This window comes from Shinella agrisoli (assembly GCF_046557955.1).
Classification (GTDB): Bacteria; Pseudomonadota; Alphaproteobacteria; order Rhizobiales; family Rhizobiaceae; genus Shinella.
In genome coordinates this window covers 110,172-198,071 of the sequence record NZ_JBJIEP010000013.1, presented here as the reverse complement: position 1 = coordinate 198,071, position 87,900 = coordinate 110,172, and the positions used below count along the sequence as shown (strand labels likewise).

Annotated in this window: 86 protein-coding genes and 2 tRNA genes (1 of these 88 cut by a window edge); 61 read left to right on the top strand and 27 right to left on the bottom strand. The window is 65.5% G+C overall.

Going from position 1 to position 87,900, the window contains the following annotated elements:
- The first annotated feature begins 199 nt into the window (after nucleotides 1-199).
- The 11 genes from ACIIOY_RS15470 to ACIIOY_RS15420 all read left to right on the top strand — a co-directional run bounded on the left by ACIIOY_RS15470 (nucleotide 200) and on the right by ACIIOY_RS15420 (nucleotide 9,692).
- The gene (locus tag ACIIOY_RS15470) at nucleotides 200-508 is read left to right on the top strand and encodes an FtsB family cell division protein (RefSeq protein ID WP_411035565.1); all 309 of its coding nucleotides are present in this window, start codon (nucleotides 200-202) and stop codon (nucleotides 506-508) included.
- Between the two features lie 149 nt (nucleotides 509-657).
- On the top strand, nucleotides 658-1,704 hold the full coding sequence (gene pdhA, locus ACIIOY_RS15465) for a pyruvate dehydrogenase (acetyl-transferring) E1 component subunit alpha (protein ID WP_411035564.1): 1,047 nt from the start codon (nucleotides 658-660) through the stop codon (nucleotides 1,702-1,704).
- A gap of 18 nt (nucleotides 1,705-1,722) precedes the next feature.
- The gene (locus tag ACIIOY_RS15460) at nucleotides 1,723-3,144 is read left to right on the top strand and encodes a pyruvate dehydrogenase complex E1 component subunit beta (protein ID WP_411035563.1); all 1,422 of its coding nucleotides are present in this window, start codon (nucleotides 1,723-1,725) and stop codon (nucleotides 3,142-3,144) included.
- 15 nt (nucleotides 3,145-3,159) lie between these two features.
- Entirely contained in the window at nucleotides 3,160-4,527 is a 1,368-nt protein-coding gene (locus tag ACIIOY_RS15455; RefSeq protein ID WP_411035562.1) for a pyruvate dehydrogenase complex dihydrolipoamide acetyltransferase, read from the top strand.
- Nucleotides 4,528-4,606: 79 nt separating this feature from the next.
- Nucleotides 4,607-5,032, top strand: a complete 426-nt coding sequence (locus tag ACIIOY_RS15450) for an endonuclease domain-containing protein (RefSeq protein ID WP_411035561.1) — start codon at nucleotides 4,607-4,609, stop codon at nucleotides 5,030-5,032.
- A complete protein-coding gene (locus ACIIOY_RS15445; RefSeq protein WP_411035560.1) occupies nucleotides 5,029-5,670 on the top strand; it encodes an SGNH/GDSL hydrolase family protein in 642 nt (213 codons plus the stop codon). Before ACIIOY_RS15450 ends, ACIIOY_RS15445 begins: the two co-directional genes overlap by 4 nt.
- A gap of 67 nt (nucleotides 5,671-5,737) precedes the next feature.
- Nucleotides 5,738-5,998 carry an HP1242/YdcH family protein gene (locus ACIIOY_RS15440; RefSeq protein ID WP_411035559.1) on the top strand — a complete coding sequence of 87 codons (261 nt, stop codon included), beginning with the start codon at nucleotides 5,738-5,740 and terminating at the stop codon, nucleotides 5,996-5,998.
- Nucleotides 5,999-6,089: 91 nt separating this feature from the next.
- The gene (gene lpdA, locus ACIIOY_RS15435) at nucleotides 6,090-7,535 is read left to right on the top strand and encodes a dihydrolipoyl dehydrogenase (RefSeq protein ID WP_411035558.1); all 1,446 of its coding nucleotides are present in this window, start codon (nucleotides 6,090-6,092) and stop codon (nucleotides 7,533-7,535) included.
- Between the two features lie 69 nt (nucleotides 7,536-7,604).
- Nucleotides 7,605-8,582 (top strand): lipoyl synthase, encoded by a 978-nt coding sequence (gene lipA, locus ACIIOY_RS15430; protein WP_411035557.1) that lies wholly within the window; start codon nucleotides 7,605-7,607, stop codon nucleotides 8,580-8,582.
- A 69-nt stretch (nucleotides 8,583-8,651) separates the two neighbouring features.
- Nucleotides 8,652-9,218, top strand: coding sequence for a P-loop NTPase family protein (locus ACIIOY_RS15425; RefSeq protein ID WP_411035556.1), 567 nt, complete (start codon nucleotides 8,652-8,654; stop codon nucleotides 9,216-9,218).
- A gap of 9 nt (nucleotides 9,219-9,227) precedes the next feature.
- Nucleotides 9,228-9,692 carry a type II toxin-antitoxin system RatA family toxin gene (locus ACIIOY_RS15420; RefSeq protein ID WP_411035555.1) on the top strand — a complete coding sequence of 155 codons (465 nt, stop codon included), beginning with the start codon at nucleotides 9,228-9,230 and terminating at the stop codon, nucleotides 9,690-9,692.
- Here the strand turns inward: ACIIOY_RS15420 and ACIIOY_RS15415 are convergent.
- On the bottom strand, nucleotides 9,681-10,175 hold the full coding sequence (locus ACIIOY_RS15415; protein ID WP_411035574.1) for a CinA family protein: 495 nt from the start codon (nucleotides 10,173-10,175) through the stop codon (nucleotides 9,681-9,683). The genes ACIIOY_RS15420 and ACIIOY_RS15415 overlap by 12 nt on opposite strands.
- A gap of 2 nt (nucleotides 10,176-10,177) precedes the next feature.
- Nucleotides 10,178-11,401: a bifunctional 2-C-methyl-D-erythritol 4-phosphate cytidylyltransferase/2-C-methyl-D-erythritol 2,4-cyclodiphosphate synthase gene (locus tag ACIIOY_RS15410; RefSeq protein WP_411035554.1), complete on the bottom strand. Its 1,224-nt coding sequence runs from the start codon at nucleotides 11,399-11,401 to the stop codon at nucleotides 10,178-10,180.
- 149 nt (nucleotides 11,402-11,550) lie between these two features.
- Here ACIIOY_RS15410 and dusB point away from each other — a divergent pair, with 149 nt between their 5' ends.
- The 9 genes from dusB to hflX all read left to right on the top strand — a co-directional run bounded on the left by dusB (nucleotide 11,551) and on the right by hflX (nucleotide 23,027).
- Complete coding sequence (gene dusB, locus ACIIOY_RS15405; protein WP_411035573.1) at nucleotides 11,551-12,573, top strand: tRNA dihydrouridine synthase DusB; 1,023 nt, start codon at nucleotides 11,551-11,553, stop codon at nucleotides 12,571-12,573.
- Complete coding sequence (locus ACIIOY_RS15400; protein ID WP_411035553.1) at nucleotides 12,570-13,718, top strand: two-component system sensor histidine kinase NtrB; 1,149 nt, start codon at nucleotides 12,570-12,572, stop codon at nucleotides 13,716-13,718. Before dusB ends, ACIIOY_RS15400 begins: the two co-directional genes overlap by 4 nt.
- Entirely contained in the window at nucleotides 13,718-15,172 is a 1,455-nt protein-coding gene (ntrC, locus tag ACIIOY_RS15395) for a nitrogen regulation protein NR(I) (RefSeq protein WP_411035552.1), read from the top strand. The genes ACIIOY_RS15400 and ntrC overlap by 1 nt, the downstream gene beginning before the upstream one ends.
- 206 nt (nucleotides 15,173-15,378) lie before the next feature.
- On the top strand, nucleotides 15,379-17,652 hold the full coding sequence (locus ACIIOY_RS15390; RefSeq protein WP_411035551.1) for a sensor histidine kinase NtrY-like: 2,274 nt from the start codon (nucleotides 15,379-15,381) through the stop codon (nucleotides 17,650-17,652).
- The gene (ntrX, locus tag ACIIOY_RS15385; RefSeq protein ID WP_411035550.1) at nucleotides 17,642-19,006 is read left to right on the top strand and encodes a nitrogen assimilation response regulator NtrX; all 1,365 of its coding nucleotides are present in this window, start codon (nucleotides 17,642-17,644) and stop codon (nucleotides 19,004-19,006) included. The genes ACIIOY_RS15390 and ntrX overlap by 11 nt, the downstream gene beginning before the upstream one ends.
- A 28-nt stretch (nucleotides 19,007-19,034) precedes the next feature.
- Nucleotides 19,035-20,411 (top strand): Trk system potassium transporter TrkA, encoded by a 1,377-nt coding sequence (trkA, locus tag ACIIOY_RS15380; protein ID WP_411035549.1) that lies wholly within the window; start codon nucleotides 19,035-19,037, stop codon nucleotides 20,409-20,411.
- An 8-nt stretch (nucleotides 20,412-20,419) separates the two neighbouring features.
- On the top strand, nucleotides 20,420-21,283 hold the full coding sequence (locus ACIIOY_RS15375) for a D-amino-acid transaminase (RefSeq protein WP_411035548.1): 864 nt from the start codon (nucleotides 20,420-20,422) through the stop codon (nucleotides 21,281-21,283).
- 98 nt (nucleotides 21,284-21,381) lie between these two features.
- Nucleotides 21,382-21,624 (top strand): RNA chaperone Hfq, encoded by a 243-nt coding sequence (gene hfq / locus ACIIOY_RS15370; protein WP_023514954.1) that lies wholly within the window; start codon nucleotides 21,382-21,384, stop codon nucleotides 21,622-21,624.
- 77 nt (nucleotides 21,625-21,701) lie between these two features.
- Nucleotides 21,702-23,027, top strand: a complete 1,326-nt coding sequence (gene hflX / locus ACIIOY_RS15365; RefSeq protein WP_411035547.1) for a GTPase HflX — start codon at nucleotides 21,702-21,704, stop codon at nucleotides 23,025-23,027.
- Between the two features lie 17 nt (nucleotides 23,028-23,044).
- Here the strand turns inward: hflX and mazG are convergent, their stop codons facing one another.
- Both mazG and ACIIOY_RS15355 read right to left on the bottom strand, forming a co-directional pair.
- A complete protein-coding gene (gene mazG / locus ACIIOY_RS15360) occupies nucleotides 23,045-23,881 on the bottom strand; it encodes a nucleoside triphosphate pyrophosphohydrolase (RefSeq protein WP_411035546.1) in 837 nt (278 codons plus the stop codon).
- 8 nt (nucleotides 23,882-23,889) lie between these two features.
- Nucleotides 23,890-24,477, bottom strand: a complete 588-nt coding sequence (locus ACIIOY_RS15355) for a nucleoside deaminase (protein WP_411035545.1) — start codon at nucleotides 24,475-24,477, stop codon at nucleotides 23,890-23,892.
- A 199-nt stretch (nucleotides 24,478-24,676) separates the two neighbouring features.
- Between ACIIOY_RS15355 and cysG the strand changes: the two genes are divergently transcribed.
- The 5 genes from cysG to ACIIOY_RS15330 all read left to right on the top strand — a co-directional run bounded on the left by cysG (nucleotide 24,677) and on the right by ACIIOY_RS15330 (nucleotide 29,650).
- On the top strand, nucleotides 24,677-26,113 hold the full coding sequence (gene cysG, locus ACIIOY_RS15350) for a siroheme synthase CysG (protein ID WP_411035544.1): 1,437 nt from the start codon (nucleotides 24,677-24,679) through the stop codon (nucleotides 26,111-26,113).
- A gap of 1 nt (nucleotide 26,114) precedes the next feature.
- Nucleotides 26,115-26,432: a DUF2849 domain-containing protein gene (locus tag ACIIOY_RS15345; protein WP_411035543.1), complete on the top strand. Its 318-nt coding sequence runs from the start codon at nucleotides 26,115-26,117 to the stop codon at nucleotides 26,430-26,432.
- Nucleotides 26,433-26,443: 11 nt separating this feature from the next.
- Nucleotides 26,444-28,117 (top strand): nitrite/sulfite reductase, encoded by a 1,674-nt coding sequence (locus ACIIOY_RS15340; RefSeq protein WP_411035542.1) that lies wholly within the window; start codon nucleotides 26,444-26,446, stop codon nucleotides 28,115-28,117.
- A gap of 11 nt (nucleotides 28,118-28,128) precedes the next feature.
- Nucleotides 28,129-28,629: a DUF934 domain-containing protein gene (locus tag ACIIOY_RS15335; RefSeq protein WP_411035541.1), complete on the top strand. Its 501-nt coding sequence runs from the start codon at nucleotides 28,129-28,131 to the stop codon at nucleotides 28,627-28,629.
- 208 nt (nucleotides 28,630-28,837) lie between these two features.
- Entirely contained in the window at nucleotides 28,838-29,650 is an 813-nt protein-coding gene (locus tag ACIIOY_RS15330; RefSeq protein WP_411035540.1) for a ferredoxin--NADP reductase, read from the top strand.
- A gap of 62 nt (nucleotides 29,651-29,712) precedes the next feature.
- Here ACIIOY_RS15330 and ACIIOY_RS15325 read toward each other — a convergent pair whose 3' ends face one another.
- Nucleotides 29,713-30,333: a GntR family transcriptional regulator gene (locus tag ACIIOY_RS15325; RefSeq protein WP_411035539.1), complete on the bottom strand. Its 621-nt coding sequence runs from the start codon at nucleotides 30,331-30,333 to the stop codon at nucleotides 29,713-29,715.
- Nucleotides 30,334-30,766: 433 nt separating this feature from the next.
- Between ACIIOY_RS15325 and ACIIOY_RS15320 the strand changes: the two genes are divergently transcribed.
- The 8 genes from ACIIOY_RS15320 to ACIIOY_RS15285 all read left to right on the top strand — a co-directional run bounded on the left by ACIIOY_RS15320 (nucleotide 30,767) and on the right by ACIIOY_RS15285 (nucleotide 41,695).
- Complete coding sequence (locus ACIIOY_RS15320; RefSeq protein ID WP_411035538.1) at nucleotides 30,767-32,026, top strand: ferredoxin reductase family protein; 1,260 nt, start codon at nucleotides 30,767-30,769, stop codon at nucleotides 32,024-32,026.
- Between the two features lie 102 nt (nucleotides 32,027-32,128).
- Nucleotides 32,129-35,455, top strand: a complete 3,327-nt coding sequence (locus tag ACIIOY_RS15315; protein ID WP_411035537.1) for a c-type cytochrome — start codon at nucleotides 32,129-32,131, stop codon at nucleotides 35,453-35,455.
- Between the two features lie 67 nt (nucleotides 35,456-35,522).
- The gene (locus ACIIOY_RS15310) at nucleotides 35,523-36,419 is read left to right on the top strand and encodes an OmpA family protein (RefSeq protein ID WP_411035536.1); all 897 of its coding nucleotides are present in this window, start codon (nucleotides 35,523-35,525) and stop codon (nucleotides 36,417-36,419) included.
- Nucleotides 36,416-37,990, top strand: coding sequence for a caspase family protein (locus ACIIOY_RS15305; protein WP_411035535.1), 1,575 nt, complete (start codon nucleotides 36,416-36,418; stop codon nucleotides 37,988-37,990). The genes ACIIOY_RS15310 and ACIIOY_RS15305 overlap by 4 nt, the downstream gene beginning before the upstream one ends.
- Nucleotides 37,990-39,528, top strand: a complete 1,539-nt coding sequence (locus tag ACIIOY_RS15300) for a caspase family protein (RefSeq protein WP_411035534.1) — start codon at nucleotides 37,990-37,992, stop codon at nucleotides 39,526-39,528. Before ACIIOY_RS15305 ends, ACIIOY_RS15300 begins: the two co-directional genes overlap by 1 nt.
- A 148-nt stretch (nucleotides 39,529-39,676) precedes the next feature.
- Nucleotides 39,677-39,752: transfer RNA gene (locus tag ACIIOY_RS15295), tRNA-Lys, on the top strand.
- A gap of 148 nt (nucleotides 39,753-39,900) precedes the next feature.
- Nucleotides 39,901-40,650, top strand: a complete 750-nt coding sequence (locus tag ACIIOY_RS15290) for a cytochrome c biogenesis CcdA family protein (protein ID WP_411035533.1) — start codon at nucleotides 39,901-39,903, stop codon at nucleotides 40,648-40,650.
- Nucleotides 40,651-40,732: 82 nt separating this feature from the next.
- Complete coding sequence (locus tag ACIIOY_RS15285; protein ID WP_411035532.1) at nucleotides 40,733-41,695, top strand: AEC family transporter; 963 nt, start codon at nucleotides 40,733-40,735, stop codon at nucleotides 41,693-41,695.
- Here ACIIOY_RS15285 and ACIIOY_RS15280 read toward each other — a convergent pair.
- Nucleotides 41,663-42,868 carry a UbiH/UbiF family hydroxylase gene (locus ACIIOY_RS15280; protein WP_411035531.1) on the bottom strand — a complete coding sequence of 402 codons (1,206 nt, stop codon included), beginning with the start codon at nucleotides 42,866-42,868 and terminating at the stop codon, nucleotides 41,663-41,665. The genes ACIIOY_RS15285 and ACIIOY_RS15280 overlap by 33 nt on opposite strands.
- Before the next feature lie 248 nt (nucleotides 42,869-43,116).
- On the opposite strand from ACIIOY_RS15280, the gene pcsA reads away from it, so the two are divergent.
- The 7 genes from pcsA to ACIIOY_RS15245 all read left to right on the top strand — a co-directional run bounded on the left by pcsA (nucleotide 43,117) and on the right by ACIIOY_RS15245 (nucleotide 50,865).
- On the top strand, nucleotides 43,117-43,842 hold the full coding sequence (gene pcsA, locus ACIIOY_RS15275; RefSeq protein ID WP_411035530.1) for a phosphatidylcholine synthase: 726 nt from the start codon (nucleotides 43,117-43,119) through the stop codon (nucleotides 43,840-43,842).
- Between the two features lie 284 nt (nucleotides 43,843-44,126).
- Entirely contained in the window at nucleotides 44,127-45,098 is a 972-nt protein-coding gene (locus ACIIOY_RS15270) for a quinone oxidoreductase family protein (RefSeq protein WP_411035529.1), read from the top strand.
- 50 nt (nucleotides 45,099-45,148) lie between these two features.
- Nucleotides 45,149-46,723, top strand: coding sequence for an ABC transporter ATP-binding protein (locus tag ACIIOY_RS15265; protein WP_411035528.1), 1,575 nt, complete (start codon nucleotides 45,149-45,151; stop codon nucleotides 46,721-46,723).
- The gene (locus ACIIOY_RS15260; protein WP_411035527.1) at nucleotides 46,713-47,807 is read left to right on the top strand and encodes an ABC transporter permease; all 1,095 of its coding nucleotides are present in this window, start codon (nucleotides 46,713-46,715) and stop codon (nucleotides 47,805-47,807) included. Before ACIIOY_RS15265 ends, ACIIOY_RS15260 begins: the two co-directional genes overlap by 11 nt.
- On the top strand, nucleotides 47,807-48,727 hold the full coding sequence (locus ACIIOY_RS15255) for an ABC transporter permease (RefSeq protein WP_411035526.1): 921 nt from the start codon (nucleotides 47,807-47,809) through the stop codon (nucleotides 48,725-48,727). Before ACIIOY_RS15260 ends, ACIIOY_RS15255 begins: the two co-directional genes overlap by 1 nt.
- A gap of 48 nt (nucleotides 48,728-48,775) precedes the next feature.
- Nucleotides 48,776-49,846 (top strand): BMP family ABC transporter substrate-binding protein, encoded by a 1,071-nt coding sequence (locus ACIIOY_RS15250; protein ID WP_411035525.1) that lies wholly within the window; start codon nucleotides 48,776-48,778, stop codon nucleotides 49,844-49,846.
- Between the two features lie 311 nt (nucleotides 49,847-50,157).
- Nucleotides 50,158-50,865: a FadR/GntR family transcriptional regulator gene (locus ACIIOY_RS15245; RefSeq protein ID WP_411035524.1), complete on the top strand. Its 708-nt coding sequence runs from the start codon at nucleotides 50,158-50,160 to the stop codon at nucleotides 50,863-50,865.
- Between the two features lie 87 nt (nucleotides 50,866-50,952).
- Here ACIIOY_RS15245 and ACIIOY_RS15240 read toward each other — a convergent pair whose 3' ends face one another.
- The 8 genes from ACIIOY_RS15240 to ACIIOY_RS15205 all read right to left on the bottom strand — a co-directional run bounded on the left by ACIIOY_RS15240 (nucleotide 50,953) and on the right by ACIIOY_RS15205 (nucleotide 57,816).
- The gene (locus ACIIOY_RS15240) at nucleotides 50,953-52,743 is read right to left on the bottom strand and encodes a cation:proton antiporter domain-containing protein (RefSeq protein WP_411035523.1); all 1,791 of its coding nucleotides are present in this window, start codon (nucleotides 52,741-52,743) and stop codon (nucleotides 50,953-50,955) included.
- 79 nt (nucleotides 52,744-52,822) lie between these two features.
- Nucleotides 52,823-53,170: a hypothetical protein gene (locus ACIIOY_RS15235; RefSeq protein ID WP_411035522.1), complete on the bottom strand. Its 348-nt coding sequence runs from the start codon at nucleotides 53,168-53,170 to the stop codon at nucleotides 52,823-52,825.
- Nucleotides 53,171-53,194: 24 nt separating this feature from the next.
- The gene (locus ACIIOY_RS15230) at nucleotides 53,195-53,458 is read right to left on the bottom strand and encodes a hypothetical protein (RefSeq protein ID WP_411035521.1); all 264 of its coding nucleotides are present in this window, start codon (nucleotides 53,456-53,458) and stop codon (nucleotides 53,195-53,197) included.
- A 75-nt stretch (nucleotides 53,459-53,533) separates the two neighbouring features.
- Nucleotides 53,534-54,058, bottom strand: a complete 525-nt coding sequence (locus ACIIOY_RS15225) for a DUF992 domain-containing protein (protein ID WP_411035520.1) — start codon at nucleotides 54,056-54,058, stop codon at nucleotides 53,534-53,536.
- Nucleotides 54,059-54,203: 145 nt separating this feature from the next.
- A complete protein-coding gene (locus ACIIOY_RS15220; protein WP_411035519.1) occupies nucleotides 54,204-54,416 on the bottom strand; it encodes a hypothetical protein in 213 nt (70 codons plus the stop codon).
- A 338-nt stretch (nucleotides 54,417-54,754) separates the two neighbouring features.
- A complete protein-coding gene (locus tag ACIIOY_RS15215) occupies nucleotides 54,755-55,405 on the bottom strand; it encodes an IS5 family transposase (protein ID WP_411035518.1) in 651 nt (216 codons plus the stop codon).
- Nucleotides 55,406-55,613: 208 nt separating this feature from the next.
- The gene (locus ACIIOY_RS15210) at nucleotides 55,614-56,537 is read right to left on the bottom strand and encodes an FkbM family methyltransferase (protein ID WP_411035517.1); all 924 of its coding nucleotides are present in this window, start codon (nucleotides 56,535-56,537) and stop codon (nucleotides 55,614-55,616) included.
- Between the two features lie 409 nt (nucleotides 56,538-56,946).
- A complete protein-coding gene (locus ACIIOY_RS15205; RefSeq protein WP_411035516.1) occupies nucleotides 56,947-57,816 on the bottom strand; it encodes a methyltransferase domain-containing protein in 870 nt (289 codons plus the stop codon).
- A gap of 231 nt (nucleotides 57,817-58,047) precedes the next feature.
- Between ACIIOY_RS15205 and ACIIOY_RS15200 the strand changes: the two genes are divergently transcribed.
- The 11 genes from ACIIOY_RS15200 to ACIIOY_RS15150 all read left to right on the top strand — a co-directional run bounded on the left by ACIIOY_RS15200 (nucleotide 58,048) and on the right by ACIIOY_RS15150 (nucleotide 66,865).
- Entirely contained in the window at nucleotides 58,048-58,290 is a 243-nt protein-coding gene (locus tag ACIIOY_RS15200) for a hypothetical protein (RefSeq protein WP_411035515.1), read from the top strand.
- Nucleotides 58,291-58,385: 95 nt separating this feature from the next.
- The gene (locus ACIIOY_RS15195; RefSeq protein ID WP_411035514.1) at nucleotides 58,386-58,658 is read left to right on the top strand and encodes a hypothetical protein; all 273 of its coding nucleotides are present in this window, start codon (nucleotides 58,386-58,388) and stop codon (nucleotides 58,656-58,658) included.
- 205 nt (nucleotides 58,659-58,863) lie between these two features.
- Nucleotides 58,864-58,953 (top strand) — tRNA-Ser (locus ACIIOY_RS15190).
- A gap of 108 nt (nucleotides 58,954-59,061) precedes the next feature.
- A complete protein-coding gene (locus ACIIOY_RS15185) occupies nucleotides 59,062-59,277 on the top strand; it encodes a hypothetical protein (protein WP_411035513.1) in 216 nt (71 codons plus the stop codon).
- A 238-nt stretch (nucleotides 59,278-59,515) separates the two neighbouring features.
- Nucleotides 59,516-60,511, top strand: a complete 996-nt coding sequence (locus ACIIOY_RS15180) for a septal ring lytic transglycosylase RlpA family protein (protein ID WP_411035512.1) — start codon at nucleotides 59,516-59,518, stop codon at nucleotides 60,509-60,511.
- An 82-nt stretch (nucleotides 60,512-60,593) separates the two neighbouring features.
- Entirely contained in the window at nucleotides 60,594-61,757 is a 1,164-nt protein-coding gene (locus ACIIOY_RS15175; protein ID WP_411035511.1) for a D-alanyl-D-alanine carboxypeptidase family protein, read from the top strand.
- Nucleotides 61,758-61,899: 142 nt separating this feature from the next.
- Nucleotides 61,900-62,589: a dTMP kinase gene (gene tmk, locus ACIIOY_RS15170; protein ID WP_411035510.1), complete on the top strand. Its 690-nt coding sequence runs from the start codon at nucleotides 61,900-61,902 to the stop codon at nucleotides 62,587-62,589.
- Nucleotides 62,586-63,617, top strand: coding sequence for a DNA polymerase III subunit delta' (locus ACIIOY_RS15165; RefSeq protein WP_411035509.1), 1,032 nt, complete (start codon nucleotides 62,586-62,588; stop codon nucleotides 63,615-63,617). The genes tmk and ACIIOY_RS15165 overlap by 4 nt, the downstream gene beginning before the upstream one ends.
- 79 nt (nucleotides 63,618-63,696) lie before the next feature.
- Nucleotides 63,697-65,247, top strand: a complete 1,551-nt coding sequence (metG, locus tag ACIIOY_RS15160) for a methionine--tRNA ligase (RefSeq protein ID WP_411035508.1) — start codon at nucleotides 63,697-63,699, stop codon at nucleotides 65,245-65,247.
- An 8-nt stretch (nucleotides 65,248-65,255) separates the two neighbouring features.
- Nucleotides 65,256-66,035 carry a TatD family hydrolase gene (locus ACIIOY_RS15155; RefSeq protein ID WP_411035507.1) on the top strand — a complete coding sequence of 260 codons (780 nt, stop codon included), beginning with the start codon at nucleotides 65,256-65,258 and terminating at the stop codon, nucleotides 66,033-66,035.
- A 2-nt stretch (nucleotides 66,036-66,037) separates the two neighbouring features.
- A complete protein-coding gene (locus ACIIOY_RS15150) occupies nucleotides 66,038-66,865 on the top strand; it encodes an MBL fold metallo-hydrolase (RefSeq protein ID WP_411035506.1) in 828 nt (275 codons plus the stop codon).
- Here ACIIOY_RS15150 and ACIIOY_RS15145 read toward each other — a convergent pair.
- Nucleotides 66,853-67,797: a phosphoribosylaminoimidazolesuccinocarboxamide synthase gene (locus ACIIOY_RS15145; protein ID WP_411035572.1), complete on the bottom strand. Its 945-nt coding sequence runs from the start codon at nucleotides 67,795-67,797 to the stop codon at nucleotides 66,853-66,855. The two genes, ACIIOY_RS15150 and ACIIOY_RS15145, sit on opposite strands and share 13 nt — an antisense overlap.
- 273 nt (nucleotides 67,798-68,070) lie before the next feature.
- On the opposite strand from ACIIOY_RS15145, the gene ACIIOY_RS15140 reads away from it, so the two are divergent.
- Nucleotides 68,071-68,598 carry a GNAT family N-acetyltransferase gene (locus ACIIOY_RS15140; protein ID WP_411035505.1) on the top strand — a complete coding sequence of 176 codons (528 nt, stop codon included), beginning with the start codon at nucleotides 68,071-68,073 and terminating at the stop codon, nucleotides 68,596-68,598.
- A 191-nt stretch (nucleotides 68,599-68,789) separates the two neighbouring features.
- Nucleotides 68,790-69,212, top strand: coding sequence for a DUF4864 domain-containing protein (locus ACIIOY_RS15135; RefSeq protein WP_411035504.1), 423 nt, complete (start codon nucleotides 68,790-68,792; stop codon nucleotides 69,210-69,212).
- Nucleotides 69,213-69,216: 4 nt separating this feature from the next.
- Here the strand turns inward: ACIIOY_RS15135 and tgt are convergent, their stop codons facing one another.
- The 6 genes from tgt to coaD form a co-directional block, all read right to left on the bottom strand.
- On the bottom strand, nucleotides 69,217-70,347 hold the full coding sequence (tgt, locus tag ACIIOY_RS15130; protein WP_411035503.1) for a tRNA guanosine(34) transglycosylase Tgt: 1,131 nt from the start codon (nucleotides 70,345-70,347) through the stop codon (nucleotides 69,217-69,219).
- Entirely contained in the window at nucleotides 70,344-71,405 is a 1,062-nt protein-coding gene (gene queA, locus ACIIOY_RS15125) for a tRNA preQ1(34) S-adenosylmethionine ribosyltransferase-isomerase QueA (RefSeq protein ID WP_411035502.1), read from the bottom strand. The genes tgt and queA overlap by 4 nt, the downstream gene beginning before the upstream one ends.
- A 10-nt stretch (nucleotides 71,406-71,415) precedes the next feature.
- Nucleotides 71,416-71,865 carry a DMT family transporter gene (locus ACIIOY_RS15120; RefSeq protein WP_411035501.1) on the bottom strand — a complete coding sequence of 150 codons (450 nt, stop codon included), beginning with the start codon at nucleotides 71,863-71,865 and terminating at the stop codon, nucleotides 71,416-71,418.
- A 78-nt stretch (nucleotides 71,866-71,943) separates the two neighbouring features.
- Entirely contained in the window at nucleotides 71,944-72,459 is a 516-nt protein-coding gene (locus ACIIOY_RS15115) for a peptidylprolyl isomerase (RefSeq protein WP_411035500.1), read from the bottom strand.
- Nucleotides 72,460-72,541: 82 nt separating this feature from the next.
- On the bottom strand, nucleotides 72,542-73,099 hold the full coding sequence (locus ACIIOY_RS15110; RefSeq protein ID WP_411035499.1) for a peptidylprolyl isomerase: 558 nt from the start codon (nucleotides 73,097-73,099) through the stop codon (nucleotides 72,542-72,544).
- Nucleotides 73,100-73,133: 34 nt separating this feature from the next.
- Nucleotides 73,134-73,628, bottom strand: a complete 495-nt coding sequence (coaD, locus tag ACIIOY_RS15105) for a pantetheine-phosphate adenylyltransferase (RefSeq protein ID WP_411035498.1) — start codon at nucleotides 73,626-73,628, stop codon at nucleotides 73,134-73,136.
- A gap of 249 nt (nucleotides 73,629-73,877) precedes the next feature.
- On the opposite strand from coaD, the gene ACIIOY_RS15100 reads away from it, so the two are divergent.
- Together ACIIOY_RS15100 and ACIIOY_RS15095 are read left to right on the top strand one after the other, a co-directional pair.
- Nucleotides 73,878-74,003, top strand: coding sequence for a hypothetical protein (locus ACIIOY_RS15100; RefSeq protein WP_411035497.1), 126 nt, complete (start codon nucleotides 73,878-73,880; stop codon nucleotides 74,001-74,003).
- Between the two features lie 11 nt (nucleotides 74,004-74,014).
- Nucleotides 74,015-74,164 (top strand): hypothetical protein, encoded by a 150-nt coding sequence (locus ACIIOY_RS15095; protein ID WP_411035496.1) that lies wholly within the window; start codon nucleotides 74,015-74,017, stop codon nucleotides 74,162-74,164.
- Nucleotides 74,165-74,286: 122 nt separating this feature from the next.
- Here the strand turns inward: ACIIOY_RS15095 and gyrA are convergent, their stop codons facing one another.
- Entirely contained in the window at nucleotides 74,287-77,067 is a 2,781-nt protein-coding gene (gyrA, locus tag ACIIOY_RS15090) for a DNA gyrase subunit A (protein WP_411035495.1), read from the bottom strand.
- 239 nt (nucleotides 77,068-77,306) lie between these two features.
- On the opposite strand from gyrA, the gene ACIIOY_RS15085 reads away from it, so the two are divergent.
- Complete coding sequence (locus tag ACIIOY_RS15085) at nucleotides 77,307-77,936, top strand: MarC family protein (RefSeq protein WP_411035494.1); 630 nt, start codon at nucleotides 77,307-77,309, stop codon at nucleotides 77,934-77,936.
- On the opposite strand, the gene ACIIOY_RS15080 is transcribed toward ACIIOY_RS15085, so the two are convergent.
- Nucleotides 77,914-78,345, bottom strand: coding sequence for a cupin domain-containing protein (locus ACIIOY_RS15080; protein WP_411035493.1), 432 nt, complete (start codon nucleotides 78,343-78,345; stop codon nucleotides 77,914-77,916). The genes ACIIOY_RS15085 and ACIIOY_RS15080 overlap by 23 nt on opposite strands.
- A gap of 95 nt (nucleotides 78,346-78,440) precedes the next feature.
- Entirely contained in the window at nucleotides 78,441-78,962 is a 522-nt protein-coding gene (locus tag ACIIOY_RS15075; RefSeq protein ID WP_411035492.1) for a single-stranded DNA-binding protein, read from the bottom strand.
- 301 nt (nucleotides 78,963-79,263) lie between these two features.
- On the opposite strand from ACIIOY_RS15075, the gene uvrA reads away from it, so the two are divergent.
- The 3 genes from uvrA to ACIIOY_RS15060 are packed head-to-tail and all read left to right on the top strand — an operon-like array spanning nucleotide 79,264 to nucleotide 83,647.
- A complete protein-coding gene (uvrA, locus tag ACIIOY_RS15070) occupies nucleotides 79,264-82,182 on the top strand; it encodes an excinuclease ABC subunit UvrA (protein ID WP_411035491.1) in 2,919 nt (972 codons plus the stop codon).
- Between the two features lie 3 nt (nucleotides 82,183-82,185).
- Nucleotides 82,186-82,809, top strand: a complete 624-nt coding sequence (locus ACIIOY_RS15065) for a glutathione S-transferase family protein (RefSeq protein WP_411035490.1) — start codon at nucleotides 82,186-82,188, stop codon at nucleotides 82,807-82,809.
- A gap of 34 nt (nucleotides 82,810-82,843) precedes the next feature.
- A complete protein-coding gene (locus ACIIOY_RS15060; protein ID WP_411035489.1) occupies nucleotides 82,844-83,647 on the top strand; it encodes a DUF72 domain-containing protein in 804 nt (267 codons plus the stop codon).
- Nucleotides 83,648-83,662: 15 nt separating this feature from the next.
- Here the strand turns inward: ACIIOY_RS15060 and ACIIOY_RS15055 are convergent, their stop codons facing one another.
- Both ACIIOY_RS15055 and ACIIOY_RS15050 read right to left on the bottom strand, forming a co-directional pair.
- Nucleotides 83,663-84,094, bottom strand: coding sequence for a DUF6841 family protein (locus ACIIOY_RS15055; RefSeq protein WP_411035488.1), 432 nt, complete (start codon nucleotides 84,092-84,094; stop codon nucleotides 83,663-83,665).
- A gap of 3 nt (nucleotides 84,095-84,097) precedes the next feature.
- Nucleotides 84,098-85,588 carry an NAD(P)H-hydrate dehydratase gene (locus ACIIOY_RS15050; protein WP_411035487.1) on the bottom strand — a complete coding sequence of 497 codons (1,491 nt, stop codon included), beginning with the start codon at nucleotides 85,586-85,588 and terminating at the stop codon, nucleotides 84,098-84,100.
- A gap of 364 nt (nucleotides 85,589-85,952) precedes the next feature.
- Here ACIIOY_RS15050 and ACIIOY_RS15045 point away from each other — a divergent pair, with 364 nt between their 5' ends.
- Nucleotides 85,953-86,291: a P-II family nitrogen regulator gene (locus tag ACIIOY_RS15045; RefSeq protein ID WP_003515720.1), complete on the top strand. Its 339-nt coding sequence runs from the start codon at nucleotides 85,953-85,955 to the stop codon at nucleotides 86,289-86,291.
- A gap of 57 nt (nucleotides 86,292-86,348) precedes the next feature.
- Nucleotides 86,349-87,758, top strand: coding sequence for a type I glutamate--ammonia ligase (gene glnA, locus ACIIOY_RS15040; protein WP_411035486.1), 1,410 nt, complete (start codon nucleotides 86,349-86,351; stop codon nucleotides 87,756-87,758).
- A gap of 101 nt (nucleotides 87,759-87,859) precedes the next feature.
- Here the strand turns inward: glnA and ACIIOY_RS15035 are convergent, their stop codons facing one another.
- Nucleotides 87,860-87,900, bottom strand: partial view of a TAXI family TRAP transporter solute-binding subunit gene (locus tag ACIIOY_RS15035; protein WP_411035485.1) — the end only. It continues 997 nt past the right edge of the window; the window shows 41 of its 1,038 coding nt (coding positions 998-1,038); its start codon lies off the right edge, out of view — the gene reads right to left on this strand; its stop codon occupies nucleotides 87,860-87,862.

Sequence of the window (87,900 nt, the reverse complement as noted above, 5' to 3'; positions counted from 1 at the left end):
CACGATCCTAAACGCCATCGCAAGAACAGACCCAGCCTTCAAACCATAACTCCACGGTTGCTTGACCCGAGGATCCAGGCGGCATCCGCTGCCTTCATTCTTCGCCGCCGTCTTTTCCTTGTTCCGCCCCGTCATGGTCAATGATCGGTTAACCCCTTGGCGCTAGTGTGAAATCCGTATTGCGTATCGGGGCACTGGCATGTGGACCAAACATCACAAGAAGCGGAAACTCGGCCGGCTGGCGCTGCCGGTAATTACGGTCGCATTCCTCTCGTACTTCGGCTATCATTCCGTCCATGGCGATTTCGGCCTCAGGGGGATGGAGGAGTTCGAACGGCAGAGAGTGGAGCGTCAGGCGCGCCTGGACGTGCTCGTGCGGCAGCGCCAGATCCTGGAAAAAGAGGTCGCCCTGATGAGCGACGGGTCGCTTGAACGCGACATGCTCGATGAAAAAGCGCGCTTCTACCTCAACATGTCGCGGGCCGACGAGATCGTGATTTTCCACTGAGAAGGTCGATTAACCGAAATCAGGTTAATCATAAATCTCCCTTACTAATCAGCGGCTTATTGAGAATATAAGCCATGCATTTATAGCATTGCTGCGGCGGGCTTTCTCCCCTATGGTTTCCGCCAAAAGGCAAACATAGGGAGGAACGAATGGCTCCGCGTAAAACCGCGTCCACGTCCAGCCGCAAATCGACGGCAAAGCCTGCAAAGAAAGACTTCAACGGCGGCACCATCGCCGAATTCTCCAAGGAAGACGACCTCAAGGCCTATCGCGAGATGCTGCTGATCCGGCGTTTCGAGGAGAAGGCCGGCCAGCTCTACGGCATGGGCTTCATCGGCGGCTTCTGTCACCTTTACATCGGCCAGGAAGCCGTCGTCGTCGGCATGCAGCTGGCGCTGAAGGAAGGCGACCAGGTCATCACCGGCTACCGAGACCACGGCCACATGCTCGCCTGCGGCATGAGCCCGCGCGGCGTGATGGCGGAGTTGACCGGACGCCGCGGCGGCCTTTCCAAGGGCAAGGGCGGCTCCATGCACATGTTCTCCAAGGAGAAGAACTTCTACGGCGGCCACGGCATCGTCGGCGCGCAGGTCTCGCTCGGCACGGGTCTCGCCTTCGCCAACAAGTACCGCGGCAACGACAACGTCTCGCTCGCCTATTTCGGCGACGGCGCGGCCAACCAGGGCCAGGTCTACGAGAGCTTCAACATGGCCGCGCTCTGGAAGCTGCCGGTCGTCTACATCATCGAGAACAACCGCTACGCCATGGGCACCGCCGTCTCGCGCGCCTCCGCCCAGACCGATTTCTCGCAGCGCGGCGCCTCCTTCGGCATCCCCGGCTACCAGGTCGACGGCATGGACGTGCGCGCGGTGAAGGCCGCCGCGGACGAGGCCGTCGAGCACTGCCGCTCCGGCAAGGGGCCGATCATCCTCGAAATGCTGACCTACCGCTACCGCGGCCACTCCATGTCCGACCCCGCGAAATACCGCTCGAAGGACGAGGTGCAGAAGATGCGTTCCGAGCACGACCCGATCGAGCAGGTGCGCGCGCGCCTTCTGGAAAAGAAATGGGCGAGCGAGGACGATCTCAAGCAGATCGACAAGGACGTCCGCGACATCGTCGCCGACAGCGCCGATTTCGCGCAGTCCGATCCGGAGCCGGATGTCTCCGAACTCTACACCGACATCCTGCTGTAATCCGGGGAGGGACGAACAATGCCAGTAGAAATTCTCATGCCCGCCCTGTCTCCGACCATGGAGGAGGGCACGCTTTCCAAATGGGTCAAGAACGAGGGCGATAGCGTCAAGTCCGGCGACGTGATCGCCGAGATCGAGACCGACAAGGCGACGATGGAAGTCGAGGCGGTCGACGAAGGCGTCATCGGCAAGATCCTGATCCCCGCCGGCACCGAAGGCGTCAAGGTCAACACGGCGATCGCCGTGCTGCTCCAGGACGGCGAGAGCGCCGATGCCGTCTCCGAGCAGAAGGCGGCCGCTCCGAAGGCCGATGCGGATACGCCGGCCGCCGCGTCCGGCGAAGCGGGCGGCAAGGCGCGCCCGTCCTCCGAGGAGCCCACCTCCGTGGCGTCGGACAAGGTTCCGGCCGCGCCGAAGACCGAGGTCGCCGCCGATCCGGATATTCCGGCCGGCACCGAGATGGCGACGATGACCGTGCGCGAAGCGCTGCGCGACGCCATGGCCGAGGAGATGCGCCGCGACGAGGACGTCTTCGTCATGGGCGAGGAGGTCGCCGAGTATCAGGGCGCCTACAAGATCACGCAGGGACTGCTCCAGGAATTCGGCGCGCGGCGCGTCATCGACACGCCGATCACCGAGCACGGCTTTGCCGGCGTCGGCGTCGGCGCGGCCATGACCGGCCTCAAGCCGATCGTCGAGTTCATGACCTTCAACTTCGCCATGCAGGCGATCGACCAGATCGTCAACTCGGCGGCCAAGACCCTTTACATGTCGGGCGGCCAGATGGGCGCGCCGATCGTCTTCCGCGGCCCGAGCGGCGCGGCGGCGCGCGTGGCGGCCCAGCATTCCCAGTGCTATGCCGCCTGGTACAGCCACATCCCCGGCCTCAAGGTCGTCATGCCCTATTCGGCCGCCGATGCGAAGGGCCTGCTGAAGGCCGCCATCCGCGACCCGAACCCGGTCATCTTCCTCGAGAACGAGATCCTTTACGGCCACAGCTTCGAGGTGCCGAAGCTCGACGATTTCGTGCTGCCGATCGGCAAGGCGCGCATCCACAAGCAAGGCAAGGACGCCACGCTCGTCTCCTTCGGCATCGGCATGACCTATGCCGTGAAGGCGCTCGCCGAGCTTGAGAAGGAAGGCATCGACGTCGAACTGATCGACCTTCGCACCATCCGCCCGATGGACCTGCCGACCGTCATCGAATCGGTGAAGAAGACCGGCCGCCTCGTCACCGTCGAGGAAGGCTTCCCGCAGTCGTCGGTCGGCGACTTCATCGCCAACAGCGTCCAGCGCGAGGCCTTCGACTACCTCGACGCGCCGATCGTCACGATCGCCGGCAAGGACGTCCCGATGCCCTATGCCGCGAACCTCGAAAAGCTCGCGCTGCCGAACGTCGGCGAAGTCGTCCAGGCGGTGAAGGCCGTCTGCTACAAATAAGGGGAGGGCTGGGATATGCCGATCAACATCACGATGCCCGCCCTTTCGCCCACCATGGAAGAGGGCAATCTGGCCAAATGGCTCGTCAAGGAAGGCGACACCGTGAAATCCGGTGACGTCATCGCCGAGATCGAGACCGACAAGGCGACGATGGAAGTCGAGGCCGTCGACGAGGGCACGGTCGCCAGGATCGTCGTGCCGGCCGGCACGGAAGGCGTGAAGGTCAACACCCTCATTGCCGTCCTCGCCGCCGAGGGCGAGGACGTGAAGGCCGCTGCCGCCGGCGGCGGCGACGCCGCTGCGAAGGCCGAGGCGCCGAAGGCGGATGCCAAGCCTGCCGATGCGAAGGCCCCCGATGCGAAGGCGGAAGCGCCGAAGGACGCGGAAAAGCCTGCCGCCGCCCCGGCTCCGGCCGCCGCCGCTTCCGCAGGTCCGGCCCCGGCCAGGGACGGCAGCCGCGTGTTCTCCTCTCCGCTCGCCCGCCGCATCGCCAGGGAAGCCGGCATCGACATCTCGGCGGTTTCCGGTTCCGGTCCGCACGGCCGCGTGGTGAAGAGCGACGTGGAGAAGGCACTCGCCTCGGGCGGCGCCAAGCCCGCCGCCGCCCCGGCTGCTGCCGCGGCCCCCGCCGCCGCGCCGAAGGGCATGTCGGACGATGCCGTGCTGAAGCTCTTCGACGAAGGCTCCTACGAGCTCGTGCCGCATGACGGCATGCGCAAGACGATCGCCAGGCGCCTCGTCGAATCCAAGCAGACGATCCCGCATTTCTACGTCTCCATCGACGTGGAGCTCGATGCGCTGCTGGCGCTGCGCGCCCAGCTCAACGATGCGGCGCCCCGCCGGGAGGACAAGCCGGCCTACAAGCTCTCGGTCAACGACATGGTGATCAAGGCCATGGCGCTCGCGCTGCGCGACGTGCCGGACGCCAACGTCTCCTGGACCGAGACGAACATGGTCAAGCACAAGCATTCGGATGTCGGCGTCGCCGTCTCCATCCCGGGCGGCCTGATCACCCCGATCATCCGCAAGGCGGAAACGAAGAGCCTGTCGGCCATCTCCAACGAGATGAAGGACCTCGGCAGGCGCGCCAAGGAACGCAAGCTGAAGCCGGAAGAGTACCAGGGCGGCACGACCGCGGTCTCCAACATGGGCATGATGGGCGTCAAGAACTTCGCCGCCGTCGTCAACCCGCCGCATGCGACGATCCTGGCGGTCGGCGCGGGCGAGGAGCGGGTCGTGGTCAAGGGCGGCGAGATCAAGATCGTCAACGCCATGACCGTGACGCTCTCCACCGACCACCGCTGCGTCGACGGGGCGCTCGGCGCGGAACTGCTCGCCGCCTTCAAGCGCTACATCGAGAACCCGATGGGGATGCTGGTGTAAGGTCTTTCCCTCCCCCTTGCGGGGAGGGTGTCCGCGCAGCGGACGGGTGGGGGTGCCGACGAGGATGGAGACGGTGCGCATGGCCTGGAATCGCGAAAACCCGAATCCCCCCAGCCGTGCGGCGGCGCGGAATGCGCCGCGCCTTTGCCGCTCTATGACGGATGCGGAACGCCGCCTGTGGACGGCGCTTCGCAAGGAGATGCCGGCCATCGCCGGCACGCATTTCCGCAGGCAGGTGGCCATTGGCCGCTACGTCGCGGACTTCGTGTGTCTCGGCCGACGGCTGATTGTTGAGGTTGACGGTGAGATTCATGTCGATGCGGAGCAGAGAAAGCGGGATCTCGAACGCGATGCCTATCTTCGAGGGCAGGATTTCCGTGTCGTCCGCATCAGGAATCGCGAGGTGATGCTCGATATGAAATCCGTTCTTCGAAGGATCGCCGTGGAGCTCAAGGGAGCCACCCCCTCCCCGCAAGGGGGAGGGGAAAGAGGAGGCGTCGCATGAAGACGGTTCTCTGCTACGGCGACTCGCTCACCTGGGGCTACGACGCGCAAACGCTTGGCCGGCATGCCTTCGAGGACCGCTGGCCGAGCGTGCTCGCCAGGGCGCTCGGGGCCGAGGTCAACGTCATCGCCGAGGGCCTCAACGGCCGCACCACCGCCTATGACGACCATCTGGCGGACTGCGACCGCAACGGCGCGCGCATCCTGCCGACGATCCTGCACAGCCACGATCCGATCGACCTCGTCATTTTCCTGCTCGGCACGAACGACATGAAGCCAACGATCTGCGGGACGGCCTTCGGCGCGGTGCAGGGCATCGAGCGGCTGGTGGAGCTGGTGCGCCACCACGCCTGGTCGTTCGACGGCAAGGAAGCGCCGGAAATCCTCATCGTCTCGCCGCCGCCGCTCTGCGAGACGGCGAACACGGCGTTTGCGGCGATGTTCGCCGGCGGCGTGGAGCAGTCGGCCATGCTCGCGACGCTCTACGCGGACCTGGCGGACGAGCTCGGCTGCGGCTTCTTCGACGCCGGGTCGGTGGCCGAAACGACGCCGCTCGACGGCGTGCATCTCGATGCGAGGAACACGCGGGCGATCGGCAAGGGGCTGGAGCCGGTCGTGCGCATGATGCTCGGTCTTTGACCGGGATCAAGGAGGAAGGGCGCGGGCGTTCTAGGCTGTCTCCATCAACCGCAAAGAGGAGATGGACATGCCGAACACCCCGCACCAGCTGGCAGAGGAATTTCCGGAATACGTCGCCAAGATCCGCCACCTGCGCGAGGTCGACGGCCACTTCCACCGGATTTCCGAGGAATACCAGGCGGTGAATCTCGCCATTCACCGCGCCGAGACGAATATCGAGCCCGTCGACGACTTCCACATGGCGGACATGCGGAAGCGGCGGATGCGGCTCAAGGATGAAATCTACGGGATGCTCACCCGGCCGGAAGAGGTCGAAGAGCTTCCCTGAGGACCGGGTTTCCGCTCCTCGTCGATGCCGCGGCGGAGGCGAAAGCCGCCGGCCGCGGCCGCAGAAGAACAACAGAGGAGTGGAAGCGCTCATGTCGAATGCCTACGACGTCATCATCATCGGTTCGGGCCCGGGCGGCTACATCGCGGCGATCCGCGCGGCGCAGCTCGGCCTGAAGACGGCCATCGTCGAGCGCGAGCACCTTGCCGGCATCTGCTCCAACTGGGGCTGCATCCCGACCAAGGCGCTGCTGCGCTCGGCGGAGGTCTTCCACTATGCCCAGCATCCGGGCGACTACGGCGTGAAGATCGAAGGCAAGGTGACGCCGGACCTTCCGGCCATCGTCGCCCGCTCGCGCGGCATCGCCCAGCGCATGAACGGCGGCGTCGGCTTCCTGATGAAGAAGAACAAGGTCGACATCATCTGGGGCGAGGCGAAGATCGTGAAGCCCGGCGAGATAGTCGTGTCCAAGACGACGAAGGCGATCCAGCAGCCGCAGGCGCCGCTGCCGAAGAACGTGCTGCCGGAGGGCACCTATACCGCCAAGCACATCGTCATCGCCACCGGCGCCCGCCCGCGCGCGCTGCCCGGCATCGAGCCGGACGGCAAGCTGATCTGGACCTATTTCGAGGCGATGAAGCCGGAGGAGATGCCGAAGTCCCTGCTCGTCATGGGCTCGGGCGCCATCGGCATCGAGTTCGCCTCCTTCTACCGCACGCTCGGCGTCGACGTGACGGTCGTCGAGGTCATGCCGCAGGTCATGCCGGTCGAGGACGCCGAAATCTCGGCGCTCGCCAAGAAGCAGTTCGAGAAGCAGGGCATGAAGATCCTGCTCGACGCCAAGGTCACCAAGGTCGAGAAGACCGCCAACGCCATCACCGCCCATGTCGAGACCAAGGACGGCAAGACGCAGACCATCACGGCCGACCGCATGATCTCGGCGGTCGGCGTGCAGGCCAATATCGAGAATATCGGCCTCGAAGCGCTCGGCGTGAAGACCGACCGCGGCTTCATCGCCATCGACGGCTACGGCAAGACGAACGTTCCGGGCATCTACGCCATCGGCGACGTCGCCGGTCCCCCGATGCTCGCCCACAAGGCCGAGCACGAGGCCGTCATCTGCATCGAGAAGATCGCCGGGCTGCCGAACGTCCACCCGATGGACAAGTCCAAGATTCCCGGCTGCACCTATTGCCACCCGCAGGTCGCCTCGGTCGGGCTGACGGAAGCGAAAGCCAAGGAGCAGGGCCGCGACATCCGCGTCGGCCGCTTCCCCTTCGTTGCCAACGGCAAGGCCATCGCGCTCGGCGAGGACCAGGGCCTCGTCAAGACGATCTTCGACAGGAAGACCGGCGAACTCATCGGCGCACACCTCGTCGGCGCGGAGGTGACCGAGCTCATCCAGGGTTTCGTCATCGCCATGAACCTGGAGACGACCGAGGAGGAGCTGATGCACACGATCTTCCCGCATCCGACGATCTCCGAGACGCTGAAGGAAAGCGTGCTCGACGCCTACGGGCGTGCGCTGAACGCTTGAACGTGCTAGAGCCCGCCTCCAGATAAGGCGGGCTTCCCGAATTTCGGTCCGCCAGGAATTGGAATCGACATGGTCACCATTCTCGACCGCACCAACCTCGACCCCGACGCCAAGCGGGTGCGCCATCCGGAAAAGGCCCACCGGCCGGACACGGAAGTGCTGCGCAAGCCGGAATGGATCCGCGTGCGCGCGCCGGTCTCCAAGGGCTACCAGGAAACGCGCGACCTCGTGCGCACCCACAAGCTGGTGACGGTGTGCGAGGAGGCGGGCTGCCCGAACATCGGCGAGTGCTGGGACAAGAAGCACGCGACCTTCATGATCATGGGCGAGATCTGTACCCGCGCCTGCGCCTTCTGCAACGTGGCGACGGGCAGGCCCAATCCGCTCGATCCGGAGGAGCCGGAAAACGTCGCCAAGGCCGTCAGGCAGATGGGCCTTTCCCATGTCGTCATCACCTCGGTCGACCGCGACGACCTTGCCGACGGCGGCGCCGAGCACTTCGAGAAGGTGATCTTCGCGATCCGCGCCGCCTCGCCGCTGACGACCATCGAGATCCTCACCCCCGACTTCCTCAAGAAGCCGGGCGCGCTGGAACGGGTCGTCGCCGCCAAGCCGGACGTCTTCAACCACAACCTGGAGACCGTGCCGGGCAACTATCTCACGGTCCGTCCCGGCGCGCGCTACTTCCACTCCGTGCGTCTGCTGCAGCGCGTGAAGGAGCTGGACCCGACCATGTTCACCAAGTCGGGCATCATGGTGGGCCTCGGCGAGGAGCGCAACGAAGTGCTCCAGCTGATGGACGACCTGCGCACGGCCGACGTCGATTTCCTGACCATCGGCCAGTATCTCCAGCCGACGCGCAAGCACCACAAGGTGGAAAGGTTCGTCACCCCGGAGGAGTTCAAGTCCTACGAGACGGTCGCCTATACCAAGGGCTTCCTCATGGTCTCCTCCAGCCCTCTGACGCGCTCCTCGCACCATGCCGGCGACGATTTCGCCCGCCTCAAGGCCGCGCGCGAGAGGAAGCTTCTCGCCGCCGCGGAATAGACATTTCCGCCGTCATCCTTTAAGCCCCGCCGTCCTGCCCGACGGCGGGTTTTGTTTCGGGGAATGGCGATGAGACCGGCGATCACGATCGAGGAAGCGGCGCAGCGCTTGAAGACCGCGGAGCGTGTGCTGGTGATCGGCTGCTCGGGCAGCGGCAAGTCGACGCTCGCGCAAAAGCTGGCTGCCCGCCTCGGCCTGCCTTACGTCTCGATGGACCGGGAGATCTTCTGGCTGCCCGGCTGGCAGATGCGGCCGCGGGCCGAGGCGCTGGCGCGCCTTCAGGAGATCGTCGCCGGGGAACGCTGGATCATCGACGGCACCAGCCCGGGCACGCTGCCGCTGCGCCTGGCGCGCGCGCATCTGGTCCTCTGGCTTCGCCCGCCGCGCTTCATCTCGCTTCACGGCGTCGTTTCGCGCTGGCTGCGCTTCCGCGGCCGGTCGCGGCCGGAGATGGCGGAAGGATGCCCGGAAAAGATCGACCGGAAGTTTCTCGCCTATGTCTGGAACTTCGAGAAGACGGAGAGCCCCGAAATCGAGGAGACGCTTGCGGCATATGGACCCGATGTGCCGGTTTGCATGTTGAAATCGAGGGGCGAGAACGGCCGGCTACTTGCCATGGTCGGCGAGGTTCATTAGCTCTCGGCCATGTCCCAGTTCGAAACCCGCAGGCCCGTTCCCCATACGCCCGACCAGATGTTCGACCTCGTCGCCGATGTCGAGCGCTATCCGGAGTTCCTGCCGCTCTGCGAGGGGCTGACCGTGCGCTCGCGCAAGGAGCGGGACGGCAAGGAGCTTCTCGTCGCGGACATGACGGTCGGCTACAAGGCGATCCGCGAGACCTTCACCACCCAGGTGCTGCTGAACCGGGCCGAGCGGGCGATCGACGTCAAATATATCGACGGGCCGTTCCGCTACCTCGACAACCGCTGGCGGTTCGAGGCCCTGCCGGGGGGCGGGTGCTCGGTGCATTTCTACATCGACTACGAGTTCAAGAGCCGCATCCTCGGCGCGCTGATGGGCTCGATGTTCGACCGCGCCTTCCGCATGTTCACCGACGCGTTCGAGAAACGCGCGGCGTCGATCTATGGCGGCAGCGCGTCAGTCGGCTGATTGTTCGATCAGCATCTCCAGCGCGGTGCGCACGGTCGCAAGGCGCACGGCGCTGCGGCCGATGTCGCCGTAGCGCATTTCCCGGTGAAGCGTTTCGTGGCCCTTGCGGGCGGCGGCGAGATGGACGAGGCCGACCGGCTTTTCCTCCGAGCCGCCGCCGGGGCCGGCGATGCCGGTGACCGCGACGGAAATGTCGGCGGCCGAATGTGCGATCGCGCCCTCCGCCATCTCGATCGCCGTCGGGCGGGAGACGGCGCCGTGGGCCTTCAGCGTTTCGGGCAGGACGCCGATCATCTGCTGCTTGGCCGCGTTGGAATAGGTGACGAAGCCGCGGTCGAAGACGTTGGATGAGCCGGCGATCTCGGTGAGGGCGCCGGCGATCAGCCCCGCCGTGCAGGATTCGGCGGTGGCGATCAGGAGCTTGCGACCGGTGAAATCGGCGACGATGCGCCGGGCCGTCTCCTCGATGTCCGTCGGCCAGATGCTCATGCCTCGGCCCCCCTGTAGACGACGGTGTAGACGACGGTCGCGGTGGCGATCGCCGCGATGCCCTCGCGCCGCCCGACGAAGCCGATCCTCTCGTTCGTCGTCGCCTTGACCGAGCAGCGGTCGAGCGAAATCCCCAGCATGTCGGAAAGGTTCCGGCGCATCGCCTCGCGGTGCGGCCCGACCTTCGGCGCCTCGGCGATGAGCGAGACGTCGGCATTCATGATCGTGCCGCCCCTTGCGCGCACCAGAGCGGCGGCGTGTTCGAGGAAGATGCGCGAGGCCGCACCCTTCCATTGCGGGTCGGAGGGCGGGAAATGGTCGCCGATGTCGCCGGCGCCGCAGGTGGCGAGCAGGGCGTCCGTCAGGGCGTGCAGGGCGACGTCGGCATCGGAATGGCCGGAAAGCGCCTGGTCGTGCGGGATGAGGACGCCGCAGAGCGTCACGCCGTCGCCGGGCACGAGCTGGTGCACGTCGTAGCCGTTGCCGGTGCGCACGTCCGGAAGGCCGTAGGAAAGGCACTGGTCGGCCATGGCGATGTCCTTCTGCAGGGTGAGCTTGATATTGCCGGCGCTGCCTTCGACGAGGTGCACCTGCACGCCTGCCCATTCGGCGATCGAGGCGTCGTCGGTGAAATCCGTGCGGCCGGAGGCGCGGGCGCGGCGGTGGGCCTCCAGGATGGTGGCGAAGTGGAAGGATTGCGGCGTCTGCGCGGCGAAGAGGCCGGAGCGCGAGACGGTTTCGGCGACGTTGCCGTTGGCGTCCGCCCGCTTCAGCGTGTCGGCGACGGCGACGGCGGGCAGCACGGCTCGGGCGCCGTGCTGGAAGGCGGCGAGCGTGCGTTCCAGGATGGCGGGCTCGACGAAGGGGCGCACGGCATCCTGGATGAGGACATGGCTGATCTCTTCGCCGGCAAGGGCTTCGAGGCCGGCGAGCACGGATTGCTGGCGGGTCGCACCGCCGTGCACGACGGCGAGCCGGTCGCCGGTGGGCAGCGCCGCGGCGCGGGCCGCCTCGAAGAGCGCTTCGTCATCGGGATGTATCACCGCCACGATATGCCGGGCGTGCGGCCAGTTGACAAACAGATCGAGCGTATGGGAGATGACCGGCCTTCCGCCGATGCGGCGGTATTGCTTGGGGCCTTCGGCATGGGCTCCGGCCCGCTCGCCTCGCCCGGCGGCAACGATCACCACGCCGCAGGATAGCGCATTTTCCGCCAGCATTTCGGTTCGTCTGCTCCCGTCTCAAAGCGTTTCGGGGTGGTTTAGCCGGAAGGATGCCGCAATTCCAGCGCTCTTCGGAAAATTGCGCGCCGGCGTGATTGCGGCTTGGCAAGAACCATAACAATGGCTAAAAATAGTGCAAAGACATGATCTGCTTGAAAGATGAGCATTTGGCGATTCCCATCCTGTCCGCGCCGCTGACGATCGGCAGCCAGACCCTTCGCAACCGGGTGGTCTTGGCGCCGATGTCCGGCGTGACGGACCTGCCGTTCCGCGATCTCGCCTGGCGTTTCGGCGCGGGGCTGGTCGTCACCGAGATGGTGGCGAGCCGGGAGCTCGCCCTCAATGCGCGGGAAAGCTGGTCGCGCATCCGCAATTGCGGCATCCGCCCGCACATGGTGCAGCTCGCCGGACGCGAGGCGCACTGGATGGCCGAGGCCGCGCGGATCGCCGAGGGCGAGGGCGCCGACATCATCGACATCAACATGGGCTGCCCGGCCAAGAAGGTGATCGGCGGCTATTCCGGCTCCGCGCTGATGCGCGATCCCGACCACGCGCTCGGCCTGATCGAGGCGACCGTGAAGGCCGTGAGCGTGCCGGTGACGGTGAAGATGCGGCTCGGCTGGGACCATGATTCCATCAACGCGCCGCATATCGCCGCGCACGCCGAGGCGGCCGGAGCGGCGATGATCACGGTGCACGGGCGCACGCGCATGCAGTTCTACGAGGGCAGGGCGGATTGGGACGCCATCCGCGCGGTGCGCGAGGTGCTGACCGTGCCGCTCGTGGCGAACGGCGACGTGGATACAGCGGCGGATGCCGCGGAGATCCTGCGCCGCTCCGGGGCCGATGCGGTGATGGTCGGCCGCTCGGCGCAGGGCCGGCCGTGGCATCCGGCGGTGCTTGCCGGGGCCTGCGCGCATCCGTCGGCGGAAGAGGTCGCCTCGATCGCGGTGGAGCACTACCGCATGATGCTGGATTTCTACGGCGTCGAGGCGGGGCTGCGCCATGCGCGCAAACATGTCGGCTGGTATCTGGAACGCTTTGCGCCCGGCCTGCCGGGCGCGGCGAAGGCGCAGATCATGACGGCGCGCGACAGCGGCTTCGTCGCCGACCGGCTGGCGGCGGCCCTCTTGTCCGGTGCGCCGTCCAACCTCGGAGAAGCGGCATGACCGGCAAGACCGCAGACACGAATGCCGCGAAGGCGCCGGACCTGGCGCTCGCCGTGCTCAACGCCATCCAGAACCCCGTGATCCTCGTCGATGCGAACGGGCTCATCGCCTTCGCCAACTGGGAGGCCGAATCCTTCTTCGGCGCGAGCGCGAACCATCTTTCCCGCCATAACATCTCGACCTTCATTCCCTTCGGCAGCCCGCTGCTGACGCTGATCGACCAGGTGCGCGAGCGCAAGGCCCCCGTCAGCGAGTACCGGGTGGACCTGAGCTCGCCGCGGCTCGGGGCGGAGAAGCTGGTGGACATCTACGTGGCCCCGGTGACGACGGACCCGGGTTCGGTGGTGGTCGTCATCCAGGAGCGCTCGATGGCGGACAAGATCGATAGGCAGCTGACGCACCGCGCGGCCGCCCGCTCGGTGACGGGCCTCGCCTCCATGCTGGCGCACGAGATCAAAAACCCGCTCTCCGGCATCCGCGGCGCCGCGCAGCTTCTGGAAACCTCCGTCATCGACGAGGACCGGGCGCTGACGCGCCTCATCTGCGACGAGACGGACCGCATCGTCTCGCTCGTCGACCGCATGGAGGTGTTCTCCGACGAGCGGCCGGTGGACCGCGTTCCCATCAACATCCATTCCGTGCTCGACCACGTGAAGGCCGTCGCCAAGGCCGGCTTTGCGCGCAACATCAAGATCACCGAGCTTTACGACCCCTCGCTGCCGCCGGTCTATGCCAACCGCGACCAGCTCGTGCAGGTCTTCCTGAACCTTATCAAGAACGCCGCCGAGGCGATCGGCGACCGGCCGGACGGCGAGATCCAGCTGACGACCGCCTACCGGCCGGGCATCCGGCTTTCCGTCGCGGGCACGCGGGAGAAAATCTCGCTGCCGCTCGAATTCTGCGTGCACGACAACGGCCCCGGCGTGCCGGCGGACCTGCTGCCGCACCTCTTCGACCCCTTCATCACGACCAAGACCAACGGCTCCGGCCTCGGCCTCGCGCTGGTCGCCAAGATCATCGGCGGCCACGGCGGCATCGTCGAATGCGACAGCCAGGGCTCGCGAACCACCTTCCGCGTGCTGATGCCGGCCTCGCGCGGCGTCAGCGAAGACGACGACTTTCCCAAGACCAAAGGACATAACTGATGACAGGCGCCACAGTCCTCGTTGCCGATGACGATGCCGCGATCCGCACGGTTCTCAACCAGGCCCTCAGCCGCGCGGGATATGACGTGCGCATCACCTCCAACGCTGCGACGCTCTGGCGCTGGATCGCCGCCGGCGAGGGCGACATCGTCGTGACCGACGTCGTCATGCCGGACGAGAACGCCTTCGACCTCCTGCCGCGCATCAAGAAGGCGCGGCCCGACCTGCCGGTGCTCGTGATGAGCGCGCAGAACACCTTCATGACGGCGATCAAGGCCTCGGAGAAGGGGGCCTACGATTACCTGCCGAAACCCTTCGACCTCACCGAGCTGATCGCCATCATCGGCCGGGCGCTCGCCGAGCCGAAGCGCAAGCCGGCGAGGCTCGACGACGACGCGCAGGACGGCATGCCGCTCGTCGGCCGCTCGGCGGCCATGCAGGAGATCTACCGCGTGCTCGCCCGCCTGATGCAGACGGACCTGACGCTGATGATCACCGGCGAATCGGGCACCGGCAAGGAGCTCGTCGCCCGCGCGCTGCACGACTACGGCAAGCGCCGCAACGGGCCCTTCGTCGCCATCAACATGGCGGCCATCCCGCGCGACCTCATCGAATCGGAGCTGTTCGGCCACGAGAAGGGCGCCTTCACCGGCGCGCAGAACCGCTCGACCGGCCGCTTCGAGCAGGCCGAGGGCGGTACGCTCTTCCTCGACGAGATCGGCGACATGCCGATGGATGCGCAGACCCGGCTTCTGCGCGTGCTCCAGCAGGGCGAGTACACGACCGTCGGCGGACGCACGCCGATCCGCACCGACGTGCGCATCGTGGCGGCCACCAACAAGGATTTGAAACAGTCGATAAATCAAGGGCTTTTCCGCGAAGACCTCTACTATCGCCTGAACGTCGTGCCGCTGCGCCTGCCGCCCCTGCGCGACCGGGCGGAGGACATTCCCGACCTCGTGCGCCATTTCGTGCAGCAGGCGGAGAAGGAGGGCCTGGACGCCAAGCGCTTCGACCAGGAGGCGCTGGAACTGATGAAGGCGCATCCCTGGCCCGGCAACGTGCGCGAACTGGAAAACGTCGTGCGCCGGCTGACCGCGCTCTATCCGCAGGACGTCATCACCCGCGAGATCATCGAGGCGGAACTGCGCGCCGACATTCCCGACAGCCCGATCGAGAAGACGGTGACGCGCAGCGGCGCGCTGTCGATCTCCCAGGCGGTCGAGGAGAACATGCGCCAGTATTTCGCAAGCTTCGGCGAAGGCCTGCCGCCCTCCGGCCTCTACGACCGCGTGCTGGCCGAGGTGGAATATCCGCTCATTCTCGCGGCGCTCACCGCCACCCGCGGCAACCAGATCAAGGCAGCCGACCTGCTCGGCCTCAACCGCAACACGCTGCGTAAGAAGATTCGCGAACTGGGCGTGTCTGTGTACAGAAGTTCCCGCTCCGCTTGACTTGGTGACGGGCAGCGTTGCATTTTGGCCACAATCTGTTGCTTGAGGGTAACAGAGGGGTTGGCGGTCGAACAGGTCCGCACGCCAGACCGTCGGGAACGCGGGGCAAGATGCGGCCGGTTCCGCGCGCGGTCGGTACCATCCCGGAAAAAAACCATATAACGCCGGCACCCGACAGGTGCATGGCCGGGGAAGCGATGCGGCAGATGACGGAAGGCGTGAGCCTGCTTTCGGAAGGACAGGACAGCGGGGCGGTTGCCGATCGGCGCGCCTCCTTCGCCTTGCCGGGCCTGTTGCTGGCCGGCGGCGCGCTCGCCGCCGCGATCATCTCGCTCTTCATCCTGCTCGGCCTGACGCCGATCAAGCCCGAAGCGAACGTCGTCATCGCCTCGGCGGCGATCAACGCCATCTTCGTCGTCGGCCTGATCTTCCTGATCGGCCGCGAGATCACCCGGCTTCTGCGGGCCCGCAGCCGCGGCCGCGCCGCCGCCCGGCTGCATGTGCGCATCGTCGCGCTGTTCTCCATCGTCGCGATCACGCCGGCAGTGCTCGTCGCCATCTTCGCCTCCATCACGCTCGACGTCGGCCTCGACCGCTGGTTCTCCATCCGCACCCAGTCCATCGTCAGCTCCTCGCTGAACGTGGCGCAGGCCTATGTGCTGGAGAACGCGAGCTATCTCCAGGGCCAGACGGCCTCGATGGCGAACGACCTCGACCGCAACCGCCAGCTCTACAGCCTCGACCGCACCGGGTTCATCGAGCTGATGACGCGGCAGGCGCGCGGGCGCGGCATGCTCGGCGCCTTCCTGCTGCGCGCGGACGGCTCGACGATCCTCCAGGCCAATATCCACACCGAGGACCCGCTGCCGCCCGCGCCGGAAGACGCGCTGCGGGCCTCGGCGGCCGGCCAGCCGACGCTGATCCCGCCGGGCACGACGAACCTCGTCGGCGCCATCATCAAGCTCGAGAACGTGCCGGACGCCTTCCTCTACACGATCCGCACGGTCGATCCCGAGGTCATGCGCTCCATGCGCCTGATGGAGGAGAACACGGCCGAGTACCGCGCGCTGGAAGCGGGGCGCACGACGCTGCAGATCGCCTTCGGCGTGCTCTATCTCGGCTTCGCGCTGATCGTGCTCCTCGCCGCGATCTGGACGGCGATCGCGGTGGCCGACCGGATCGTGCGGCCGATCCGCCAGCTGATCGGCGCGGCGGACAGCGTGGCGTCGGGCAATCTCGACGTCAGCGTGCCCGTGCGCGTGGCCGACGGCGACGTCGGCAACCTGTCGCGCACCTTCAACAAGATGATCGCCGAAATCCGCGCGCAGCAGGACCAGATCCTCGACGCCAAGGACGAGGTGGACCACCGCCGCCGCTTCATCGAAGCGGTGCTCTCCGGCGTGACGGCCGCCGTCATCGGCGTCGAGGGAGACGGCCGCGTGACCATCGCCAACCTTTCCGCGGAAATCCTGCTGGGCCGGCAGGTGGCCGACCTGATCGGCCGCCCGCTCGCCGAGGTCGCGCCGGAGATCGCCGCGGTGCTGACGGAAGGCGCCACGCGCCACCGCAACGAGTACCGCAAGCAGATCAACATCATGCACGGCGGCAAGGAGCGGACGCTGAACGTGCAGGTGACGCGCGAGGAGGCGAAGGATGCGCAGGAATCCTACGTCATCACCATCGACGACATCACCGACCTCGTCATCGCGCAGCGCTCGACCGCCTGGGCGGACGTGGCGCGCCGCATCGCGCACGAGATCAAGAACCCGCTGACGCCGATCCAGCTTTCCGCCGAACGCATCCGCCGCCGCTACGGCAAGCAGATCGACCAGGAGGACCGCGCGGTCTTCGACCAGTGTACAGATACGATCGTGCGCCAGGTGGAGGACATCGGCCGCATGGTGGACGAGTTCTCCGCCTTCGCGCGCATGCCGAAGCCGACGAAGGAACGGTCCGACCTGCGCAACATCCTGAAGGACGCCGTGTTCCTGCGCGAAATGGGCAACAACCACGTCGTCTTCCACAAGGAACTGGGCGATGTGCCGCTGACGGGGCTGTTCGACGCGCGCATGCTCGGCCAGGCCTTCGGCAATCTCATCAAGAATGCGGTCGAGGCGATCGAGGCGCTTCCGCCGGAGGTCTCGCGCGAGGAGCGCAAGGTCCTCGTGCGGGCGAGGGCCGACGACGCCGGCCGGCGCTTCGTCGTCGATGTGATCGACAACGGCAAGGGCCTGCCGACCGAGAACCGGCATCGCATTCTCGAACCCTACATGACGATGCGCGAGAAAGGCACGGGCCTCGGCCTCGCGATCGTCAAGAAGATCATCGAAGACCATGGCGGGCAGCTCGAACTGCACGATGCCCCCGCGGAGTTCGACAAGGGCCATGGGGCGATGATCCGCGTGATCCTGCCCTACGAGGAAACGGTAGTGGCCGCCGATGCGGAAAAGAAGAGCAAGGAAATGAGCCATGGCGTCTGATATTCTTGTGGTGGACGACGAAGAGGACATTCGCGAGATCGTCTCCGGCATCCTTTCGGACGAAGGGCACGAGACGCGCACCGCCTATGACAGCGACAGCGCGCTCGCGGCCATCAGCGACCGCGTGCCGCGCCTCGTCTTCCTCGACATCTGGATGCAGGGCAGCAAGCTCGACGGCCTGGCGCTGCTCGACGAGATCAAGAGCCGCCATCCGGACCTGCCGGTCGTGATGATCTCCGGCCACGGCAATATCGAGACGGCCGTCTCGGCCATCCGCCGCGGCGCCTACGACTTCATCGAGAAGCCGTTCAAGGCCGACCGGCTGATCCTCATCGCCGAGCGGGCGCTGGAGAATTCCAAGCTGCGCCGCGAGGTCACCGAGCTCAAGAAGCGTTCCGGCGACCCGGTGGAACTGATCGGCACCTCCGTCGCCGTCTCGCAGCTTCGCCAGACGATCGAGAAGGTCTCGCCGACCAACAGCCGCATCATGATCCTCGGCCCCTCCGGCTCCGGCAAGGAGCTGGTGGCCCGCATGATCCACCGCAAGTCGAGCCGGGCGAACGGCCCCTTCGTCGTGCTGAACGCCGCGGCGATCACGCCCGAGCGCATGGAGGTCGCGCTGTTCGGCACGGAAGGCACGCCTGGCCAGCCGCGCAAGACGGGCGCGCTGGAGGAGGCCCATGGCGGCATCCTCTACCTCGACGAGATCGGCGAGATGCCGCGCGAGACGCAGAACAAGATCCTGCGCGTGCTCGTCGACCAGCAGTTCGAGCGCGTCGGCGGCTCGAAGCGCGTGAAGGTGGACGTGCGCATCATCTCCTCCACCGCCTACAACCTGGAAAGCCTGATCGCCGAGGGCGGCTTCCGCGAGGACCTCTACCATCGCCTCGCCGTCGTGCCGGTGCGCGTGCCGCCGCTCGCCGAGCGGCGCGAGGACATCCCGTTCCTCGTCGACATGTTCATGCGCCAGATCAGCGAGCAGGCGGGTATCCGCGCCCGCAAGATCGGCGACGACGCGCTCGCCGTGCTTCAGGCGCACGACTGGCCCGGCAACATCCGCCAGCTGCGCAACAACATCGAGCGCCTGATGATCCTCGCCCGCAGCGACGGCCCCGACACGCCGATCACCGCCGACATGCTGCCGACGGAGGTGGGCGACATGCTGCCGAAGATCTCCACGCAAGGCGACCAGCACATCATGACGCTGCCGCTGCGCGAGGCGCGCGAGATGTTCGAGCGCGACTACCTCATCGCCCAGATCAACCGCTTCGGCGGCAACATCTCCCGCACGGCCGAATTCGTCGGCATGGAACGCTCCGCGCTCCATCGCAAACTGAAATCGCTTGGCGTATAAGGCCCCTCGGGATTTTGAGGGCAAGGACATGAAAGTCATCATCTGCGGCGCCGGACGCGTCGGCTACGGTATCGCAGAACGGCTCTCGCAAGAGGGCAACGACGTTTCGGTGATCGACACGCAGCCGTCGCTGATCGCCGCCATCACCGAGACGCTCGACGTCAGCGGCGTCGTCGGCCATGGCGCGCATCCGGAGGTGCTGGCCAAGGCCGGCGCCGACCAGGCGGACATGATCATCGCCGTGACCCTGTTCGACGAGATCAACATGGTCGCCTGCCAGGTGGCCCATTCGCTCTTCAACGTGCCGACGAAGATCGCCCGCATCCGCTCCCAGAGCTATCTCGCGCCGGAATATTCCGACCTCTTCTCGCGCGAGAACCTGCCGATCGACGTCACCATCTCGCCCGAGGTGGAGGTGGGCAAGATGGTGCTCCGGCGCATCTCGTACCCCGGGGCGACGGACGTCGTGCGCTTCGCCGACGACCGAATCGTCATGGTGGCGATCGAGTGCATGGAGGACTGCCCGGTCGTCGAGACGCCGCTGAAGCAGCTCAGCGAGCTTTTCCCGGACCTCAACGCCACCGTCACCGGCATCTTCACCAACGGCACGCTCTTCGTTCCGAACTCCTCCGACCAGCTCCATTCCGGCGACCTTGCCTATGTGGTCTGCGACAAGGGGCATGTGCGGCGCACGCTCGCGCTCTTCGGCCACGAGGAGCAGGAGGCCGCCCGCATCGTCATCGCCGGCGGCGGCAACATCGGCTATTTCGTCGCCAAGGCGATCGAGGACTACCAGCCGAAGACCCGGCTCAAGATCATCGAGAACGACCGCGAGCGCGCGGTGTCGATCGCCGACAAGCTGCGCAACGCCGTCGTCCTCAACGGCTCGGCGCTCGACCAGAAGATGCTGCTGCAGGCCGACATCCAGGATGCCGACCTGATCGTCGCGCTCACCAACAACGACCAGATCAACATTCTCGGCAGCGTGATGGCCAAGCGCCTCGGCTGCAAGCAGAACCTCGTGCTGATCAACGATCCGAGCTACCAGGACTTCACCAAGACGCTCGGCATCGACGCGCATATCAATCCGCGAGCCGTCACGATCTCCGGCATCCTCCAGCATGTGCGCAAGGGGCGCATCCGCTCCGTCTACGCCGTGCAGAAGGGCTCGGCCGAGGTGATCGAGGCGGAGGCGCTGGAGACCTCGCCGCTCGTCGGCCGGCCGCTGCGCGAGATCGAGCTGCCGCCCGGCATCCGCATCGGCGCGGTCTACCGCGAGGGCACCGTGATCCGCCCGGACGGCAGCACGAAGATCAAGGCGAAGGACCGGGTGGTGCTCTTCGCCGCTGCCGTCGCCGTTCGCCATGTCGAGCAGCTTTTCCGCGTCAGCATCCAGTATTTCTAAGGTCTTCCATGCCGCGCTTTGCCTATGTCAACGGCCGCTATGTCCGCCATGCCGAGGCCGCCGTCTCCATCGAGGATCGCGGCTTCGTCTTCGCGGACGCGGTCTACGAGGTCTGCCAGGTGCGGCAGGGCTTCATCGTCGACCTGACGCGCCATCTCGACCGGCTCGACCGGTCGCTTGCGGAAATCCGCATCCGCCCGCCGATGCCGCGGGCGGCGCTGACGGGAATCATGCGCGAGGTGCTGCGCCGCAACCGGGTCGTCGACGGCATGGTCTATCTCCAGGTGACGCGCGGCGCCGCAAGGCGCGATCACGTCTTCCCGTCCCCGGCGGTGCGGGCCTCTCTCGTCGTCACGGCGAAATCGATGAACCCGGCCGTGAATGCCGAAAAATATGCAGCCGGCATCAAGGCGGTCACGGTTCCCGACAACCGCTGGGGCCGGGTCGACATCAAGACGGTCGGCCTCCTGCCGAACGTGCTGGCGCGGCAGCAGGCGAAGGAGGCGGGCGCCCAGGAGGCGATCTTCGTCGACGCCGAGGGCAACGTGACGGAGGGCGGGGCGACGAACCTGTGGATCGTCGACCGGCAGGGAAAGCTGGTGACGCGCGCCGCCGACCATGCGATCCTGCGCGGCATAACGCGCACGACATTGATGGATGTGGCGCAGAAGCTCGGCATCGAGGTCGAGGAACGGCGGTTCTCCGTCGCGGAAATGCTGGAGGCGCGGGAGGTTTTCGTCACCGGGGCGACGACGATCTGCCTGCCGGTCGTTTCCATCGACGGCCATTCGGTCGCCAACGGCCATCCGGGCATGACGGCGCAGAAAATTCGCGAAGCCTTTTTCGCCGTTGCGGAGAAGACCGCGATTTGATACCAAAATCGACGGTCCGGGAATTTCTTGCCGGACCTGGGGACATTTATTTTCAGTCAACCGGTCTCAAGGGCCGGCAATCAGAAAGAAGCGGCGCCATGGCGGAACGTTCTCAGAACCTGCAGGATCTTTTTCTTAATACCGTTCGCAAGCAAAAGATTTCCCTGACGATCTTTCTCATCAACGGGGTCAAGCTGACCGGGGTTGTCACCTCCTTCGACAACTTCTGTGTGCTGCTCCGTCGCGACGGTCACTCGCAGCTGGTGTACAAGCACGCGATCTCGACCATCATGCCCGGCCAGCCGCTGCAGATGTTCGAGACCGAGGAAAGCGGCTCCTGACAGGACCCAAGAAGATTAGCAAATCCGATACCCGAAAGGATTCCGTCGTTCCGGAAGCTGAGAAGCACCGGGACGATATGCGCGCTGTCGTCATCGTCCCGGTGCTGAAAGCCCCGCGCGCAAAACCCGACCCGGCGGCGACGCCGCCGCGGTCCGACGAGGCGCGCCTGGAAGAGGCGATCGGCCTCGCGCGCGCCATCGACCTGACCGTCGCCTCGTCGGCCATCGTGCCCGTCAGCCAGCCGAAGCCCGGCACGCTGCTCGGCACCGGCAAGATCCAGGAGATCAAGGCGGCGCTCGACGAGAACGACGCCGGCCTCGTCATCGTCGACCATCCCCTGACGCCCGTGCAGCAGCGCAACCTCGAGAAGGAATGGAACGCCAAGGTCATCGACCGCACCGGCCTCATCCTGGAAATCTTCGGCCGCAGGGCCTCCACCAAGGAAGGCACGCTGCAGGTCGAGCTTGCCCATCTCAACTACCAGCGCGGCCGCCTCGTCAGGAGCTGGACCCACCTCGAACGCCAGCGCGGCGGCGCCGGCTTCATGGGCGGTCCGGGCGAGACGCAGATCGAGGCCGACCGCCGCCTCCTGCAGGACAAGATCGTCAAGCTGGAACGCGAACTGGAGCAGGTGCGCCGCACCCGCCAGCTCCACCGCTCCAAGCGCAAGAAGGTGCCGCATCCCATCGTGGCGCTCGTCGGCTATACCAATGCCGGCAAGTCGACGCTGTTCAACCGGATCACCGGGGCAGGGGTTCTGGCCGAGGACATGCTCTTCGCCACGCTCGACCCGACGCTGCGCCGCATGAAGCTGCCGCAGGGCCGCACGGTCATCCTCTCCGATACGGTGGGCTTCATCTCCGACCTGCCGACCCACCTCGTCGCCGCCTTCCGCGCGACGCTGGAAGAGGTGCTGGAAGCGGACCTGATCCTGCATGTGCGCGACATGTCCGACCCGGACAGCGGCGCGCAGGCGGCGGACGTGCTGCGCATCCTCGCCGATCTCGGCATCGACGAGAAGGACGGCGCGGCGCGCATCCTGGAGGTCTGGAACAAGATCGACCGGCTGGAGCCGGAAGCGCGCGAGGCGCTGGTGCAGAAGGCCGAGGGCCAGCCGAATGTCATCGCCGTCTCCGCCATCTCGGGCGAGGGCGTCGATACGCTGCTGGCCGAAATCAACCGCCGGCTTTCCGGCGTGCTCGTCGACCGCGACATTGTCGTGCCCGTTGCGAAATTGCAGCTTCTCCCGTGGATCTACGACCATTCGATCGTCGATTCCCGCGACGACCTCGAAGACGGCAACGTGCGGCTGGAACTGCGGCTGACGGAAACCGAAGCGGGCGAGCTCGACCGCCGGCTCGGCGGCGCGGCGAAACCGCTGCGCGAGGACTGGGAGCGCTGAGGGGGGCGCAGTCCTGCCTATTTGCCCAGCTGCCGCTCGATCCGCTTGGCCGCCTGCCACAGCTCCTCCATCCGCTCCAGCGTCGCCTCTTCGAGGCTTTCGCCGTTTTCGGCAAGGCTCTCCTCGATATGCGAGAAGCGGTTGCGGAACTTGGTGTTGGTGCCGCGCAGCGCCATTTCCGGGTCGGCGCCGACATGGCGGCCGATATTGACCAGCGCGAAGATCAGGTCGCCAAGTTCGTCGGCGACGGCCCGCCTGTCGCCGTTGCGGAGCGCCTCGCGCAATTCGCCGATCTCCTCCTCGATCTTGTCGAGGATCGGCGCCGGCTCCGACCAGTCGAAGCCGACCTTGGCGGCACGCTCCTGAAGCTTCAGCGCCTCGACGAGCGCCGGGAAGGAGCGCTGCACCGAGCCGAGATGGCCGCGCAGCGGGTCTTCCGGCAGGCCGCGTTTCGCGCGGCGTTCCCTGCGCTCGCGCTTCTCCGCCTGCTTGATTTCGTCCCATTGCAGCTTCACCGCTTCGGGCGTATCGGCATCCGAGCGGGCGAAGACATGCGGGTGGCGGCGGATCATCTTCCGCGTGACGGCTTCCACGACGCTGCCGAAATCGAACACGCCGCGCTCCTCGGCCATCCGCGCATGGAAGACCACTTGCAGGAGAAGGTCGCCCAGTTCCTCGCAGAGATCGTCCATGTCGCCCCGCTCGATCGCGTCGGCGACCTCGTAGGCCTCCTCGATCGTATAGGGCTTGATCGTCTCGAACGTCTGGACGACGTCCCAGGGGCAGCCCGTCTCCGGCTGGCGCAGGGCGGCCATGATCTCGATCAGGCGCGTTATGTCGCGGCTCGGCTCCATGGCGTGCCTCAGTTGAGCGGGATGTCGTTGCCGGCCTTGCCGGACTGGTAGCTCTCCGAAAGGGCGTCGTAGGCGGCGCGGATGTCCGCGTCCTGCTTCCTCAGGTCCCTCTTTGCCGCCTCGTCGGCGGTCGCGATGAGGTCGGCGATGGCGGCCGACCGCCAGAAGGCGTTTATCCTGGCATAGCCGCCCGGATCGAGCCGGAACACCTCCTTGAGGATGCGCAGGTCGTGCGGGATGGCAAAGCTGTCGCGCGAATCCTCGTGGCTGAAGAGATAGTAGAAATTGTCGAAGCCCGCCCAGGTGATGGCCGAAAGGCACATGGAGCAGGGCTCATGCGTGGAAAGGAAGACGTAGTCCTTCGTGTCCGGCTTCTCCACGCGTTCGTAAAGGCGCTTCAGCGTATGCACCTCGCCGTGCCAGAGCGGGTTTTCCGTCTCGTTGTTCGTTTCGGCCAGCACGAGGGAGAGGTCCGCTTTGCGCAGAACGGCGGCGCCGAAAACCTTGTTGCCGGCGGCCACCCCCTGGCGCGTCAGCGGGAGGATGTCGAGCTCGATGACGTCGAGGAGGCGTTTTGCAAGGGCTGCCTGGTCCATGGTCGGAATCCCCGTTCGGAGTTTATGCGGCATCCTTAGCGGTCGGCGCGGCGGACAGGCAAGGGCGGCCGGTGACTTATGCTCAAAATGGCGGGTGCCAGAGCAAAACAATACGCCCCTCCGAGGTCATTGGAATTTCTGTTTCTTTTGTTTCTGGCCGATTTTCGCGATAGTGCGCACATTCCAACCGGACCAGAGCATGACTGAATCGCAGCAGAAGCTTTCGACATTTCCGGCGTTCTTCCGCGTCAGCGGCAGGACGGTCGTTGTCGTGGGCGGGGGCGACGAGGCCTTCGCCAAAGCGCGCCTGCTGTCCAACACGGACGCCCGGATCGTCGTGCTGGCGGAAGAGCCGGAAGCCGGTTTCGCCCGCTTCATCGCCGAAAAGGGCCTCGTGCTCGTCCGCGAGCCGTTCTCCAGGCAGGCCATCGCCGGCGCAACGCTCGTCTTCGCCGCGACGGGTGACGCGGGCGCCGACAGAGCCATCTCCGTTGCGGCCCGCGCGTTCGGCATTCCGGTCAATGCCGTCGACCAGCCCGACCATTGCGATTTCTTCACGCCGGCGCTCGTCAACCGCGCGCCCGTCGCCGTCGCCATCGGCACCGAAGGCGCAGGCCCGGTGCTCGCGCAGATGATCCGCGCGCAGATCGACCAGATTCTCTCCCCGTCGCTCGGTCGGCTGGCGAGCCTTGCGAGCGGCTATCGCGAGGCCGTCGACCGCATCCTGCCGCGCGGCGCGACCCGCCGCGTCTTCTGGCGCCGCTTCTTTCACGGCGCCGTCTCCGATGCCGTCGACAACGGCGACATCGACCTCGCGCACCGTTCGGCCGGCACGCTGCTCAACGCGCAGGGCCGGGTGGACGGGCATGTCTGGCTGGTCGGCGCCGGACCGGGCGCGGAGGACCTGCTGACGCTGCGCGCCCAGCGCGTGATGATGGAGGCGGACGTCATCGTCTTCGACGCGCTCGTGCCGCAGGCGATCGTCGACATGGGCCGCCGCGATGCCGAGCGTGTTTCCGTCGGCAAGCGCAAGGGATGTCATTCCAAGTCGCAGGAAGAGATCAACGACCTGCTGGTCGAGCTCGGCAAGGCCGGAAAACGTGTCGTGCGCCTCAAATCCGGCGACCCGCTCGTCTACGGCCGGGCCGGCGAGGAAATGGCCGCGCTCCGCCAGGCGGGCGTCACCTACGAGATCGTGCCCGGCATCACCTCCGCCTTCGCGGCGGCCGCCGATTTCGAGCTGCCGCTGACGCTGCGCGGCGTCGCCTCCTCGCTCGTCTTCACGACCGGCCACGACCTGACGGGTGCGGTCCTGCCGGACTGGGCGCGGCTTGCGATCTCCGGCGCCACGGTCGCGGTCTATATGGGCCGCACAGTGGCCGCGTCCGTCGCCGCGCGGCTGATGGATGCCGGTCTGCCGGCGGAGACGACGGTCGCCGTCGTGGAGAATGCCAGCCGCCGCGGGAAGCGGCTGCTGCACGGCACGCTCAAGGACCTGCCGGGGCTCGAGCACCGCGACGAGCTCACCGGCCCGGTCATGGTGATCATCGGCGATGCCGTCGCCGGGGCCAACTTCGAACATTCCGAGCCGCTCGTCCGCGAGCCGGTCCGCAGCACAGCAGCAGTGGGAGCATGACATGGCCGACAAGGTTCTGACAGCCAATCGCCTTTCCGACGGCATCTCCGTCTGGCTGGATGCCGCCGGCAACTGGAACGAATCGCTCCAGGCCGCCTTCGTCGCGCGCCACAAGGAGGCCGTCGACGCGCTGGAGGCGACCGGCAAGCAGGCTTTCGCCGACAACAAAGTGGTTGACGTCAACGTCGTCGACGTAGAAGAGGTCGATGGCGTGTTGCGGCCGCTGCGCATGCGCGAGCGCATCCGCGCCGCAGGCCCGACCATCGCCTATGCCGCCGGTTACTCCGGCCTGACCGCGACGGCCACGCCGGCCGCCTGAGGACCATTCGCATGTATCGTTACGACGAATTCGATCACGCCTTTGTCAGCGACCGCGTGGAGCAGTTCCGCGATCAGGTCGCCCGCCGCCTTTCCGGCGAACTGGCCGAGGACGCGTTCAAGCCGCTGCGCCTGATGAACGGCGTCTACCTGCAGCTGCACGCCTACATGCTGCGCGTCGCCATCCCCTACGGCACGCTGAATTCGCGCCAGATGCGCATGCTGGCCCATATCGCCCGCAGGTACGATCGCGGCTACGGGCATTTCACCACGCGCCAGAACATCCAGTACAACTGGCCGAAGCTCTCCGAACTGCCGGATGCGCTGGCCGACCTCGCGACGGTCGAGATGCACGCGCTCCAGACTTCTGGCAACTGCATCCGCAACGTGACGGCCGACCACTTCGCCGGCGCTGCCGCCGACGAGGTCGCCGATCCGCGGCCCTATGCGGAGATCCTGCGCCAATGGTCCTCCGTCCATCCGGAATTCTCCTTCCTGCCACGCAAGTTCAAGATCGCCGTCACCGGCGCCGAGCGCGACCGCGCGGCGATCCAGGTGCACGACATCGGCCTGCACCTGAAGAAGAACGAGAAGGGCGAGATCGGCTTTGCGGTCTATGTCGGCGGCGGGCAGGGCCGCACGCCGATGATCGCCAAGAAGATCCGCGACTTCCTGCCGGAAGAGGACCTTCTGTCCTATACGACCGCGATCATGCGCGTGTACAACCTCCACGGCCGCCGCGACAACAAGTACAAGGCGCGCATCAAGATCCTCGTGCACGAGACGGGCGCGGAGGAACTGGCCCGGCAGGTCGAAGTCGAGTTCGCCGAGCTGAAGAACACCGAGCTGAAGCTGCCGGAGAAGGACATCGCCGCCATCACCGCCTATTTCGCGCCGCCGGAGCTCAAGCCGCGCGCCGAGGGCTGGGCGAACCTTGCGCAGTGGAAGAAGGCCGATCCGGAGTTCGCCCGCTGGGTGCAGCAGAACGTGCAGCCGCACAAGCATCCCGACTACGGCATGGTGACGATCTCGCTGAAGCCGATCGGCGGTATTCCGGGCGATGCGACCGACGCGCAGATGGAGGCGGTCGCCGACATCGCGGAGGAATACGCCTTCGACGAGATCCGCGTCAGCCACGAGCAGAACCTCATCCTGCCGCATGTGGCGCTCGCCGACCTGGAGCCTGTCTATCGCGGCCTCGTCGCCGCGGGCCTTGCGACCGCCAATGCCGGGCTCATCACCGACATCATCGCCTGTCCGGGGCTGGACTACTGCGCGCTGGCGAACGCCCGCTCGATCCCCGTCGCGCAGGAGCTTTCCGCCCGCTTCGGCGCGCCGGAGCGCCAGGCCGAGATCGGCGAATTGAAGATCAAGATCTCCGGCTGCATCAATGCCTGCGGCCACCACCATGTCGGCCATATCGGCCTGCTCGGGGTCGAGAAGAAGGGCGAGGAACTGTACCAGATCACGCTCGGCGGCTCGGGCGACGAGAACACGTCGATCGGCGAGATCATCGGCCGCGGCTTCGAGCCGGAGAAGGTGACGGATGCCGTCGAGGTCATCGTCGACACCTATCTGGGCCTGCGCCTCGATCCGTCCGAAACCTTCCTTGCCGCCTATCGCCGCGTCGGCCCGCAGCCCTTCAAGGATGCGCTCTACGGCGACAAGACGGCCGCGGCGGCCTGAGGAGAACGGTCATGACGAAAATCTGGAACGAATCCGGCTTCGTGACCGACGATCCGTGGGTGATCGAAACGGAGGAGACCAAGGCCGGCTCGAACGAGAAGGTGATTCTCGGCATCGATGATTTCCTGGCGAAGGCCGCGGAGACGGACGAAACGGGCCTCGGCGTGCTGATCAATCCGGCGGACGACGTGCGCAGGCTGGAAGGCCATCTCGACCGGCTGGCGCTGGTCGCCGTCGCCTTTCCCGCCTTCAACGACGGGCGGGCCTTCAGCCACGCCTCGCTGCTGCGCTCGCGCCTCGGCTTTACCGGCGAGGTGAGGGCGGTGGGCGATGTGCTGATCGACCAGATCCCGCTGATGCTGCGCTGCGGCATCGACAGCTTCGCCGTCAGCAATGCGACGGCGCTGAAACGGCTCGCGGAGAACCGGCTGCCGGGCATTACCAACCATTACCAGCCGACGGCCCGCCCTTCGGAGGACGTCGGTTCGTACAGCTGGCGCCGCCGCGCCTGATTTTCGGGATCCGACCGGCGAATAGCCGCAATCGCGCGTTATCCTCGTTGAGGATAGAGACGGGTTCGCAGCGGCGCAAAACGGAAACGCCCGGCAAACTATTGCGCGGCCAATCAGCGCATTGGAACGGAATACCTTCCTTTGCCGCTCAACATGTAATATCTGCCTATCGTCAAAATTTTCCGACGCAGCCAGGATCGATCCCGAAATGAACGCACCTGCCAAGACCGAAGACTTTGTGGCGACCGTACCGGCCGGCGTTTTCGCCGAGACGGTGACGAGCGTGCAGCACTATACGGATCGCCTGTTCCGCTTCCGCATGACGCGGCCCGAAAGCTTCCGCTTCCGTTCCGGCGAGTTCGCGATGATCGGCCTGATGGTCGGCGACAAGCCGGTCTACCGCGCCTATTCGATCGCAAGCCCGGCCTGGGACGAGGAACTGGAATTCTTCTCGATCAAGGTGCCGGACGGCCCGCTGACCTCGCATCTCCAGCAGATCCGGCCGGGCGACACCGTGCTGATGCGCAAGAAGCCGACCGGCACGCTGGTGCTCGACGCGCTGACGCCGGGCAAGCGGCTCTACATGTTCTCGACCGGCACGGGCATTGCGCCTTTCGCGAGCCTGATCCGCGATCCGGAGACCTATGAGAAGTTCGACGAGGTCATCCTCACGCATACCTGCCGCGAGGTCGCCGAGCTGAAATACGGCTTCGACCTCCTCGAGGAGATCCGCAACCATGAATTCCTGGCGGAGGTCGTCGGCAACAAGCTGCGCCATTATGCGACGGTGACCCGCGAGGACTATCCGTTCCAGGGCCGCATCACCGACCTCATCGTGAACGGCAAGATGTTCGCCGACCTCGGCGTGCCGCATTTCGACCCGGCGGTCGACCGCGCCATGATCTGCGGCTCCTCCGCCATGCTGAAGGAAACCAAGGTGCTGCTGGAGCAGGCCGGCCTCACCGAGGGCGCCAACAACAAGCCCGGCGAATTCGTCATCGAGCGCGCCTTCGTCGACTGAGCGAACGGCATATGAAGCGGCAAGGGCGGTCTTCGGGCCGCCCTTGCCGTTTCGAAGGCTTGTCAGCCGGAGAGATAGTCGAGCAGGTCGCTCATCGCTGCGGCAGCGGCCGGGCCGTCGCCGTTGCGGATGGCGCGGATGACCTTGACGTGGCGGTCCACGGAGCCGTCCATGTGCCGGCTGTCGGCGCGGGCGAACCAGAGGCGGCGCGCGTGGGTCTGCAAGGGGGCGAGGGCGGCCGTCAGGAAGCGGTTCGGACAGGCCTCCTCCAGGATTTCGTCGAAGGCCTTGTCGGCGGCCAGGAAGCCTTCCATGTCGGAATGGATCGAGCACGCGGTCATGGCCTGCGCGCAGGCGACGAGCCGGTCGCGGTGCCTGGCGCCGGCATGGCGGGCGACCAGGTCGGCGGCCAGCGGCTCCAGTTGCCGGCGCGTCGCCATCACCTCGGCGTGGTCCTCGGGGCGGATCGCCGCGATCTGCAGGCCGGCGCGCGGGCGCACGGCGATCAATCCCTGCCATTCGAGCTTCTGGATCGCTTCGCGCACCGGCGTGCGTCCATGGCCGGCAAGCTCGATGAGCTGCCTTTCCGTGACGAGCGAGCCGGGCTTCAGCTTGAGCGTGACGATCAGCCCCTCGAGGGCGAGATAGGCGAGGTGGGCCTGCGAGGCCGCGGTTTCCGTCATTCCGATGTCCCGGTTGATATATCACATGGTGGCATGTCGCAAATCGGATGGCAAGGTTCCTGATATATCAGGGACGGAAGGCCGATGAACGGTCTGGATGGGAATGGGAAACCGGGCATCCGGTGAGATGCCGTCGCCGGCAAGGACTGTCGCGGCTTGAAAAGCGTTCCTGCGCGCCCTGCCGTTTGCAGAGAGGAGAGAGGGCGGGCGCCCTTCTGCAGGGCAGGGAGGAAGTGTCGCTGAGGCCGTTTCTATGTGCCTCGTTCCGTTGCCATATTAGGTTTTGCATGCGGTTTTTGCCGCCTTGCGTCAATGCCCCCGAATAAAGCCGCAGGCCCGCCCGTCGATAGGAGGATTGCGGTTGACGAATGTCATGGGCCTTGCCAGCATGCCCGCCAATTCGGACCGTTCAGTTGCATCGTGGGGGCATAGGTTGACTGCGGGTTCCATCGTCGCGACACTATTGATCGTTTTTGCCGGTCTGCTGGCCGTGCCGGCCGTCAGCCATACGAATGCGGGCACCACCTTCTCTCTGATGGCCTCGTCCATGGCCTTCGTCGCCATGGGCATCGCGCAGTTCATGGCGACGCGCCCGCCCTTCGTCGAAAAGCTCTTCGGCGGGCTCGACCGCATCTACCAGTTCCACCGCAAGATCGGCATCGCGGTGCTCTGTCTTATCCTGGTGCACTATTTCGTTGCACCGGATTTCCAGGGTCTTTCCGTGACGAGCGGGCTCAACGTGCTCGCCAGGACGGCGGGCGAATGGGCCTTCTACGGCTTCGTCTTCCTGCTGGTGCTGAGCCTCGTGAAGGTGATCCCCAAGACGCGCTTCCAGATTCCCTATCAGTACTGGCGCATCACGCACCGCTTCATCGGCCTGCTCTTCGTGCTCGTCGCCTTCCACCAGATGTTCATCAAGCGCCCCTATGACGGCACGGCGCTGCTGGCGACCTATCTCAACATCTTCGCCCTCGTCGGCATCGCCAGCTACGCCTATACGCAGCTCCTGCCCTGGATCCGCACGCGGAAATACGAGGTGGTGAACGTCGAGCGCCACGACGGCGCGACGATCATCACCGCCAAGCCGACGGGCCGCAAGCTGAGGGCGACGCCGGGCCAGTTCGGCTTCTTCCGCGTCGACAAGTCGGGCCTTCGCGAACCGCACCCCTTCACCATCGCCGGCATCGAGGACGATGGCTCCGTCCGTTTCGCCATCAAGCCGCTCGGCGATTACACGAAGGTGCTGCGCGAGGCGGTGGCGGTCGGCGATTCGCTGACGCTCGAAGGCGGCTACGGCCACTTCAACCACAAGCGCGGCGGCAAGAAGCAGATCTGGCTTGCCGGCGGCATCGGCGTCACGCCGTTCCTCGCCATGGCGAGCCGGCTGAAGGGCGACGAGGGGCAGGACATCCACATGGTCTACTGCGTGCGCGACGGCGCCGAGGCGATCGGCCTCGACACGTTCCGCACGCAGGCGGAGAAGCTGGAGAACTTCAGCTTCGTGCTGCACAACTCGGCGACGGACGGCCGCTTCGACGCGACGAAGCTCGTCTCGGGCACCTCGATGAACCCGGCGGAGGCCGACCTGTGGTTCTGCGGCCCGCCGCCTTTGCGGCTGGCCATCGAGAAGGGATTGAAGGAGCTCGGCAAGGCCCCGCGGCGCGTCGAGTTCGAGCGTTTCGAGTTCCGGTAGGGCAATTCCGGCGAGAGGGCGAAGCGGTTTCGCGGCCGGATTGTTGAGAAAGACTGAATTCCCAGCCGGTGCGCCGGCCTCTTGGAGCGAAGGGAACAAGCCATGCGCGTGTTCAGCACATCATTCTTCCGACCGGGCAAACGGCTCGCCGCGGCGCTTGGCATCGCCATGACGGTGGCCTGTCCCGCCGGCGCGTTCGCCATCGACCAGTTCGCGCCGGACGCCTACGGCACCTACCAGGCGAACGCCGAGAACGGCAAGCTCATGTTCAACGCCGCCGGCTGCGGCGCGTGCCACGGTTCCGGCGACAACACGGAACTGCTGTCCGGCGGCATGGAAATGCAGACGGCGATCGGGAAGTTCTTCGCGCCGAACATCTCGGCCCATCCGAACGGCATCGGCGGCTGGTCCAATGCGGACTTCCTGAACGCGGTGATGGTCGGCCTCGACAAGGAGGGCAACAACCTCTACCCGGTCATGCCCTATACGTCCTACGGCGGCATGAAGCCGGAGGACGTCCTGGACATCAAGGCCTATATCGAGACGCTGCCGCAGTCGGACGCCGCCTCGAAGGAACACGAGATCGCCTTCCCCTTCAGCCGCCAGACGACGATCACCCTGTGGAAGCGCAGCCATTTCAACGTGCAGGCCTACCAGCCGCGCGAGGAGACGCAGATGGAGCGCGGCCGCTACCTCGTCGAGAATGTCGGCGGCTGCGGCGATTGCCACACGCCGCGCACGACGACCTACGGCCTCGATCTCACCCGCGCCTACGAGGGCGAAAAGGGCCTGACCGGCGCGGTCGCCCCCGACATCACCAAGGCGCGCATGAGCGGGCTCGCCTCGCATGAGGTCTTCACCCGGGGCCTGATCGAGGAGGGCAAGAAGCTCTCCGGCTCGCCGCTCTCCGATCCGGTCATGCGCCGCATTGCCCAGGGCCTTGCAGCGCTGCCCGAAGAGGACAGGCAGGCCATGTACGCCTTCCTTGCCGACCGCGAGGTGAAGGTGACGCCCGTCGAGACCAGCTCGACGCCGGTCTGCAGCGAGGCGACGGCGGAAACGGCGCTGACGGCCGGCGGCGGCAGCGCGGAGTTCGCGTCGGCGGCCGATGCCTTCATCGGCAAATATTGCCGCAACTGCCACGGCCCGGGCGAAAGCTCGCAGGGCTCCTTCCCGGCGGGCGACCTCGCCTCGATCGCCGCCAGCCCGGCCTTCGTGACGCCGGGCGACGCTTCCAAGTCGCTGCTCTATACCAGCGTGACCAGCGGCCGCATGCCGCTCGGCAAGCGGCCCGCCGATGCCGAGGTGCAGAGCCTTGCCGACTGGATCAACTCGCTGAACCAGGCGGCCATCCCGACGGCGGTTTCCGCCACGCAGACCCAGCGCGCGCGCCCGATGCTGCAATATCTCGACTTCGTCGAGCTGGCGTTGCGCGACATCTCGAAGATCGACGAGCACGACCAGCCGTTCATGCGCTACTTCAGCTACCGCGACCAGTACAACGGCATGATGAGCTGCGAAACGCACGAGACCTTCATGAAGCGCATGAAGGTGCTTGCCGGCGGCTTCAAGAAGCTGCTTAACTCGCTCTCCTACGGCCCGGAGCTCGTGATCCCCGAAGAGGTGGAAGGCTCCGACGGCCTGCTCGTGCGCGTCGACCTGCGCGACCTCGAATGGAGCCAGGACGACTACGACTTCCTGATCAACGAGTATTTCTACGGCGTCGACCCGGCGAGCGACGCGCAGCTGCACTCCCTCGCCAAGGCGACGCAGACCCAGCTTCCGATCATGCGCATCGATTGGTTCATGAGCAACGGCGCACGGCCGAAGGTCTACAACCGCCTCATGAAGCTGCCGACGCATATCCGCGAACTGGAAAAACGCTTCCAGATCGACGTCGACCAGAACATTATCCGGCGCCGCATCGTGCGTGCCGGCTTCGCCGACGGCTCGTCGGGCGTCTCCGACCACAACCGCATGCTGGAACGGCACGACATGCCCTTCGGCGGCTACTACTGGAAGTCCTACGACTTTGCGGGCGACGTCGGCCGCCAGTCGCTCAAGCGCTTCCCGCACGGCCCGAAGGAGGTTCCGCTCAAGGCCGGCCTCGAGCCCTTCGAGCATGACGGCGGCGAGATGATCTTCTCGCTCCCCAACGGCATGCAGGGCTACTATCTCTCGACGGCCGAGGGCGCGCAGCTCGATGTCGGCCCGACGGCGATCGTCTCCTTCCGCAAGCGGCCGATCGGCAAGGGCGTCGAGATCATCAACGCGCGCTCCTGCTTCGACTGCCACTTCGACGGCATCCTGTCGAAGCGCGACCAGATCCGCGAGCATATCGAGACCTCGACGCTGTTCTCCAAGGACCAGCAGGACGAGCTGCTCGCCATCTACGTGCCGCAGGAGGAACTGAACGAGGTCTACAAGCGCGACACGGACCGCTTCGTCGCCGCGCTCGACCGGCTCGGCATCACCGAACCGACGGCCGGCGGCGGCAAGACCAGCCTGAAGGCGCCCGGCGGCGCGGAGATCTTCACCTACTTCGCCGACAAGTACGAGGACGAGCTGAACTTCGAGCAGCTTGCCGCCGAGTTCGACATGACGCCGGAGCAGTTCGCCTCGGACATCCGCCGCCTTACCGACGTCAACGCCCTGCGCATCGGCATCGACTGGGTCGCGACGCTCGAATCGGGCGCCACGATCCCGCGCGTCGAGGTCGAGGAGCAGTTCGCCTTCATGCTGGAGCCCCTGCTGCAGCTGCGCCCCCTGAAGCGCGGCGTCAATCCCGACGTGGCGAACACCGGCACGGCGACCTACGACCAGCAGGCCGGCAGCGCCGGCTACCAGCAGGCGGACCAGAAGCAGGAGCAGGCCGCCACCAACACCGGCGCCTACCAGCAGCCTTCGCAGGGCCAGGCGACGGGCGGCGACCAGTATGCGGGCGCCGCAAGCGCAGGCTATGCCGTGCCGGCCTACAAGCAGGACGACAAGGCGCAGGCCGACAAGGTGAAGCTTGCCCTGCACGTGCCCTCGACGACGGCGAAGGTGGGCGACTACCTGAGCTTCGAGCTCAGCACGAACCATGCCTGCGAGCTCCAGGTCGTCTATGTGGAGGACACCGGCACCGTCGAGATCATCCCGGACGTGATGATCGGCAACACGACGCTCAATCCCGGGGAACGCCGCCTCATACCGCAGCCCGGAACAGGCAACCTGACCTTCGATTCGCCGTCGCCCGGCGAAACGATGATCGCCTTCTGCCGCGTCGGCGGTCTCGGCGACCAGAAGCTGACGGCCGAGAAGGCCAAGCAGCTGGTGGCCGGCTCGAAGCAGCCGGCGACCCGCGGCCTTGCCATCAACCTTGCCAAGCAGGCACAGCAGGACAACGGCGCGAGCGGCCTCCAGATGGTGACGTTCGAGATCAAGTGATAACAAGGGCAGGGGCCTTCGGCCCCCGCTCATTCGTTTACCGAGGATATTGGGGGCTGGACCGACAATGCTGATGCGATCCCTAGCGGCGACACTCTTCGTACTGGCCGGCGCCGCACCGGCCGCCGCGGCCTGCGACGCCTTCACCGGCGTCATCGAGGCGTTCAACGCGGGCGACGAGCAGAAAGCGCGCTCCATTGCCGAAACCGCAGGCACGGCCAACTGCAGCGCCAACGAGCGCACGCTCGTCGGGCGCGTCGCGGCGCTCGCCACCTTCAACCGCATCGCCACCGACGTCGGCAACGGCGGCCGGCTCTCCGATCACCGCCAGGTGCTCGAAGACCTCCAGAAGCAGTACGGCGGCCCCTGGCAGGTCTACGATGCGCTCGGCGACCTCGCACGCGAGCGCAAGGACTACGAGCAGGCCGCGCGTCTCTATCAGCTTGCCCTGGAGGACGGCTCGAACGAGACGCTGACGCCGGACTGGATGGCGCCGGACGAGCAGTACATCCTGCGGCTCGACAGGCTCGCCAGCGAAATGCGCCTCGCCGCGCCCCGCCCGGTACAGCTCGCCATGCGCGGCGGCTGCAAGGTCTCCTTCCGCGGCGTGAAGATCAAGAAGAAGTCGACGCCGGTGCGCTACGTCTTCGGCACCGCGGATTTCACGCCGGAGGGCGTCGAGGCGGCCAAGGACCTCGCCGAATGCCTGAAGACCGTAAAACCCGCCTCGATCAAGCTGATCGGCCATACGGACCCGGTCGGGTCGGCTGAAGCGAACTACAAGCTCTCGCTCGCGCGCGCCGAAACGCTGAAGAACTACCTCTCCAGCGCCGGCTATGCCGGCACGATCACGACAGAGGGCAAGGGCGAGGATCAGCCCTTCGAGCCGGACGATGCCAGCGCCTACGACACGGAGACGCTGAACCAGCTGCACCGGCGGGTGGAAGTGGACGTGGAAGGATGACGACGCTGCCCCGCCTGCTGGCGCTTTTCCTTGCCGCCGCGCTTCCCGGCCCCGCCTTGGCGGCGCAGACCTATGCGCTCGTCGTCGGCGTCGACCAGTATCCGCACGACGTCAGCCTCGACGGAGCGGTGCGGGATGCGGAAGACGTCTATCGTTCGATGAGCGCGGCGGGCTTCACGGTCGTCAAGTTCACCAACGAGCAGGCGCGCAAGGCCGACATCCGCAAGGCCTGGACGGACATGGTGGCGCAGGCCGCGGCCGGAGATACGATCATCTTCACCTATGCGGGCCACGGCGCGCAGATGCCGGAGCTCATCGCCGGCGACGAGGCGGACGGGCTCGACGAATTCCTCCAGCTTCCCGGATTCGACCGCAACCGTCACGAGGAAACCGCGAGCGAGATCATCGTCGACAACGAGATGAACGCCTGGTTCGCCGAGGCCGAAGGCAAGGGCGTGCATGTCCTCTTCGTCTCCGACAGCTGCTTTTCCGGCGGCATGAGCCGGTCGGTCACCGGCAAGACCCGCCTTGCGCCTGCGGTGAAGGTGAAGCTCGCGCCGCCCTCGCAGGAGGCGATCGCGGGCGCGGACCTCAAGGAGATCAACTTCAAGCAGGTGACGGTGCTCGCTGCCTCGCTGGAAAGCCAGCCGACGCCGGAGGTGATCATCGACGGCGAGCCGCGCGGGGCGCTGAGCTGGAGCTTCGCCCGCGCCGTGGAAGGCAGCGCCGACCGCAACGGCGACGGCGTCATCACGCGCATCGAGCTGGAAGACTACATTTTCTCCAACGTGAAGAACCGTTCCGAAGCCTTGCAGGTGCCGAACTTCATGCCGCAGGTGGCGCGCTCGGAGAGCGAGGTCGTCGTCACGCTGACCCGCGGCATCCCGGTCGACACCGCCGGCAATGCCGCCACGACGACGGATGCCGGCAGCGCCGCCGCCACGGGCAAGGTCATCAGGCCGGTCAGCGAGCTCGGCTGGACCGGCAAGATCGCCCTGCAGATCGACGGTGACGCCGAAAGGCCGCAGAGCGCGGACGGGGCCGGCACGCCCTTCCGCTGGGACGTGGCCAGCGGCGTCTTCTACACGCCGAACGGCGACGTCGCGGCGGAAAACATCGGCCCGGACCGCATCCAGGCCGTGGTGGACAAGTTCGTGCTGCTCGATTTCCTGAAGGCCATGGCGAGCCAGAATCCCGGCTCCGTCTCGCTGACGCCGGTGAAGGACATCTACGCGGCCGGCACCCGCCTGCGTTTCGACGCGCCGCCCGGCCGCTATCCCAACATGCTGGTCTTCAACCTGGCCAATACGGGCGAGGTGCAGTTCCTGGACATGCAGGTGGCGGGCACGAACAGCGCGCAGTTCAAGCTGACGGACGTCGAGATCGTCAAGCCCTTCGGCGCCGACCACCTGATCACGATCTGGACCGGCGAGCCGGTCGACGCCATCGGCGCCGTGCTCGCCGACCGCAACGTGACCTCCGCGACCTTGCTTCAGGCGCTGATGACGCGGCTCGACGGCAAGGAGGCGAGCGTCGCCATTCAACCCCTCTACACGCGGGAAACGCTCTGATGATCCGTTACGCCGCCGCCCTCCTGCTTTCGCTTTGCCTGTTCTCCGGCGCCGCGGCGGCCGACCGCGCGCTCCTGGTCGGCATCGGCACCTATGCCTCGCTGCCGGAAAAGATGTTCCTCGAAGGGCCGAAGAACGACGTGCCGCTGATCGAGAAGCTTCTGAAGGAGAAACACGGCTACCCGGCCGATTCGATCCGCATCCTGCGCGACAAGGACGCCACCCGTGCAGCGATCCTCGCCAGCATCGAGGAGTGGCTGATCAACGGCACCCAGCCGGGCGACCGCGCCTACCTCTATTTCTCCGGCCATGGCCTCCAGGTCAAGGACCAGAGCGGGGACGAGGAGGACGGGCTCGACGAGGCGCTCTCGACCTTCGACATCGTCGCGGGCGACGGCGACTGGACGAACGTCATCCTCGACGACGAGATCGACGCGATGCTGGTAAAGCTCAAGGACCGCGCCGTTTCCATCGTCATCGACGCCTGCCATTCCGGCACGATCTCCCGCTCGCTCTCGACGCAGGTCGGCGATGCGATGGAAAGCGCCCGCTTCCTGCCGCGGCCCCATGCCAAGCCGGTGGAAGAGGTGAAGATGCGGGGCCTGCGCATCGATGTCGCCGTGGTCGACAAGCCGGACATCGTCAAGCAGAACGGCATCGAGGCCTGGAGCGCGGCCTCCTCCTATCAGGTCGCCTGGGACGATACGCGCCTGCCGCCGGAAGAGCGCCACGGCGTCTTCACGCTGTCCTACGTCAACGGCCACGAGATTTCCGCCGCCGACAGCAACGGCAACGGCATCGTCTCCAATGCCGAACTGCTCGAATATGTGAAGAAGCAGTCGCAAGCCTACTGCGCGCTGCAGAGCCAGTGCCAGGCGCTCGATCCGCAGCTCGAGGTGAACTACGCCCTGCTCGGCGCCAGCGCCGTGAGCCCGGCCGGCGGGACCGCCGGCCAGCAGGCGCAGCAGTACGACCAGCAGCAGACGCCCGACTACGGCAAGGTCGAGGAGGTGAAGATCGAGAACACGCCGCAGACCGCCTATGTTGCGGCCGATCCGGTCGATGCCGTCGGCGACATCCTCGGCAAGCCGCAGACGGGCGACGTCAAGGTGGCCCTTTCCTCCGACTACCTGAAGAACGGCGACGTCTTCCGCATCACGGTGACGAGCGCCACGGGCGGGCACCTCATCCTCTACGACGTCGACAAGGACGGCAAGGCGACGCAGATCTTTCCGAACGAGGCGGCCCGGAAGGTCACGCGCCTTGCGGCCAATACGCCCATCACCATTCCCGACGACTACTACGGCTTCGACTTCGAGGCCGAAGGCCCGAGCGAGAACGTGCTGGTGGCGATCGTCGTTGCCGACGACGTCGATCTCACCAAGGTCGCGCCCAACGAATACGGCCTGACGAAGGAGCTCGACGCGCGCACCACCATCGCCGACATCGCCGGCGCCCTGAAGCAGACCTGGACGCGCGATACCGAGAACCGCAGCGTCAACTGGTCGCTCGGCCTGCTGAAATATGCGGTGTACTGAACCGGTCTGCCGCATCGTTTCGGGAAGGAAGCGATGCGGCCGCCGCGCGTGGCAAAAGCTGTTTTCCGGTGCATTTTCCGGGTTGACCCGGCAGAACCTCCTGCCTATGTTCCGCGCACTTCCGCGGGGCGCCTTCCGCCACGCTCGGGAGCGCGTAGCTCAGCCGGTAGAGCAACTGACTTTTAATCAGTAGGTCCAGGGTTCGAATCCCTGCGCGCTCACCACCCGTCTCCTGGAATGACATTTCGCCGCGTTCGCTAAAAGGTGATTGGCAGGAGAGGCCTGCCGCGGCTATCTGGGGCGCAGACGGAGGTGCGGGCAGGGCCGTTCGATGGCCGGGCCGCTTTTCCTCCGGCCGTCGTGGAGTGTTCCTTGTCGATTGCCGATATTTCCCTTCTGAGTGCGCTTCTGGCCGGGGCACTGTCGTTCCTGTCGCCCTGCGTGCTGCCGCTGGTGCCGCCCTATCTCTGTTACATGGCGGGCATTTCGGTGGACCAGTTCCGCGGGAGCGAGGCGGTGGCGGTCCGGCGCGATACGCGCGGGGCGGTGCTGCTGGCGGCCTTCTTCTTCACGCTCGGCTTTGCCACCGTCTTCGTGGCGCTCGGCGCCGGGGCCTCGACGATCGGCATGGTGCTGCGCCGCCATCTCGACATTCTCGCGCAGGTCGGCGGCGTCATCATCATCCTGATGGGCCTGCATTTCCTCGGCGTGTTGCGCATCGGACTCTTCGCCCGCGAGGCGCGCTTCCAGGGCGGCGGCAAGCCGGCGACGGCCTCCGGCGCCTATATCATGGGCCTTGCCTTCGCCTTCGGCTGGACACCCTGCATCGGACCGGTGCTGGGCGCGATCCTCGGCGTTGCGGCGGCGCGCGAAACGGTCGGCGACGGGGCGGCCCTGCTTGCGGTCTACTCGCTGGGGCTTGCCGTGCCGTTCTGGATCGCGGCTGGCTTTTCCGGCGCCTTCATGCGCTTTCTCGTGCGTTTCCGCCGCCATCTCGGTGCGGTGGAGAAGGTCATGGGCGTGCTCCTGATCCTCACCGGACTTGCCTTCATCTTCGGCTATATCAGCGCGGTCGCCATCTGGTTCCAGCAAACGTTTCCCATTCTCTCGCAAATCGGCTAGAGCCTCGTTCATGCGTCCATCCGGACGCGTGGCGTCTGGTCAGGGATGGGGATCCTCAGCAAGCGGGAGTCGGCTGCGGCCAATGGCAGACATTATCGGACTGGTCCTGCCGTTCTTCGGCATGATTCTCCTCGGCTATGCGGTCGCGAAGATCACGAAGCAGCCGGTCGAGGCGCTCGGCTGGCTCAACACCTTCATCATCTACATAGCGCTGCCCGCGCTGTTCTTCAAGCTGGTGGCGAAGACGCCGGTCGAGCAGCTGACGCGTATCGACTTCATCGTCGCCAATGTCGGCGCCACCTACCTCGTCTTCGGCCTGATCTTCGCGGTCGGCCTCTGGCTGCGGCGCGCGAGCGTGGGCGAGGCGACGATCCAGGGGCTCGCCGCCGCCTATGGCAATATAGGCTACATGGGGCCGGGGCTGGCGCTGCTCGCCTTCGGCGAGCCTGCCGCGGTGCCTGTGGCACTCGTCTTCTGCTTCGAGAACATGCTGCATTTCACGGTCGCGCCGGCGCTGATGGCGCTCGCCGGCGGCGAAAGGCGGCCGGCGGCCCAGATCGCCGGCGATACCGTGCGCAAGATCGTCACGCATCCGTTCATCATCGCCACGGCGGCGGGCTTCGTCGCGGCCTTTGCCGGCTTCGAGCCGCCGGCGCCGCTGCAGCGCCTGATCGACTACCTGGCGCAGGCGGCGGCACCCTGCGCCCTTTTCGCCATGGGCGTCACGCTGGCGCTGCGCCCCTTGAAGCGCGTGCCGGTGGAGATCGGCTACATCGTGCCGGCGAAGCTGCTGCTGCTGCCGGTCACCATGTATCTTGTGCTCGGGCTTGCCGGCAATTTCGATCCGGTGTGGGTGTTCACGGCCGTGTTGCTCGCCGCGCTGCCGACGGCGACGAACGTCTTCGTCATCGGCCAGCAATATGGCGTGTGGCAGGAGCGCGCGTCGGCGACCATCCTCATAACGACCGTGCTGTCCGTCGCGACGGTGACGATCCTGCTCTACCTCGTCAAGTCAGGCCTGCTTGCGGGCGACCCGTTCCCTTAGCGTCTCGCGAAAGGCCTTCAGCGAGCCGAGCGGCTCGATGCCTTCCCGCATGACGATGCTGCGCAGCGGCCCGAGCGCCGAGAGAAGGTGGAGGCCCGCGGACCGCAGGAACTGCACCGGCAGGAAATCCGAAAGCAGCGAGCGGTTGAGCAGGTCGACGCTCATGGTGCGCGAGCGGATGTCGACCTGGCGCCTGCGGTCGAAGCGCTCGCCGATGCCCGCATGGGCCATTTCGCTGCCAAGGACGATCTCCTTGAGCGCCATGATGTCGCGCAGGCTGAGGTTGAGGCCCTGCGCGCCGATCGGCGGGAAGGCGTGCGCCGCCTCGCCGACGAGCACGAAGCGCCCCTTGCCGAAACGATGAGCCGTCATGCCGGAGAGCGGGAAACTCTGCGCCTCGCCCTCGACGGCGACCTTGCCGAGCATGGATTGCATGCGCTCCTCGACGGCACGGCTGAGATCGGCGGCGGGCAGTTCGCGCAGCCGGGCCGCCTCCTTCGGCGGCAGGACCCAGACGAGGCTGGAACGACGGCCGGGCAGGGGAACCTGGGTAAAGGGGCCGCTTTCCGTGTGGAATTCCGTCGAGACGTTGCCGTGCGGGCGCTCATGCGAGAAGTTCAGCACGAGCGCGGACTGCGGATAGGCCCAGGAGCGCACGCCGATTCCGGCGCTGTCGCGGATGCGCGATGCCTTGCCGTCCGCGCCGACGACGAGAGCCGCCATCACGCGTTCGCCGTCATCGAGCACGAGTTCGACGCCCGTCTCGAAGGCGTTCGCGGCCGTCACGCCGTTTTCCAGCCGCACGATATTGTCCTGCGCCGCGATGCGCGCGTCCAGCACCTCAAGGAAGGGGGCATTCGGGATGTTGTAGCCGAATGCGTCGAGGCCGACCTCGCTGGAGCGAAACGCGACGGGTGGCGCGCGCAGGAGCCGCGACGTGCCGTCGAGGATCTGCATGGCCTCCAGCGCCGCGGCATGCCGTGCGATCTCGTCCCACAGGCCGAGCGCCTTCAGGAAGGCGATCGACTGGTCCATGAGGGCCGTCGTGCGGCCGTCGGCGGCGCGGGCCGGCGGCGCGATCAGCGCGACGGCGCGTCCCGAATCGGCAAGGGCGAGGGCCGCAAGGCTGCCGGCAAGACCGGCGCCGACGATCGCGATATCGAATTGTCTCATGACCGACCTCCGAAGCGAGAAGCTTTACCCACAGATTTGCTGTGCTTCTAACGGGGAAGACTAGGGCCGCAAAGGGGCAATTTCCATGGGATGAATCGGCGCAGGCCCCGCAGCCGCCCGCCAGCCCGCCGATTTTCGCTGGCGATGCCGGGCAATCAATGCATATTACCGGCAGTGACCGCACAAGAGGGCGCTTCGGCGGGTCGCGGCCGATGAGAAAGCCCCAAGGGATTGGACAGCGAACGGCAATGAAGTTTTTCAACTACAAGCGCGTGCCCTACGCGGAAATACGTGCCTTTTCCGTCCATATCCTGACGGCTTCCGGTTCGTTCCTCGCCTTCCTCGGCGTCGTGGCCGCTGCGGAACACCGTTTCGTGGACATGTTCTGGTGGCTCGGCCTTGCGCTGCTGGTCGACGGCATCGACGGGCCGATCGCGCGCAAGGTGCGCGTCAAGGAAGTGCTGCCGAACTGGTCCGGCGACACGCTGGACAATGTCATCGACTACGTGACCTACGTGCTGCTGCCGGCCTTCGCGCTCTACCAGAGCGGCATGATCGGCGAGCCCTGGTCCTTCGTGGCCGCCGGCGCCATCGTGATGTCGAGCGCGATCTACTACGCCGACATGGGCATGAAGACGGACGAATACTTCTTCTCCGGCTTCCCCGTCGTCTGGAACATGGTGGTGTTCACGCTCTTCGTGATCAAGGCGAGCGAGCTGACGGCGTCGATCGTCGTCTTCGTCTCCGTCTTCCTCACCTTCATGCCGATCAATTTCCTGCATCCGGTGCGCGTAGAACGGCTGCGGACGGTCAATCTTGCCGTCTTTTTCCTCTGGGTGATCCTCGGTATCTATGCACTCCTCATGCACTTCGAAACGCCGGCCTGGGTCGTCTGGGGCGTCGTTGCGACGGGGCTGTATCTGTATGTCATCGGGGCCGTGCTGCAGGTGTTTCCCAATCTCGGCCGCCGCTAGGGTCTGTACTTGATCAGGATGGGTGTTCTGTTGTCAGGGACGGGATTGAATGGAAGCGGACAAGCGCAAGGCAAGGCCCGCAGGCTTTGTCGAGCATTGTTCGCGATCAGGCGGCCCGTCCCTGACAACCCGTCGGGCAAGCCGCATTTTGTGCCTGCGGGCGTCGGAAAGGTTTGAAAATGGAGCACATTTCCTGCACCTTTCCTCCTACTCAGGCACAAAATGCGGCTTGCAGAACACCCATCCTGATCGAGTACAGACCCTAGAACGAACGGGAGCATGACATGACCAAGGCGATCGTCGTCCGCAGTCTCGGCGGACCGGAAGTCCTGAAGCTCGAGGACGTGCCGCTCGGCCCGCCGGGGCCGGGCGAGGTGCAGATCCGCCAGGCCGCCGTCGGCCTCAACTTCATCGACGTCTATTTCCGCACCGGCCTCTACAAGGCCGAGCCGCCTTTCGTCCCGGGCAAGGAGGGGGCGGGGACGATCACCGCGCTCGGCGAGGGCATCACGGATTTCGCCGTCGGCGACCGCGTCGCCTATGCCTCGGCGGACGGCGCCTATGCGGCCGAACGCAACGTCGCGACGAAGCACCTGGTCAAGGTGCCGGAAGGCATCTCGCTCGAAACGGCCGCGGGCATGATGCTGAAAGGCATGACGGCGCAATACCTCCTGAACCAGACCTATCAGGTCAAGCCGGGCACGGTCCTGCTGTTCCACGCGGCGGCCGGCGGCGTCGGCCTCATCGCCGGCCAGTGGGCCAAGGCGCTCGGCGCGACCGTGATCGGCACGGCGGGCTCGCAGGCGAAGATCGAGCTGGCCCTGGCGCACGGCTACGACCACGTCATCGATTACGGCAAGGAGGATTTCGTGGCGCGGGTGCGCGATCTGACAGGCGGGGCGGGCGTCGACGTCGTCTACGATTCCGTCGGCAAGGACACGTTCCCGCAGTCGCTGGATTGCCTGAAGCCGCGCGGGCTCTTCGTCAGCTTCGGCAATTCCTCCGGCCCGGTCGAAGCCTTCAATCTCGGCCTCCTGTCGCAGAAGGGTTCGCTCTTCGCCACCCGGCCGACGCTCTTTACCCACATCGCGACGCGCGAGGCGCTGGATGCATGTGCAAACTCGCTCTTTGATATTGTGCAAAGCAACAAAGTGCGTATCAATATTAATCAGACTTATCCGTTGGCGGATGCGGGACGGGCGCACACGGATCTGGAAACAAGAAAAACGAGCGGAACGACGTTGCTCGTTCCCTGACACGGCCCGAACGGGCGGCAGGGGCCGAGTTCGCAGGAAAGAGGGGCAGAGTGTCAGCCGTTGGAGCGTCCGGGGGCAGTCCGTTGCTGGCTGTCCGCAGCCTGACAAAGCTATTCGGTTCGTTTGCCGCGTGTGACGGCATCGACCTCGATATCCGGCCTGGCGAGATCCACGCCCTCCTGGGCGAGAACGGCGCGGGCAAGTCCACTCTGGTGAAGATGCTCTTCGGCGTGCTTGCGCCGACCAGCGGGGACATCCTGTGGAAGGGCGAGGCCGTCCGCATCCCGAGCCCCGGCGCCGCGCGGCGCCTCGGCATCGGGATGGTTTTCCAGCATTTTTCTCTCTTCGAGGCGCTGACGGTCGCGGAGAACATCGCGCTCTCGCTCAGCCCCGGCGTCTCGCTGTCCAAGGTGGCGGAAGAGGCCTCGCGCCTTTCGCATCTCTACGGCCTGCCGCTCGACCCGAAGGCGCACGTCGCCGACCTCTCGGTTGGCGAGCGCCAGCGCATCGAGATCGTGCGCGCGCTCCTGCAGAACCCGGAGCTCATCATCCTCGACGAGCCCACCTCCGTGCTGACGCCGCAGGAGGCCGATCGCCTGTTCGACACGCTCGCCAAGCTGAAGGCCGAAGGCCGCTCGGTGCTCTATATCAGCCATCGCCTGGAGGAGGTGCAGCGCATCTGCGACCGCGCGACGGTGCTTCGCCACGGCAAGGTCACCGGCGCCTGCGACCCGCGCCGGGAAACGCCGGCCTCGCTCGCCCGCATGATGGTCGGCAGCGACGTCGCCTCGGTGAGCGCGGCCGGCACCAGCACCAGGGGCGAGGTGCTGCTCGAGGCGCGGCATTTGAGCGTGCCGGCGCGCACGCCCTTTGCCGTCGCGCTCAAGAACGTCTGTCTCAAGGTGCGGGGCGGCGAGGTGCTGGCGATCGCCGGCGTTGCCGGCAACGGGCAGGGCGAGCTTTTCGATGCGCTGTCCGGCGAATATCCGGTTGCGGACGCTTCCGCCGTCTTCATTCGCGGCAAGGCCGCCGGCATGCTCGGCATCACCGCCCGGCGCCTGATGGGGGCCGGCTTCGTGCCCGAGGAACGGCACGGCCACGCCGCCGTGCCGTCGCTGTCGCTCTCCGACAATCTCGTGCTGGCGCGCAACCAGTCCGACCGCAGGACCTTCCTGTCCGGCGGCGTGCTCGGCATCATCCGCCATGCCGTGGTGCGCATCGCCTCGCGGCGCATCGCCGAGGCGATGGACGTGCGCAAGAGCGGCGACGACCCGGCGGCCGGCTCGCTCTCGGGCGGCAACCTGCAGAAATATATCGTCGGCCGCGAGCTCGACCGCCAGCCGGCCGTGCTGGTCGTCAACCAGCCGACCTGGGGCGTGGATGCCGGAGCGGCGAGCCGCATCCGGCAGGCGCTCGTCGACCTTGCAAGGTCCGGCTCGGCCGTGCTGGTGATCAGCCAGGACCTCGACGAGATCTTCGAGGTGGCGACGGAAATCGCGGTCATCAGCGAGGGCCGGCTTTCCGATGCCTATCCCGCGCACGAGCTGACGCGCGAGAAGATCGGCCTCCTGATGGGCGGCATGTACGGCAAGACGGAAGGCGCGGAGGCGGCCCATGCGCATTGAACTCGAAAAACGCGCGAGCCCGTCAACGCTGTTTTCCGTCCTCTCCCCGTTCCTTGCGCTCGGGCTGACGGTGATCGCCGGCGGCATCATGTTCGCGCTCATCGGCAAGAGCCCCGTCTCGGCGCTCTACAGCTTCTTCATCGAGCCGCTGCTCGACGTCTGGTCGCTGCACGAGATCGCCATCAAGGCGGCGCCGCTGATCCTGATCGGCGCCGGGCTCTCGATCTGTTACCGGTCGAACAACTGGAACATCGGCGCCGAGGGGCAGTTCATCGCGGGCGCCATCGCGGGTGCCATCGTGCCCATCGTCTTCCACGACTGGCATTCCCCGCTCGTCCTGCCGCTGATGCTGATCTGCGGCATGATCGGCGGTGCGCTCTATGCCGCAATCCCCGCCTTCCTCAAGGCGCACATGAACACCAACGAGATCCTGACGAGCCTGATGCTGGTCTACATCGCCCAGCTCTTCCTCGACTGGCTGGTACGCGGACCCTGGCGCAGCCCGGACGCCTACAATTTTCCGGTCTCGCGGGATTTCGCGCCGGAGGCGATCCTGCCGGAGCTCGTCGCCTCGGGCCGCGCCAACCTTGGCTTCGCCTTCGCGATCGTCGCGGCCGTCGGCCTCTGGATCATGATGCGCTACACGCTGAAGGGCTTCGAGATCACCGTGCTCGGCCAGTCGGAGCGGGCAGGGCGCTTCGCCGGCTTCTCCTCCCGGCGGATGATCTGGTTCTCCATGCTGCTCTCCGGCGCGCTCGCCGGGCTTGCCGGCATTTCGGAGGTGAGCGGCGTCATCGGCAAGCTGCAGCCGGTCATCTCGCCCGGCTACGGCTTCACGGCGATCATCGTCGCCTTCCTCGGCCGCCTCAGCCCGCTCGGCATCATCGCCGCCGGCCTGTTCCTGGCGCTGACCTATGTGGGAGGCGAGGCGGTGCAGCTGACGCTCAGCGTTTCCGACAAGGTCACGCGTGTCTTCCAGGGCCTGCTGCTCTTCTTCGTGCTCTCCTGCGACACGCTCATCCAGTACAGGATAAGGCTGGTCTTCTCCCGCCTCGGCCGGGCCAGCGAAGGGGGAGCGCACTGATGGGCATGGTCGAAGCGATCCTTCTTACCGTCATCACCGCGGCAACGCCGCTGGTGCTCGCCTCGCTCGGCGAACTCGTCGCCGAGCGGTCGGGCGTGCTCAATCTCGGCGTCGAAGGCATGATGGTCATGGGCGCCGTGCTCGCCTTCGCGGCGACGCAGGCGACGGGCTCGCCCTATGTCGGCATCCTCGCCGGCATCGCCTGCGGCGCGCTCTTCTCGCTGCTCTTCGGCTTCCTGACGCTGACGCTCGTCGCCAACCAGGTGGCGACCGGCCTCGCGCTCACCATTCTCGGCCTCGGCGTTTCCGGCCAGATCGGCGAGCCCTATGTCGGCATGTCCGGCATCAAGCTCCAGCCGATCGCCATTCCCCTCTTGTCGGATATTCCGTTCCTCGGCCCGCTGCTGTTCAGGCAGGACCTCATCTTCTACCTGTCCATCGCGCTCGTCTTCGGGGTGAACTGGTTCCTGTTCAGGAGCCGCGCCGGCCTGAAAATCCGCGCGATCGGCGACAACCACGCCTCCGCCCACGCGCTCGGCATCCATGTCATCCGCGCGCGCTATCTCGCCGTCATGTTCGGCGGCGCCTGCGCGGGGCTCGCCGGCGCGCAGCTCTCGCTGGTCTACACGCCGCAATGGGTGGAGAACATGTCCGCCGGACGTGGCTGGATCGCGCTGGCGCTCGTCGTCTTCGCTTCGTGGCGGCCCTGGCGGCTGCTTGCGGGCGGCTATCTCTTCGGTGCGGTCTCGATCAGCCAGCTGCATGCCCAGGCGCTCGGCCTCGGCATCCCGTCGCAGTTCCTGTCGGCTCTTCCCTACGCCGCCACTGTTATCGTACTAATCCTGATATCACACAATCGGCGCATGACGCTGATCAACACGCCTGCCTCTCTCGGCAAGCCGTTCGTGCCCGATCGGTGAGAAGAACAAGAAGACGGGAAAAACCACTCCTAACCTACAGAGGATAAAATGAAGAAAATCATTCTCGCTCTCGCAACGTCGGCGGCCGTCCTTGCCTTTGCCGCCGCAGCCGGCGCCCAGGACAAGACCAAGATCTGCTTCATCTATGTCGGCTCCAAGACCGACGGCGGCTGGACCCAGGCGCACGACATCGGCCGGCAGGAACTGCAGAAGCATTTCGGCGACAAGATCGAAACCCCGTTCCTGGAAAACGTTCCGGAAGGCCCGGACGCCGAGCGCGCGATCGAGCGCATGGCCCGTTCCGGCTGCGCGCTGGTCTTCACCACCTCGTTCGGCTTCATGGACGCCACGATCAAGGTGGCGGAAAAGTTCCCGGACGTGAAGTTCGAGCACGCGACCGGCTTCAAGTCGGCGCCGAACGTCGCGACCTACAACGCGCGCTTCTACGAAGGCCGCTACATCCAGGGCATCATCGCCGCAAAGATCTCCCAAAAGGGCGTCGCGGGCTACATCGCCTCCTTCCCCATCCCGGAAGTCGTGATGGGCATCAATTCCTTCGTGCACGGCGCGCAGTCGATCAATCCGGACTTCAAGGTCAAGGTCATCTGGGCCAACACCTGGTTCGATCCCGGCAAGGAAGCCGATGCCGCCAAGGCGCTCATCGACCAGGGCGTCGACATCCTGACCCAGCACACCGACACGACGGCTCCCATGCAGGTCGCCGCCGAGCGCGGCATCAAGGCCTTCGGCCAGGCCTCGGACATGATCGCCGCCGGCCCTCAGACCCAGCTGACCGCCATCGTCGACACCTGGGGCGCCTATTACATCAAGCGAACCCAGGCGGTTCTCGACGGCACCTGGAAGTCCGAGCAGATCTGGGACGGCCTGAAGGACGGCATCCTCACCATGGCGCCCTACACCAACATGCCGGACGACGTGAAGAAGCTCGCCGAGGAAGCCGAGGCGAAGATCCGCTCGGGCGAACTGCATCCCTTCACCGGACCGATCAAGAAGCAGGACGGCTCCGACTGGCTGGCCGAAGGCCAGGTTTCGGACGACGGCACGCTGCTCGGCATGAACTTCTACATCGCCGGCGTCGACGACCAGCTGCCGAAGTAAGGAGAGGCACCAAACCTCTCCTCCGTCATGGTCGGGCTTGACCCGGCCATCCATAAGTCTTTGAAAAGAATGGATCCTTGGGTCAAGCCTGAGGATGACGGAGTGCCTGGAGCGATGTTCGTCAAACAAACCGAGGCGCCTCGAGAGAGGCGCCTTTTTCGTCTGTGACAGGCATGCGACATGAACGGACTTTGCGGAATCGGCGCGGCACTCTATACCTGCCGGATGGTTCCGGAACAAAAGGAGTGGTCCGGAACGGAGGAGGGGGAAGGTTATTGCGCAAGGGTTTGCTTGAGACGGTCATCAGCGGGATGAGCACGCGCACCAGCCATGCACAGGTCGTCAACGAACTGGGCCGGGCCATCATCGCGGGCGAATACCCCGTCGGGGCAACGCTGCCGGGCGATGCGGAGCTCGCGGCCCGCTTCAAGGTCTCCCGCACGGTGCTGCGCGAGGCGATGAAGACGCTTGCGGCAAAGGGGCTCGTCGTGCCGCGCGCGCGCATCGGCACCCGCGTGACGCCGAATACCCAATGGAACCTCTTCGACAGCGACATCCTCACCTGGTATTTCGCCGTCGGCATCAACGAGGATTTCCTGCTGCACCTTTCCGAGGTGCGGCTTGCCTTCGAGCCTCACGCGGCGGCGCTGGCCGCGCGCCACGCCACGGAGGCCGATATCAGCCAGATGATGCGCCTCGCCGTCGCCATGGGCGATCCGGAGCACACGGCCGAAACGCTCGCCATGGCGGACCTGAAATTCCACCTTTCCGTGCTCGAAGCCTCGCGCAATCCGTTTCTGCGCACCGTCGGCAGCCTGATCGAGGCCGCGCTCGTCGGCGCCTTCAAGCTCAGCTCGCCCGCAGCCGACCGGAGCAAGGTGGGCGACGTCGCGACCACCCATATCCGCATCGTCGAGGAGATCGACAAGCGGGACGAGGAGGGGGCCCGCCGCGCCATGGAAAATGTCATCAAGGTTGGCCGCGAGCGGGTCGTGCAGGCGCTGCGCGACGGGAAATAAGGCATTTCCAGCCGAAGCGGCATCGCTTGCGGCAAAGCCAAGAATCCGGAGGAATTCCGATGAACCGGGTTTCGCCGGCATTCCCGGTCATACCGGGGAGGGCGAGGCGAGGTCGAGTTCACCCTGCGCGCCGCCGTCCTCGCGCGTCCGGTATGCCCTGTCGCCGGTCAGCAGCTGCTCGGCCATGGCGGCGGCGAGCTCGTCCTTGGCGATGACGATATGGTTGGCGCCGAACTGCCGCAGATGGTCCGCCTCGGCCTGCGACGCCGCGCGCGCGACGATCGCGATCGCGCCGTTTGCGGTACGCGCCTGCTCGATCAGCGTGCCGGCGGCGAAAACATCCGGTATGGCCGTCACGAACCAGCGCGCGCCGGCAATATTGGCCTGCGCCAGCACGCCGCGATTGCCCGCCGGCTCGCCGATCGCCTCGATGCCGCCTGCGCGCAACGCCCCGGCCACGCCCGCGCGTTCCTCGATGACGAGCAGCGGAATGCCGGCCGCCCTCAGCCGCTCGACGACGCGCTTGCCGACGCGGCCATAGCCGACGACCACCGCATGGTCGGTGAGGGCCGTCGGCTCCGGCTCGTCTTCGGCGGCCGGCTCTTCGGCCTGCGGCGGCGCCTCGCCGGGGGCGGGCTCCTGCCCGGCCGCGGGCGCATCCAGCTTCGCGCCGTAGTGGTCCACCGCCATGAAGAGCAGGGGATTGACGAGGATGGAAAACAGCGCGCCCGCAACCACGAGGTCCTGCGCGACCGGCGGAAGCAGGTTGAGCCCGACACCGAGCACGACGAGGATGAAGGAGAATTCGCCGATCTGCGCGAGGCTCGCGGCGATCGTCAGCGCGATGGTGCGCGGATAGCCGAAGGCCTTGACGATGAGATAGGCCGCGGCCGACTTGATGAAGACGATCGTCACGAAGGTCGCGAGGATGGCGAGCGGCCGTTCCATGAGGTTGACCGGATCGAACAGCATGCCGACGGACACGAAGAAGAGAACGGCGAAGGCATCGCGCAACGGCAGGGTTTCGCGCGCGGCCTGCTGGCTGAGCTGCGATTCGGCGAGAACCATGCCGGCGAAGAAGGCGCCGAGCGCGAAGGACACGCCGAAGAGCTTGGCCGAACCGTAAGCGACCCCCAACGCGATCGCCAGCACCGACAGGCGGAACAGTTCGCGCGAGCCCGTATGCGCCACATAGTGCAGGATCAGCGGGATGACCTTGCGGCCGACGACGAGCATGAGCGCGATGAAGGCGGAGACCTTGACGGCGGTGACGCTTACGGCAGTCCAAACGGCGCCGATGCCGAGGGCGCGCGTCAGTTCCGGATCGACGTCGGCGGTCTGTGCCGTGCCGCCGAGCACGCCGGCGAGCGGCGGCAGGAGAACGAGGGTGAGGACCATCACCAGGTCCTCGACGATGAGCCAGCCGACCGCGATGCGCCCCTTCTCCATCTCCACCATGCGGCGCTCCTGCAGGGCGCGCAGCAGGACGACGGTGCTGGCGACGGACAGCGACAGGCCGAAGACGAAACCGCTGCCCGCCGACCAGCCCATCGCAAGCCCCAAGAGCAGGCCGAAGAAGGTGGCGACCAGGATCTGCCCGATGGCGCCCGGAATGGCGATGGCGCGGACGGACAGGAGGTCCTTCAGGGAAAAGTGCAGGCCCACGCCGAACATCAGGAGGATGACGCCGATCTCGGCCAGTTCGTTCGCGAGCTTCTGATCGGCGACGAAGCCGGGCGTGAACGGCCCGATGACGACGCCGGCCAGCAGGTAGCCGGCGATCGGCGGAAGGCGGAAGCGATGCGCGACCAGCCCCGCCACGAAGGCGAGACAGATGCCGGCAACCAACGTTGCGATCAGCGGTGTCGCATGGGGCAAGCGCGTCTATCCTGATTCCTTGGGAATTCAAGAAGATAGGGTAGGGCCGTCGCTCCCGTGGCGCAAGGCGCTAATTGGATCAGTCGTCGTTGCTGGCGTTCAGCTCTTCCGGCCGCTTGCCCTCTTCCGCCGGTGGCGTGGCGAGCTGCGCGGCGCCCATCGACTGGTACAGGTTGAACAGCGCTTCGCTGGCCCGCGCGGCAAGGCGGAACCACTCGCTGTTGCCGGCAATGGCGGGGTGATGCAGCAGCTGGTCGTCGACGAGGTCGAGCACGATGGATGTCGTATGCACCGCCTCGTGGAAGCCGAAGGAGCCGGAAGCATAGTGCGCAAGCAGTTCCGCCGGCGTCATGGCGCGCTCTTCGGCCAGGATGTCGAGCTGTTTCAGCCGCTCGTCCTCGAGTTCGATATCGGTGCTTTCCAGCATGGTCGCCTCCATTGTCCGGCCGCGTCAGTAGTAGTTGATTCGCACGCGGCGGTGGATGATGGCCAGCGAACGATCCGGCTCGATGCGGTAGGTTTCGAAGACCTCGCGGGAGGGGCCGTCCTTGAAGCGGTGCTCGAACGTGCTGCCGATCGGCGATTTCGTGAGCTTCGTGCGGGGTTGGCCGTGATAGGTGATGCTGCCGGGAACGGGCTCGAGCGGCACGCCGCCGCCCACGGTGCAGGCGGCAAGGAAGAGGGGGAAGAGCAAGGGCAGGGCGATGCGCTTCATGGCGGCTCCTTTCGGCGCGATCCTAGCAGATCGCGCGCCATAAGGAACGGGCGGCCGAAGCCGCCCGCCGTGTCGTCAGCCCTGCGGCGTCAGCGTGACCGACGTGCCCGTCGCCGCGAGGTTGAGGCCGATCTGGCCGCTGACGCTGACCGTCTGGAGGTGGATCGAGCCGGAGGTGCCGCCGACGAGGACGTTGGTGCCGACACCGACGCCGACGGTCGCTTCCGCCGTCGCGCCCTGGTAGAGGCCGCCGAGCGAGCCCTGGTGGTAGCCGGCCGTCGGCGCGAAGACGGCCCAGACGATGCGGCCCTGCGTGGTGAAGCCGAGATCGACGCCCATCTTGCGGATGACGCCCGTATAGGTGTCCTGCTCGCCGTTGGTCGCGCTGAACACGCAGTCGACGCTCTTGGCCGAGCCGACCACGTAGCCGACGCCGCCGCCGACGTCGCAGGTCAGCATGCCGATCTTCACCCCGTCGCGCGCGCCGCGGTCGACATAGGCCGGCGCCTCGTCGCGGTAAACCATGTCCGCCGCGCCGGCCGCCGTCGCGAAAGCCTGCGCAAGGGTCAACGCGAGGACGGTTCCAAGCTTCTTGTTCATCTGTGCACTCCTTCTAACTGGCACGATAATGGCGAATCCGGTGCATTGGTTCCCGGCCGCGAGCCATCTCATGGCGAAGATCGTGGCGGAGTGTAGGCGCGCCCGCGGCCGCAGGCAGGAAGATGCGGCGAGTGTGATTTTCGCCTCAGACCTGGTTGATGGTCGGCAGGTGCGAGATCACCTCGTCGCGGCTCTTCTCGTCGAGCGGCGCGATATGCTCGTTCCAGAATGCCTCGGCGGCCCGGCTCTCGTGCTCCCATTTGCGGGTGGTGATGTGGTTGTCGTCGATCTTCGCCAGCCGGCCGCCGCCGAGGCGAAGATATTGCGCGGCAAGCTTTGCGGTGGGCGTGGTTTCCATGATCGGCCTCCTGTGTTGACAGAGCCGAAATCGGTCACGCCGCCCGATTGTTCCGGACAACAAGAAAGTGTTCCGGACAACAAAAAAGGCCGGGGCGAAAACGCACCGACCTTCCTCATCATCACCTGTTCACCCGTGCCAGTACATCCGTGGTCAGAGGCATCAGGTGATGGCGGCAATTGCGAGCGGCAGAAGCTTTCCAGCGCTCATCAGCAATGCCGATGGCCGTGATATAGGAGGCCATTGTGTCCAAAACAAGGGCGGCAACGGGCAAACGCGACTTTGCCCTCCGCACGGCCCGACGTGACTGATCAAATAAGTTCCGTTAGGCACGAGCCTCAAATAGCCCACCATATGACGATGGCGGCGATAAGGATTGCGGCTTTGAAGTCTGCGGCGAGCCTTTCATCGAAAGGATGTTTTCGTTTGCGTGTCGGATTATGCGGAATGACGGGGACGTTTTTTCGCCTGGGCATGTACTGTCTGAGACAATCACTGTCATAAGCAGTATCTGCGATCAGGAAGTATGCTGCGCTCATGCAGTCCAGCAGAGGAACCGCAGCCTTTATGTCCCCCATCTGGCGCGGCGAGACCCGAAGATTGAGCGGGCGGCCACGATCGTCTACGAGGACGTGGATTTTCATAGTCCTGCCACCCGCGAGCGGCCGATCGCTTGCGTTTGCGCCCCCTTTTCCGCCAGCCGCCGATCGGTGAGCCTTGACTGTGGTGGAATCGATCATCCACATGTCCGCAGGGTTGGCTTCAACCAGCGCATCGAACAGCTTCTGCCAGAGGCCGCGCCCTGCCCAGCGATGAAGATGAAAGTGATTGTAAATGGTCGTCGGCGGGCCGTAGGCGGCGGGGGAATCCTGCCACCGGCAGCCAAAACGCAAGATATGGGCAATACCGCTGAGAACCCGACGATCATCGACCCGGCGAGCGCCGAGGCGTGGAACGACGCCGTCACGACCAACGGCTACATCGGCCATCTTGTCATTCTGGACAAGAATGTCACGGTCGCCTCTTTGCTCCATGAGTATTGTGTGCGGTGGTAGCGCACCGCATGTGCGTTTTGCAACTCGTCGCGTCGGTCGTTCTGAAGGTGGGCGCAACCGTGGAGGAGCGCGTGTCGCTTATGGCCGGAAACCAGCGCGAATTCGACGTCGCAGCACCTCAGCCAATCAAATGGATCGTCTGCTACGAGCGACGCGTGCTGAGCCAACGATTCCATGCCTGTTTGATCCTGTTAACAGGATTTACTCGCCGTGCGGTATGAAACGTACGGCGATGTGCGGGCGGCAAAACATAAAGATCGACCCAGCCTCTTCCATGCATGGCAAGTTTGCGTACATAGTCGACGAACTCAAATTCGCAGCCAGAATGAAGAGGAGTACCAAGGATATCCTCAAGAGTAGAACTGTTCCAACGCTGGCGCCCGGGACTTTCAAAGACATCATAGCGCGCAGTTAGGTCTCGCAACATATTAACAGGATCGCTGCCTTGGCTATCCATCCATTGGGGAGCAAACTCAGTCTTGATGAACCATTTTGGGTGTCGGCTCAGAAATTCATACCCGCCAGCGAATACGTGCTCTTCCCAGCCTTGTGTGTCAATCTTGATGTAAACTCCCTGGCTCTCGCTTACATCAGCGGTTATTTTGTCCAGGGTCACAACGTCCGTTTCGACGACTGGCCAGCCTTTTAACGGAGTTACCCGAGAGTCTTGTGAACCTTTCTCGTTAAGACCAAATAAGGATCTTCCGGTTTCGGAGCCGTTCGACGCGATCGCCGAGTGAAAGCAATCAAATTTCATTCCGTTGGCAGCAAAATTGGTGTGTATAAATTCTGCCAACCACGGGATAGGCTCAACGAGAGTGAGCGCACATTTTGGAAACGCGCGCCGCATGAGCAAGCCGGTATAGCCATAGTTTGCGCCGACGTCGATGCAGATCTCCGGAGAAATAGCTGTGCGCAAAATTGGGTAGAACGGGCTGTGGTATTCTTCAAAATGGCTACGGCCATAATAATGCGTGCCACCAGCATCTTCCCTACGAAAGGTCAGAGTGATATCGCCAATCGTTACGCTTGCGAGGTTATAAGTTGTCGGGTTCTCGTCGGCCATTTTGAGCCCTCTGCCCCTGTTATCCTTTGACTGAAAGCTGTCAGAAATCATGACATCAGGGATACCTGCGAGTGGCAGCGCTGTCGAGTATCACCAACACAGATGATTGAGACCCGCGAGCGCCCTCCAGCGATTACGTTGGCGGGCGGCTATTGGATCGTCAACACGCTTATCACGCCGGGCAGTTCATCAGATTTCGCGATCAGCTCGTCCAAAACGGTATCAAATGCGCTCCACAGTGCTCATGCTTTCCTCGTAACACGAGAGCTCACCTGGATCTTTTGCATTTGACAGCAAGGGCATTCCACAATCGCCGCGACATAGCGCCGTACGCCTGAAACCGCATGCCATGTCTCGGAATCAGCGAGATCATCATCGACTGCACGGCGATACACGCGCAGCTGGAGCGCTATCGGTCGGGGAGCGGCCAGTTTTGCAGGCCTCCCGATGAGCGCTTCTCAAGGACAAGCAAAAACTCAAACCCGTCCCTAGCCAATAACCCGTCTACGAATCGCAGGCCTACCTTCGCAGCGCTGGCGGCAAGGTCAAGCACATCCTTGACCGTTGTCGCGTCATAGACATGGTAATGCTGGCGGTTATCGGTATCGGTCCATTCTTGGGCGAGCTGTCTCATCGCGTCTGCGTCAGTCGACTGGTATAGCGTCGTCGCGATTTCCACATAATGTTCGAAATTGCGGGCCGGGCGGCCATCCGCGTCCCGATAGTCAAGCTCCAGGTGATCCCGTCGCGCCGGAAGGCGTTCAAAATCATAGTAGTTACACCGGAAGTTCGGCAAGGTCATGAATATCCTGCCGCCATCTCGGATGACGCGGAGCCATTCACATAGGCCCCCGACGGGGTCGTCAAAGTGCTCGAGAACGTGGTTTGCTATGATGAAGTCCAGCTCGCCGTCCGCGTAAACCGAAAGGTTGTTGCCGTCGATTATGTGAGTGAGCGGCACCAGCTTTTCCAGGGACAAGCCATATCGCTCCACAAGCACTTCGTTGGGGATGACATCCACATATTCGACCGCGCAATTGCCGGACGTCTTTGTCGGGACTTGCTGTGCTCCGACCTCAATACCACGGCCCGTCAGGTGCTTGATCGCAAACCGATTCCTGAGTTTGAGCTTCCGTTTCAACGATCGGTATAACGTCAGTCGCTGCCATAGCGGGCGGGACAGGACGTCATCGGCATAGCGACGAACCCAGGGCGGCATCGCTTCCTCATCGCCCTGCCACACAAGTTGGTGCAACCCGATCAGTTTTCTTGTGCGCATGCCCACCTCACAAGGCTTCCCCCCTCGCTCTGACTAGGCGCTGGGGGCGGCACCGTCAAACCCAAAAATGGAGAACCGCCGCGGACCGCAACGTTCAGCGGGTGCTTTCGCGTGCCGACAAATATCATATGTCTACCGCCTCCCTCCGCGCAGGGGGCCCCTGGAACCGCCAACGGAACATCGCGAGCCAATCTTCGTTTTCAAGAAATAACGAAAACAAGGGAGGACGAGATGTTTCAGGCATCTCTCGGCGGCGGCTTCGGCGCGCAAGAATACGGCCTGCATGCCTCGATAAAAGCAGCGATCGCATATGATGCAGTCTGCTCCCAGCATAAAATCGAGATTGCTTTCGAGCCGCAAGCTATCGTCGTTCTTGGACGGATACCTCCGGAGGTCGCTCGGCGGGTTCGCGTCATCATCTTGGAGGTGGCCGGGCCAATTCCGGTATGGGATCGAACCTTCTGGCTTGGCTGATGCGCCTGCCCTAATGGCATCTTGTTGCGGCCGTACTTTCGGATGGAACCTCTCTGCTGGTTGCGGATTGGCCGTGAAACACCACGGAGGATACCATGTCGCGCGTTCGCAATTTCCTGATAACGAGTGCCGCTGTGGGCCTCACGGCACTTCCGGCGACGGCCCAGGGGCTGGAACCGGTGCCCGGCAGCATCACCTATAACGGTCAGCCCCGCACGAAACTCATGAAGGCGCCGATCGGCAGCACGTTCAGCCACAACGTCCAAGATCCAGTAACCCGACAAAACTATGTCGAGGTGTACCGGATTAGGCCCGACCGTTCGCTGGAGATCATAAGCCGGCGCCTGTATGGGCCTATCAACAATTGAAGTTCTGGAACCCGAAAAGATGTCTTCGCCCTCGGCCTGATGCTGCCGGCCTTACGGTATGGCGCACGGCGTCCACACCGAACAAGTTGACGCAGCATTGCAAGCCGCTATAAGCGCAAGTCGCAAGCCTAAATAGTTGCAAGGTGCGTAGCGGAGGCTTCCGCATCTGATATTGAAGGAAAAATCTCTTTAATATCAATCTGATGGAAGAGTGGCCGAGCGGTTTAAGGCACCGGTCTTGAAAACCGGCGTAGGTGAAAGCCTACCGTGGGTTCGAATCCCACCTCTTCCGCCAAGGCGGCTACAACATTTCCCGACTTGTTGCTGTCGCATTGTGACTCTAGAATCTGGCCGCACCCGAAAGCAATATTGCCGGCTGGATGCGGAAGAAGGGGAGGCAGCAATGGAAGTGCTTCGAGACCCCACGCATATCGGCATGTTCGAGCCTCAGGATCTCGATATCCTGAAGGGCGTGTTCACACGATTGACGACGACCACCAGCCCCGACCTCGACGAGGCACGGGCCCGCTCGCTCGCGCGGTCGATCATCACGCTCTATCGGCATGGCGTGCGCGATCCGGAGCAGCTCTTCGACGTCCTGCAGGCAGAGGCGTCCTGACGCTGCGGCAAACCGACCGGAACGAGGCGCTCGCCCGGTTGCGGCGGGCGCGTTAACCATCCGGAAACCATAAATCATCGATCCTCGTCTGCGGGTTCCCATTCATTCGCAATTTTGCCATGTTATTGGCATGATTAACGTACTGTTATTTACTGAGTGGCATTGACGGCCGGCTTGCAGGGGCAAGGCAGTTGGCTGGCACACCGTCGGGGACAATAGCGGCGTGGGACACAAAAACTTGAAGACGCATGCGAACCGTTTCGGCACGGGCCTTCGGTTCATCGTTATTCCGCTGGTCTGCGCGGGCCTTGCCGCCTGTGCCACGACGACACCGGCGCCCAAGAAGAAAGTCCGCAGCAAGGAATTCTTCTCCGAATCCGAATATGGCGTGAAGGCGAGCCCGCGCGTCGTGGAAGAAGGGCAGGCTGTGCCGAAGGGTGGCGGGCGCTACCAGGTCGGCAAGGCCTATCAGGTCCGCGGCAAGTGGTATCAGCCGAAGGAAGAGCCGGGCTACAACAGGACGGGCCTTGCTTCCTGGTACGGCTCCGCCTTCCACGGCCGCAAGACGGCGAACGGCGAAATCTACGACAAGTACCACCTTTCCGCCGCGCACCCGACTTTCCCGCTGCCGAGCTACGCGCGCGTCACCAACCTCGAAAACGGCACGTCGGTCGTCGTGCGCGTCAACGACCGCGGCCCGTTCCACGAAGGCCGCGTGATCGACGTCTCCTCCAAGACCGCCGACCTGCTCGACATGAAGCGCACCGGCACGGCGAAGGTGCGCGTGCAATATGTCGGCAAGGCGCCGCTCGAAGGCAACGACATGCCTTATCTCATGGCGTCCTACGTCCCGAAGGGCTCGCGCGTTCCGGCGGTCGATCCGGGCGGCCAAATCGCGACCGGCGTCATGGTGGCGTCGGCCGACGACAGCGCGCTGCCGGGCGTGGGCGAGGGCACGTTGAGCGTTCCCGAGCAGAGCACGATGACGGCGCTCGCCAAGACGGCCCCGGCGAGCGATGCCTTCCAGGCGATGGAGCAGTTCGTGCTGCTGCCGGAGATCGGCCCGATGCCGATCGAACGGCCGAATGCCATCCCCCAGCTTTCCGCCGAGCCGAGCTATGCGGCCGCCTATGCGGACGAGCGCGTGCGGGACGCTTCCGGCGCCTTCGACGCCATCCTGACGATCGACGGCACGCTGACGCCGCTCTCCGCGCTCGCCGACAACGCGGGTTAGGGAGCGGGCTGATGGCCCGCGCGTTCAAAGCCGTTTGCGCAATGCACGCGGCTGTGTGAGTGTGACGACATCCGGAGTCGCCATGCATCGCCGTCTATTCGCCTTCCTCGTTTTCTCCTTGTCGTTCCTCAGCCTCGCGCATGCCCAGTCGGGCGCGCCGCAGGGCGCTTTCGACGTCAAGGCGAAGCAGGTCTATCTGATCGAGGCGGAAACCGGCACGGTGCTGTTTGCCCGGGCGGAGGACGAGGCGGTGCCCGCCGCCTCGCTCGCCAAGCTGATGACCCTGGCGACGGTGTTCAAGGCGCTGGCCGGCGGCGAGATCACGCTGGAGACGCAATATCCCGTCACCGAACATGCCTGGCGCACGGGCGGGGCGCCTTCGCGCACCTCCACCATGTTCGCCGCGCTGAAATCGAACGTGCGCGTGGAGGATCTCATCCGCGGCGTCGCGGTGCAGTTCGCCAACGATGCCTGCATCATCCTGGGAGAGGGGATCGCCGGCTCGGAGGCCGCCTTTGCCGAGAGGATGACGAAGGAGGCGAGGGCGCTCGGGCTGCAGAAATCCACCTTCGCCAATGCCACCGGCCTGCCGAACCCGGACAACAAGGTGACGATGCGCGAGATGGTGATGCTCGCGCGCCACCTGCAGACTGCCTATCCCGGGTACATGCGCTACTACCTCGAACCCGAGTTCGAGTGGAACAAGATCAAGCAGCGCAACCGCAACCCGCTGCTGGCGCTCAATCTCGGCGTGACCGGCTTCGTCACCGGCTTCTCGGAGGAGGGCGGCTACTCGATCGTCGCGGCCGTGAGCCGCGAGGGCAAGCGCCTGCTGCTCGCCATGGGCGGCATGGAAAGCGACAAGGCGCGCATCGAGGAATCGCGCCGCATCATCGAATGGGCGCTGTCTTCCTTCGAGCGGCGCACGCTCTTCCGGGAGGGCGAGACGATCGCCGATGCGAGCGTCTACGGAGGCGACGCCTCCACGGTGGCGCTGGTGGCGGGCGAACAGGTGGACGTGTTCCTGCCGAAGGACAATTCGCAACGGCTCGTCGCCCGCGTCGTCTATACATGGCCGGTGCGCGCGCCCGTCGAGCCGGACCAGCCGGTCGGCACGCTGAAGATCTGGAACGAGAAGCAGCTGCTGCGCGAAGTGCCCGTGAGGACCGCCGGGACCGTGGGCGTCGGCAGCCTGCGCTCGCGGGCGCTGGACGCGCTGATAGAGCTGTTCTTCTTCTGGATTTGACTTCTTCGGGCTCGATGGGGCAGACCGGTCCGAAAAGCATTTCGTCTGCCGGAAACATGGGCTAGTAGTGGTCCGACTCGTCTCCGCCTGGCGGATATCGTCTAAAGGGCCGCCGTCGCGGCCACTGGAACGGAAGTAGGATTTGTCGGCCGCACCCGGTTTGTTTGTCACGTTCGAAGGCGGCGAAGGCGCCGGAAAGTCGACGCAGATCCGGCTTCTGGCAAACGCATTGCGCGACCGGGGCCTCACGGTGCTGACGACGCGCGAGCCCGGCGGCTCCAAGGGGGCGGAAGCCGTGCGCCATGTCCTCCTTTCCGGCGCGGCCGAGCCCTACGGCATCCGCATGGAGGCGATCCTCTTCGCCGCCGCGCGCAGCGACCATGTCGAGCAGGTCATCCGCCCGGCGCTCAGCGCCGGCACGGTCGTGCTCTGCGACCGCTTCATGGATTCCTCCCGCGTCTACCAGGGCATCACGGGCAATCTGGAGCAGCCTTTCATCGAGGCGCTGGAGCGCGTGGCGGTCAACGGCGTCGTGCCGGACTGCACCATCATCTTCGACCTTCCGGCCGCCGTCGGCCTCGAGCGCGCCCGCACGCGCAGCGCCGGGCCGGGCGAGAGCGAGCAGCCCGATCGTTTCGAGAAGGAAGAGCTGGAAACGCACGAGAAGCGCCGCGAGGCCTTTCTCGACATCGCCGAGCGCGAGCCGCTGCGCTGCCGCGTGGTGGACGCCACGCAGACGCCGGAAGCGATCGCCGCGCAGGTGCTTTCCATCGTCGAGCCGCTGCTGCCCATCACCGCGCACGGCCGGCAGGATCCGGAGCATGTCTCGTGAGCGAGGAGCGCCCCGGCATTCTCGACGGCGCGGTGCACCCCGCCGAGCAGATAAAACTCTTCGGCCACGCTGCGGCCGAGGCGTTCCTCGCGCGCTCCTACCGCTCCGGCAAGGGCCACCACGCCATCCTGATCGAAGGACCGGAGGGCATCGGCAAGGCGACGCTCGCCTTCCGCTTCGCCAACCACGTGCTGCATCACCCCGAGCCCGCCGAAGCGCCGGAGACGATCGCCGATCCGTCGCCCGCTTCGCCCATCACGCGCCAGCTTGCGGCGGGGGCGTCGCATAACCTCCTGCACCTCACCCGGCCGGTCGACGAGAAGACCGGCAAGGTCAAATCGGCGATCACGGTGGACGAGGTGCGCAGGGCCGGAAAGTTCCTGGCGCAGACCTCCGGCACGGGCAACTGGCGCATCGTTATCATCGACCCGGCCGACGACCTCAACCGCAACGCCGCCAACGCCATCCTGAAGCTCCTGGAAGAGCCGCCGAGGCGTTCGCTCTTCCTCGTGCTGACCCATGCGCCCGGCAAGCTGCTGCCGACGATCCGCTCGCGCTGCCTGCCGCTTTCCCTGTCGCCGCTCGCCGAAGCCGACCTTGCCGCCGCGCTCGACAGCCTCGGCGCCGCCCCCTCCGGCGCGCGGGCGGGGGAGGTGCTTTCAGCAGCGCGCGGCAGCGTTTGCGAAGCGCTGAAGCTTGTCAACTACGGCGGGTTCGACATCGTCGAGGCCTTTCGCGCCATCGTCGCGGCGCCCGCCGAGCCTCCCCGCCGCGACGTGCACAAGCTCGCCGACGTGCTTTCGGCCAGGGACAGCGACACCGTCTTTTCCTTCTTCTGCCAGCACGCGGCCGATTTCGTGACGGACGCCGCGCGCAGCGCAGCGCTTTCCGGCGATATCGCCCGCGCCGACCGCCTTGCGCGGCTTTCCTCGCAGCTTAGCGAGCGCATCGCCATAGCCCAGGCCTACAATCTCGACCGCAAGCAGACGGTCATCAGCGTGCTCGACGACATCCGGACGGCGCTTTGAAGCAACTTGCTGTTTCCCTTCGCGCCCGCATGGTCTAATACCTTGCGGCATTGCACAACCGAAGACAGACACGCGAGCGATGACCGACACGTCCCCGTACTACATCACGACCGCCATTTCCTATCCGAACGGCAAGCCGCATATCGGCCATGCCTACGAGCTGATCGCGACGGATGCCATGGCGCGCTACCAGCGGCTGGACGGGCGCGACGTCTTCTTCCTGACCGGCACCGACGAGCACGGCCAGAAGATGCAGCAGACGGCGCGCAAGGAAGGCATTTCGCCGCGCGAACTTGCCGATAGGAATTCAAAAGAATTCAAGGATATGGCCGTTCTTCTTAATGCGTCGAACGATGATTTCATCCGCACGACCGAGGAGCGGCATTACGAGGCCTGCGCCGAAATCTGGCGCCGCATGGCCGAGAACGGCGACATCTACAAGGACAGCTATGCCGGCTGGTACTCCGTGCGCGACGAGGCCTATTACCAGGAAGGCGAGACGGAACTGCGCGACGACGGCGTGCGCTACGGCCCGCAGGGCACGCCCGTCGAATGGGTGGAGGAGGAGAGCTATTTCTTCCGCCTCTCCGCTTACCAGGACAAGCTTCTGAAGCACTACGAGGACAATCCGGACTTCATCGGCCCCGCCGAGCGGCGCAACGAGGTGGTCTCCTTCGTCAAGTCCGGCCTCAAGGACCTTTCGGTCTCGCGCACGACGTTCGACTGGGGCATTCCCGTCCCGGACGATCCGGCGCACGTCATGTATGTCTGGGTCGATGCGCTGACCAACTACATCACCGCGACCGGCTATCTCACCGACCCGGAAGGCCCGCGGGCGAAATACTGGCCGGCGGACATCCATGTGATCGGCAAGGACATCATCCGATTCCACGCGGTCTACTGGCCGGCGTTCCTGATGTCGGCCGGCCTGCCGCTGCCCGGACGTGTCTTCGCCCACGGCTTCCTGCTCAACAAGGGCGAGAAGATGTCGAAGTCGCTCGGCAACGTGGTCGACCCGGTCAACCTCGTGAACCATTTCGGCCTCGACCCGATCCGCTACTTCTTCCTGCGCGAAGTCTCCTTCGGCCAGGACGGCAGCTACAGCGAGGAGGGGATCGCCACGCGCATCAACTCCGACCTTGCCAACGGCATCGGCAACCTTGCCAGCCGCTCGCTGTCGATGATCGTCAAGAACTGCGACGGCAAGGTGCCGGACTGCGGCGCGCTGACCGACGCCGACCGCGCGATGCTCGCCTCCGTCGATGCGCTGCACGCCATCACCCGGGAGGAGATGGGCAGGCAGCAGATCCACAAGGCGCTGGCCGCCGTCATCGCCGTCGTGTCGGAAGCCGACCGCTATTTCGCGGGCGAGGCGCCCTGGGCGCTGAAGAAGACCGATCCGGTCCGCATGGGCACCGTGCTTTACGTGACGGCCGAAGTCGTGCGCCAGATCGCCATCCTGCTGCAGCCCTTCATGCCGCAGTCGGGCGAAAAGCTGCTCGACCTCGTCGCGGCCCCGGCGGAAAAGCGCGATTTTTCCGCGCTCGGCGAGGCCGGCCGCCTCGTCAGCGGCACGCCGCTGGAGGCGCCGGCGCCGGTCTTCCCGCGTTACGTCGCGCCGGAGGCGTGAAGCCGGCGATGCTGATCGACACCCACTGCCATCTGGATTTCCCGGATTTCGAAGCGGAGCGCGACGCCATCGTCGCGCGGGCGCACGCGGCCGGCGTGAAGCAGATGATCACCATCTCGACGCGGGTGCGGAAGTTCCCGGCGATCCTGGCGATCGCGGAAAAATATCCGTCGGTGTTCTGCTCGGTCGGCACGCATCCGCACAATGCGGACGAGGAGCTCGACATTCCGGTTTCCGAGCTGGTCGCGCTGTCGAAGCATCCGCGCGTGGTGGCGATCGGCGAGGCGGGCCTCGACTACCACTACGACAATGCGCCGCGCGACGCGCAGGCCACCGGCCTTCGCAACCACATCGCCGCGGCGCGCCAAACCGGCCTGCCGCTCGTCATCCACAGCCGCTCGGCGGACGAGGACATGGCGGCGATCCTGCGGGAAGAGACGGGGAAGGGGGCCTTCCCCTTCCTGCTGCACTGCTTCTCCTCCGGCCCGGACCTGGCGCGGATCGGCGTGGAGCTCGGCGGTTACGTTTCCTTCTCCGGCATCCTGACCTTCCCCAAGTCGGAAGAGCTGCGCGACATCGCCAAAACCGTGCCGCCGGAGCGCCTGCTGGTCGAGACGGACGCGCCCTACCTTGCGCCGAAGCCCTTCCGCGGAAAACGCAACGAGCCGGCCTATGTGGCGCACACGGCGGCGGTGCTGGCCGAGACGATCGGCGTCGGCATCGACGAGATCGCCCGCATCACCACCGAAAACGCCTTCCGCATCTTCTCGAAGATGCCGCGGGTGTAGCCGTGGCCGCGACCCGGCGCTTCACCATCCTCGGCTGCGGCTCGTCGCCCGGCGTGCCGCGGATTACCGGCGACTGGGGCGCCTGCGATCCCGCCAACCCGAAGAACCGCCGCACCCGCGCCGCCTTCCTCGTCGAGCAGTTCGGCCCCGAGGGCGCCACCACGGTCGTCATCGACACGGGGCCGGACTTCCGCATGCAGATGATCGCCGCCGGCGTCGGGAACATCGACGCGGTGCTCTATACGCATGCCCATGCCGACCATATCCACGGCATCGACGACATCCGCGGCTTCGTGCTGCACAATCACAAGCAGGTGCCGATCTGGGCCGATAGCGTCACCATGGAGCGCATCCGCGAGGGCTTCGGCTATTGCCTGAAGACGCCGCCCGGCAGCATGTATCCGCCGATCGTCACGGAGAACCTGATCGACCCGATGGACGCGCCGGTGACGATCGAAGGGGCAGGGGGCGCGATCACCTTCCAGCCCCTCCTCCAGGTGCACGGGTCCATCCATTCGCTGGGCTTCCGCATCGGCGATGTCGCCTATTGCAGCGATATCAGCGACTTCCCGGACGAGACCGTGCCGAGGCTCGCCGGGCTCGACATGCTGGTGATCGATGCGCTGCAATACCGTTACCATGCCAGCCATCTGTCGCTCGGCCAGGCGCTCGAATGGATCGAGCGGCTGAAGCCGGCGCGCGCGATCCTGACCCACATGCATGTGCCGCTCGACTACGACACCGTGCGGCGGGAAACCCCGGCCCATGTCGAGCCGGCCTATGACGGGCTCAGCTTCGAGATCGCGCTGGCCGGCGATCAGGCGAAGTAAGGCGCGAGATTCTTGCGGATGCGGTCGAGGACCGTCGCGCCGGACAGGTCGGGCACGAACGTCTTTCCGGTAATCTGTTCAAAGGCTTGAATGTAAACCTTCGACGTCTGCTCGACGAGCGCGCGCGGAATCTCCGGGATCGGGTCCTTGTACGGGTCGCAGCGCTCCGTGACCCAGGCACGCACGAAATCCTTGTCGAAGCTCGCCGGGCGGCCGCCCTTGGCAAAGCTTTCCTCGTAGCTGTCTGCGATCCAGTAGCGGCTCGAATCCGGCGTGTGGATCTCGTCGGCCAGAACGATGCGGCCGTCCTTGTCCGTGCCGAATTCGTACTTGGTGTCGACGAGGATGAGCCCGCGCTCGGCCGCGCGGGCCTGGCCGCGCGCAAAGAGCGACAGCGCATAGCGCGAGACCGTTTCCCATTGCCCGGCCGTCAGCAGGCCCTGGGTGAGGATTTCGGCGCCGGACAGCGGCTCGTCATGGCCGCCGTCGAAGGCCTTGCTGGTGGGCGTGATGATCGGCTCGGGCAGCTTCTCGTTGTCGCGAAGGCCGTCCGGCAGCGTGATGCCGTACATCTCGCGCTCGCCCTTGCGGTATTTCGTCAGGATCGAGGTGCTGGTGGTTCCGGCGAGATAGCCGCGCACGACGACCTCGACCGGCAGGATGTCGAGCCGTGTGCCGATGACGACGTTCGGGTCCGGATGGGCCAGCACGTGGTTCGGGCAGATGTCGGCGGTTTCCTCGAACCAGTAGCGCGCCGTCTGCGTCAGCACCTGGCCCTTGAAGGGAATGGCGGTCAGGATGACGTCGAAGGCGCTGAGCCGGTCCGTCGCGATGATGATGCGGCTGCCGTCCGGCAGGTCGTAATTCTCGCGGACCTTGCCCTTGTAGCGGTTCGGCAGTTCCGGGATAAAGGCGTCGGAGAGAATGCGCAAATCGCTCATCGCTGCGGGCTTTCGCTGTTGGTTCCGTCTGCCGTTCGGCTTAAGGCCGCGGGCGGTTCCGGGTCAAGGCAGAAAGCGGATTTCCAGCGTCTTTGGGGGCATCCGCGCATACGGGATAGTTCCATAATCTATCTTATGTAATCCATGTCCACTGGTCATCCGGCGTGTTCCATAGTAGATGATGTCGCGGCAATCCGGATCGCCCTGCCCAGCCGGACGCGCCCGATTCCGCCCCGCCATCTTCCAGTCCCCTGCGATATTCCCATGCCCGACATCCCTGTGCTCGAAACCGATCGTCTCATCCTGCGCGGCTTCAGGCCGGATGACCTCGACGCCATGACGGCGATGTGGGCGATGCCGGAGGTCGTGCGCTATATCGGCGGCGTGCCGCTGTCGCGCGAGCAGTCCTGGACGCGGCTTCTGCGCCATATCGGCATGTGGAGCATCATGGGTTTCGGCTTCTGGGCGATCACCGACAAGGCGTCCGGCCACCTCGTGGGCGAAGCCGGGTTCCATGAGATGCGGCGCGCGCTGACGCCCAGCATCGAAGGTACGCTGGAAGCCGGCTGGGGCCTGCTCCCCGACCTCCGGGCTCGCGGCTATGCCAGCGAGGTGCTGGGCGCGACGCTGCCCTGGGCGGCGGCGAGCCACCCGGACAAGGCGATCACCTGCATCATCGACCCGGAAAACGCCGCGTCGATACGCCTTGCCGAGCGGCACGGATTCCGGGCATTCGCCCGGGCGGCATATCAGGAGTCCGACGTCGTGGTGTTCCGCAGAGCCCGGATATGAGGAGCGCTCGCACCGTCCCTGCCCTTTATATCACAAACAAGTGATATTATATTATGCGTTAAGTTATTTATTTATATACTTGTTTTTAAATATTCTTTTTCATACAGAATACCTTGAAGCCAACTGCTGCGCCCAGCGGCTCCTTGCAATCTTCCGTGCTACTCTGGCTTCTGCCAGAAGGAGTGCGCGCCATGAAGTTGCCTGCTGCCTTGTTCCTTTGCGCTTGCCTGCCATTGCTGCCGTCCGGCGCCGCGCGGGCGGGAGAGCCCGTCGATACGGTGCAGGGCATCATCCACAGCCAGATCACGGCCTTCCTGAACGACGATGTGAAAACGGCCTATTCCTTCGCCTCTCCGACCATTCGCGGAAAGTTCCCGACGGAAGACGCCTTCTTCGACATGGTGAAAAGGGGCTACGCGCCGGTCTACCGGCCGGGCAGCTTCGCGTTCGGCCGGTCCAAGGTGGACGGCGACATGGTGGTGCAGGAAGTGCTGATTTCCGGACAGGACGGCAAGGACTGGACCGCGCTCTACCAGGTCGTGAAGCAGCCTGATGGCAGCTACAAGATCAATGGCGTGCACATTGTGCGTGCCGCGCCGGGGCCGGAGATTTAACGCCTCAGAGAGGGGCGAGGTCGCCCCTCGCCCACATCTCCTGCGTCTCCGCCATGAAATCGGCGAAGCGGCCCTCCTCGATTGCCTTGCGGATGCCGGCCATCAGGTCCTGGTAGTAGGCAAGGTTGTTCCAGGTCAAAAGCATGCCGCCGAGCGACTCGTTGGCGCGGATGAGATGGTGCAGGTAGGCGCGCGAATAGTCGCGGGCGGCCGGGCAGCGCGATTCCTCGTCGAGCGGGCGCATGTCCTCGGCATGGCGGGCGTTGCGCAGGTTGATGCGGCCGCGCCGGGTGAAGGCAAGGCCGTGGCGGCCGGAGCGGGTCGGCATCACGCAGTCGAACATGTCGATGCCGCGGGCGACGGATTTCAGGATATCGTCCGGCGTGCCGACGCCCATCAGGTAGCGCGGCTTTTCGGCCGGCAGATTGGGGACGGTCGTGTCGATCATGTCGAGCATCACCTCCTGCGGCTCGCCCACGGCAAGCCCGCCGATGGCGTAGCCCTTGAGGCCGAGGCCGGCGAGCGCTTGCGCCGAGCGCTCGCGCAGCTGCGGGATGTCGCCGCCCTGCACGATGCCGAACATCGCCTTGCCGGGCTGGTCGCCGAAGGCCGTCTTGCAGCGCTCGGCCCAGCGCAGCGACAGTTCCATGGCGCGCTCGATCTCCTTCGGCGATGCCGGCAGCGCCACGCATTCGTCGAGCTGCATCTGGATGTCGCTGTCGAGCAGGCCCTGGATCTCGATGGAGCGCTCCGGCGACATGTGGTGCAGGGCGCCGTCGACATGGCTCTTGAAGGTGACGCCCTCTTCGTCGAGCTTGCGCAGGCCGGCGAGCGACATGACCTGGAAGCCGCCGGAATCGGTGAGGATCGGGTACGGCCAGCGGATGAGCTCGTGCAGGCCGCCGAGGCGCGCGACGCGCTCGGCGCCGGGGCGCAGCATCAGGTGGTAGGTGTTGCCGAGGATGATGTCGGCGCCGAGTTCCCGCACCTGGTCGAGATACATCGCCTTGACGGTGCCGACCGTCCCGACCGGCATGAAGGCCGGCGTGCGGATTTCCCCGCGCGGCATGGAGACCTCGCCGCGGCGCGCCTTGCCGTCCGTGGCGAGAAGGTTGAACTGGAATGTTTCGGTCATCGGTCGTTCCGGAAAAGCAGGCTGGAGTCGCCGTAGGAATAGAAGCGGTAGCCGACCGAGATCGCATGGGCATAGGCGCCGCGCATCGTCTCGAGGCCGGAAAAGGCCGAGACGAGCATGAAGAGCGTCGATTTCGGCAGGTGGAAATTGGTCATCAGCACGTCCGCCGTGCGGAAGCGGTAGCCGGGGGTGATGAAGATGCCCGTCGCGCCGGACCACGGCCGGATCGTGCCGTCCGCGTCGGCGGCGCTTTCTAGGAGGCGCAGCGACGTCGTGCCGACGCAGACGATGCGCCCGCCTCGCGCCCGCACGGCGTTGAGCGCGGCGGCCGTCTCCTGCGAGACGTAACCGATCTCCTCGTGCATGACGTGGTCCGCCGTGTCGTCGGCCTTGACCGGCAGGAAGGTGCCGGCGCCGACATGCAGCGTCACGAAATGCCGCTCGACGCCGAGCGCGTCGAGCCTTTCGAAGAGCGCGTCGGTGAAGTGGAGGCCCGCCGTCGGCGCGGCGACGGCGCCCTCCTTACGGGCGTAGATGGTCTGGTAATCGCGCCGGTCCGCCTCGTCGTCCGCGCGCTTCGAGGCGATGTAGGGCGGAAGCGGGATATGGCCGACGGCGGCGATGGCGCGGTCGAGGGCCGGGCCGGAGGCGTCGAAATGCAGCGTGACCTCGCCGCCCTCGCCTTTCTCCTCGACGGTGGCGGAAAGCGTTTCGCCGAAGGCGATGCGGTCGCCGGTCTTGATGCGTTTTCCCGGCTTGGCGAAGGCCTTCCAGCGGTCGCCGGCGATGCGCATGTGCAGCGTCGCGGAGACCTTCTGGCCGCCCGCCCCGTCGCGGTGGCGGATGCCTTCGAGCTGGGCGGGGATGACGCGCGTGTCGTTGAAGACCAGCGCGTCGCCGGCTTTCAGCAGCGACGGCAGGTCGCCGACGGTGCGGTCCTCGTAGGGTGTATCGGCGCCCGGGCGCACGACGAGCAGCTTCGCCGCCTCGCGGGGGCTCACGGGGCGCAGCGCGATGCGCTCTTCCGGCAGGTCGAAATCGAAGAGGTCGACACGCATGCGGCGGACCTCAGAGGAAACGGATCATCAGCGCGCCTGCGACGAGCATCAGGGCGCCGGCGATGCGGCCGGCGGAGATCTCGCGCACGGCCATGCCGAGGAAGCCGATGCGGTCGAGCAGGATGCCGGCGAGAAGCTGGCCGGAGACGGCGAAGGCCATGACGGCGGCCGCGCCGATGCGCGGCGTCAGGAAGATCGCGGTCGTGACATAGACCGTGCCGAGCGCGCCGCCGGCGATGTAGAGCCAGAGGTCCGGGCCACGCCAGTCCGGCGCCCTGCCCTCGAACGAGGCGGTGGCGAACATGACGAGGGCGAGAATGATGGCGCCCGACAGGAACGAAACGCAGGCGGCGGCGACCGGCATGCCGAACCCGCGGCCGAGCAGCGCATTGACGGGAGCCTGGATTGCGATGCACGCGCCGGCCGCAATGCCGAGCAGCGCCCAGAGGAAAGCAGCCATATCGACGATCTCTTGAAAAGCACACAAAGAAAAACCGCGCCCGCCGGGGCGAGCGCGGTCGAAATCGACGGCTTTCTATCAGGCCGCCACGTCGGCGGCAACCTTCATCGAGACGATGGAGTCGGGATCGCGCACCGGTTCGCCGCGCTTGATCTTGTCGATGTTCTCCATGCCCTCGACCACCTGGCCCCAGACGGAATACTGCTTGTTGAGCCAGGGAGCATCCGTGAAGCAGATGAAGAACTGCGAATTGGCGGAGTTCGGCATCTGGCTGCGGGCCATGGAGCACGTGCCGCGCACGTGGCTCATGTTGGAGAATTCGGCCTTGAGGTCCGGCTTTTCGGAGCCGCCCATGCCGGCGCGGGCCGGGTTGAAGTCCTTGCCGCCCTGCTTGCCGAACTTCACGTCGCCCGTCTGGGCCATGAAGTCCTCGATGACGCGGTGGAAGACGACGCCGTCATAGGCGCCCTCGCGCGCCAGTTCCTTGATGCGCGTCACGTGGCCCGGCGCGAGATCCGGAAGAAGCTGGATGACCACCCTGCCCTTCGTGGTCTCCATGATGATGGTGTTTTCCGGATCCTTGATCTCGGCCATGGTCTTTCTCCTTCAAAAGCATGTTTCGCAGAAATGGCGTGCGGTTCTGCGATTGCAACATGCGACAAATCGAAAACTCGGATTACTTGCCGACGCTGACCTTGATCATGCGGTCGGGGTCGGTCACGGAACCGTTGGCGGCTTCGTCGCCGCGCTTGATCTTGTCGACCTTCTCCATGCCGGAGACGACCTTGCCGACGACCGTGTACTGGCCGTTCAGGAAGTCGCCGGGCGCGAACATGATGAAGAACTGCGAGTTGGCGGAGTTCGGGTCCTGCGCGCGCGCCATGCCGACCGTGCCGCGCTCGAAGGGAACGTCGGAGAATTCGGCCGGAAGGTCCGGCTGGCTGGAGCCGCCCGTGCCGGCCGCCTGCGGCTGGTAGCCGTCTTCCATGTCGCCGTATTGCACGTCGCCGGTCTGGGCCATGAAGCCCTCGATCACGCGATGGAAGGCGACGTTGTCGTATTCGCCGGCGGCGGCGAGCGCCTTGATGCGCTCGGCATGCTTCGGCGCCTTGTCGTTCAGCTCGATGACGACCGGCCCGTCCTTCAGCTGGATCGTGATGAATTCGGCGGCCTGGGCGACGGCGGTGCCCGCGAGGAGAAGGGCTCCGGCAAAGGCGAGGCGAAGGATGTTCATGGTAGCTCCCTTGAGGGGTTCAGGATGATGGTGCTCAGCCCTTCTTGCGGGCTTTGAGGGCCGTAAGGACGGGCGCCGGGACGAAGGCACTGACATCGCCGCCCATGGCCGCGATCTGGCGGACCAATGTGGCGGTAATGGGCCGCGAGGCGACGCCCGCCGGCAGAAAGATGGTCTGCACGTCCGGCGCCATCTGCCGGTTCATGCCGGCCATCTGCATCTCGTAGTCGAGATCCGTGCCGTCGCGCAGCCCGCGGATCAAGAGGCGCGCGCCATGGGTGCGGGCGGCATCGACGACGAGATTGGAGAAGGAAACCACGCTGACGTCCCCCGCCCGCTCCGGCAGCGCCTCGGCGATCGACTGGCGGATGAGGTCGGCCCGCTCCTCGAAGGAGAAGATCGGCGTCTTGCCGGGATGGATGCCGATCGCGACGATGACCTTGGGCGCCACGTTGAGCGCCTGGACCAGCACGTCGATGTGGCCGTTGGTGATCGGATCGAATGAGCCAGGATAGAAGGCAACTGTCATCGACTGGGTCCCGTTTGCCGCCTTTTGTCATGGACGGCCGCTTTCCGCAAGGGCACGGCCTGTCGCATCCCGAACTGTTCCCGCTCAAGAACATGAACAGCGCATGAATGGCCCGTTTAAGACCATTTCAGGCGCGCCATGTCTAAATGCCGGCATAGGGGTCGGGAACAAAGACCGTTGTCGTGCATTCTCCTGATCGAACACAGTGGAACAAGTAATGCGTTTCCTTAGGCTGGAAGGAACACGAAAATGGCACTCGCTCTACTCTGCATGACGATGTTCATCGTGCTTACCGCTGCCACGATCCACGCGCTTCGCGAAGAGGATCGCCCGGCGGCTCCCAAGGTTGCCGCACGCGGCAAGTGGCTGCGTTGAACGGGTGAAGCATGATGGCGGCACTCACCATCCTTTTCACGGTCTTCATCAGCACCGTCTTCACCTTCGATTTTGCGCGCACGATCCTCGAACTGAAACGGGATCGCGCGGAGTTGAAGGCGGCGCGGCTGAAAACGGAAGCAGGCGGCTTCGGCGTCTGAGAACGCCACCTTGCCGCCGTCAAAGCGGGTAGTCTTCCCTCCGGGCTACCCGCGACAAATGAAAAGCCGGACGGTCGTTCCCTGCCCGTCCGGCTTTTCCGTGTCTGAAGGCGCGCGGGGGCCTATTCCTCGGCGGGCGGCGCTGCGTCCCCGGCTTCGATGCCGTCCTCGCCGTTCACCGTTTCGGCGTCTTCCTCGCCCTCCGGCTCGCTGATGCGTTCGACGGACACCACCTTTTCGTCCCTGGCGGTGGAGAAGATCGTGACGCCCTTCGTCGCGCGGCTGGCGATGCGGATGCCGTCGACCGGCACGCGGATCAGCTGGCCGCCGTCGGAGACGAGCATGAGCTGGTCCTTGTCCTCGACCGGGAAGGCCGCGACCAGCTTGCCGATCTCGTTCGTCTTCGAGGTGTCGGTGGCGCGGATGCCCTTGCCGCCGCGGCCGGAGGTGCGGAAGTCGTAGGAGGACGACCGCTTGCCGAAGCCCTTCTCCGAAACCGTCAGCACGAACTGCTCGCGGGCCTTGAGGTCCTGGTAGCGCTCTTCCGAAAGGTCGCCGATCTCGCCGACCTCCTCGCCGACCAGCGCGATATCCTCCTCGTCGACGCCGCTTGCGCGGCGTTCGGCGGCAGAGCGCTTGAGGTAGGCGGCGCGTTCCCACGGCTCGGCATCCACATGGCTGACGATCGCCATCGAGATGATGCGGTCGCCGGCCCCCAGCGTGATGCCGCGCACGCCGACCGAGTTGCGGCCGGCGAAGACGCGCACGTCATCGACCGGGAAGCGGATGCACTGGCCGAGAGCGGTGGTAAGCAGCACGTCGTCGCGCTCCGTGCAGGTCTCGACGTTGAGGATCTCGTCGCCCTCCTCCTCCAGCTTCATCGCGATCTTGCCGTTGCGGTTGACCTGGACGAAGTCGGAAAGCTTGTTGCGGCGGACAGTGCCGCGGGTCGTCGAGAACATGACGTCGAGGTTCTCCCACGTCGTCTCGTCCTCGGGCAGCGGCATGATGGTCGTGATGCGCTCGCCGGGTTCCAGCGGCAGCATGTTGATCAGCGCCTTGCCCTTCGATTGCGGCGTGCCGACCGGCAGGCGCCAGACCTTCTCCTTGTAGACGATGCCGCGGGAGGAGAAGAACAGGACGGGCGTATGCGTGTTAGCGACGAAGAGGCGGGTCGCGAAATCCTCGTCCTTCATGGCCATGCCGGAGCGGCCCTTGCCGCCGCGGCGCTGCGCGCGGTAGGTGGCGAGCGGCACGCGCTTGACGTAGCCGGCATGCGAGACGGTGACGACCATGTCCTCGCGGGCGATCAGGTCCTCGTCGTCCATGTCCGGGCCGCCCTCGGCGATCTCGGTGCGGCGCGGCGTGCCGAACTCGTCGCGGATCGCGGCGAGCTCGTCCTTGACGATGGTCATGATGCGCAGGCGCGAGGAGAGGATGTCGAGGTAGTCCTTGATCTCCTCGCCGATCTTGTTCAGCTCCTCGTCGATCTCGTCGCGGCCGAGCGCGGTGAGGCGTGCGAGGCGCAGTTCGAGGATGGCGCGGGCCTGCTCCTCGGAGAGGTTGTAGGTGTTGTCCTCGTTGATGCGGTGGCGCGGGTCGTCGATGAGGCGGATCAGCGCCTCGACGTCCTTGGCCGGCCAGCGGCGCTCCATCAGCTGCTCGCGCGCCGTCTGCGGATCGGGCGCGCGGCGGATGAGGTTGATCACCTCGTCGATGTTGGCGACGGCGATGGCGAGGCCCACCAAGACGTGGGCGCGCTCGCGCGCCTTGCGCAGGAGGTACTTGGTGCGGCGGCTGACGACTTCCTCGCGGAACGCGACGAAGGCGCGCAGCATGTCGAGCAGCGTCATCTGCTCCGGCTTGCCGCCGTTCAGCGCCACCATGTTCGCACCGAAGGAGGTCTGCAGCGGCGTGTAGCGGTAGAGCTGGTTGAGGATGACGTCCGCATTGGCGTCGCGCTTCAGCTCGATGACGACGCGGTAGCCGTCGCGGTCGGATTCGTCGCGCAGGTCCGAGATGCCCTCGATGCGCTTCTCGCGCACCAGCTCGGCCATCTTCTCGATCATCGAGGCCTTGTTCACCTGGAACGGGATCTCGGTGATGATGATCTGCTCGCGGTCGCCGCGCATCGGCTCGATGGTGGCGCGGCCGCGCATGACGATGGAGCCGCGGCCGGTCTCGTAGGCCTGGCGGATGCCGGCGCGGCCGAGGATCAGCGCGCCGGTCGGGAAGTCCGGGCCGGGGATGATCTGCATCAGGTCGAGAAGATCGATCGCCGGATTGTCGATCAGCGCGATACAGCCGTTGATCACTTCGGAAAGGTTGTGCGGCGGGATGTTCGTCGCCATGCCGACGGCGATGCCGCCCGCGCCGTTGACCAGGAGGTTCGGGAACTTTGCCGGCACGACGACCGGCTCGGAGAGCGTGCCGTCGTAGTTGTCGCGGAAATTGACCGTTTCCTTGTCGAGGTCGTCGAGCAGGGAATGGGCGGCCTTCTCCAGGCGGCATTCCGTGTAGCGCTGGGCGGCCGGCGGGTCGCCGTCGACCGAGCCGAAATTGCCCTGGCCGTCGATCAGCGGCAGGCGGAGCGACCAGTCCTGCGCCATGCGCGCAAGCGCGTCGTAGATCGCCGCGTCGCCGTGCGGATGGTATTTACCCATCACGTCACCGGTCACGCGCGCCGACTTCACGTATTTCTTGTTCCAGTCGACGCCCATCTCGCTCATCGAGTAGAGGATGCGCCGGTGCACGGGCTTGAGGCCGTCGCGCACGTCGGGCAGCGCGCGGGAGACGATCACGCTCATGGCGTAATCGAGATAGGACCGCTGCATTTCCTCGATGATGGAAATAGGCTCAATGCCGGGAGGGTTCTTGCCGCCGGGTGTCGATTGTTCTGTCAATTTCGGTCACGATCGTTGTTCAGAATCAGAAGGGAATTTTATAGCCTACCGGCGCTCTCAGCGCCAATTTCGCCAGGGGTTTTGAACAGGGTTTTCCAAGTAAAATCCGCCAATTTGCGCATTTTCATGGCCTTGCCGCCGGGACTGCCCGCCCGCCCTTCCCTTGGGCGGCGCCCTCGCCTAACAATGCGGGGCACAAGGCCGCCCGAACGGCCGCCAACGGCGAGGGGAACGCCTTCATGCTCACCATCGATCTTCTGGTCAATGCGATCACGACGCTGCTCGTGACCATCGACCCGCCGGGCCTTGCGCCGATCTTCCTGGGGCTGACCGTCGGCATGACGCGGCCGCAGCGCAAACAGGTGGCGCTGCGCGGCTCGCTGATCGCCTTTTGCATCCTCGCCGTCTTCGCGCTGACGGGCGCCGGCGTGCTCTCGCTGCTCGGCATCTCCATCGGCGCCTTCCGCATCGCCGGCGGCCTGCTGCTCTTCTGGATCGCCTTCGAGATGATCTTCGAGCGCCGCAACGAGCGCAAGGAGAAGACCAGCGAGGTGGCGATCACCCGCGACCACATCCACAACATCGCCGTCTTCCCGCTCGCCCTGCCGCTGATCGCCGGCCCCGGCGCCATCTCCGCCACGATCCTGCTCTCCGGCTCCTTCCCGTCGGCGCTCGAACGCGGCGCCCTCATCGGCGTCATCGCGCTCTGCATCGCCATCCTGTTCCTCTCGCTGGTGATCGCCGAGCGCATCGACCGCTTCCTCGGCAACACCGGCCGCGCCATCCTCACGCGCCTGCTCGGCGTGATCCTCGCGGCGCTCGCGGTGCAGTTCGTGGTGGACGGCATCAAGTCGGTGTTCGTGGGCTGACGGGAGGGTTTTCCGCGAACCATTTGGAGATGGCCGGCATCTTCTCCTCGAAACCGCCCGGCAGGAAGACGTTGAGCAGGCCGACCCGCTCGTCGCTGCGGTTCTCGAAGTCGTGCATCACGGTCGCCGGGATGCGCACGAAGCTGCCCGCCGGCGCTTCCAGCCATTCCTCGCCGGCAAGAATGCTGGCCACGCCCGCAATCACATAGAAAAGCTCGATGTTCCCGGCATGGGAATGGGCGCCGGGTCCCGCCGTCCTCGGATCGAGCCACCATTCGGAGACGCTATAGGCACTGTCCGTTTCGCCGTGATCCGCTTTGAAGACGGCGCTCATCCGCCCGAGCGGATAGGTCCGCCCCTCGCCGGGCCGCAGGAAGATCACATCCGCGGCCGTCTTCTCATCGTTCATGGCACTCTCCCATGTAGGACGTCACCGTCCTCGATCCTGAAACACGGGGGCCGCCGAAGAGAAAGGCCGACGCTTCCGCCGGCCCTCGCCGCGCCTCAGAACGGGATGTCGTCGTCCATGTCGCGTGACAGCGGCGAACCGCCCGAACGGCTGCTGCCGCCGCCGCCGGAGGCCGGACGCGAACCGTAATCGTCGTAGTTCTGGCCGCCGCCATAGTTGCCGGCCCCGCCGAAATCGCCGCCCCGGCCTGCACCGCCGCCCTCGCCGCGCCCGTCGAGCATGGTCAGCGTCGAGTTGAAGCCCTGCAGCACGACCTCCGTCGTGTAGCGGTCGTTGCCGGTCTGGTCCTGCCACTTGCGGGTCTGCAACTGGCCCTCGATGTAGAGCTTGGCGCCCTTCTTCACATATTGCTCGACGACCTTGCACAGGCCCTCGTTGAAGACGACGACATTGTGCCATTCCGTTTTCTCGCGGCGCTCGCCGCTGTTGCGGTCGCGCCAGCTCTCGGAGGTGGCGATGCGCAGGTTCGCGATCGGCCGACCGTCCTGCGTGCGCCGGATTTCCGGGTCCGCCCCGACGTTCCCGATCAAGATCACCTTGTTGACGCTACCAGCCATACCCGTACTTCCCGTTGTCGCGCCGGACGAAAGGCGCCCGACATCATTTCACTACACGAATGCGTCATCTTATCGGCTGCCGTCCGCCGGCGCCGCCCCGCGTCAAACGGTATCCACAGATCAATTGCAGTTAATTGCAAAAATCTGTTCTTTTTTTGTTCTAATAATTCCCTACACTCTTGTCAACCGAATCGGAAACGGGCACGGAATCTGCAAGAGCGCGCATGGACAGGCTCCAACCAGTCCCTACATAGGGGCCGACCCCTTCTGCAATGCGCAACGACTTCTGACGCTGGACACCATGAGCGAACTCAAGACCATTTCCATTCGCGGCGCACGCGAACACAATCTCAAGGGCATCGACCTCGACCTGCCCCGCAACACGCTGATCGTCATGACCGGGCTTTCGGGCTCGGGAAAGTCGTCGCTCGCCTTCGACACGATCTATGCGGAGGGCCAGCGCCGCTATGTCGAGAGTCTCTCGGCCTATGCCCGCCAGTTCCTGGAGATGATGCAGAAGCCGGACGTCGACCAGATCGACGGCCTGTCGCCGGCCATCTCCATCGAGCAGAAGACGACATCGAAGAACCCGCGCTCGACCGTCGGCACGGTCACCGAGATCTACGACTACATGCGCCTCCTCTTCGCGCGCGTCGGCGTTCCCTATTCGCCGGCGACGGGCCTGCCGATCGAGAGCCAGACGGTGAGCCAGATGGTCGACCGCGTGCTGGAATTCGGCGAGGGCACGCGCCTCTACATCCTCGCGCCCGTCGTGCGCGGGCGCAAGGGCGAGTACAGGAAGGAACTCGCCGAACTGATGAAGAAGGGGTTCCAGCGCGTCAAGGTCGACGGCCAGTTCTACGAGATCGCCGACGTGCCGGCGCTCGACAAGAAGTACAAGCACCACATCGACGTGGTGGTCGACCGCGTCGTCGTGCGTCCGGACCTCGCCTCGCGCCTTGCGGACAGCCTGGAGACCTGCCTCAAGCTCGCCGACGGCCTCGCGATCGCCGAATTCGCCGACAAGCCGCTGCCGGTGGAGGAGACGGCGGCCGGCGGCTCGGCCAACAAGTCGCTGAACGAGACGCACGAGCGCGTGATGTTCTCGGAGAAGTTCGCCTGCCCGGTCTCCGGCTTCACCATCCCGGAAATCGAGCCGCGGCTGTTCTCGTTCAACAATCCCTTCGGCGCCTGCCCGACCTGCGACGGCCTCGGCAGCCAGCAGAAGATCGACCCCGACCTCATCGTGCCGGAGGTGCAGCGTACCTTGCGGGACGGCGCCATCGCGCCCTGGGCGAAATCCTCCTCGCCCTACTACAACCAGACGCTGGAAGCGCTCGGCGCCGCCTATGGCTTCAAGCTCTCCAATCGCTGGTCGGAGCTCTCCGAGGAAGCACAGAACGCCATCCTGCACGGCACGGACGAGAAGATCGAGTTCAACTACAAGGACGGCGCGCGCTCCTACAAGACGGTGAAGACCTTCGAGGGCATCGTTCCCAATCTGGAACGCCGCTGGAAGGAGACGGATTCGGCCTGGTCGCGTGAGGAGATCGAGCGCTACATGTCGGCCGCCCCCTGCCCGGCCTGCAACGGCTATCGCCTCAAGCCCGAGGCGCTGGCGGTGAAAATCAACAAGCTGCATATCGGCGAGGTCACCGACATGTCGATCCGCGTTGCGCGCGACTGGTTCGAGGCGCTGCCGGAGAAGCTGAACGCCAAGCAGAACGAGATCGCCGTCCGCATCCTCAAGGAGATCCGCGAGCGCCTGCGCTTCCTCAACGACGTCGGCCTCGAATACCTCTCGCTCTCGCGCAATTCCGGCACGCTGTCCGGCGGCGAGAGCCAGCGCATCCGCCTCGCCTCGCAGATCGGCTCGGGCCTGACGGGCGTGCTCTACGTGCTCGACGAGCCCTCCATCGGCCTGCACCAGCGCGACAATGCGCGCCTGCTCGACACGCTCAGGCACCTGCGCGACATCGGCAACACCGTGATCGTCGTCGAGCATGACGAGGACGCGATCCTGACGGCGGACTACGTGGTCGACATCGGCCCTGCCGCGGGCATCCACGGCGGCAAGGTGGTGGCGCAGGGAACGCCGGACGAGATCATCGCCAATCCTGCATCCCTCACCGGAAAATACCTCTCCGGCGAGCTTTCGGTCGCGATTCCCGCCGAACGGCGAAAACCGAAGAAGAAAAAGGAAATCAAGGTCGTCGGGGCGAAAGCCAACAATCTGAAGAATGTCACGGCCTCGATCCCGCTGGGCGTCTTCACGGCGGTCACGGGCGTTTCCGGCGGCGGCAAGTCGACCTTCCTGATCGAGACGCTCTACAAGTCCGCCGCCCGCCGCATCATGGGCGCGCGCGAGATCCCCGCCGAGCACGAGCGCATCGACGGTTTCGAATATATCGACAAGGTGATCGACATCGACCAGTCGCCGATCGGCCGCACGCCGCGCTCCAACCCGGCAACCTATACCGGCGCCTTCACGCCGATCCGCGACTGGTTCGCGGGGCTTCCGGAGGCCAAGGCGCGCGGCTACCAGCCGGGCCGCTTCTCCTTCAACGTCAAGGGCGGGCGCTGCGAGGCCTGCCAGGGCGACGGCGTCATCAAGATCGAGATGCACTTCCTGCCGGACGTGTACGTGACCTGCGACGTCTGCCACGGCAAGCGCTACAACCGCGAGACGCTCGACGTCACCTTCAAGGGCAAGTCGATCGCCGACGTCCTCGACATGACGGTGGAGGAAGGCGTCGAGTTCTTCGCGGCCGTGCCCGCCGTGCGCGACAAGCTGACGACGCTGAACCAGGTGGGCCTCGGCTATATCAAGGTCGGCCAGCAGGCGAACACGCTGTCTGGCGGCGAGGCGCAGCGCGTCAAGCTCGCCAAGGAGCTCTCCAAGCGCTCGACCGGCCGCACGCTCTACATCCTCGACGAGCCGACCACGGGCCTCCACTTCCACGACGTGGCGAAGCTGCTCGAAGTGCTGCACGAACTGGTCAACCAGGGCAATTCGGTGGTCGTCATCGAGCACAACCTGGAGGTCATCAAGACGGCCGACTGGATCATCGACTTCGGCCCCGAGGGCGGCGACGGCGGCGGCGAGGTCATCGCGGAGGGCACGCCGGAGGACGTCGTGAAGGTGGAGCGCTCCTATACCGGCCGGTTCCTCAAGGATCTGCTGGAACGCCGGCCGATGAAGAAGGCCGCGGCGGAGTAGGCGATGATCCTGATCGGCCAGTACGATTCGTCCTACGTGCGCCGCGTCGCGATCGCGATGCGCCTCTACGGCCTGCCGTTCGAGCACCAGCCCTGGTCGGTGTTCGGCGAGGGCGTGAAGGTGCAGGCGGTCAATCCGCTGATGCGGGTGCCGACGCTGCTGCTCGACGACGGCGGCATCGTGGCCGACAGCCATTCGATCCTCGACTATGTCGACGGCCTCGTGCCGGCGGAAAAGCGGCTGCTGCCCGGGGTCGAGCCGGAGCGGCGGCAGGTGCTGAAGGTCGTGACCTTCGCGACCGGCCTTGCCGACAAGGGCGTCAGCCTGTTCTACGAGTTGCACCTGCACGAGACGCCATCGGCCTATTTCGTCGAGCGCTGCCGTTCGCAGATCACGACCGTGCTTGCCGCGCTCGATGCGGAGCGCGCTGCCCGGCCGGGCGACTTCTGGTTCGGCCGCATCACGCACGCCGATATCGCGGTCGCCTGCGCCTGGCGGCATGTGGGCGAAGCCTATCCCGGCCTTATCGATCCCGCCGCCTACCCCGCGCTGGCGGCGCATTGCGCCGGCATGGAGGCCCTGTCGGTTTTCGCGGAGATATCGCAGCCCTTCATCGCGCCGGCTTGAGGCGCCGCCATCCGTCTGTCGAGGAGGACAGGACATGAGCACATCGGGCACCATTCGCACCGGCATCGGCGGCTGGACCTTCGATCCGTGGGAGGGAACCTTCTACCCGGAAAAGCTGCCGAAGAAGCGGCAGCTCGAATTCGCGAGCCGCGAGCTCTCCGCCATCGAGGTCAACGGCACCTATTACGGCTCGCAGAAGCCGGAGACCTTCGCCAAGTGGGCCTCCGAAGTGCCGGACGGCTTCATCTTCTCGCTCAAGGCCAGCCGCTTCACAACGAACCGCAAGGTGCTCAGCGACGGCGGCGAGTCCGTCGAGAAATTCCTGACGCAGGGCCTCACCGAGCTCGGCGACCATCTCGGCCCGATCCTCTGGCAGTTCCCGCCGACCAAGAAGTTCGAGCCGGAGGATTTCGAGGGTTTCCTGAAGCTCCTGCCGGAGAAGCTGGACGGCCTTGCGCTGAAGCATGCGCTGGAAGTGCGCAACGACACGTTCCTGGTGCCGGAATTCGCCGCGCTCGCCCGCAAGTACAAGGCGGCGATCGTCTATGCGCAGCACGAAGACTATCCGGAGATTGCCGATGTGACGGCGGACTTCGTCTATGCCCGCCTGCAGAAGGGCTCGGACGACATCAAAACCTGTTATCCGGAGAAGGCGCTCGACGAATGGGCGGCGCGGCTCAAGGACTGGGCGGGCGGAGGCGAGCCGGCGGACCTGCCGAAGATCGATCCGGACACCAGGCCGGCCAGGAAAGCGCGGGACGTCTTCGCCTTCTTCATCACGTCAGGCAAGGTGAACGCTCCGAACGGCGCGCGCGAGCTGAAGAAGCGGACGGGTTGAGGCAGGGCGCCGGCTTCAGATGATGCCGTGCTTCCTCAGCAGCGCCTGCTCGTCGCCGGATACCCAGCCGAAGACCTTCGGCCCGCCGTCCAGCATCTGGACGAAATAGTGTACGTCGAAATCGATGGCGATGTCCGGCTGGCCCTTGCGTTCATAGGTCGCCGTCCAGGCAACATGCGCCAGGCAATGGTGGTCGTCCATCGGAGAAATGCGGATATCGCGTATGCGCATTTCCTTCGTTCCGATCGCCTCGTAGCGCTCGTAGCCCTGGGCCACGACCTGCTTGAAATGTTCGTCATTCTTGCCGGTCGCCACGCCGGCAGGCGAGGCCGCGATGAACGCGGGCGCATAGAGGGCCGCGACGTCATCCATGTCCGCATGGCCGGCGAGGGATTGGTTGAACAGTCTTTCGTATCGCTCGAAGAATGACCTTACGCTGCTTTCCATCGGTTATCCTCCGGTGGGCCAGGGCGGGATGGCGGCCGGCAGGTCTTCCGCCGTCAACCCCTCGCCCGCGATGCGCCCGGCCTCGCCGTGGCGCCAGACGGCGCCGGCGGCCGCCTCGAAGGCCGGCAGACCCTGCGCCAGATGGGCCCCGACGATGCCGGCGAGCACGTCGCCGGAGCCGGCCGTCGCAAGCCACGGCGGCGCGTTCTCGTTGACGAGCACGCGGCCGTCCGGCGCGGCGATCACGGTATCGGCGCCCTTGAGGACCACGACGCCGTTGCAGCGGGCCGCGGCCTTTTGCGCGCGCTCGATCTTCGAAAGGGCGCCGTCGCCGGCAAGGTCGGCGAACAGCCGGGCAAACTCTCCGTCGTGCGGCGTCAGCACCAGACGCGGTTCCGCGCCGGCAAAAAGCGAGAAGAGCTCGTCCGGCGCGTCCCGGAAGGCGCTGATGCCGTCCGCGTCGAGCACGAGGCGACGGCCGCTCTCGGCAAGCAGGCGGACATACCGTCTTGCCTTGTGCGCCTCGCCGAAGCCCGGGCCGAGGACGAAGGTTTTCAGCCGGCCGTCTTCAAGGAGCGCCGTAAGATCGCCGTCGCCGTCGAGCGCCTTCAGCATCACGCCCGTCAGGTGCGCCGCGTTTGCGCAAAGCGCATCGCGCGGCGACAGCAGCGTGACGAGGCCGGCGCCGGCGCGAAGGCCGGCCGCAGCGGACAGGCGCGCCGCGCCGGTGGCGGTCGCCGGGCCTGAGAACACGGCAAGATGGCCCCGCACATATTTATGCACGGCGCCCGCCTGCCGCGGCAGGGCGCCGCGCCAGACCGCCGGCGCGTTCACCCGCATATGCTCGGCATGCCGCGCAAGGATGCGCGCGGGAATGCCGATGTCGAAGATTTCCACATCGCCCGCAAGCGTCCTGCCGGGCAAAAGCAGGTGGCCGGGCTTGCGGCACATGAAGGTGACGGTCGCGGCGGCCTCGAAGGCCGCGCCCCTCACCTGCCCCGTCCGGCCGTCGATGCCGGACGGCAGGTCCACCGCCAGGACGGGCAGGACGGTCCGGCGCACGGCGTCGATGGTGCGGGCGACCTCGTCCGGAAGGTCGCGGGCCAATCCCGCTCCGAACAACGCGTCGATGACGACATCCCCGGAACGCGGCGAATAGTCCGCAAGAGGCGCGACACCGCCGTTAAAATTCGCAAAGGCCGTCGCGGCATCGCCTTTCAGCGAGGCGGTGTCGCCGAGGGCATGGACCGCGATCTCGGCGCCGGCATCCCGCAGGACGCGCGCGGCGACATAGCCGTCGCCGCCGTTGTTGCCCGGCCCGCAGAGCACGGCGAACCGCAAGGCTCCGGGGAAGCGGCGGAGCGCCGCGGCGGCGACAGCCTGGCCTGCCCGCTCCATCAGGCCGTAGCTCCATAGTCCCGATGCGGCGGCGGCGCGGTCGATGCGCCCCATCTCCGCGGGCGTGATGATCAGCGTGTCGATTTCCTTGTGCATGCCCCAGGATGCCCGCAAAGACGCAGGCCGGGCAAGCCCGCTTGCGCTTTTCGTTTCAGCTCGTTTTTTATGCATCTGCATATTCAGTATGCTCAAATTTGCAGCTTTCGGCGCCAAACCCGTTTCGGGGGCCGTCGAAGCAGGCCGGACGGCGCGGAAAGAGACATTTTTTAGGCAGATTCCGCTGGCCCTTTTTCCCGGAAAGCCGCATCATCGCCGGCGTGACGACGAGTGGGGTCGTGAAAGGGACGGATTTCATCCGATCTGGCACGCATCCTGCTTCAAGTTGGCATGCTACGTGCATTTGAAGTGTGCAGCGGGCGCGAGCCGCGCGCAAACGGGAGAAGCGGAGAGACATTTTCTCATGAAAAAGATCGAAGCGATCATCAAGCCTTTCAAACTCGATGAGGTGAAGGAGGCTCTTCAGGAAGTCGGCCTGCAGGGTATCACCGTCACGGAGGCGAAGGGCTTTGGACGCCAGAAGGGGCACACGGAGCTTTACCGTGGCGCCGAATACGTCGTCGACTTTCTGCCCAAGGTGAAGGTCGAGGTCGTCCTGGCGGACGAGAATGCGGAAGCCGTCATCGAGGCGATCCGCAACGCGGCCCAGACCGGCCGCATCGGCGATGGCAAGATCTTTGTCTCCAACGTCGAAGAAGTCATCCGCATCCGCACCGGCGAAACCGGCGTAGACGCCATCTAATCCCGCCTTGCCGTCCGGCCAAGGCTTCCACCTCGTCATCACACAGGGACCATAAAAATGACGACTGCCAATGACATCCTCAAGCAAATCAAGGAAAACGACGTAAAGTTCGTCGACCTGCGCTTCACCGACCCCAAGGGCAAGCTGCAGCACGTCACGATGGACGTTTCCTGCGTCGACGAAGACATGTTCGCCGACGGCGTCATGTTCGACGGTTCCTCGATTGCCGGCTGGAAGGCCATCAACGAGTCCGACATGGTGCTGATGCCCGATCCGGCAACGGTCCACATGGATCCGTTCTTCGCGCAGTCCACCATGGTCGTCATGTGCGACATCCTCGACCCGGTCTCCGGCGAAGCCTACAACCGCGATCCGCGCGGCACCGCCAAGAAGGCCGAAGCCTACCTCAAGGCCTCCGGCATCGGCGACACCGTCTATGTCGGTCCGGAACCGGAATTCTTCGTCTTCGACGACGTCAAGTACAAGGCCGATCCGTACAACACCGGCTTCAAGCTCGACTCGTCCGAACTGCCGTCCAACGACGACACCGACTACGAGACCGGCAACCTCGGCCACCGTCCGCGCGTCAAGGGCGGCTACTTCCCTGTCCCGCCGATCGACTCGTGCCAGGACATGCGCTCCGAGATGCTGACGGTGCTCGCCGAAATGGGCGTCGTCGTCGAAAAGCAGCACCACGAGGTGGCGGCCGCCCAGCACGAGCTCGGCGTGAAGTTCGACACGCTGGTGCGCAACGCCGACAAGATCCAGATCTACAAGTACGTCGTGCACCAGGTCGCCAACGCCTACGGCAAGACGGCGACCTTCATGCCGAAGCCGATCTTCGGCGACAACGGCTCGGGCATGCACGTTCACCAGTCGATCTGGAAGGACGGCAAGCCGACCTTCGCGGGCGACGAGTATGCCGGCCTTTCCGAGACCTGCCTCTACTACATCGGCGGCATCATCAAGCACGCCAAGGCGATCAACGCCTTCTCCAACCCGACGACGAACTCCTACAAGCGCCTCGTCCCGGGCTATGAGGCGCCGGTCCTGCTCGCCTACTCGGCCCGCAACCGCTCGGCCTCCTGCCGCATTCCGTTCGGCACGGGTCCGAAGTCCAAGCGCGTCGAAGTCCGCTTCCCCGACCCGCTGGCAAATCCGTACCTCGCCTTCGCGGCCATGCTGATGGCCGGCCTCGACGGCATCAAGAACAAGATCCATCCCGGCAAGGCCATGGACAAGGACCTCTACGACCTGCCGCCGAAGGAACTGAAGAAGATCCCGACCGTCTGCGGCTCGCTGCGCGAGGCGCTCGAGAGCCTCGACAAGGACCGCAAGTTCCTCACCGCCGGCGGCGTGTTCGACGACGACCAGATCGACTCCTACATCGAACTCAAGATGGCGGAAGTCATGCGCTTCGAAATGACCCCGCACCCGGTCGAGTTCGACATGTACTACTCCGCCTGACCGATCCGTTCCTCCCGTCTTCGGACGGGAGGTACCCTCGGACACAAAACCCGGCCAGCGGCCGGGTTTTGTGTCGGTGGCGGAGGCGTTCCGGCGGAGCGTTATTGCTGCAGGCGCTGCTTGAGCAGGTCCAGGTATTCCT

Bases quoted from the DNA above. Each gene is read 5' to 3' on its own strand.
- ACIIOY_RS15470 (WP_411035565.1), top strand. From the start codon at position 200: ATGTGGACCAAACATCACAAGAAGCGGAAACTCGGCCGGCTGGCGCTG.
- pdhA (WP_411035564.1), top strand. From the start codon at position 658: ATGGCTCCGCGTAAAACCGCGTCCACGTCCAGCCGCAAATCGACGGCA.
- ACIIOY_RS15460 (WP_411035563.1), top strand. From the start codon at position 1,723: ATGCCAGTAGAAATTCTCATGCCCGCCCTGTCTCCGACCATGGAGGAG.
- ACIIOY_RS15455 (WP_411035562.1), top strand. From the start codon at position 3,160: ATGCCGATCAACATCACGATGCCCGCCCTTTCGCCCACCATGGAAGAG.
- ACIIOY_RS15450 (WP_411035561.1), top strand. From the start codon at position 4,607: ATGGCCTGGAATCGCGAAAACCCGAATCCCCCCAGCCGTGCGGCGGCG.
- ACIIOY_RS15445 (WP_411035560.1), top strand. From the start codon at position 5,029: ATGAAGACGGTTCTCTGCTACGGCGACTCGCTCACCTGGGGCTACGAC.
- ACIIOY_RS15440 (WP_411035559.1), top strand. From the start codon at position 5,738: ATGCCGAACACCCCGCACCAGCTGGCAGAGGAATTTCCGGAATACGTC.
- lpdA (WP_411035558.1), top strand. From the start codon at position 6,090: ATGTCGAATGCCTACGACGTCATCATCATCGGTTCGGGCCCGGGCGGC.
- lipA (WP_411035557.1), top strand. From the start codon at position 7,605: ATGGTCACCATTCTCGACCGCACCAACCTCGACCCCGACGCCAAGCGG.
- ACIIOY_RS15425 (WP_411035556.1), top strand. From the start codon at position 8,652: ATGAGACCGGCGATCACGATCGAGGAAGCGGCGCAGCGCTTGAAGACC.
- ACIIOY_RS15420 (WP_411035555.1), top strand. From the start codon at position 9,228: ATGTCCCAGTTCGAAACCCGCAGGCCCGTTCCCCATACGCCCGACCAG.
- ACIIOY_RS15410 (WP_411035554.1), bottom strand. From the start codon at position 11,401: ATGCTGGCGGAAAATGCGCTATCCTGCGGCGTGGTGATCGTTGCCGCC.
- ACIIOY_RS15400 (WP_411035553.1), top strand. From the start codon at position 12,570: ATGACCGGCAAGACCGCAGACACGAATGCCGCGAAGGCGCCGGACCTG.
- ntrC (WP_411035552.1), top strand. From the start codon at position 13,718: ATGACAGGCGCCACAGTCCTCGTTGCCGATGACGATGCCGCGATCCGC.
- ACIIOY_RS15390 (WP_411035551.1), top strand. From the start codon at position 15,379: ATGACGGAAGGCGTGAGCCTGCTTTCGGAAGGACAGGACAGCGGGGCG.
- ntrX (WP_411035550.1), top strand. From the start codon at position 17,642: ATGGCGTCTGATATTCTTGTGGTGGACGACGAAGAGGACATTCGCGAG.
- trkA (WP_411035549.1), top strand. From the start codon at position 19,035: ATGAAAGTCATCATCTGCGGCGCCGGACGCGTCGGCTACGGTATCGCA.
- ACIIOY_RS15375 (WP_411035548.1), top strand. From the start codon at position 20,420: ATGCCGCGCTTTGCCTATGTCAACGGCCGCTATGTCCGCCATGCCGAG.
- hfq (WP_023514954.1), top strand. From the start codon at position 21,382: ATGGCGGAACGTTCTCAGAACCTGCAGGATCTTTTTCTTAATACCGTT.
- hflX (WP_411035547.1), top strand. From the start codon at position 21,702: ATGCGCGCTGTCGTCATCGTCCCGGTGCTGAAAGCCCCGCGCGCAAAA.
- mazG (WP_411035546.1), bottom strand. From the start codon at position 23,881: ATGGAGCCGAGCCGCGACATAACGCGCCTGATCGAGATCATGGCCGCC.
- ACIIOY_RS15355 (WP_411035545.1), bottom strand. From the start codon at position 24,477: ATGGACCAGGCAGCCCTTGCAAAACGCCTCCTCGACGTCATCGAGCTC.
- cysG (WP_411035544.1), top strand. From the start codon at position 24,677: ATGACTGAATCGCAGCAGAAGCTTTCGACATTTCCGGCGTTCTTCCGC.
- ACIIOY_RS15345 (WP_411035543.1), top strand. From the start codon at position 26,115: ATGGCCGACAAGGTTCTGACAGCCAATCGCCTTTCCGACGGCATCTCC.
- ACIIOY_RS15340 (WP_411035542.1), top strand. From the start codon at position 26,444: ATGTATCGTTACGACGAATTCGATCACGCCTTTGTCAGCGACCGCGTG.
- ACIIOY_RS15335 (WP_411035541.1), top strand. From the start codon at position 28,129: ATGACGAAAATCTGGAACGAATCCGGCTTCGTGACCGACGATCCGTGG.
- ACIIOY_RS15330 (WP_411035540.1), top strand. From the start codon at position 28,838: ATGAACGCACCTGCCAAGACCGAAGACTTTGTGGCGACCGTACCGGCC.
- ACIIOY_RS15325 (WP_411035539.1), bottom strand. From the start codon at position 30,333: ATGACGGAAACCGCGGCCTCGCAGGCCCACCTCGCCTATCTCGCCCTC.
- ACIIOY_RS15315 (WP_411035537.1), top strand. From the start codon at position 32,129: ATGCGCGTGTTCAGCACATCATTCTTCCGACCGGGCAAACGGCTCGCC.
- ACIIOY_RS15310 (WP_411035536.1), top strand. From the start codon at position 35,523: ATGCTGATGCGATCCCTAGCGGCGACACTCTTCGTACTGGCCGGCGCC.
- ACIIOY_RS15305 (WP_411035535.1), top strand. From the start codon at position 36,416: ATGACGACGCTGCCCCGCCTGCTGGCGCTTTTCCTTGCCGCCGCGCTT.
- ACIIOY_RS15300 (WP_411035534.1), top strand. From the start codon at position 37,990: ATGATCCGTTACGCCGCCGCCCTCCTGCTTTCGCTTTGCCTGTTCTCC.
- ACIIOY_RS15285 (WP_411035532.1), top strand. From the start codon at position 40,733: ATGGCAGACATTATCGGACTGGTCCTGCCGTTCTTCGGCATGATTCTC.
- ACIIOY_RS15280 (WP_411035531.1), bottom strand. From the start codon at position 42,868: ATGAGACAATTCGATATCGCGATCGTCGGCGCCGGTCTTGCCGGCAGC.
- pcsA (WP_411035530.1), top strand. From the start codon at position 43,117: ATGAAGTTTTTCAACTACAAGCGCGTGCCCTACGCGGAAATACGTGCC.
- ACIIOY_RS15270 (WP_411035529.1), top strand. From the start codon at position 44,127: ATGACCAAGGCGATCGTCGTCCGCAGTCTCGGCGGACCGGAAGTCCTG.
- ACIIOY_RS15260 (WP_411035527.1), top strand. From the start codon at position 46,713: ATGCGCATTGAACTCGAAAAACGCGCGAGCCCGTCAACGCTGTTTTCC.
- ACIIOY_RS15255 (WP_411035526.1), top strand. From the start codon at position 47,807: ATGGGCATGGTCGAAGCGATCCTTCTTACCGTCATCACCGCGGCAACG.
- ACIIOY_RS15250 (WP_411035525.1), top strand. From the start codon at position 48,776: ATGAAGAAAATCATTCTCGCTCTCGCAACGTCGGCGGCCGTCCTTGCC.
- ACIIOY_RS15245 (WP_411035524.1), top strand. From the start codon at position 50,158: ATGAGCACGCGCACCAGCCATGCACAGGTCGTCAACGAACTGGGCCGG.
- ACIIOY_RS15235 (WP_411035522.1), bottom strand. From the start codon at position 53,170: ATGCTGGAAAGCACCGATATCGAACTCGAGGACGAGCGGCTGAAACAG.
- ACIIOY_RS15230 (WP_411035521.1), bottom strand. From the start codon at position 53,458: ATGAAGCGCATCGCCCTGCCCTTGCTCTTCCCCCTCTTCCTTGCCGCC.
- ACIIOY_RS15225 (WP_411035520.1), bottom strand. From the start codon at position 54,058: ATGAACAAGAAGCTTGGAACCGTCCTCGCGTTGACCCTTGCGCAGGCT.
- ACIIOY_RS15220 (WP_411035519.1), bottom strand. From the start codon at position 54,416: ATGGAAACCACGCCCACCGCAAAGCTTGCCGCGCAATATCTTCGCCTC.
- ACIIOY_RS15215 (WP_411035518.1), bottom strand. From the start codon at position 55,405: ATGGCCGATGTAGCCGTTGGTCGTGACGGCGTCGTTCCACGCCTCGGC.
- ACIIOY_RS15210 (WP_411035517.1), bottom strand. From the start codon at position 56,537: ATGGCCGACGAGAACCCGACAACTTATAACCTCGCAAGCGTAACGATT.
- ACIIOY_RS15205 (WP_411035516.1), bottom strand. From the start codon at position 57,816: ATGCGCACAAGAAAACTGATCGGGTTGCACCAACTTGTGTGGCAGGGC.
- ACIIOY_RS15200 (WP_411035515.1), top strand. From the start codon at position 58,048: ATGTTTCAGGCATCTCTCGGCGGCGGCTTCGGCGCGCAAGAATACGGC.
- ACIIOY_RS15195 (WP_411035514.1), top strand. From the start codon at position 58,386: ATGTCGCGCGTTCGCAATTTCCTGATAACGAGTGCCGCTGTGGGCCTC.
- ACIIOY_RS15185 (WP_411035513.1), top strand. From the start codon at position 59,062: ATGGAAGTGCTTCGAGACCCCACGCATATCGGCATGTTCGAGCCTCAG.
- ACIIOY_RS15175 (WP_411035511.1), top strand. From the start codon at position 60,594: ATGCATCGCCGTCTATTCGCCTTCCTCGTTTTCTCCTTGTCGTTCCTC.
- metG (WP_411035508.1), top strand. From the start codon at position 63,697: ATGACCGACACGTCCCCGTACTACATCACGACCGCCATTTCCTATCCG.
- ACIIOY_RS15155 (WP_411035507.1), top strand. From the start codon at position 65,256: ATGCTGATCGACACCCACTGCCATCTGGATTTCCCGGATTTCGAAGCG.
- ACIIOY_RS15140 (WP_411035505.1), top strand. From the start codon at position 68,071: ATGCCCGACATCCCTGTGCTCGAAACCGATCGTCTCATCCTGCGCGGC.
- ACIIOY_RS15135 (WP_411035504.1), top strand. From the start codon at position 68,790: ATGAAGTTGCCTGCTGCCTTGTTCCTTTGCGCTTGCCTGCCATTGCTG.
- tgt (WP_411035503.1), bottom strand. From the start codon at position 70,347: ATGACCGAAACATTCCAGTTCAACCTTCTCGCCACGGACGGCAAGGCG.
- queA (WP_411035502.1), bottom strand. From the start codon at position 71,405: ATGCGTGTCGACCTCTTCGATTTCGACCTGCCGGAAGAGCGCATCGCG.
- ACIIOY_RS15120 (WP_411035501.1), bottom strand. From the start codon at position 71,865: ATGGCTGCTTTCCTCTGGGCGCTGCTCGGCATTGCGGCCGGCGCGTGC.
- ACIIOY_RS15115 (WP_411035500.1), bottom strand. From the start codon at position 72,459: ATGGCCGAGATCAAGGATCCGGAAAACACCATCATCATGGAGACCACG.
- ACIIOY_RS15110 (WP_411035499.1), bottom strand. From the start codon at position 73,099: ATGAACATCCTTCGCCTCGCCTTTGCCGGAGCCCTTCTCCTCGCGGGC.
- coaD (WP_411035498.1), bottom strand. From the start codon at position 73,628: ATGACAGTTGCCTTCTATCCTGGCTCATTCGATCCGATCACCAACGGC.
- ACIIOY_RS15100 (WP_411035497.1), top strand. From the start codon at position 73,878: ATGGCACTCGCTCTACTCTGCATGACGATGTTCATCGTGCTTACCGCT.
- ACIIOY_RS15095 (WP_411035496.1), top strand. From the start codon at position 74,015: ATGATGGCGGCACTCACCATCCTTTTCACGGTCTTCATCAGCACCGTC.
- ACIIOY_RS15085 (WP_411035494.1), top strand. From the start codon at position 77,307: ATGCTCACCATCGATCTTCTGGTCAATGCGATCACGACGCTGCTCGTG.
- ACIIOY_RS15080 (WP_411035493.1), bottom strand. From the start codon at position 78,345: ATGAACGATGAGAAGACGGCCGCGGATGTGATCTTCCTGCGGCCCGGC.
- ACIIOY_RS15075 (WP_411035492.1), bottom strand. From the start codon at position 78,962: ATGGCTGGTAGCGTCAACAAGGTGATCTTGATCGGGAACGTCGGGGCG.
- uvrA (WP_411035491.1), top strand. From the start codon at position 79,264: ATGAGCGAACTCAAGACCATTTCCATTCGCGGCGCACGCGAACACAAT.
- ACIIOY_RS15065 (WP_411035490.1), top strand. From the start codon at position 82,186: ATGATCCTGATCGGCCAGTACGATTCGTCCTACGTGCGCCGCGTCGCG.
- ACIIOY_RS15060 (WP_411035489.1), top strand. From the start codon at position 82,844: ATGAGCACATCGGGCACCATTCGCACCGGCATCGGCGGCTGGACCTTC.
- ACIIOY_RS15055 (WP_411035488.1), bottom strand. From the start codon at position 84,094: ATGGAAAGCAGCGTAAGGTCATTCTTCGAGCGATACGAAAGACTGTTC.
- ACIIOY_RS15050 (WP_411035487.1), bottom strand. From the start codon at position 85,588: ATGCACAAGGAAATCGACACGCTGATCATCACGCCCGCGGAGATGGGG.
- ACIIOY_RS15045 (WP_003515720.1), top strand. From the start codon at position 85,953: ATGAAAAAGATCGAAGCGATCATCAAGCCTTTCAAACTCGATGAGGTG.
- glnA (WP_411035486.1), top strand. From the start codon at position 86,349: ATGACGACTGCCAATGACATCCTCAAGCAAATCAAGGAAAACGACGTA.